The organism is Seohaeicola zhoushanensis, assembly GCF_014656415.1.
GTDB classification, from domain to species: domain Bacteria; phylum Pseudomonadota; class Alphaproteobacteria; order Rhodobacterales; family Rhodobacteraceae; genus Seohaeicola_A; species Seohaeicola_A zhoushanensis.
The window spans coordinates 446,228-559,872 of sequence record NZ_BNCJ01000002.1 but is presented as its reverse complement, the minus strand read 5'-3'; the positions used below and the strand labels follow the sequence as shown (position 1 = coordinate 559,872).

104 protein-coding genes (1 of these 104 cut by a window edge) are annotated in these 113,645 nt (G+C 68.3%); 70 read left to right on the top strand and 34 right to left on the bottom strand.

What is annotated here, in order from left to right; translation table 11 throughout:
- The 4 genes in view from IE266_RS06675 to IE266_RS06660 are tightly spaced (at most 14 nt apart) and all read left to right on the top strand, a layout consistent with a single transcriptional unit that may run on beyond the window.
- Positions 1-207 carry the 3' end of a TRAP transporter small permease subunit gene (locus IE266_RS06675; RefSeq protein WP_189679253.1) on the top strand. The gene continues 306 nt to the left of window position 1, outside the view, so only the last 207 of its 513 coding nucleotides appear in the window; its start codon lies beyond the left edge, outside the window; its stop codon occupies positions 205-207.
- Positions 204-1,514, top strand: coding sequence for a TRAP transporter large permease (locus IE266_RS06670; protein WP_189679252.1), 1,311 nt, complete (start codon positions 204-206; stop codon positions 1,512-1,514). The genes IE266_RS06675 and IE266_RS06670 overlap by 4 nt, the downstream gene beginning before the upstream one ends.
- Positions 1,515-1,528: 14 nt before the next feature.
- Complete coding sequence (locus IE266_RS06665; RefSeq protein ID WP_189679251.1) at positions 1,529-2,305, top strand: cyclase family protein; 777 nt, start codon at positions 1,529-1,531, stop codon at positions 2,303-2,305.
- A gap of 4 nt (positions 2,306-2,309) precedes the next feature.
- Positions 2,310-3,200 (top strand): fumarylacetoacetate hydrolase family protein, encoded by an 891-nt coding sequence (locus IE266_RS06660; protein WP_189679250.1) that lies wholly within the window; start codon positions 2,310-2,312, stop codon positions 3,198-3,200.
- 118 nt (positions 3,201-3,318) lie between these two features.
- On the opposite strand, the gene IE266_RS06655 is transcribed toward IE266_RS06660, so the two are convergent.
- The 3 genes from IE266_RS06655 to IE266_RS06645 are packed head-to-tail and all read right to left on the bottom strand — an operon-like array spanning position 3,319 to position 5,810.
- Positions 3,319-3,933 (bottom strand): glutathione S-transferase family protein, encoded by a 615-nt coding sequence (locus IE266_RS06655; protein ID WP_189679249.1) that lies wholly within the window; start codon positions 3,931-3,933, stop codon positions 3,319-3,321.
- Positions 3,934-3,941: 8 nt separating this feature from the next.
- Complete coding sequence (locus tag IE266_RS06650) at positions 3,942-4,592, bottom strand: histidine phosphatase family protein (protein ID WP_189679248.1); 651 nt, start codon at positions 4,590-4,592, stop codon at positions 3,942-3,944.
- A gap of 9 nt (positions 4,593-4,601) precedes the next feature.
- Positions 4,602-5,810, bottom strand: coding sequence for a TIGR03862 family flavoprotein (locus IE266_RS06645; protein ID WP_373310524.1), 1,209 nt, complete (start codon positions 5,808-5,810; stop codon positions 4,602-4,604).
- 66 nt (positions 5,811-5,876) lie between these two features.
- Between IE266_RS06645 and IE266_RS06640 the strand changes: the two genes are divergently transcribed.
- Together IE266_RS06640 and IE266_RS06635 are read left to right on the top strand one after the other, a co-directional pair.
- Positions 5,877-6,164: an HNH endonuclease gene (locus IE266_RS06640; RefSeq protein WP_189679246.1), complete on the top strand. Its 288-nt coding sequence runs from the start codon at positions 5,877-5,879 to the stop codon at positions 6,162-6,164.
- Between the two features lie 64 nt (positions 6,165-6,228).
- Entirely contained in the window at positions 6,229-7,836 is a 1,608-nt protein-coding gene (locus tag IE266_RS06635) for an arylsulfatase (RefSeq protein WP_189679245.1), read from the top strand.
- A 34-nt stretch (positions 7,837-7,870) separates the two neighbouring features.
- Here IE266_RS06635 and IE266_RS06630 read toward each other — a convergent pair whose 3' ends face one another.
- A complete protein-coding gene (locus IE266_RS06630; protein ID WP_189679244.1) occupies positions 7,871-9,199 on the bottom strand; it encodes an NAD(P)/FAD-dependent oxidoreductase in 1,329 nt (442 codons plus the stop codon).
- A gap of 131 nt (positions 9,200-9,330) precedes the next feature.
- Between IE266_RS06630 and IE266_RS06625 the strand changes: the two genes are divergently transcribed.
- The 3 genes from IE266_RS06625 to IE266_RS06615 all read left to right on the top strand — a co-directional run bounded on the left by IE266_RS06625 (position 9,331) and on the right by IE266_RS06615 (position 11,911).
- Positions 9,331-9,720: a metallopeptidase family protein gene (locus tag IE266_RS06625; protein ID WP_189679243.1), complete on the top strand. Its 390-nt coding sequence runs from the start codon at positions 9,331-9,333 to the stop codon at positions 9,718-9,720.
- 61 nt (positions 9,721-9,781) lie between these two features.
- Complete coding sequence (locus IE266_RS06620; protein WP_189679242.1) at positions 9,782-11,197, top strand: amidohydrolase; 1,416 nt, start codon at positions 9,782-9,784, stop codon at positions 11,195-11,197.
- 75 nt (positions 11,198-11,272) lie between these two features.
- A complete protein-coding gene (locus IE266_RS06615; RefSeq protein WP_189679241.1) occupies positions 11,273-11,911 on the top strand; it encodes a LysE family translocator in 639 nt (212 codons plus the stop codon).
- On the opposite strand, the gene IE266_RS06610 is transcribed toward IE266_RS06615, so the two are convergent.
- A complete protein-coding gene (locus IE266_RS06610; protein ID WP_189679240.1) occupies positions 11,893-15,282 on the bottom strand; it encodes an indolepyruvate ferredoxin oxidoreductase family protein in 3,390 nt (1,129 codons plus the stop codon). The two genes, IE266_RS06615 and IE266_RS06610, sit on opposite strands and share 19 nt — an antisense overlap.
- A 130-nt stretch (positions 15,283-15,412) precedes the next feature.
- Between IE266_RS06610 and IE266_RS06605 the strand changes: the two genes are divergently transcribed.
- Together IE266_RS06605 and yghX are read left to right on the top strand one after the other, a co-directional pair.
- Positions 15,413-15,862 carry an Lrp/AsnC family transcriptional regulator gene (locus IE266_RS06605; protein ID WP_189679239.1) on the top strand — a complete coding sequence of 150 codons (450 nt, stop codon included), beginning with the start codon at positions 15,413-15,415 and terminating at the stop codon, positions 15,860-15,862.
- A gap of 78 nt (positions 15,863-15,940) precedes the next feature.
- Positions 15,941-16,837 carry a YghX family hydrolase gene (yghX, locus tag IE266_RS06600; protein ID WP_189679238.1) on the top strand — a complete coding sequence of 299 codons (897 nt, stop codon included), beginning with the start codon at positions 15,941-15,943 and terminating at the stop codon, positions 16,835-16,837.
- 4 nt (positions 16,838-16,841) lie between these two features.
- Here yghX and IE266_RS06595 read toward each other — a convergent pair whose 3' ends face one another.
- On the bottom strand, positions 16,842-17,732 hold the full coding sequence (locus IE266_RS06595; protein ID WP_189679237.1) for a bifunctional methylenetetrahydrofolate dehydrogenase/methenyltetrahydrofolate cyclohydrolase: 891 nt from the start codon (positions 17,730-17,732) through the stop codon (positions 16,842-16,844).
- Positions 17,733-17,919: 187 nt separating this feature from the next.
- Positions 17,920-19,593 carry a formate--tetrahydrofolate ligase gene (locus IE266_RS06590; RefSeq protein ID WP_189679236.1) on the bottom strand — a complete coding sequence of 558 codons (1,674 nt, stop codon included), beginning with the start codon at positions 19,591-19,593 and terminating at the stop codon, positions 17,920-17,922.
- Between the two features lie 281 nt (positions 19,594-19,874).
- Between IE266_RS06590 and IE266_RS06585 the strand changes: the two genes are divergently transcribed.
- Entirely contained in the window at positions 19,875-21,269 is a 1,395-nt protein-coding gene (locus tag IE266_RS06585) for a calcium-binding protein (RefSeq protein ID WP_189679235.1), read from the top strand.
- A 3-nt stretch (positions 21,270-21,272) separates the two neighbouring features.
- Here the strand turns inward: IE266_RS06585 and IE266_RS06580 are convergent, their stop codons facing one another.
- The 3 genes from IE266_RS06580 to IE266_RS06570 form a co-directional block, all read right to left on the bottom strand.
- Positions 21,273-21,851, bottom strand: a complete 579-nt coding sequence (locus IE266_RS06580; RefSeq protein WP_189679234.1) for an MOSC domain-containing protein — start codon at positions 21,849-21,851, stop codon at positions 21,273-21,275.
- A gap of 111 nt (positions 21,852-21,962) precedes the next feature.
- The gene (locus IE266_RS06575) at positions 21,963-22,571 is read right to left on the bottom strand and encodes an enoyl-CoA hydratase/isomerase family protein (RefSeq protein ID WP_189679233.1); all 609 of its coding nucleotides are present in this window, start codon (positions 22,569-22,571) and stop codon (positions 21,963-21,965) included.
- Positions 22,568-23,314 carry an SDR family oxidoreductase gene (locus tag IE266_RS06570; protein WP_189679232.1) on the bottom strand — a complete coding sequence of 249 codons (747 nt, stop codon included), beginning with the start codon at positions 23,312-23,314 and terminating at the stop codon, positions 22,568-22,570. Before IE266_RS06570 ends, IE266_RS06575 begins: the two co-directional genes overlap by 4 nt.
- A 154-nt stretch (positions 23,315-23,468) precedes the next feature.
- Between IE266_RS06570 and IE266_RS06565 the strand changes: the two genes are divergently transcribed.
- Positions 23,469-24,998 (top strand): DUF2125 domain-containing protein, encoded by a 1,530-nt coding sequence (locus IE266_RS06565; protein WP_189679231.1) that lies wholly within the window; start codon positions 23,469-23,471, stop codon positions 24,996-24,998.
- Between the two features lie 189 nt (positions 24,999-25,187).
- On the opposite strand, the gene IE266_RS06560 is transcribed toward IE266_RS06565, so the two are convergent.
- Complete coding sequence (locus IE266_RS06560; protein ID WP_189679230.1) at positions 25,188-25,724, bottom strand: peroxiredoxin-like family protein; 537 nt, start codon at positions 25,722-25,724, stop codon at positions 25,188-25,190.
- A gap of 87 nt (positions 25,725-25,811) precedes the next feature.
- On the opposite strand from IE266_RS06560, the gene IE266_RS06555 reads away from it, so the two are divergent.
- Positions 25,812-26,546: an AraC family transcriptional regulator gene (locus IE266_RS06555; RefSeq protein WP_189679229.1), complete on the top strand. Its 735-nt coding sequence runs from the start codon at positions 25,812-25,814 to the stop codon at positions 26,544-26,546.
- A gap of 89 nt (positions 26,547-26,635) precedes the next feature.
- On the opposite strand, the gene hydA is transcribed toward IE266_RS06555, so the two are convergent.
- The 6 genes from hydA to IE266_RS06525 all read right to left on the bottom strand — a co-directional run bounded on the left by hydA (position 26,636) and on the right by IE266_RS06525 (position 32,878).
- Complete coding sequence (gene hydA / locus IE266_RS06550) at positions 26,636-28,051, bottom strand: dihydropyrimidinase (RefSeq protein WP_189679228.1); 1,416 nt, start codon at positions 28,049-28,051, stop codon at positions 26,636-26,638.
- A 6-nt stretch (positions 28,052-28,057) separates the two neighbouring features.
- A complete protein-coding gene (locus tag IE266_RS06545; RefSeq protein ID WP_189679227.1) occupies positions 28,058-28,834 on the bottom strand; it encodes an ABC transporter permease in 777 nt (258 codons plus the stop codon).
- Positions 28,834-29,697, bottom strand: coding sequence for an ABC transporter permease (locus IE266_RS06540; RefSeq protein ID WP_229863913.1), 864 nt, complete (start codon positions 29,695-29,697; stop codon positions 28,834-28,836). The genes IE266_RS06545 and IE266_RS06540 overlap by 1 nt, the downstream gene beginning before the upstream one ends.
- Complete coding sequence (locus tag IE266_RS06535) at positions 29,694-30,767, bottom strand: ABC transporter ATP-binding protein (protein ID WP_189679226.1); 1,074 nt, start codon at positions 30,765-30,767, stop codon at positions 29,694-29,696. Before IE266_RS06535 ends, IE266_RS06540 begins: the two co-directional genes overlap by 4 nt.
- A gap of 2 nt (positions 30,768-30,769) precedes the next feature.
- Positions 30,770-31,846, bottom strand: a complete 1,077-nt coding sequence (locus IE266_RS06530) for an extracellular solute-binding protein (protein ID WP_229863912.1) — start codon at positions 31,844-31,846, stop codon at positions 30,770-30,772.
- Positions 31,847-32,005: 159 nt separating this feature from the next.
- Positions 32,006-32,878, bottom strand: a complete 873-nt coding sequence (locus IE266_RS06525) for a MurR/RpiR family transcriptional regulator (protein WP_189679225.1) — start codon at positions 32,876-32,878, stop codon at positions 32,006-32,008.
- Between the two features lie 160 nt (positions 32,879-33,038).
- On the opposite strand from IE266_RS06525, the gene IE266_RS06520 reads away from it, so the two are divergent.
- From IE266_RS06520 to IE266_RS06435, 18 genes are all read left to right on the top strand, one after another.
- Positions 33,039-34,253, top strand: a complete 1,215-nt coding sequence (locus IE266_RS06520; protein WP_189679224.1) for a diaminopropionate ammonia-lyase — start codon at positions 33,039-33,041, stop codon at positions 34,251-34,253.
- On the top strand, positions 34,253-35,491 hold the full coding sequence (locus IE266_RS06515) for a Zn-dependent hydrolase (protein ID WP_189679223.1): 1,239 nt from the start codon (positions 34,253-34,255) through the stop codon (positions 35,489-35,491). Before IE266_RS06520 ends, IE266_RS06515 begins: the two co-directional genes overlap by 1 nt.
- 1 nt (position 35,492) lies before the next feature.
- Positions 35,493-36,419 carry an N-carbamoyl-D-amino-acid hydrolase gene (locus IE266_RS06510; RefSeq protein ID WP_189679222.1) on the top strand — a complete coding sequence of 309 codons (927 nt, stop codon included), beginning with the start codon at positions 35,493-35,495 and terminating at the stop codon, positions 36,417-36,419.
- A gap of 16 nt (positions 36,420-36,435) precedes the next feature.
- Positions 36,436-37,446 (top strand): isopenicillin N synthase family dioxygenase, encoded by a 1,011-nt coding sequence (locus IE266_RS06505; RefSeq protein ID WP_189679221.1) that lies wholly within the window; start codon positions 36,436-36,438, stop codon positions 37,444-37,446.
- Positions 37,443-38,252, top strand: coding sequence for an alpha/beta hydrolase (locus tag IE266_RS06500; RefSeq protein ID WP_189679220.1), 810 nt, complete (start codon positions 37,443-37,445; stop codon positions 38,250-38,252). Before IE266_RS06505 ends, IE266_RS06500 begins: the two co-directional genes overlap by 4 nt.
- A gap of 90 nt (positions 38,253-38,342) precedes the next feature.
- Entirely contained in the window at positions 38,343-39,689 is a 1,347-nt protein-coding gene (locus IE266_RS06495; RefSeq protein WP_189679219.1) for a TldD/PmbA family protein, read from the top strand.
- A complete protein-coding gene (locus tag IE266_RS06490; protein WP_189679218.1) occupies positions 39,676-40,461 on the top strand; it encodes an inositol monophosphatase family protein in 786 nt (261 codons plus the stop codon). Before IE266_RS06495 ends, IE266_RS06490 begins: the two co-directional genes overlap by 14 nt.
- A 95-nt stretch (positions 40,462-40,556) precedes the next feature.
- On the top strand, positions 40,557-40,799 hold the full coding sequence (locus IE266_RS06485; protein WP_189679217.1) for a DUF4170 domain-containing protein: 243 nt from the start codon (positions 40,557-40,559) through the stop codon (positions 40,797-40,799).
- Positions 40,800-40,802: 3 nt separating this feature from the next.
- Positions 40,803-42,038 carry a 3-deoxy-D-manno-octulosonic acid transferase gene (locus IE266_RS06480; protein ID WP_189679216.1) on the top strand — a complete coding sequence of 412 codons (1,236 nt, stop codon included), beginning with the start codon at positions 40,803-40,805 and terminating at the stop codon, positions 42,036-42,038.
- A complete protein-coding gene (lpxK, locus tag IE266_RS06475; protein WP_189679215.1) occupies positions 42,025-43,020 on the top strand; it encodes a tetraacyldisaccharide 4'-kinase in 996 nt (331 codons plus the stop codon). The genes IE266_RS06480 and lpxK overlap by 14 nt, the downstream gene beginning before the upstream one ends.
- Before the next feature lie 281 nt (positions 43,021-43,301).
- Positions 43,302-44,489: a glycine C-acetyltransferase gene (locus IE266_RS06470; protein WP_189679214.1), complete on the top strand. Its 1,188-nt coding sequence runs from the start codon at positions 43,302-43,304 to the stop codon at positions 44,487-44,489.
- Positions 44,486-45,523, top strand: coding sequence for an L-threonine 3-dehydrogenase (tdh, locus tag IE266_RS06465; RefSeq protein ID WP_189679213.1), 1,038 nt, complete (start codon positions 44,486-44,488; stop codon positions 45,521-45,523). The genes IE266_RS06470 and tdh overlap by 4 nt, the downstream gene beginning before the upstream one ends.
- Positions 45,523-46,473, top strand: a complete 951-nt coding sequence (locus IE266_RS06460; RefSeq protein WP_189679212.1) for a PLP-dependent cysteine synthase family protein — start codon at positions 45,523-45,525, stop codon at positions 46,471-46,473. Before tdh ends, IE266_RS06460 begins: the two co-directional genes overlap by 1 nt.
- Positions 46,474-46,679: 206 nt before the next feature.
- A complete protein-coding gene (locus tag IE266_RS06455) occupies positions 46,680-47,270 on the top strand; it encodes a L,D-transpeptidase (protein ID WP_189679211.1) in 591 nt (196 codons plus the stop codon).
- A gap of 86 nt (positions 47,271-47,356) precedes the next feature.
- The gene (locus IE266_RS06450) at positions 47,357-48,061 is read left to right on the top strand and encodes a CoA transferase subunit A (RefSeq protein ID WP_189679210.1); all 705 of its coding nucleotides are present in this window, start codon (positions 47,357-47,359) and stop codon (positions 48,059-48,061) included.
- A gap of 79 nt (positions 48,062-48,140) precedes the next feature.
- Positions 48,141-48,932 (top strand): class I SAM-dependent methyltransferase, encoded by a 792-nt coding sequence (locus IE266_RS06445; RefSeq protein WP_189679209.1) that lies wholly within the window; start codon positions 48,141-48,143, stop codon positions 48,930-48,932.
- Positions 48,932-49,555 carry a CoA transferase subunit B gene (locus IE266_RS06440; protein WP_189679208.1) on the top strand — a complete coding sequence of 208 codons (624 nt, stop codon included), beginning with the start codon at positions 48,932-48,934 and terminating at the stop codon, positions 49,553-49,555. Before IE266_RS06445 ends, IE266_RS06440 begins: the two co-directional genes overlap by 1 nt.
- Positions 49,548-49,835 carry a GNAT family N-acetyltransferase gene (locus IE266_RS06435; RefSeq protein ID WP_189679207.1) on the top strand — a complete coding sequence of 96 codons (288 nt, stop codon included), beginning with the start codon at positions 49,548-49,550 and terminating at the stop codon, positions 49,833-49,835. The genes IE266_RS06440 and IE266_RS06435 overlap by 8 nt, the downstream gene beginning before the upstream one ends.
- Positions 49,836-49,845: 10 nt before the next feature.
- Here IE266_RS06435 and IE266_RS06430 read toward each other — a convergent pair whose 3' ends face one another.
- On the bottom strand, positions 49,846-50,703 hold the full coding sequence (locus tag IE266_RS06430) for a lytic transglycosylase domain-containing protein (protein WP_189679206.1): 858 nt from the start codon (positions 50,701-50,703) through the stop codon (positions 49,846-49,848).
- 356 nt (positions 50,704-51,059) lie between these two features.
- On the opposite strand from IE266_RS06430, the gene IE266_RS06425 reads away from it, so the two are divergent.
- From IE266_RS06425 to IE266_RS06325, 21 genes are all read left to right on the top strand, one after another.
- Entirely contained in the window at positions 51,060-51,248 is a 189-nt protein-coding gene (locus tag IE266_RS06425; protein WP_189679205.1) for a hypothetical protein, read from the top strand.
- Positions 51,249-51,539: 291 nt separating this feature from the next.
- Positions 51,540-51,728 (top strand): hypothetical protein, encoded by a 189-nt coding sequence (locus IE266_RS06420; protein WP_189679205.1) that lies wholly within the window; start codon positions 51,540-51,542, stop codon positions 51,726-51,728.
- A 92-nt stretch (positions 51,729-51,820) separates the two neighbouring features.
- Entirely contained in the window at positions 51,821-52,003 is a 183-nt protein-coding gene (locus tag IE266_RS06415) for a hypothetical protein (protein ID WP_189679204.1), read from the top strand.
- Between the two features lie 158 nt (positions 52,004-52,161).
- A complete protein-coding gene (gene cpaB / locus IE266_RS06410) occupies positions 52,162-53,016 on the top strand; it encodes a Flp pilus assembly protein CpaB (RefSeq protein WP_189679203.1) in 855 nt (284 codons plus the stop codon).
- Between the two features lie 194 nt (positions 53,017-53,210).
- The gene (locus IE266_RS06405) at positions 53,211-54,632 is read left to right on the top strand and encodes a type II and III secretion system protein family protein (protein ID WP_189679202.1); all 1,422 of its coding nucleotides are present in this window, start codon (positions 53,211-53,213) and stop codon (positions 54,630-54,632) included.
- Positions 54,633-54,648: 16 nt separating this feature from the next.
- Positions 54,649-55,281 carry an OmpA family protein gene (locus IE266_RS06400; protein WP_189679201.1) on the top strand — a complete coding sequence of 211 codons (633 nt, stop codon included), beginning with the start codon at positions 54,649-54,651 and terminating at the stop codon, positions 55,279-55,281.
- Positions 55,282-55,482: 201 nt separating this feature from the next.
- Positions 55,483-56,724, top strand: a complete 1,242-nt coding sequence (locus IE266_RS06395; protein WP_189679200.1) for a CpaE/TadZ family protein — start codon at positions 55,483-55,485, stop codon at positions 56,722-56,724.
- A gap of 23 nt (positions 56,725-56,747) precedes the next feature.
- Positions 56,748-58,211, top strand: coding sequence for a TadA family conjugal transfer-associated ATPase (locus IE266_RS06390; protein ID WP_189679199.1), 1,464 nt, complete (start codon positions 56,748-56,750; stop codon positions 58,209-58,211).
- Positions 58,211-59,179 (top strand): type II secretion system F family protein, encoded by a 969-nt coding sequence (locus tag IE266_RS06385; RefSeq protein ID WP_189679198.1) that lies wholly within the window; start codon positions 58,211-58,213, stop codon positions 59,177-59,179. The genes IE266_RS06390 and IE266_RS06385 overlap by 1 nt, the downstream gene beginning before the upstream one ends.
- Before the next feature lie 10 nt (positions 59,180-59,189).
- Entirely contained in the window at positions 59,190-60,173 is a 984-nt protein-coding gene (locus IE266_RS06380) for a type II secretion system F family protein (protein ID WP_189679197.1), read from the top strand.
- 76 nt (positions 60,174-60,249) lie between these two features.
- Positions 60,250-60,768 carry a tetratricopeptide repeat protein gene (locus IE266_RS06375; RefSeq protein ID WP_189679482.1) on the top strand — a complete coding sequence of 173 codons (519 nt, stop codon included), beginning with the start codon at positions 60,250-60,252 and terminating at the stop codon, positions 60,766-60,768.
- A gap of 28 nt (positions 60,769-60,796) precedes the next feature.
- Positions 60,797-61,645 carry a tetratricopeptide repeat protein gene (locus IE266_RS06370; RefSeq protein WP_189679196.1) on the top strand — a complete coding sequence of 283 codons (849 nt, stop codon included), beginning with the start codon at positions 60,797-60,799 and terminating at the stop codon, positions 61,643-61,645.
- 3 nt (positions 61,646-61,648) lie between these two features.
- A complete protein-coding gene (locus tag IE266_RS06365; RefSeq protein WP_373310520.1) occupies positions 61,649-62,188 on the top strand; it encodes a prepilin peptidase in 540 nt (179 codons plus the stop codon).
- Positions 62,189-62,327: 139 nt separating this feature from the next.
- A complete protein-coding gene (locus tag IE266_RS06360) occupies positions 62,328-63,638 on the top strand; it encodes a DUF8689 domain-containing protein (RefSeq protein WP_189679195.1) in 1,311 nt (436 codons plus the stop codon).
- A 54-nt stretch (positions 63,639-63,692) separates the two neighbouring features.
- Complete coding sequence (locus tag IE266_RS06355; protein WP_189679194.1) at positions 63,693-64,517, top strand: NAD(P)-dependent oxidoreductase; 825 nt, start codon at positions 63,693-63,695, stop codon at positions 64,515-64,517.
- Positions 64,518-64,605: 88 nt separating this feature from the next.
- The gene (locus IE266_RS06350; RefSeq protein ID WP_189679193.1) at positions 64,606-67,011 is read left to right on the top strand and encodes a ligase-associated DNA damage response DEXH box helicase; all 2,406 of its coding nucleotides are present in this window, start codon (positions 64,606-64,608) and stop codon (positions 67,009-67,011) included.
- 169 nt (positions 67,012-67,180) lie between these two features.
- On the top strand, positions 67,181-67,843 hold the full coding sequence (gene pdeM, locus IE266_RS06345) for a ligase-associated DNA damage response endonuclease PdeM (protein ID WP_189679192.1): 663 nt from the start codon (positions 67,181-67,183) through the stop codon (positions 67,841-67,843).
- Positions 67,844-68,151: 308 nt separating this feature from the next.
- Positions 68,152-68,421 carry a PepSY domain-containing protein gene (locus IE266_RS06340; protein WP_189679191.1) on the top strand — a complete coding sequence of 90 codons (270 nt, stop codon included), beginning with the start codon at positions 68,152-68,154 and terminating at the stop codon, positions 68,419-68,421.
- 13 nt (positions 68,422-68,434) lie between these two features.
- Complete coding sequence (locus IE266_RS06335) at positions 68,435-68,956, top strand: cytochrome b/b6 domain-containing protein (protein ID WP_229863911.1); 522 nt, start codon at positions 68,435-68,437, stop codon at positions 68,954-68,956.
- Complete coding sequence (locus tag IE266_RS06330) at positions 68,953-70,623, top strand: phosphoethanolamine transferase (RefSeq protein ID WP_189679189.1); 1,671 nt, start codon at positions 68,953-68,955, stop codon at positions 70,621-70,623. Before IE266_RS06335 ends, IE266_RS06330 begins: the two co-directional genes overlap by 4 nt.
- Before the next feature lie 68 nt (positions 70,624-70,691).
- A complete protein-coding gene (locus tag IE266_RS06325; protein ID WP_189679188.1) occupies positions 70,692-71,981 on the top strand; it encodes an NAD(P)H-dependent oxidoreductase in 1,290 nt (429 codons plus the stop codon).
- 104 nt (positions 71,982-72,085) lie between these two features.
- On the opposite strand, the gene IE266_RS06320 is transcribed toward IE266_RS06325, so the two are convergent.
- From IE266_RS06320 to atzF, 14 genes are all read right to left on the bottom strand, one after another.
- On the bottom strand, positions 72,086-74,368 hold the full coding sequence (locus IE266_RS06320; protein ID WP_189679187.1) for a xanthine dehydrogenase family protein molybdopterin-binding subunit: 2,283 nt from the start codon (positions 74,366-74,368) through the stop codon (positions 72,086-72,088).
- An 80-nt stretch (positions 74,369-74,448) separates the two neighbouring features.
- Complete coding sequence (gene cysG / locus IE266_RS06315) at positions 74,449-75,840, bottom strand: siroheme synthase CysG (protein ID WP_189679186.1); 1,392 nt, start codon at positions 75,838-75,840, stop codon at positions 74,449-74,451.
- Between the two features lie 13 nt (positions 75,841-75,853).
- Positions 75,854-76,795 (bottom strand): glycosyl transferase family protein, encoded by a 942-nt coding sequence (locus IE266_RS06310; protein WP_189679185.1) that lies wholly within the window; start codon positions 76,793-76,795, stop codon positions 75,854-75,856.
- Positions 76,792-79,422: a nitrate reductase gene (locus IE266_RS06305; protein WP_189679184.1), complete on the bottom strand. Its 2,631-nt coding sequence runs from the start codon at positions 79,420-79,422 to the stop codon at positions 76,792-76,794. The genes IE266_RS06310 and IE266_RS06305 overlap by 4 nt, the downstream gene beginning before the upstream one ends.
- Complete coding sequence (gene nirD, locus IE266_RS06300; RefSeq protein ID WP_189679183.1) at positions 79,422-79,754, bottom strand: nitrite reductase small subunit NirD; 333 nt, start codon at positions 79,752-79,754, stop codon at positions 79,422-79,424. Before nirD ends, IE266_RS06305 begins: the two co-directional genes overlap by 1 nt.
- 148 nt (positions 79,755-79,902) lie before the next feature.
- Positions 79,903-82,338 carry a nitrite reductase large subunit NirB gene (gene nirB, locus IE266_RS06295; RefSeq protein ID WP_189679182.1) on the bottom strand — a complete coding sequence of 812 codons (2,436 nt, stop codon included), beginning with the start codon at positions 82,336-82,338 and terminating at the stop codon, positions 79,903-79,905.
- Positions 82,339-82,352: 14 nt separating this feature from the next.
- Positions 82,353-83,294, bottom strand: a complete 942-nt coding sequence (locus IE266_RS06290) for a GAF domain-containing protein (RefSeq protein ID WP_189679181.1) — start codon at positions 83,292-83,294, stop codon at positions 82,353-82,355.
- An 82-nt stretch (positions 83,295-83,376) separates the two neighbouring features.
- Positions 83,377-85,077: an ABC transporter ATP-binding protein gene (locus IE266_RS06285; protein WP_189679180.1), complete on the bottom strand. Its 1,701-nt coding sequence runs from the start codon at positions 85,075-85,077 to the stop codon at positions 83,377-83,379.
- Between the two features lie 5 nt (positions 85,078-85,082).
- The gene (locus tag IE266_RS06280; protein ID WP_189679179.1) at positions 85,083-86,165 is read right to left on the bottom strand and encodes an ABC transporter permease; all 1,083 of its coding nucleotides are present in this window, start codon (positions 86,163-86,165) and stop codon (positions 85,083-85,085) included.
- 87 nt (positions 86,166-86,252) lie between these two features.
- Positions 86,253-87,617, bottom strand: coding sequence for a CmpA/NrtA family ABC transporter substrate-binding protein (locus tag IE266_RS06275; RefSeq protein ID WP_189679480.1), 1,365 nt, complete (start codon positions 87,615-87,617; stop codon positions 86,253-86,255).
- Between the two features lie 274 nt (positions 87,618-87,891).
- Positions 87,892-89,061: an ABC transporter substrate-binding protein gene (locus tag IE266_RS06270; RefSeq protein WP_189679178.1), complete on the bottom strand. Its 1,170-nt coding sequence runs from the start codon at positions 89,059-89,061 to the stop codon at positions 87,892-87,894.
- Positions 89,058-89,642, bottom strand: coding sequence for an ANTAR domain-containing response regulator (locus tag IE266_RS06265; protein ID WP_189679177.1), 585 nt, complete (start codon positions 89,640-89,642; stop codon positions 89,058-89,060). The genes IE266_RS06270 and IE266_RS06265 overlap by 4 nt, the downstream gene beginning before the upstream one ends.
- Before the next feature lie 128 nt (positions 89,643-89,770).
- Positions 89,771-91,462, bottom strand: coding sequence for a bifunctional helix-turn-helix transcriptional regulator/alpha/beta hydrolase (locus IE266_RS06260; RefSeq protein WP_189679176.1), 1,692 nt, complete (start codon positions 91,460-91,462; stop codon positions 89,771-89,773).
- Positions 91,463-91,822: 360 nt separating this feature from the next.
- The gene (gene atzF, locus IE266_RS06255; protein ID WP_189679175.1) at positions 91,823-93,610 is read right to left on the bottom strand and encodes an allophanate hydrolase; all 1,788 of its coding nucleotides are present in this window, start codon (positions 93,608-93,610) and stop codon (positions 91,823-91,825) included.
- Positions 93,611-93,746: 136 nt separating this feature from the next.
- On the opposite strand from atzF, the gene IE266_RS06250 reads away from it, so the two are divergent.
- The 8 genes from IE266_RS06250 (at position 93,747) to IE266_RS06215 (ending at position 101,141) form a co-directional block, all read left to right on the top strand.
- The gene (locus tag IE266_RS06250; protein WP_189679174.1) at positions 93,747-94,646 is read left to right on the top strand and encodes a LysR family transcriptional regulator; all 900 of its coding nucleotides are present in this window, start codon (positions 93,747-93,749) and stop codon (positions 94,644-94,646) included.
- A gap of 145 nt (positions 94,647-94,791) precedes the next feature.
- Positions 94,792-95,919: a BMP family ABC transporter substrate-binding protein gene (locus tag IE266_RS06245; protein WP_189679173.1), complete on the top strand. Its 1,128-nt coding sequence runs from the start codon at positions 94,792-94,794 to the stop codon at positions 95,917-95,919.
- Positions 95,920-95,986: 67 nt separating this feature from the next.
- Complete coding sequence (locus IE266_RS06240; protein ID WP_229863910.1) at positions 95,987-97,021, top strand: ABC transporter permease; 1,035 nt, start codon at positions 95,987-95,989, stop codon at positions 97,019-97,021.
- Positions 97,021-97,947, top strand: coding sequence for an ABC transporter permease (locus tag IE266_RS06235; protein WP_189679171.1), 927 nt, complete (start codon positions 97,021-97,023; stop codon positions 97,945-97,947). Before IE266_RS06240 ends, IE266_RS06235 begins: the two co-directional genes overlap by 1 nt.
- A 9-nt stretch (positions 97,948-97,956) precedes the next feature.
- A complete protein-coding gene (biuH, locus tag IE266_RS06230; RefSeq protein WP_189679170.1) occupies positions 97,957-98,634 on the top strand; it encodes a biuret amidohydrolase in 678 nt (225 codons plus the stop codon).
- Positions 98,631-100,148 (top strand): ABC transporter ATP-binding protein, encoded by a 1,518-nt coding sequence (locus tag IE266_RS06225; protein WP_189679169.1) that lies wholly within the window; start codon positions 98,631-98,633, stop codon positions 100,146-100,148. Before biuH ends, IE266_RS06225 begins: the two co-directional genes overlap by 4 nt.
- Positions 100,148-100,813 (top strand): cysteine hydrolase family protein, encoded by a 666-nt coding sequence (locus IE266_RS06220; protein ID WP_189679168.1) that lies wholly within the window; start codon positions 100,148-100,150, stop codon positions 100,811-100,813. The genes IE266_RS06225 and IE266_RS06220 overlap by 1 nt, the downstream gene beginning before the upstream one ends.
- On the top strand, positions 100,806-101,141 hold the full coding sequence (locus IE266_RS06215; RefSeq protein WP_189679167.1) for a cupin domain-containing protein: 336 nt from the start codon (positions 100,806-100,808) through the stop codon (positions 101,139-101,141). The genes IE266_RS06220 and IE266_RS06215 overlap by 8 nt, the downstream gene beginning before the upstream one ends.
- Positions 101,142-101,147: 6 nt before the next feature.
- On the opposite strand, the gene IE266_RS06210 is transcribed toward IE266_RS06215, so the two are convergent.
- Positions 101,148-101,672 carry a MarR family winged helix-turn-helix transcriptional regulator gene (locus IE266_RS06210; protein ID WP_189679166.1) on the bottom strand — a complete coding sequence of 175 codons (525 nt, stop codon included), beginning with the start codon at positions 101,670-101,672 and terminating at the stop codon, positions 101,148-101,150.
- 99 nt (positions 101,673-101,771) lie between these two features.
- Here IE266_RS06210 and IE266_RS06205 point away from each other — a divergent pair, with 99 nt between their 5' ends.
- From IE266_RS06205 to IE266_RS06175, 7 genes are all read left to right on the top strand, one after another.
- Entirely contained in the window at positions 101,772-102,737 is a 966-nt protein-coding gene (locus IE266_RS06205; RefSeq protein WP_189679165.1) for a nucleoside hydrolase, read from the top strand.
- Positions 102,734-103,240 carry a hypothetical protein gene (locus tag IE266_RS06200; RefSeq protein WP_189679164.1) on the top strand — a complete coding sequence of 169 codons (507 nt, stop codon included), beginning with the start codon at positions 102,734-102,736 and terminating at the stop codon, positions 103,238-103,240. The genes IE266_RS06205 and IE266_RS06200 overlap by 4 nt, the downstream gene beginning before the upstream one ends.
- 22 nt (positions 103,241-103,262) lie before the next feature.
- Positions 103,263-104,210: an ABC transporter permease gene (locus IE266_RS06195; protein WP_229863909.1), complete on the top strand. Its 948-nt coding sequence runs from the start codon at positions 103,263-103,265 to the stop codon at positions 104,208-104,210.
- A 20-nt stretch (positions 104,211-104,230) separates the two neighbouring features.
- Positions 104,231-105,175: a sugar ABC transporter substrate-binding protein gene (locus IE266_RS06190; RefSeq protein ID WP_189679163.1), complete on the top strand. Its 945-nt coding sequence runs from the start codon at positions 104,231-104,233 to the stop codon at positions 105,173-105,175.
- A gap of 35 nt (positions 105,176-105,210) precedes the next feature.
- On the top strand, positions 105,211-105,960 hold the full coding sequence (locus IE266_RS06185; RefSeq protein ID WP_189679162.1) for an ATP-binding cassette domain-containing protein: 750 nt from the start codon (positions 105,211-105,213) through the stop codon (positions 105,958-105,960).
- 68 nt (positions 105,961-106,028) lie between these two features.
- Positions 106,029-107,462 carry a xylulokinase gene (locus tag IE266_RS06180; RefSeq protein WP_189679161.1) on the top strand — a complete coding sequence of 478 codons (1,434 nt, stop codon included), beginning with the start codon at positions 106,029-106,031 and terminating at the stop codon, positions 107,460-107,462.
- Between the two features lie 66 nt (positions 107,463-107,528).
- A complete protein-coding gene (locus IE266_RS06175) occupies positions 107,529-109,775 on the top strand; it encodes a molybdopterin-dependent oxidoreductase (RefSeq protein WP_189679160.1) in 2,247 nt (748 codons plus the stop codon).
- Here the strand turns inward: IE266_RS06175 and IE266_RS06170 are convergent.
- Positions 109,772-110,434: a class I SAM-dependent methyltransferase gene (locus tag IE266_RS06170; RefSeq protein ID WP_189679159.1), complete on the bottom strand. Its 663-nt coding sequence runs from the start codon at positions 110,432-110,434 to the stop codon at positions 109,772-109,774. The two genes, IE266_RS06175 and IE266_RS06170, sit on opposite strands and share 4 nt — an antisense overlap.
- 113 nt (positions 110,435-110,547) lie before the next feature.
- On the opposite strand from IE266_RS06170, the gene mutL reads away from it, so the two are divergent.
- Together mutL and IE266_RS06160 are read left to right on the top strand one after the other, a co-directional pair.
- Positions 110,548-112,401 (top strand): DNA mismatch repair endonuclease MutL, encoded by a 1,854-nt coding sequence (gene mutL, locus IE266_RS06165; protein WP_189679158.1) that lies wholly within the window; start codon positions 110,548-110,550, stop codon positions 112,399-112,401.
- Positions 112,398-113,633, top strand: a complete 1,236-nt coding sequence (locus IE266_RS06160) for a DNA recombination protein RmuC (protein ID WP_189679157.1) — start codon at positions 112,398-112,400, stop codon at positions 113,631-113,633. Before mutL ends, IE266_RS06160 begins: the two co-directional genes overlap by 4 nt.
- The last annotated feature ends 12 nt before the right edge of the window (positions 113,634-113,645 follow it).

Below are 113,645 nucleotides of genomic sequence, written 5' to 3'. Positions count from 1 at the left end.
TTCGACCTGGTCGGGGTGGCGGTGCTCTGGGTCATCGTCTCGACCACCTGGCCGATCTTCACCAAGGCCTGGACCAGCGGCGAGTTCATCGGCGCGCTGGGGGATTTCACCGCGCCGGTCTGGCCGGTGAAGTTGACGCTGATCGTGGGCGGCGTGGTCCTGATCCTGCAATTCCTCGCCCGGATCTGGCGGAGGCATTTCGCATGACGCCTTTCGAGATCGGCCTCCTGTCGCTTGCCGGCATGGGCGCTGCGGTGATGCTCGGGCTCTTCGTGCCCATCGCGCTGATCGCGGCCTCCTACCTCGGGGTCTGGGCGATCAAGGGTTCGCCGCTGCTGGCCTCCAAGCTGCTGGCGCTGGCGGCCAATGACGCCATTTCGAGCTATTTCTTCGGCGTGGTGCCGCTCTTCGTGCTGATGGGGTTCATCGTTTCCGAGGCCGGGTTCGGGCGCGATGCCTTCGACGTGGCCAATGCGCTGTTCCGCAGGCTGAAGGGCGGGCTGGGTGTCGGCACCGTGGGGGCCAACGCGATCTTTGCCGCGATCACCGGCATCTCGATCGCTTCGGCGGCGGTCTTCACCCGTATCGCGGTGCCGCAGATGATCCGCCACGGCTATTCGCCGCGTTTCGCGGTGGGCGTGGTGGCGGGGTCCTCGGTGCTGGGGATGCTGATCCCGCCCTCGCTGCTGCTGATCCTCTTCGGCATCCTCGCCGAGCAGAGCATCGGCGACCTCTTCCTTGCCGGCGTCGGCCCCGGCCTGCTGCTGGCGCTGGCCTATGCGGGCGGGATCGTCGCCATGGCGCTCTGGTGGCCCGGCTTTGTCGGCACGCCGGACCAGGACAGCGACGAGGGCGCGCTGGGCCCGCGCGAGGTCCTCGCCAAGGGCCTGCCCATCGCGCTGCTGATCGCGCTGGTGCTGGGCGGCATCTATGCCGGCTTCTTCACCCCGGTCGAGGCCGGGGCCATGGGCGCCATCGGCGCGCTGCTGCTGGGCTTCGGGATGCGGCGCCTGACGCTGAAGCGGCTCTGGACCGTGCTGGTCGAGACCGGGCTCGTCACCGCCACGGTCTGCTTCCTCATCATCGCGGCGCAGATGTATTCGCGGATGCTCGCGCTTTCGGGCGTGCCCGCCGGCATCGGGCAGTTCGCCGCCAATGCCGATCTCGGCCTCTGGGGTGTGATGCTGATCTATGTCGCCATCGTCATCGCCATGGGGATGATCCTCGACAGCTCGTCGATCATGCTGATCCTGGTTCCGCTGATGCTGCCGGTGGTGATCCCGATGCAGGTCGACCTGGTCTGGTTCGGCATCGTCACCGTGATCGCGGTGGAGATCGGGCTGCTGACGCCGCCCTTCGGCCTCTCGGTCTATGTCATCAAGGCGACGCTGGACGACCCGGACATCACCCTGGCCGACATCTTCGCCGGCGCCCTGCCCTTTGCCGCCATCATGCTCGCCGTTCTCGGCCTCGTCATGGCCTTCCCCGTCATCGCCACCGGCCTCGTTCCGTAGAAAGGACCCCCCTCATGCCACGCCGTTTCGTCGACCTCTCCGTACCGCTGGAAATGGGCATCGCCTCGGATCCGCCCATGGCCCTGCCGAAGATCGAGTATTTCGACCACAGCCAGACCGCCGAGCAGATCCTGTCGTTCTTCCCCGGCCTGACGCTCGAGGACCTGCCGGGCGGCGAGGGCTGGGCGGTCGAACAGCTGAACATCTCGACCCACAACGGCACCCATGTGGATGCGCCCTATCACTATCACTCGACCATGAGCGGCGGGCAGAAGTCCTTCACCATCGACGAGGTCCCGCTGGAATGGTGCTACGGCCCCGGCGTCAAGCTCGATTTCCGCGCCAAGGCGGACGGGCATGTCATCAGCGCCGCCGAGATCGAGGAAGAGCTGGCGCGAATCGGGCACGAGCTGCAGCCGCTGGACGTGATCCTGGTGAACACCTCGGCGGGGATGCATTACGGCAGACCCGACTACCTCATGAAGGGCTGCGGCATGGGGCGCGAGGCGACCAACTACCTGACGAGCAAGGGCGTGCGCATGTGCGGCACCGACGCCTGGAGCTGGGACGCGCCCTTTGCGCTGACCGCCCGGAAATACGCCGAGACAAAGGACCCCTCGATCATCTGGGAAGGCCACCGCGCGGGCATGGACCAGGGCTATTGCCAGATCGAGAAGCTCTCCAACCTCGAGGGGCTGCCGGCCACCGGCTTCATGGTCTCGGCCTTCCCGTTCAAGATCAAGGGCGCCTCGGGTGGGTTCACCCGCGCGGTCGCCATCTTCGAGGAGTGAGGCGATGAAACTCGGGACCGTCCACCACAAGGGCCGCGACAAGGTTGTCGCGGTGAAATCCGAGAGCGAACTGGTCGACCTCTCCGACCTCTGGCCCGACATGGTCGCGCTGGTCGAGGGCGGGCCGGAGGCGCTGGAGCGCGCCCGCGCGCGGCTGGCCGAGGGCGCGCCGGCGATCGCGCTGGCCGATGTCGAGATGCGCAGCCCGATCCGGCCGGTGCAATACCGCGACTGCCTGACCTTCGAGGAACATCTCGCCAACTGCCTCGCCGCCTTCGAGAAGAATACCGGCGTGAAGGGGCAGATCGCGCCGGTCTGGTACCAGCAGCCGATCTATTACAAGGGCAACCGCATGTCCTTCATCGGCTCGGGCCAGGTCGTGCAGTGGCCCGGCTATGCCGAGCATCTCGACGTCGAGCTGGAGCTGGCCATCGTGATCGGGAAGCAGGGCACGTCGATCGGCAAGGCCGAGGCGCCGGCCCATATCTGGGGCTATACCATCCTCAACGACGTCTCGGCGCGCGATGCGCAGATGAAGGAGATGCCGGGGCAGCTCGGCCCCTGCAAGGGCAAGGATTTCGACACCGGCAATATCCTCGGGCCCTGGATCGTCACCGCCGACGAGATCCCCCACCCCGCCGCCCTCGACATGGAGCTGACCGTGAACGGCGAGCGCTGGGGCGGCGGCAACTCGCGCGCCATGCAGCACGATTTCGCGCGGGTGATCGAGCATATCTCGATGTCGGAGACGCTCTACCCCGGCGAGGTGATCGGCTCGGGCACGGTGGGCACCGGCTGCGGGCTGGAGACCGGGCGGCGGCTGGCCGACGGCGACCGTTTCGAGCTGACCATCGAGAAGATCGGCACGCTGGCGAACCAGATCCGCAAGGGGTGACCGGGGGAGCCCGACCCGGCCCCGACGCCCGGTGGCGAGGGCGCGGTGGGGGCGCTGCCCCCGCCACCCTTCGGGCGGCCCCCCCGGAGGTATTTGGAAAGAAGAGAAACCAGGGGCGTCAGAGCAGGCGGTCGGCGCGGGCGCGGATCACCGCGGGGCGTTTCTCCATTTCCGCCATGAAGGCGGTCAGTTTCGGGAAGGCCGCGACATCGACGGAATCGCCGGCGAGCCAGGTGGCGACGACGAAGAGGTAGGGGTCGGCCAGGCTGAACTGCGCGCCCAGCACGAAGGGGCCCTTGATGACATGGGTCTCGAGGTGGCGGGCCGTGGCGGTCATGGTCTCGGGCACCTTGGCGCGCATGTCCTCGAAGGAGGATTCGAGCGTCGCCCAGCGCGCGCCGCGCATCTTGTGGGCGTGGTTGATATGGGCGGTCGAGGCCAGGTAATACATCGTCTCGCGCATCCGCGCCGCGGCGAAGGCATCTTCGGGCACCAGGTTCGCCTGGGGCGCCAGCGCGGAGATGTAGTCGAGGATCGCCCCGGTCTCGGTCAGGATGCCCTGGTCGGTCGCCAGCGCCGGCACCCGGCCCTTGGGGTTGATGCCGTGATAGGCGGGCTTGGTCTGCTCGGCATTGGCGAAGTCGACGCGGACGGGTTCGAAGTCGATCCCGGCCTCGTGCAGGGCGAGGGCGACGGCGATCGAGATGGTTCCGCGGGCGTAGTAGAGCTGCATGGTGGTCCTCACAGGTGGGTCTGGGCGAAGCGGCGGTCGGGCGTTTCGAGGTGCGGCACCGCGTTGAACAGCGTCGGGCTGAGCTGGTCGCCGATCGGGAACAGCCGGTGCACCGAGGTATTGAGGATCGCCAGCGCCAGCCGGGCGGTGGCGCCCATGTCGAGGTTCAGGAAGCGGCGCATCGCCACGGCGATCAGCCCGCCCGAGGTGACCACCAGCGCCGAGCCGGAGCCGGCGGCGATCTCGTGCAGCACGTCGGAGATGCGCCGCTCGAAGTCGGCGAAGCTCTCGGGGGCGCCCTCGATGCGGTTCTCGGCCCAGGCGGAGAAGACCTGCGGCAGGTGGCGGATGAAGGATTCGCGGTCGGCGGGCACCGGCACGCCGTGCTGCGCGTGCAGCAGCTGGGCCAGGGTGAAATATTCCAGCTCGTTCAGGCGCGCGTCGCGGGTGGCCTCGCCATAGCCCATGCCGGCGGCGGTCTCGACGTGGCGGGTGAGCGTGCCGCAGAACAGGCGCGGGGTATGGCCGAGGCTGTCGCGGAGGTGGTCGCCCAGCCAGGCGGCCTGGCGGTGGCCCAACGGCGAGAGGCGGTCGTAGTCCCGCTCGTCGCGGGCGGTGGAATTGGCCTGGCCATGGCGGATGAGGGTGATCTCGGTCATGGCGTCTTCCTAGCCCGCGGCTCCGGCCTTGGCCAGAGCCAGCCGGCGCGCCGCGCCCTGCCCCGCGTGCCGCCCGGTGGCGAGGCAGGCGGTGAGCAGATAGCCCCCGGTCGGCGCCTCCCAGTCGAGCATCTCGCCGGCGCAGAAGACGCCGGGCATTTGCACCAGCATCAGGTCGTCGTCGAGCGCCGCGCGCGGCAGGCCGCCGGCGGTGGAGATCGCCTCGTCTATCGGGCGCAGGGTGGCGTTGGGGACGGCCAGGGCCTTGATGCGCGCGGCCAGCGCCGGGGGATCGGCGGGCAGCGGGCGGGCGCATTCGTTCAGCAGGGCATGGGCGGCGGGGGCGAGTTTCAGCGCCTTGCGCAGATGGTTCGACAGGCTCGCGCGGCCGCGCGGGCGCGAGAGGCGGCGGGCGACCTCGGCCTCGGCGAGGTCGGGCATCAGGTCGATGACCAGCGGGTGGCCCTCGCGCAGGCCGCGGCTGACGGCGTAGATGCCGCTGCCTTCGAGCCCGCGGGCCGAGATCACCGCCTCGCCGCGCGAGGTCCAGGCGCCGGCGCGGAAGGCGACGCCCTTGAGCGGCTGGCCGTAGACCGCGGCCATATGGGGCGACCAGGCCACCGCCACGCCGGCATTCGCCGGGGCGAAGGGCGCAAGCGGGATGCCGCGCGCCGCCAGCAGCGCGGCCCAGGCGCCGTCCGAGCCGAGGCGCGCCCAGCTTGCTCCGCCAAGCGCCAGCACGGTCACGGCGGAGTGCAGCAACTGGCGGCCCTCGGGCGTCTCGAAGGCGAGCGCGTCGCCCTCCCAGCCGGTCCAGCGCCAGCGGGTGCGGAAGGTCACGCCCAGGTCCGTCAGACGGGCGATCCAGGCGCGCAGCAGGGGCGAGGCCTTCATCGCCACCGGGAAGACGCGGGCGGTCGAGCCGGCGAAGGTCTCCTGCCCCAGCCCCTCGGCCCAGTCGCGCACCTCGGCGGGGCCGAAGGCGGCGATCATCGGGGCGAGCCAGGGCGCGGCCTCGGCATAGGCGGCGAGGAAGGCCGCAGCCTCTTCCTCCTTGGTCAGGTTCAGCCCCGACTTGCCCGCCATCAGCAGCTTGCGCCCGAGCGAGGGTTTCGCCTCGATCACGGTCACGGCATGGCCGGCCCGCGCCAGCTCTTCCGCCGCCATCAGACCCGCCGGGCCGCCGCCGATCACCACCGCGCCTGCGGTCATTCGCATCTCCTGTCTTGCCATTCCCCGGCGCGGCCCCACACTTGGACCGGGAACCATCCGGGATCAAGCGCCATGTCCGACCCGCTCTGCCCGCTCTGCCTGCGCCCGATCCCGCCGGATGCGCCGCAGAGCCAGCATCACCTGGTGCCGCGCCTGAAGGGCGGCAAGGGCGGGCCGACGGTGCTGTTGCACCACATCTGCCACAAGGAGATCCACGCCACCTTCACCGAGGCCGAGCTGGCGCGGAGCTACAACACGGTCGAGGCCTTGCGCGCGCATCCCCGGCTGGCGGGGTTCATCGCCTGGGTGGCGAAGCGGCCGCCGCAGTTCCTCTCGCGCGTGCCCGGCAAGCGGCGGTGAATGTCGCGGCGGGGACAGACGGGGGCGATCAGGCGCCTAGGCTTGCCGGCGAAGGAGGGCCGTCATGAGCCAGCGTCCGAACGTCGTTCTGATCCTTGTCGATGATATGGGCTTTGCCGATCTCGGCGTGACCGGGTCGGAGATCCGCACCCCCAACATCGACGCGCTGGCGAAGGGCGGCGCGCTGATGACGGCGATGTACAACTGCGCCCGCTGCTGCCCGACACGGGCCTCGCTGCTGACCGGGCTCTACCCGCACAACGCGGGCGTCGGCCACATGGGGGCGGATCTCGGCACGCCGGCCTACCGGGGGTTTCTGCGCAACGACAGCGCCACCATTGCCGAGCATCTGCGCGCCTCCGGCTATCGCACGCTGATGAGCGGCAAGTGGCACGTGGCGGGCGACTTCATGGCGCGCGAGGTCGACAGCTGGCGGGTCGGCGACATCGACCACCCGACGCCGCGCCAGCGCGGCTTCGACCGTTTCTATGGCATCGTCGACGGGGTCACGCATTTCTTCTCGCCGCATTTCATGCTGGAGGACGATTCACGCGTCGAGGTCTTCCCGGACGATTTCTATTTCACCGATGCGATCACCGACAGGGCGATCGGGATGGTGGAGGAGGCGGTGTCGGACGAGACGCCCTTCTTCCTCTACCTCGCCCATGCCGCGCCGCACTGGCCGCTGCACGCCCCGCCCGAGGATATCGCGCGCTATGACGGGGTCTACGCCCAGGGCTGGGACGCCACCCGCACCGCGCGGCACGAGGAGATGAACGCGCGCGGACTGTTCCAGACCAACTGGGCGATCTCGCCGCGCGATTCCGAGGTGAAGCCTTGGGAGGCGGAAAAGAACCGCGACTGGGAGGCCAGCAAGATGGCCACCTATGCCGCGATGGTCGACCGGATGGACCAGTCGATCGGCCGCTTCGTCGCCGCGCTGAAGCGGCTCGGGCAGTTCGACAACACGCTGATCCTGTTCCTGTCGGACAATGGCGGCTGCGCCGAATTCATGGCCGAGGACGGCTGGGCCAAGTTCTTTCCCGACCGGACCCAGGACGGGCGCACCATCGTGATGGGCAACCGCCCCGACGTGCGCCCCGGCGATGCGCTGACCTACCAGAGCTATGACCGGCCCTGGGCCAATGTGTCGAACGTGCCCTTCCGGCTGTTCAAGCACTACGTCCACGAGGGCGGCATCTCGACGCCCTTGATCGCCCATTGGCCGGGGCATATCGCGCCGGGACAGGTGGCGCATCAGGCGGCGCATGTGGTGGACATCCTGCCGACGATCCTGGAGGTGACGGGGGCCACCTATCTCGGCGAGCTCGGCGGCGAGGCGATCCAGCCCTGCCAGGGGGAGTCGCTGCTGGCGCTGCTGCAGGGCGCGGACTGGAGCCGCGAGCAGCCGATCTTCTGGGAGCACGAGGGAAACTCGGCGATCCGCATGGGCCGCTTCAAGCTCGTGCGCCAGCACGGGCGGCCCTGGGAGCTCTTCGACATGGAGACCGACCGCACCGAGCTGCACGACCTCGCCGGCAGGGGCGGCGCGCTGGAGGCGGACCTGTTGCGGCGCTACGAGGATTGGGCGGCGAAGACCGGCGTGCTGGACTGGACCGTCGCCCTGCCCCGGCTGCTGGCGGCCTGGGGCCTGGAGAACGCCGAAGGCTGACCGGGGGCGGCGGGGTAAACCCCGCCCTACGGCATCAATACCCGCTGTCGGTGCGGATGCGGCTGCCGTCGGTGAAGCGCGAGAAGCGGAAGGCCGAGGGGTCGACCACCGGCGGGGCTCCGGTGACGATATCGGCCATCAGCTTGCCCGCCCCCGGCGCGATGCCGAAGCCGTGGCCCGAGAAGCCGGTGGCGATGTGGAAGCCGGGGATCTGCTCGACCGCCGAGATCACCGGGATCGCGTCGGGCGTGGCGTCGATCATGCCGCCCCAGCTCTGCACGATATCGGCCTTCTGGAAGGCCGGGAAGGCGCGGCCCAGCGCGGCCCAGCAGGACTTGAGGATCCGCCCCGAGGGCGCGGGATCGAGCACACGGCAGGCCTCGAAGGCGGTCATCTCGTCGGGGCGCCAGTGGCGCGCCTGCCCGGCCTCGATGGCCCAGCGCGACGAGAGACGGAAATGCAGGCTCTTCCAGTCCTCGAGGTAGGTCGGCAGGAAGGTCAGCCCGAGGCGGAAGCTGTCGGGCACGATATCGACGGTATTGCCGCTGCCCGAGGCCACCGTATAGCCGCCGTCGGCGCGCTTGCGGAAGGCGAAACCGCCGGTCCAGAGCGCCGTCTCGGGGCCGTCTACCGGCGTGGTGCGCAGCACCGTGTTCAGCACCTTGAGCTGCGGCAGCTGCAGCCCGGCGTTGCCGGCGAAGAGGCGCGACCAGGCGCCGCCCGCGAGCACCACCGCGTCGGCATGGACACGGCCCTTCTCGGTCGCTACCCCGGCGACGCGGCCGGCGGCGATGTCGAGGCTGCGCACGGCGAGCGAGGTCATCACCACCGCCCCCGCCTTCTGCGCCGCTTCGGCGATGGCATGGGTGACCCATTGCGGCTCGGCCCGGCCGTCCATCGGGGTGTAGAGCGCGCCCTTGAGGTTCAGGTTGCCGCCGGGCATCAGCCGGTCGATCTCGGCGCCGCGCAGGATCCGGCTCTCGATGCCATGCGGTTCGAGGTGACGGCGCCAGCGGTCGAGCTTGGCGAGGTAGCCCTCGGTGCCCGAGCCGAAGACGATGCCGGAGCGCACGTAGCCGGTCTTGCGCCCGGTGCGCTGCGCCAGACCCTCGAAGAGCCGCATGGATTCCGCCATCAGCGGCACCTCGCGCGGGTCGCGCCGCGAGATCCGCACCCAGCCCCAGTTCCGGCTCGACTGTTCGCCGCCGATCTGGCCCTTTTCGCAGAGCAGCACCGAGTGGCCGCGCTCGGCCAGCTCCAGCGCCGTCGAGGCGCCGACGATGCCTCCGCCGATGACCACGACGTCCACCTTGTCGGGCAGACGGAGATCGGGTTCGAACAGAGGCAAACTAGGACCTGGCATGGCGCCATCTACCCATGCGGCATGGGGTCGGTCCAGTGTCAAGAACACGCTGTCGCGAGACTGTGGCTTTCCGGAATCGCCGCCCCCGCGCGGGGCTTTCAATCGCGGTGGCGCGGGGTCATATCTGGGCCATGACCGACACCTCTGCCCACCGCTTCGAACAGACCGCGCGCCGCACCGTCGAGGGCCTGCCCGAGCCCTTCCGCCGCCATGCCCGCGAGGTGGCGCTGCTGGTGGCGGACTGGCCGGCCGAGGACATGCTGGCCGAGCTGGGGCTGGCGGACGCGCACGAGCTGACCGGGCTCTACGAGGGCACGCCGATGACCGAGAAATCGGTCTGGGACAGCCCGATGCAGCCCGACACCGTCTGGCTGTTCCGCCGGCCGATCCTGGCGGAATGGCGCGACCGGGGGAACGTCGGCCTCGACGAGCTGATCGCCCATGTGGTGATCCACGAGTTCGCCCATCACTTCGGCTGGTCCGACGACGATATCGCCGCCATCGACCCCTGGTGGGAATAGGCGCGGCTTCCCACGGCGCGGGCGGCGCACTAGGCTCGCCCCAGCAAAGGGGAGTCACGTGATGAACGAACATCCGCTCTGGGCCCATGTCGAGGCGGCCCGCGACCGGTTCAAGCAACTGGCCGACAAGGTCTGGGCGGTGCCCGAGACCTGCTATGCCGAAACCGCCTCGGCGGCGCTGCACCTGGAGGAGCTGCGCCACCAGGGCTTCCGGGCGACCGAGAACGTGGCCGACATCCCCACCGCGATGATCGGCGAGGCGGGCAAAGGCGGGCCGGTGATCGCCTTCCTCGGCGAATACGACGCGCTGGCGGGGCTCTCGCAGCAGGCCGATGTGTTCGAGCAGATGCCGGTGACGGCGGGCGGCAACGGGCATGGCTGCGGGCACAACCTGCTGGGCTCGGCGGCGATGCTGGCGGCGGTGGCGGTGAAGAACTGGCTCGAGGCCACAGGCACGCCGGGGCGGGTGCGCTATTACGGCTGCCCGGCCGAGGAAGGCGGCGCGGCCAAGGCCTTCATGGTGCGCGCCGGGGCCTTCGACGATGTCGACGTGGCGATCACCTGGCACCCCGACAGCATTCCGGGCGTGACCACCGGCAGCTCGCTCGCCAACACCCGGATCGACTTCACCTTCACCGGCCGCGCCAGCCATGCCGCCGCCTCGCCGCATCTGGGGCGCAGCGCGCTCGACGCGATGGAGCTGATGAACGTCGGCGTGAACTACCTGCGCGAGCACATGCCGGACGAGGCGCGCATCCATTACGCCATCATCGACGGCGGCGGGATCTCTCCCAACGTGGTGCAGGCCAAGGCGAAGGTGCGCTATGTCGTGCGTGCCGCCACCGCGCCGGAGATGGTGCAGCTGGTCGAGCGGGTGCGCAAGGTGGCCGCCGGGGCGGCGATGATGACCGAGACGCAGGTCTCGGACAGCGTGCTCGCCGCCGTGTCGAACCTGATCTACAACGCGCCGCTGGGCGAGGCGATGCAGAGGAACCTCGACCTGCTGGGGCCGCCGCGCTTCACCGAGGTGGACCGGGCCTATGCGGCGCGCTTCCAGGCGACCTTCAGCGAGGAGGACATCCGCGATTCCTACCGCTCGCACGGCATCCGCGAGACCGAGCGCAAGGTGCTGGCCGATTTTGTGGTGCCGACCAGCGTGGGCGCGGTGCCGCTGTCGGGGTCGACCGACGTCGCGGATGTGAGCTGGGTGGTGCCGACGGTGCAGCTCTGGGGCGCGACCCAGGCGATCGGGACGCCGTTCCATTCCTGGCAGATGGTGGCGCAGGGCAAGAGCCAGCCGGCGCTCAAGGGGATGATCCACGCGGCGCAGATCATGGCGGCGACCGGGGCCGACGCGATGCTCGACGCCGACCTGCGGGCACGGGCCAAGGCGGCGCTGGCGGCGGATGTGGGGCCTGGCGGCTATGTCAGCCCCCTGCCCGCCGATGCCGAGCCGCCGATCGCAGCGATGGGATAGGGCTGCCCGCAAGTGCCCTTGCCTTCGCGCAGCCCCGGCGGCATCGTCGCTGCGGGACGGCGCGGAGGCTGGGGCATGAACTGGGCAGAGATCGCGGCATTCGTCCTGGCGGTGACGCTGCTCGTCACCTCGCCGGGGCCGAACGGGGTATTGATCGCGCGCACCGTTCCAACCTCGGGGCGCGCCGCCGGCTTCGCCAATATCGCCGGCTTCTTCACCGCCTTCTACATCCACGGGGCGCTGTCGATCCTCGGGATCTCGGTGATCCTGCTGAAATCGGCCACCGCCTTTGCCATCGTGAAATACCTCGGCGCGGCCTATCTGGTCTGGGTCGGGGTCAAGTCGCTCTGGGCGGCGTGGAAGGGCACCGACGCCCTGCCGAAGGTCGCGCCCGCAAAACGGCAGCGCACGCTGGCGCGGGCCTATGTCGAGGGGCTGCTCACCAACGGGCTGAACCCGAAGGTATCGATGTTCTACCTCGCGGTCTTTCCGCAGTTCATCCCGCTGGGCGCCCATCCCGTGGGCTGGGCCTTCCTGCTGGTCTTCCTGCATTCGCTGGTGAACCTGATCTGGTTCAGCTTCGTGGTGCTGCTGTTCGCGCGGCTGTCGGCCTTTACCCGGCGCGGGCCGGTGCAGCGCTGGATCAAGGGGCTGACCGGCGTGGTCTTCATCGGCTTCGGCGCGCGGCTGGCGGCTTACCGCCCCGCGCTCTGAAGCTGGGCGATGCGCGCCCGCACCTCGGCCGCCGCCTTCTCGCGCACCGGGCCATAGCCGCGGATCTCCATCGGGGCGGCGAGGATTTCAGCGGCTTGGTCGTTCAGCGGGAGCTGTTGCAGCAGCGCCTCGAACCATGTCAGCAACTCGCGATCGAGGCGGCGGTCGTGGGTATAGCCGAAGGGGTCGATCGCCGTGCCGCGCAGGCGCTTGAACCTGGCAAGGCCGCGCAGCACCGGGGTCATCCAGGCGCCGAAGCTGCGTTTCACCGGGCGGCCTCGGGCGTCCTTGCCCAGCGGCAGGACCGGCGGGGCGAAATGGTAGTTCACCTTGAAATCGCCGTCGAATTCCTGCCGCAGGCGGTCTTCGAAGCCGGTCTGCGTCATCAGCCGGGCGACCTCGTATTCGTCCTTGATCGCCATCAGCTTGAACAGTGACTTCGCGGCCAGCGCGACCAGGTCGTCCGAAGCCCCCCGCGCGCGGAAGGCGTCGAGCGTGGCGCGGTAGCGGGCGGCATAGGCGGCATCCTGGTAGCCGGTCAGGAACGCGGCGCGGCGGGCGACCAGGCTGGCGGCGTCCTGCGGCAGCGCGGGCGTCTCGGGGACGTGCAGCGCCTCGGGCCTCGCGGCGAGCAGGCGGCCGATGTCGAAGGCGCGGGCGTTGGCCTCGACGGCGGTGCCGTTGAGCAGGATCGCCTGTTTCAGCGCCAGCTCGCTGACCGGCACCAGCCCCTGCTGCCAGGCGGCGCCCAGCAGGATGATGTTGGCGAACACGGCATCGCCCATCAGCCGCTCGGCCAGGGCATTGGCATCCGCCGCCAGCACGTTGTCGCTGCCCACGGTGGCGCGCACCAGCGCCTCGCGCTGGTCGATCTTCAGGTCGGCGTCGCGGCGCAGCACGAGGTCGCCGGTGGGCATCTCGGCCCGGTTCAGCACCACGCGGGTGCCCTTGCGGTAATGCGCCGAGGCCTTGGGTGCCGAGGCCACCACCGCGTCGCAGGCGATCAGCGCATCGGCGCTGGCATTGCCGATACGCACCTGTTGGATCGCCGCGGGCGTCTCGGCGAGGCGCACGTAGCCGATCACCGTGCCGAACTTCTGCGCGAAGCCGGTGAAGTCGAGCACGCTGGCCCCCTTCCCCTCCAGATGCGCCGCCATGGTGATGAGCGCGCCAACCGTGACCACGCCGGTTCCACCGACACCGGCGACGAGCAGGTCCCAGGGTTTGCCCAGGGACGGCAACTGCGGATGCGGCAGCCCGGCCACCGCCGCCAGATCAACCTCGGCGCCGCGCTTCCTGCGGCGGGTGGCGCCCTCGACGGTGACGAAGCTGGGGCAGAAGCCGTTCAGGCAGGAGAAGTCCTTGTTGCAGGTCGAGAGGTTGATCTTGCGCTTGCGGCCGAAGTCGGTCTCCAGCGGCTCGACGCTGAGGCAGTTGGATTCCACCGAACAGTCGCCGCAGCCCTCGCAAACCAGGTCGTTGATGAAGGCAAACCGCTTGGGGTCCTCCATCGTGCCGCGCTTGCGGCGGCGGCGTTTTTCGGTGGCGCAGGTCTGTTCGTAGATCAGCACCGAGACGCCCTTCACCTCGCGCAGCTCGCGCTGCACGGTGTCGAGCGCGGCGCGGTCGTGAAAGCTGGTGCCGGGCGGAAAATCACCTGTGGAGAACTTGCCGATATTGTCTGAAATCAGGGCGATACGCTGCACACCTTCGGCGCGGCAGGTCTGCGCTATCCCCAGGACACTCACAGGTCCATCCACAGGCTGGCCGCCGGTCATGGCGACAGCGTCGTTGTAGAGGATCTTGTAGGTGATGTTGGTCCCCGCCGCGACCGCCTGGCGGATCGCGAGGCTGCCGGAGTGATACCAGGTGCCCTCGCCCAGGTTCTGAAAGATGTGGCCGTTGCCGGTAAAGCGCGAGGCGGCGACATGGGGCACGCCCTCGCCGCCCATCTGGGCATAGCCGTCGGTGCTGCGGTCCATCCAGCTCGCCATGACGTGGCAACCGATACCGGATGCCGCGCGGCTGCCCTCGGGCACCTTGGTCGAGGTGTTGTGCGGACAGCCCGAGCAGAAATAGGGGGTGCGGGTGGCGCCGGGGATGTTCAGCGCCGGCACCGGCGCCTCGGTCACGCGGGCGGCGCGTTCGAGCAGCCCTTCCTCGGGGAAATGCTTGGCCAGCCGCCGCGCGATCAGCGGCGCCAGCATCCGGGGCGACAGCTCGCCGGTCCAGGGCACCAGCGGCGCGCCGTCCTCGTCGAACTTGCCGACCATGCGCTCGGGCTTGTCGCCGGGCCAGTCGTAGAAATATTCCTTGAACTGGCTTTCGATGATGCCGCGCTTCTCCTCGATCACCATGACCTCGGTCTTGCCGTTCACAAAGCGAAGCGCATCGCGCAGCGCCAGCGGCCAGACCATGCCGACCTTGTATATGTCGATGCCAAGGCGGCGGCAGGCGGCTTCGTCGAGGCCCAGCAGGCGCAGCGCCTCCATCAGGTCGAGGTGGCCCTTGCCGGTGGTGACAAAGCCGAAATGCGCGTGTTCCGTGTCATAGATGCGCCGGTCGATCGGGTTGGCCTCGACAAAGGCTTCGACCGCCTTCAGCTTGAAGGTCAGGCGCGTCTCGATCTCGGGGCTGGGCAGATCGGCGCGGCGGATGTGCAGCCCGCCCGGCGGCAGGTCGATCTCGGGGAAGGTGAAGACGCGATCCTCGGGCAGGTCCACCGACATGGCGGATTCCACGGTTTCCGAGATCGCCTTGAACCCGACCCAGCAGCCCGAGAAGCGCGAGAGCGCGATACCGTATTCGCCGAACTCCAGGTATTCGGCCACGCTGGCCGGGTTCAGCGTCGGCATGAACCAGGCCATGAAGGCCACGTCGGACTGGTGCGGCATCGAGGAAGAGACGCAGCCATGGTCATCGCCCGCCACCACCAGCACGCCGCCCCTGGGGGCCGAACCATAGGCGTTGCCGTGCTTGAGCGCATCGCCCGAACGGTCGACGCCGGGGCCCTTGCCATACCACATGGAAAAGACGCCCTCGACCTCGGCCTTCGGATGCAGCACCGCCTGCTGCGCGCCCAGCACCAGCGTCGCGCCCAGGTCCTCGTTCACCGCCGGCTGGAAGGTCACGCGAGCCTGTTCCAGCCGGTCCTTGTTCTTCCACATCTCCAGGTCGACCCCGCCCAGCGGCGAGCCGCGATAGCCCGAGACGAAACCAGCGGTGTTCAGCCCCGCCGCACGGTCACGCCGGGCCTGGTCGAGCATGATGCGCACCAGCGCCTGGGTGCCCGACAGGAACACCCGGCCGCGCGGCAGGTCGTATCGGTCGGAGAGCTTGTAGGTCTGGTACGGGCTGGACTGGTCGGTCATGGCGGCTCTCCGGCTGGTTTCGGCAATTTTACCGCATCAGGGATGGAAAATCCGGTCACGAGACTGGCAATCACGCGCAACTTGTGAAAGATTTATCCAATTCCCCACCGCACCCCGGACAAATCCATCGATGGACGACCTCGACCCGACCGATCACGAGATCCTGCGCCTGCTGCGCCGCGACAGCCGCATCTCGAACGCCGACCTCGCGGCAAGGGTCGGGCTTTCGCCCTCGTCCTGCTGGCGCAGGGTGCGGGCGCTGGAGGAAAGCGGCGTCATCCGCCGCTATGGCGTGGTGCTGGATGACGAGAAGACCGGCCAGGGCTTTCAGGCCATCGTGCATGTCCACCTGACCCGCCACGATCCGCAGAACGTCGAAGGGTTCATCCGCGCGGTACAGGCCAAGGAGGAGGTGCGCGACTGCTATGCCACCACGGGGCAGTCGGATTACCACCTCTTCGTCGCCTGCCGCGATCTCAACGCCTACAACCGCTTCCTCGAAGGCTTCCTGTTCCGTCAGCCGGCGGTGGCCAGCGCGCAGACCAACCTGGTGCTGCGCACGATCAAGACGCGCGACTGACCGCCACCCACAGGAAGTTCATTTGGACAGGCACGGGCACCGCCCTAGGTTGTGGCGGACAGTCACTGGGAGCCTGAAATGACCGAACCCCTTCGCCGCAAGGCCAGCGATTTCGACCCCCGCATCCTCGAGATCTTCGATGGCTACGTGCATGGCAAGATGTCCAAGCGCGAATTCATCTCCAAGGCCGCGCGCTATGCCGCCGCCGGGGTGACCGGCGCGATGATCCTGGAGCAGCTGCAGCCGAACTACGCCCTTGCCCAGCAGGTGGCGCCCGACGATCCGGCGATCGTGACCGGGATGGTGGAATATGCCAGCCCCGAGGGGCATGGCACGATGAAGGGGCTGATGGCCCGGCCGGCGGGGGCCGACATGAAGCGACCGGCGGTGCTGGTGATCCACGAGAACCGCGGGCTGAACCCCTATATCGCCGACGTGGTGCGCCGCTGCGCCAAGGCCGGCTACCTGGCCTTCGGGCCGGACGGGTTGACGCCGCTGGGAGGCTATCCCGGAACCGACGACAAGGGGCGCGAGATGCAGGCTTCGATGGACCCGGCCAAGCTGATGGAGGATTTCTTCGCCGCCTTCGAGTTCCTGAAGGGCCACGACGGCAGCACCGGCAAGGTCGGCGCGGTCGGCTTCTGCTATGGCGGCGGCGTCTGCAACGCGCTGGCGGTGGCCTATCCCGAGCTCGCCGCCTCGGTGCCCTTCTACGGGCGGCAGCCCTCGGCCGAGGACGTGCCGGCCATCCAGGCCTCGCTGCTGATCCACTACGCCGGGCTCGACGAGCGCATCAACGCCGGGGCGGCGGCCTATGAGGCGGCGTTGCAGGAACATCACAAGGACTACGAGGTGCACGTCTACGAGGGCGTGAACCACGGCTTCCACAACGACACCACGCCGCGTTACGACGAGGCGGCGGCGAAGCTGGCCTGGGACCGGACGCTCAGGTTCTTCGCGCTGCACCTGGCCTGAGCGCTCAGGCGGTGAGCCCCTCGGGCTCGGGCAGGCCGTTGGCGCGGCAGCAGGCGGTGAGCGTATTGGCCAGCAAGCAGGCGATGGTCATCGGACCGACGCCACCGGGGACCGGGGTGATCGCGCCCGCCACCTCGGCGCAGCTGGCATAGTCGCAATCGCCGACGAGACGGTCCTTGCCGCTCTCGGTGGGGGTGCGGTTGATGCCAACGTCGATCACGGTTGCGCCGGGTTTCAGCCAGTCGCCCTTGACCATCTCGGGCCGGCCCACTGCCGCCACGACGATATCGGCGCGGCGCACGACCGCTGGCAGGTCCATTGTCCGCGAATGCGCGATGGTGACGGTGCAGCTGTCGCCGAGCAGCAGCTGCGCCATGGGTTTGCCGACGATGTTGGAGCGGCCGATCACCACGGCTTCCATGCCCGACAGGCTCCCGTGCAGATCGCGCAGCAGCATCAGGCAGCCGAGCGGCGTGCAGGGCACCATGGCCTTCTGCCCGGTGCCGAGCAGGCCGACGTTGGAGATGTGGAAGCCGTCGACATCCTTGGCCGGGTCGATGGCGGCCAGCACCTTGGCTTCACCCACCTGTTTCGGCAGCGGCAACTGCACCAGAATGCCGTGGATCGCCGGATCGGCGTTCAGCGCCGCGACCACCGCAAGCACTTCCTCTTCCGAGGCGGTGGCGGGCAGGCGTTTCTCGACCGAATGCATCCCCGCCTCGACCGTCTGCTTGCCCTTGGAGCGGACGTAGACCTGGCTCGCCGGATCCTCGCCGACCAGAACCACGGCGAGGCCGGGGGTGACGCCCTTCGCCTTCAGCGCCGCGACCTGCTCGGCCACCTTGCCCCGCACCGTGGCCGCGAAGGCCTTGCCGTCGATCACCCGTGCCGCCATGTCCCGTTCCTTCTTCTCTTTTCAAATACTCACATCCGCCGCGAAGCGGTGGCGCTCAGACCCGCTGGGTGGGGGCGCGATGCCCGCGCCGCGTTATGGTGCCCTACCCCGCCGTGTGGGGACTCCGCCAGTCTGCTGCGCAGACTCGCTCTGCCCCCACTTCTCGCCTTCGCGTTGCGAAGGCGAGCTAGAAAAGACCTTCGATCTGCCCCGCCTCGTTCAGCCGGATCGTCTCGGCGCTCGGCACCTTCGGCAGGCCCGGCATCGTCATGATCTCGCCGCAGATCGCCACCACGAAGCCCGCCCCCGCCGAAAGCCGCACCTCGCGCACCGGGACCGAGTGGCCGGTCGGCGCGCCGCGCAGGTTGGGGTCGGTCGAGAAGGAATACTGCGTCTTGGCCATGCAGATCGGCAGGTGGCCATAGCCCTGCGCCTCCCAGGCGCGAAGCTGGTCGCGCACCGACTTGTCGGCCAGCACCTCGTCGGCGTGGTAGATCCGCTTGGCGATGGTCTCGATCTTCTCGAACAGGCCCATCTCGTCGGGGTAGAGCGGCGTGAACTGGCTGCCCTTGTCGGCCAGCTCCACCACGCGGCGGGCCAGATCCTCGATCCCCGCGCCGCCCTGCGCCCAGTGCTTGCAGAGGAAGGCCTCCGAGCCCTGCGCCTTGACGAAGTCCTTGACCGCCTGGACCTCGGCCTCGGTATCGGTGACGAAGTGGTTGATCCCCACCACCACCGGCACGCCGAAGCCCTTGAGGTTGGCGATATGCCGCCCGAGGTTGGCGCAGCCCTTCTTCACCGCGGCGACATTCTCGGTCCCGAGGTCGGCCTTGGCGACGCCGCCGTTCATCTTCATCGCCCGCACGGTGGCGACCAGCACCACGGCGTCGGGGGCAAGGCCGGCCTTGCGGCACTTGATGTTCATGAACTTCTCGGCGCCGAGGTCCGCGCCGAAGCCCGCCTCGGTCACCACGTAATCGGCCAGCTTCAGCGCCGTGGTCGTCGCCGTGACCGAGTTGCAGCCATGGGCGATATTGGCGAAGGGGCCGCCATGCACGAAGGCCGGGTTGTTTTCCAGCGTCTGCACCAGGTTCGGCTGCATCGCGTCCTTCAGCAGCACCGTCATCGCGCCATCGGCCTTGAGGTCGCGGCAGTAGACCGGCGACTTGTCGCGGCGATAGGCGACGATCATGTCGCCGAGGCGCTTTTCCAGGTCGGCGAGGTTCTTGGCGAGGCAGAGGATCGCCATGACCTCCGAGGCCACGGTGATGTCGAAGCCGGCCTCGCGCGGGAAGCCGTTGGCCACACCGCCGAGCGAGCAGTTGATCTGCCGGAGCGCCCGGTCGTTCATGTCGACCACGCGGCGCCAGACCACGCGGCGGGTGTCGATCTCGAGCGTGTTGCCCCAGTAGATGTGGTTGTCGATCATCGCGGCGAGCAGGTTGTGCGCCGAGGTGATCGCGTGGAAGTCGCCGGTGAAATGGAGGTTCATCTCCTCCATCGGCACCACCTGAGACATGCCGCCCCCGGCCGCGCCGCCCTTCATGCCGAAGTTCGGGCCAAGCGAGGCCTCGCGGATGCAGATCACCGCCTTCTTGCCGATCCGGTTCAGCCCGTCGCCGAGGCCCACCGTTGTCGTGGTCTTGCCCTCGCCCGCCGGGGTCGGGTTGATCGCGGTCACCAGGATCAGCTTGCCGTTCCGGTTGCCCTGCACCGAGTCGATGAAGCCCTGGCCGACCTTGGCCTTGTCATGGCCGTAAGGCAGGAGATGCTCGGCCGGGATGCCCAGCTTGGCGCCGATCTCGAGGATCGGTTTCTTCTTCGCCTCGCGGGCAATCTCGATGTCGCTCTTGTAAGCCATGCCGCGTGGTCCCTCCCAAGATCGCTAGCGCTGTTCTGCCGTCCCGTATAGCCGTCGGGCAAGCCCCCGACGGGCGCGATTGCGACGTTTTCCCGGCGGTAAGCGTCTGGCAGCGACACCGGCCTTTCCGATCCGAAACCTCCGCCGCCCAAGCGCGCGATCCCGATTGACCGGCCTTCGGCGCCAGCTAGAGTCGGCGCAATTCAACCGGCACGCTTCGAGTCGGCTTTTTCCGCATTTCCAGCCATCTCGACCCTGCCCCGTTTCGGAGTTGGCCCATCGTGGCGAATGACGTCTATACCATCGACACCATTGTTACCGGCACCACAACCATCACTATCACCGACGACGGAACCGGCAGCGACTGGCTCGAGATCATCGCGGCCTGGCCGCTGATCTCGGATATCCGGCTGTCGTGGTTCTCCGAGAGCGGCACCAGCACCCAGGCCTCGGGCCTCTACTGGAGCGCGCCGGGCATCAGTCACCGGCTGGTCGTCAACGGGCTGATCGAGAACGTCCAGGGCGGCGACGGGGCGGACTTCATCCAGGGCAACGAGGTCGGCAACCACCTGATCGGCGACCAGGGACCGGATGGCGGCGATGACGTGATCTGGGCCGGGGCCGGCAACGACATCCTCGAAGGCCGGGGCGGCAATGACGAACTCGCGGGGGGCGATGGCGATGACAGCATATTCGGCGGCACGGGCGATGACGTCATCAACGGCAATTCCGGCGACGACCTGATCGAGGGCGGCGCCGGGGCCGACGACCTCTCGGGCGGCGGCGATGCGGGTGACACGGTCTCCTATCGCGCCTCCGCCGCCGGGGTCATCGTCAGCCTGACCTTCGGCGCGGCAACCACCGGCCAGGGCGGCGACGCCGAGGGCGACACCATCCGCGGCTTCCGCCATATCGACGGCTCGGAGTTCCGCGACGTGCTCACCGACACGGTTGTCGGCACCGTGGCCTTCGGCGGCAACGACAACATCTTCCGCGGCTTCGGCGGGCGCGACCTGCTCTGGCTCGGCGGCGGCAACGACAGGGGCTATGGCGGAGACGACCACGACACCATCTGGGGCGAGGATGGCGACGACATGGCCTGGGGCGGCGCCGGCAACGACACGCTGAACGTGGGCAACGGCAACGATGTCGCGCGCGGCGGCGACGGGCGGGACGTGCTGCGTGGCGACAACGGCAACGACCGGCTGTTCGGCGATGCCGGCGACGATATCATCTTCACCGGCAAGGGACGCGACCGCGCCGAGGGCGGCACCGGCAACGACAGCATCATGGCCAATGGCGGCACCAATGCCGTCTTCGGCCAGGCCGGCGACGATACGCTGATCTCGACCGGCGGCAGGAACACCTTCACCGGCGGCGCGGGCACCGACCGTTTCGAGTTCCGCGTGCAGTCGGCGGATCTCGACGACGGCGGCTTTACCCGGATCACCGATTTCCAGCGCGCCAGGGGCGAACAGGTCGACCTGCGCGTCTTCGGCGATTTCGCCTTCATCCGGGGGCAGGCCTTCTCGGGCACCGGGCTGGAGGTGCGCTTCGAGACCAGCGCCAACGGCGTGACCGTCTATGCCGATACCAACGGCGACGGGTCCGCCGATGTGCAGATCATGATGGACGGGCTGGCGCGGGTCTTCGCCTCCGACTTCCTGCTGGTCTGAGCCTCAGGGCGCCCAGGCGCGCTGGTCGGGGATGAACAGGCGCAGCTTGTCGCCGATGGCCAGCAGGCCGGGGCGTTCGACCCAGGCAGTGACGCCGCGCCGCCCCTCGGCCGCCGTCTTGAAGGCGGTGCCGTGGCCCGGCGTCTCGGCCTCGATCTCGCGCCCCGGCAGCACGCAGGGCCGGTTCTCCATGTCGACCGTCAGGGTGACGCCCGAGGGGCCCTGCAAGCGCGAGGACGGCGGGACATGGGTGAAATCGGGTATGCCGCGGAGCACGATGGAGATACCGAGCAGGCAGGGGTCGAGTTCGGCCAGGCCAATGCCGGCGGCGATATCGGCCATTTCCTCAGCCGAGAGGAGGGTAAGCTGGCGCACGTTGCGGATCTTCGTGCCGCGCGCGTAGAGGTTCTTGACCCGCACGCAAGAGGGCCGCTCGGTGCCCTCGTGGCGCGCGCCGGTATCGCCGGCCCAGGTCAGGTCGAGACGATCCACCGCCTCGGCGCGCAGGCTGTCGCGGGAGGCGGGCACATGGCCGAGCCAGGTGACTTCGCCGGTGTATTCGGTCTCGATCAGGGTGGGCATTTGCGGCGCTCCGTCTTGGCTGGCCGGACCTGACCAGAGCCACGCCGGAATGTCCAGCCGCCCTGGCAGCCGCGTAGGGCGGGGTTCACCCCGCCCCGCCGAATGACCGTCTCAGCGGCACATCGCCTTGATCGCCGCCGCGATATCGGGCTTGGCGGCGCAGGTATCCGCCACCAGCTCGCGCGCTGTCGATAGCAGCGTCTCGGGGTCGACGATGCGGTCGATCAACCCGAAGGCCAGCGCCTCCTCGGTGGTCAGCTTCTGCCCGCCCATCAGCACCAGCTTGGTGCGCGCCGGGCCGATCAGCGCCGCCATGCGCGCCGGGTCGGAAGGCTGCGGCAGGAAGCCCAGCTTCATCACCGGGTAGAAGAACTTCGCCCCCGGCACCGCGATCCGCAGGTCGCAGGCCAGCGCCATGCCCATCGAGCCGCCCGCCAGCGTGCCGTTCAGCGCCGCGATGGTCAGCCCCGGCAGCGCCGCGATGGCGCCCGACAGCCGCTCCCAGAGCGGCGAGGTGGCGAGCCCCGCGCGCGCCGCGTCGAGATCGGCGCCGGCGCTGAACACCTTGCCGGTGCCGGTCAGGATCAGCGCCCGCGCCTCGGTGGCGCTCTCGGCGATCTCGGCCAGCCGTTCCAGCATCTCGGGGGTCAGCGAATTCGCCTTCTCCGGCCGGTTCAGCGTGACGGTCCAGATGCCGCCCTCGTGCTCCAGCGCGATCATGCCAGGCCCACCCGCGCCCGGATCTCGGGGTCGCGCAGCGAGATCTCGCCGCCGAGGAACTCGTCGGCATCGCCCGAGCACATCCAAAGCAGCGCCCGCGCCGGCCAGTCGGCGGGGATGTGGTCGCTCCATTCCAGCCGGCTCACCGGGTTGATCCCCGAGGCCTTGATCTCCTTCTGCATCTGCGTCGCCACGGTGCCGGGCGAGAGGCCGATGGCGCGGATGCCGTTGGCGCGTTCCTCGTGGTCGAGGCAGCGCGTCAGCATCGCCGCCCCGGCCTTGGACGAGCAGTAATGGCTCCAGGCCTCGATCGGATGATGCGCCGCGCCCGAGCTGATGGTCAGCACGCTGCCGCCCTTGGCCCGCATGTGCGGGATCACCGCGCGCATCCCGTGGAAGACGCCCTTGAGGTTGATGTCCGCCGCCATCCCCCAGCCCGCCGGATCGGCATCGGCGAGCCGCGCGATCGGCTCGATCACCCCGGCGTTGTTCACCAGCACGTCGATCCGCCCGAAGCGCTCCAGCGTCGCCGCCACCGCCGCCTCGACCTGGGCGTAATCGGCCACGTCGCAGGCCAGTCCCAGCGCCTGGGCGCCGATCTCGGCCGCCAGCGCCTCGACCGGCGCGGCGCTGCGCGCCAGCAGCACCACATTCGCCCCGGCGCCGGCGAAGATGCGCCCCGCCTCGGCCCCGATTCCCCGGCTTGCCCCGGTGATGATCACCGTCCTGCCCATCATCTCCATGCGCGTTCTCCCGTATCGACCGGCCTTCTGGTAGCCGCCCCCGTCACAGTGGTCCAGCCGAAAGGCAGATTGTTGCGCCCGCCCCGCTGCCCCCTTGACGCCGCAGGGCCGGCAGCGGACGATATGGCAGACCTCAGCCAAGAAGGGTACGTTTATGTCAATTCATTTCCTGCGCGGCAGCACCGCCGCGGCGCTTTGCATCCTTAGCACTCAGGCCGCATGGGCCGACCTCTCGGCGCAGGACGTCTGGGGCGAGTGGCGCGACTACCTCGCCTCGACCGGCTACGAGGTCACCGGCGGCGAGTCGATGTCGGGCAATACCCTGACCCTGACCGACGTCACCCTGACCATGCCGGTGCCGGACGAGGACGCCAGCGTCTCGATCCTGATCCCCTCGATGTCGCTGACCGAGAACGGCGACGGCACCGTGAACCTCGACTACCCGAGCCCGATGCCGGTGCGCATCACCGTGACCGGCGGCCCCGAGGGCGATGGCAGCGGCGAGCTGGTGGTGACCCACAGCGGCAGCTCGATGAAGATCTCGGGCGACCCGACGAACATGACCTACGAGCACAGCTCGGCCAATACGACGCTGACGCTGGGCGAGGTCAACGTCGAGGGCGATATCCTGCCCGCCGATGTCGCCAGGGTGATGATCTCGCTCGACCAGACCGCCGGCACGACGAAGATGGAACTGGGCGGCGATGTCCGCAACTTCGACCAGACCTTCAGCGCGGCCAGCCTGTCCTATGACATGGCCTTCAAGGACCCCGAGTCCTCGGACAACGGCTCGTTCAAGGGCGCGCTGCAGGGCGTCAGCATGAACGCCACCGGCGCGATCCCGAAGGACATGGACCTGTCGGACATGAATGCCATGCTCAAGGCCGGCTTCCAGATGAACGGCGGCTTTGCCTTCACCGGCGGCAACAGCGAGATCAACGGCACCGGCGACGGACAGAGCTTCTCGGCGCAGACCTCCTCGCAGGGCGGCAGCTTCGAATCCGGCCTGAACGCCACCCGCCTGACCTATGGGCTGACCGGCAAGGGCACCAGGATCAGCGCCGAGGGGGCCGAGTTGCCCTTCCCGGTCGAGCTGGGCCTGGCCGAGACCGCCTTCAGGATCGATATCCCGATCACCAGGTCGGACGATCCGCAGGACTTCGGCTTCCTGCTGAAGCTCGGCGAATTCACCATGTCCGACATGCTCTGGGCCATCTTCGACCCCGCCGGCAACCTGCCGCGCGACCCGGCCTCGATCACCCTGGACCTCGCCGGCAAGGTCAAGTTGCTGCTCGACATCATGGACCCGGCCTCGGCCGAGGCGATCGCCAATTCGCCGGTCCCGCCGGGCGAGCTGCACGCGGTCAGCATCCGCGACCTGCTGGTGCAGGCGGTGGGCGCCAAGCTGACCGGCGTGGGCGCCTTCACCTTCGACAACTCCGACATGCAGACGATCCCCGGAATGCCCCGCCCCGAGGGGGCGATCGACCTGACCCTCGACGGCGCCAACGCGCTGATCGACAACCTCGTCGCCATGGGCATCATCTCGGACCAGGAAGTGATGCCGGCACGCATGATGATGGGCATGTTCGCGGTGCCGGGCGACGGGCCGGACAGCCTGAAGTCCAAGATCGAGATCAACGCCCAGGGCCACATCCTGGCCAACGGCCAGCGCATCAAGTGAGGCCTGCGTAGGGCGGGGTTCACCCCGCCGCGCCGAACGACAGGGGCCGCGCGATGCGCGGCCCTTTTTTTGTATGGCCCGGCCTGAGGGTCATGGCCTCACGGGCATGACGCCCGGTTGGACGGTAAGTCACGAAGGCGTTTGTGGGACCCTTGCGCGATGGACGTCCGCCGGCTGCAGCGGCGGAGGTCAGACCGCGCCCGTATACTCTCCGCGCGCCGGGTAGTTGTTCTTGATCGCGAAATCCAGCGCCCCGACGAGTTCCGAGAAATGCGGCCGAACGAAGGGCATGGTCTGGACCGAGCCGTAATAGAGCGACTGTTCCGGCGTGACCATGAAGAGGCCCGGTTCGGAGAACAGCGCCGGCTCCTCGATCCCGATCGAGGTCTTGCCCCGCGACGTCGAGATATACAGCCCCCATTCGCGCGCTTTCGCCAGCGGGAGGTCGTAGGCAAAGCGAAGGGTGTCCGCGCCGATCTTGGCGGCCATATCGCGGGCGCGATCCTCGCCGTCCGAGCTTATCGCGATCGTGCCGACGCCGCGTTCGGCAAAATCGGCGACCCGCTTCTGGAACTCGGTCAGGTAGGTTGCGCAGATCGGGCAATGCAGTCCGCGATAGAAACAGATCACGGTGCCCCGTTCGGAGGTCTCGGACGAAAGGTCGAAAGTACCATGTTCGAGCGTCGGAAGCTTCAGGTCGGGGGTTCTCTGGCGGGGAACAAGCATGGGCGGTCACTCTCAATGGAAGGTTGCGCGCTGTCCATACCAGATTTATGATCGCCAAAATCCAGAAAATCAGACCAAAACACCCAAATGGAACGATATGACCGGCTCACCACCCTGATCGACAGGTTCAAGCTTGCCGTCAGGCCGGCGGCGCCGGAGGATGCAAACCTTGTCGTCTACACCGCACCGGCCGGAACACCGGACCGGGCGTGCTTCAAGACGCGCGGCACTGGCTTCCCATCTGGTGACATCCCGGTGCTCTTTCGGGCGCAGGTCGATTGGAGCGGTCCGCAGAATCCGTTGCTGACAGCGCTTCCCGAAACCGTCGAAATCGACTTGCGGAGCAGTCCGGACAGCATCGGGCTCGTGCGGATGATGCAATCCGAGATCATCGGGCAAAGATGCGGCGTGGACTCGGTGCTGAGCCGTCTTGGCGAAGTGTTGATCGTGCGGATGATGCGTGTGCAGATCGAGGCCGGATGCGCGCAACCGGGACTTCTGGCGGGTCTCGCCGATCCGCGCCTGAGCCGGGCCATTGTCGCAATGCATGACTGTCCGGGACAGCCATGGCGCAACGAGGACCTTGCCAAGCTCGCCGGCATGTCCCTGAGCCGTTTCGCCGAGACGTTTCTCTTCGAGGTCGGCGAACCGCCCGCCTCCTATCTTCGCCGCTGGAGGCTAACGCTGGCTCGTCAGGACATCGCGAAAGGCCACCGCGTCGACCTGGTCGCGCGGCGTTATGGCTTCTCGTCACCGGAGGGATTTTCAAGGGCGTTCAGGAAGCAACACGGAGAGACACCAATCGCGCTGCGGCGAGCATAGAGCGCGTGGGCTGGGGCGATCATGCGGGAAGGCATGGAGCTCCCGAGCACCATTTACGGCACCAAGGAACGCCAAAGCCCTCCCCCCACTCACCCCCAGGCCGAAGACCGACCGCGCGGCAGGAACCTCCCCGCGCCGGGGGCGTTCAGCACGCGGCCTTCCTCGCAGGCGATCTCGCCGCGCAGGATGGTCATCACCGGCCAGCCGGTGACCGACTGCCCCTCGAAGGGGGTGTAATCGGCGCCGTGGTGCATCTTGTCCTGGGTGATGACCTCGCGGCGGTTCGGGTCCCAGAGCACAAGGTCGGCGTCGAAGCCCGGCGCGACCGAGCCCTTCTGCGGGTAGAGGCCGTAGAGCTTCGCGTGGTTGGTCGAGGTCAGCGCCACGAAATCGTTGAGCGTGATCCGCCCCTCGCCCACCCCGCGCGAGAAGAGGATCGGCAGCCGCGTCTCGACCGAGGGGATGCCGTTGGGCACCCATTTGAACGAGCTGCGCGCCTTGTCGTTCTGCTTGCCGCTCGGCCCCTCGAAGTAGAAGGGCGAGTGGTCCGACGAGAAGGTCTGGAACACGCCGCCACGCAGCCCCTCCCAGATCGCGTTCCAGCTGTCGTGGTCGCGCGGCGGCGGCGAGCAGACGTATTTGCCGCCGTCCAGCCCGTCGTCCCAGAGGCCGCGCATGTCCTCCTGGGTGAGGGCGACATACTGCGGGCAGGTCTCGGCCAGCACCTTGAGGCCCTTCTGCTGCGCCCAGCGCACCTGCTCCATCGGCTCGCGCCCCGAGACATGCACGATCATCACTGGCACGTCGACCAACTCGGCATGGGAAATCGCGCGATGCGTCGCCTCGCGCTCGACCGACTGCGGGCGCGAGACGCCGTGGAAATAGGGCGCGGTCTTGCCGGCGCGCTCCAGCCGTTCGGTCATGAAGCGGATGGCGTCATAGCCCTCGCAATGCACCATGACCAGCGCGCGGCATTCGCGGGCGGCGTCCATCACCTCGAGGATCTCGCGGTCGTTCAGGACCATGGCATCATAGGTCATGAAGATCTTGAACGAGGAATAGCCCTCGTCGACCAGCTGCGGCAATTCCTGCGAGAGCGCCGAGGGCGTCGGATCGGTGACGATCAGGTGAAAGCCGTAGTCGAGGTGCGACTTGCCCTCGGCGCGGGTGTGATAGTCCTGCACCGAGGCACGCAGGGTCCAGCCGCGCGGCTGCTGGGCGAAGCTGATGACCGTGGTATTGCCCCCGGCCAGCGCCGAGCGGGTGCCGCTCTCGAAGCCGTCGGCCATCGGCGGGCCGGGCACCACGTCCTGCGCCAGGTGAACATGGCTGTCGATCCCGCCGGGCATCACCAGCAGCCCTCCGGCATCGACCACGCGGGTGGCACTGCCGAGGTCGTGGCCGACGGCGCGGATCACCCCGTCCTTGATGGCCACGTCGGCCCGCACCGTGTCGGCGGCGGTGACGACGGTGCCGCCGCGAATAAGCAGGTCATGATCGGGCATGTTCACTCACTTTCTCAGGGACCGCCGGCGCACCGCCTCGCCCAGCAGCACCAGGGCGATGTTGCCGAAGACGATCAGCACGGCCAGCGCGTTCAGGCTGGGGGAAATCGCGAAACGGAAGTCGGAGGCGACCAGCAGCGACAGCGGTTGCTGGCGGCCCGAGACGAAGGTGGTCAGCACGGTCTCGGACGAGGCCAGCACGAAGGCGATGAACATCGCCGCGATCAGCCCGTTGCGCATCAGCGGCAGCGTCACCCGGCGGAACACCGACCAGGCCGAGGCGCCAAGGTCGGTCGCCGCCTCTTCCAGCCGGCGGTCCACCCGCATCAGCACCGAGGCGATGATCATCGAGGTGAAGGGCAGGATCACAACGGTCTGCCCCAGCACCACCGTCACCAGGCTGCGCGCGATGCCGAGGTCCGAGAGCACGATCAGCTGCCCCACCGCCAGGATCAGCCGGGGGATCAGGAAGGGCACCAGCAGCAGCGCCGCGAAGGCCGCCTTGAAGCGCATGTCATAGCGCGTCAGCGCCAGCGCGGCGAGCGCGCCCAGCAGGGTCGAGAGCACCGCCACCGGCGCGGCCACCATCATGGTGATGCCGAAGCCGCGCGCCAGGCGCGGGTCGCTGACCACCTCGCGGTACCAGTCCAGCGTCAGCCCCTGCAGCGGAAAGGCGATGATCTCGCTGTCGTTCAGGCTGAACAGCAGCACCACCGCCACCGGCAGATACATGAAGGCGAAGACCAGCAGGGTCCAGGAGGCGGCGAGTCTGGGGCCGTTCATCAGGCTTCTCCCGAGATCAGGCTGCGGCCGAGGTTCATCCGCGACAGCGCATAGGCCGCCACCGCAAGGAACAGGCCGAGCAGCGCCAGCAGCGTGCAGGCAATGGCCGAGCCGAGCGGCCAGTCGAAGGCGGTGCCGAAGAGGTCGTTGATCGCCGAGATCACCGTGACGCCCGAGGCCCCGCCGAGCAGTTGCGGCGTCATGTAGTCGCCCACCACCATCACGAAGACCATCATGCCACCGGCGATCAGCCCCGGCAGGGTCATCGGCAGCACCACCCGGCGGAACACAGCGACCGGCGGCGCGCCGAGGTCACGCGCGGCCTCGACCAGCGCGTCGTCGAGCGCCTCGTAGCCCAGCCAGAGGCCCATCACCATGAACGGCAGGAAGTTGTAGGCCAGCACCAGATGCGAGGCGATGGGGCTGAACAGCAGCACCTGGATCGGCTCGGTGATGAGGCCCGCCCATTGCGCGAAACGGTTGATGACGCCCTCGGCGCCCAGGATCACGCGCCAGGCGAAGATGCGCACCATGTCGCCGGTATAGAGCGGCACCAGCAGCAGCGTCAGCAGCGCCGATTTCCACTCGCCCCCGCGCCGGGCGACGAACCAGGCCACCGGATAGCCGATCACGGCGGTAATCGCGACCACCACCGCGCCCGAGAGGAAGGCGCGCCCGATCAGGCTGCGATAGGTCTCCGAGCCGATGATCTTGGCATAGTTCTTCAGCGTCGGGTCGGTGTTGATCGCAACGAAATCGACCTGGAAGAAGGAATAGGCGAAGAGCACGCCCATCGGCACCAGGCAGGTGGCGATCAGCGCCAGGACCACCGGGGCGGCCAGCCAGTTGCCGGTGCGGCTCACGCCACCGCCTCCCCTGCCCGCGCGATCCAGACCCGCGCCGGGTCGAAGCCCAGGCGGAGCGCCGCGCCGGTCTCGGGCGGCTCGGTGAACTGCGCCGCCAGCTCCTGCTGGCCGGCGCGCAGCTCGACATGCCAGCCCGAGCCGGCGAAGACCACATGGGTCACCACCGCCTCGAAGGCGCTGCCCGCGGCCTGGCCGAACTGCTCGGGCCGGACGCAGAGCGCCGCAGCGTCGCCCGCGCGCAGGCTCTCCTCCGCGGCAGCCACCACCGGGCCGAGCGCGGTCTCGATCCGGGCCTCCTCGCCCTGGCGCGCGGTGATGCGGCCGGGGATCACGTTCGAGCCGCCGATGAAATCGGCCACATAGGCCGACCGGGGCCGGCGGTAGATATCCTGCGGCGCGCCCTGCTGTTCGACCTGGCCGCGGTTCATCACCACGATCCAGTCCGACAGGGCAAAGGCCTCTTCCTGGTCGTGCGTGACGTGCAGGAAGGTCACGCCCAGCCGGCGCTGCAGGTCCTTCAGCTCGATCTGCATGTCCTTGCGCATCCGCCGGTCGAGCGCCGAGAGCGGCTCGTCGAGCAGCAGCAGGCGCGGTTCGTTGACGATGGCGCGGGCCAGGGCCACGCGCTGCTGCTGGCCGCCCGAGAGCTGGCGCGGGCGGCGGGCGGCGAAGTCCTGCATCCGCACCACCGCCAGCGCCTGCTCGACCCGCGCGCGCTGCGCCTCGCGCCCGAGGTCGCGATAGGCGAGGCCGAAGGCGACGTTCTCGGCCACGCTCAGGTGCGGGAACAGGGCATAGCTCTGGAACACCGTGTTGATGGGCCGGCGCGCCGCCGGCACCTTGTTCAGCGGCTGCCCTTCCAGTTCCAGCATCCCCGAGCTGACATCCTCGAACCCGCCGATCATCCGCAGGATCGAGGTCTTGCCGCAGCCCGACGGCCCCAGCAGGGTGACATAGCTCTCCGGCATCAGCCGGAAATCCACCCCCTGCACCGCATGGGTCGTCCCATAGGTCTTGTGCAGTGCTCTGGCGCGCAGAAGCGGTGCGCGGCCGGGACCGTCGTTCATGATCAGCTTGCCTTCACTTCGTTCCAGAGCGCGACCCAGTCGTTGTAGCGTTCGGGGTTCGAACGCCAGATGAAGCTGTCCATGACGCTCATGTCCTCGATGAAGATCGTCTCGCGCTCTTCCTTGCTCAGCATGTCGCGCGCCGAGGAGGTCGATTGCGCATAGGGCCCGCCGACGGCGAGCATCTTGCCGTAGTCCTCGCCCAGCAGGTAGTCGATCAGCGCGTAGACGGCCTCCAGCTTCTCGCCCTCGACGCCCTTCGGGATCGCCAGCGAGTCGGCCCAGCCGATGGTGCCCTGCTTGGGGTTGGCGATGCCCATCGAGAGGCCGCGCGCGTTCAGCTCGTGGTAGGGGGGCACCCAGGAATAGGCCGCGACGACCTCGCCGGTGGCGAAGAGGTTGGTCAGGTCGCCGATCGAGCTCCAGTAGGTGCGCAGCAGTTTCTTCTGCGCGATCAGCGCCTTCTTGACCTCGGCCAGCTGCGCGTCGTCCAGGTGGAAGATCTGGTCGCGCGGGATTTCCAGATACATCGCCGCGATCATCACCGCCTCGAGCGCATAGTCGCGCATTGCGAGCTTGCCGGCATACTTGCTGTCCTCGAAGAAGACCGACCAGTCGGGCTCGGCGTCCATCAGGTCCTTGCGGTAGACCAGCGGGTTGATGCCCCAGTAGAACGGCAGCCCGTAGGTCTTGCCGTCGGCCTTGCCCAGCGGCGAATTCTTGAAGGCGTCGTAGATCTTGGCGGTGTTCGGGATCTTGGCGAGGTCGATTTCCTGCACCAGGCCCGAGGCCATGTAATAGTCGACCTTGTCGAGGCCGGGGGTGATCAGATCGACCGAGCTGTCGCCGCCGGCGCGCAGCTTGGCGAATTGCTCGTCATCGCTGCCGATGAAGTTCTTCGAGATGGTGACGCCCGACCTGGCGAGGAAGGGGGCAAGGTATTCGTCCTTGGCGAGGTTCTCCCAGACCATCCAGAGCAGGTCCGGCTGGGCGGCGAGCGCCTTGAGCGGGAGGGCCGAGGCGGCCGTCCCGGCGAGGACGGCCTGAAGGAAGCGGCGGCGGTGCATGTCGTGGGTCATTGCAGGGCTCCAGTTTGCGCGGTTGCGTCCAGGGAACCTTGCCAATGAACCAAATATTTCAAACAGAGATTTTTGAGAAATTGTTGGGTCACAAAGTGCGATGCCCATTCTCGAAGCGCCCGCCCTGTGCGGATGCCCAATTGTTGTGCAGAAAACCGATCACTCGGCGCTGCCGCCGCCCTCGATATCCCCATGCAGGCGCTCGAAGGCCTCCATCCGGGCGACGATTCCCTCGCCGCCACGGTCGGCGAAGCGGGTGCAGATGTAGTTGATGAGACTCATCCCCGCCGCGTAGCTGTCGAAGATCCCCGCGTTGCGGGTGGTGCAGCGCAGGGTGATATCCGAGAGACGCGCCGAGGTCGCCGCCGTCGGGTCAGCCACCAGAATACGCCGCGCGCCCGCATCGCGCGCGGCTTCGAGGATCACATTCAGCGCCGGCGGGCGGCGGCGGAACCCGAAGACAAGCACCACGTCGTCCGGGCCCAGCGAGACCAGGCTTTCGGCCACGGACATCCCGGCATAGGGCAACAGAAGCACGTCATCCCTCAGCAATGCCAACATGTTACGCGCATAGGAGGCAAGCACCGCCGAGTTGCGGAACCCGATGATGAAGACCCGCCGCGCCTCCATCAGCGCCTCGACCGCATCCTCCAGCAGGTCGGGCGGCATCGCCTCGGCGGTTTCGGTCAGGTTCTTGAGATCCTGCGCCACATGCAGCGCGAAATCGCCCCGCGCCATGCGCACATGCCCGGTGCCGCTGATCTGGTAGAGCGGCGAGGCCCAGCTGGCCGAGCTGCGCGCCTCGCGCTTGAGGTCCGAGAAGCTGTCATAGCCCAGCCGGCGGAAGAATCGCACCGCCGTCGCCTGCGAAGTGCCCGCCCGCTGCGCGATCTCGGCGGCGGTGAAGCTCGCCAGCGCGCCCTTTTCCTCCAGCACGGCCGAGGCCAGCTTCTTCTCGGACACGGTCAGATCGTCGAGCGCAGCCATGATCCGGTCTTCGATGGAGGTGTATTTCTTGGGCGGGTTGCTCATTATTTTTGCGCCTTTCGTCGGTCAGGCCGGATTCTGCCACCGTCTATGAAATTTTTGTTGCATGATTTGTAGTGGAAGAATTTCAGATTTCCCATATGGAGTGCAACCCGTGACTGTCCCTGCGGAGCACCTCCGCGAATTCTGCCGATTGCGAGAAACCATGACGAATAAACCCCAGCCGACAAGACCTTTTGTTCAGAACCTCGATGAAGCGCGCGGTTCATATCCGCTCGATCTGCAAAAGGTGCTGTCACGGGCCAGCGGCGCCGAAGCGCGCCGGACTGTCTCCGCCTGGGAAGGTTATACCCCGACGCCGCTGGTTCAGCTCGACGCGCTGGCCACGCGCGAGGGTGTCGCCGCGATTGCCTACAAGCAGGAGGCGGCGCGCTTTGGTCTGAACAGCTTCAAGGCGCTGGGCGGTGCCTATGCCGCCCTGCGCCTGCTGGCGCGGCTGGCCAGCCAGCGCAGCGGCGCGCCGGTCTCGGAGGCCGCGATCCTTGCCGGCGATCACGCCGATTTCGCCGCCGGCGTCACCCTCTGCTGCGCCACCGACGGCAACCACGGCCGCTCGGTCGCCTGGGGCGGACGGATGTTCGGCTGCCGCGTGGTGATCTTCCTGCACGCCGATGTCAGCCAGGCCCGCGAAGACGCCATCCGCGCCTATGGCGCCGAGATCGTGCGCACCCCCGGCAACTATGACGACAGCGTCCGCGCCGCCGACAAGGCCGCCGCCGAGAACGGCTGGTTCGTGGTCTCGGACACCTCCTACCCCGGCTATACCGAGGTCCCGCGCGACGTGATGCAGGGCTATGCCATCATGGTGGAAGAGGCGATCGACGCGCTGCCGCTGCCGCCCACGCATGTCTTCATCCAGGGCGGCGTCGGTGGCCTCGCCGCCGCTGTGACCGCCACCCTGTGGGAGGCCTATGGCCCTCAGGCCCCGCGCATCGTGGTGGTCGAACCGGAAACCGCCGGCTGCCTCTACGAAAGCGCGCGGGCGGGTGAACCCGTGGCGGTGCATGGCAGCCTGGAGACGATCATGGCGGGCCTAGCCTGCGGCGAGCCTTCGCTGATCGCCTGGCCGGTGCTGCATCAGGGGGCCGATGCCTTCATGCTCATCACCGACACCGATGCCGCCGATACCATGCGCCTGCTCGCCTCGGGCGCGGCGGGGCCGAAGCTGGTGGCCGGCGAAAGCGGTGTCGCGGGGCTGGCCGGGTTCCTCGCGCTTGATCCTGCAACGCGGGCGGGCCTGGGGATCGACGCGGCCTCGCGCCTGCTGGTCTTCGGCTCGGAGGGCGACACCGACCCGCAGGTGTTCCAAGAGATCACAGGCCGGAGCGGCGATGCCCTGCGCGCCGAGGGGGCGCTCTGATGATCGACGCCGCCCGCCTCCAGGCCCGCATCGAGTCGCTCGGCGCCATCGGCGCCCTGCCCGGCGGCGGCGTCTGCCGCCTGGCGCTCACCCCGGCCGACAAGGCCGGGCGCGACTGGCTGATCGCGCAGATGGAATCGCTTGGCCTTGCCGTCGCCATCGACCCGATCGGCAATATCTTCGGCACCCGCCCCGCGCGCCCCGGCACGACGGCGGATGCACCGCATGTGATGATCGGATCGCATATCGACACGGTGGCGACCGGCGGGCTCTATGACGGCGCGCTTGGCGTACTGGCCGGGCTCGAGGTGGTGGCGGCGCTGAACGATGCCGGCACTGAAACCGACCTGCCCGTCACCGTCGCGGCCTTCACCAACGAGGAAGGCGCGCGCTTTGCGCCCGACATGCTCGGCTCGCTGGTCTTCGTTGGCGGCCTGTCGCTGGAAGAGGCGCTGGAGATCCGGGGCATCGACGGCACCCGCCTTGGTGACGAGCTGGCCGCCATCGGCCATGCGGGCACCGGCGCGGGCCCGTCGGCCATCGCGGCCTATGTCGAGCTGCACATCGAACAGGGGCCGATCCTCGAGGACGAGGGCCTCCAGATCGGCGTGGTCGAAGGGGTGCAGGGCATTTCCTGGACCGAGGTGACCTTCTCGGGCGCCAGCGCCCATGCCGGCACCACCCCGCTGCGACTGCGCGCCGATGCCGGGCTGGCGGCGGGGCGCACCGCCTGCGGCGTGCGCGACATCATCACCGCCATCGGCCCCGGACAGCTGGGCACCGTGGGGGCGGTGACGCTCTCGCCCAACCTGGTCAACGTGGTGGCCGAGCGGGCGGTGATGACGGTCGACCTGCGCAACCCCGACGATGCCGCGCTGATCGAGGCCGAAGCCGCGCTCGCCACGCTGATCGCCGCCGCCGCGGCCGAGGCCAATGTCACCGCAACGACCCGCAGCCTGGCGCGGTTCGACCCGGTCGATTTCGCGCCCGAGCTGGTCGACGCGGTCGAGGCCGAGGCGCAGGCGCTTGGCCTCACCACGCGGCGGATGTTCTCGGGCGCGGGGCACGACGCCCAGATGATCGCCCGGATCGCGCCCGCCACCATGATCTTCGTGCCCTCGCAGAAGGGCATCTCGCACAACATCCGTGAATATACCCCGCCCGAGGATCTCGCGCGCGGGACCGCCGTGCTGCACGCGTTGATCGCGCGGCTCAGCACGCCCAAGCAAGGAGCATGACGTGACCCGTATCATCACCATCGGCGGGGCCCAGCTGGGACCGATCCGCCGCGACGAAGCCCGCAGCGCCGTGGTCGCGCGGATGATCGCCCTCATGGAGCAGGCCGCCCGGCGCGGCGTGCAGATGCTGATCTATCCCGAACTGGCGCTGACCACCTTCTTCCCGCGCTGGTTCATGGAGGACCAGGCCGAGGTCGACGCCTTCTTCGAGACCGAGATGCCCGGCCCCGAGACGCAGCCGCTGTTCGACCGCGCGCGTGAACTCGGCATGGGGTTCAGCTTCGGCTATGCCGAGAAGGCCGTCTATGACGGCCGCCTGCGCCGCTTCAATACCTCGATCCTGGTCGGCCCCGATGGCGAGATCGCGGCGCGCTATCACAAGATCCACCTGCCCGGCCATTCCGAGCACGAGCCCTGGCGCGCCTTCCAGCACCTGGAGAAACGCTACTTCGAGCCGGGCGAGACGCCGTATATGTCCACCGAGCTGATGGGCGGCAAATGGGCGATGGCGATCTGCAACGACCGCCGCTGGCCCGAGACCTACCGCGAATCCGCCCTGCGCGGGGCCGAGGTGCTGACGCTGGGCTACAACACCCCCCTGCACTACCCGCTGGCGCCCGAGCACGACCACCTGCAGGCCTTCCACAACCACCTCTGCATGCAGGCCGGAGCCTATGCCAACGGTCTCTGGGTGGTCGGCGTCGCCAAGGCCGGGCGCGAGGAGGACTGCGACCTGCTGGGCCAGAGCTGCATCATCGCCCCGACCGGCGAGATCGTGGCCATGGCCTCGACCATCGGCGACGAACTCATCACCGCCGACTGCGATCTCGACCGCACGCAGGAGATCCGCGACCACATCTTCAACTTCGAGAAGCACCGGCGTCCGGACATGTATCCGATGCTCACCCGTCAATCCAACGGCCAGTAGACAAGGCGCCCCAGCAATGCCCCAGACACAAAGCCCCTCCGCCTCGGTCCCGGTGATCGACATCTCGGCCTTCTACGGCGACGACGCCGCGGCGCGCGCCGCGCTGGCCGCCGCGGTCGACCGCGCCTGCACCGAGATCGGTTTCCTCGTGATCACCGGCCACCGGGTCGGCGCCGCGCTGCGCGGCGACTGGTTCGCCACGCTCAAGCGGTTCTTCGCGCTGAGCGAGGCGGAAAAGGCGCGCTATGCCCCGCAGGGGATGGTGCGCCAGGGCTATCACCGGGTCGGCTCCTCGGGGCTGGCACTGGGCGAGGACAAGGAAACCCCGCCGGACCTGCGCGAATACTACATGCTCGGGCGGCTCGACATCGACGGCGCCTATTTCGCCGATCCGGTGGTGGCGGACAACTTTCACCCCAACGTCTGGCCGGATGCGCCCGAAGGCTTCCGCGCCCTGGGCGAGGCCTATTATGCGGCGGTCGAGGCGCTGGCGCGCGACATGATGGCGATCTTCGCGCTGGGTCTGGACCTGCCCGAGACCTATTTCGACGACAAGATCGACCGCCATTTCTCGATCCTGTCGAACCTCTACTACCCGCCGCAGAAGGTGGCCCCGCTGCCGGGCCAGCTGCGCGCCGGGGCGCATACCGACTTCGGCTCGCTGACGCTGCTGCTGCCCGAGCCGGGCACCGGCGGTCTGCAGGTCTTCACCAAGGCCGGCGAATGGGAGGACGTGCCGGTAGTGCCGGACAGCTTCGTCATCAACATCGGCGACATGATGGCCCGCTGGACCAACGACCGCTGGGTCTCGACCCTGCACCGGGTGGTGAACGAGGCAGGCGCGACGATTTCCGACAAGTCGCGCCAGTCGATCGCCTACTTCCTGCACCCCAACCCCGATGCGGTGATCGCCTGCCTCGACACCTGCCGCGATGCCGATGGCGGGGCGAAATACGCCCCCGTCGAGGTCGGACCCTATATCGCCGCCAAGGAGGCCAAGGTGCGCAAGCCGGGCGCTGCCGCGTGAGCGGCGCCAACCCCGCCGACGCCGCCTTCAACAACCGCGCCGTGGTACCCGGCTGGGCCGACCACCTGGCGCGGTGGGAAGCGGACTCGGCCAGCGTCTACCGCGAACGCGAGGTGCTGCGCGATATCGCCTACGGCCCGCGCCCGCGCAACCGGCTCGACCTGTTCCGCGCCGCCACGCCGGGGCGGCCGACGGTGACCTATATCCACGGCGGCTATTGGCAGTGGAACGACAAGGAACACCAGGCCTTTACCGCGCTGGGGCCGCTGGGCCTCGACCTCAACGTGGCGGTGATCGAGCACAGCCTCGCCCCCGAAGTGCCGATGGCGGCCATCGTCGCCGAGGCGCGCGCGGCCATGCGGTTCATCGCCACCAACCTCGCCGACTGGGGCTGCGCCCCGCGCGGGCTGATCGCGGCGGGCACCTCCTCGGGGGCGCATCTGGCGGCCTGCTGCATGGACATCGAAGGGGTCGATGCCGGCCTGCTGGTCAGCGGCTGCTACGACCTCGCGCCCTTCCTGCCGACCAGCTACAACGCCGCCATGGGCCTCGATGCCGAAACCGCGCGGGCGCTCTCGCCGATCACCCGACCGGTGGCCCGCCGCCAGGTGGTGCTGGCCGGCGCGCGCGAACTGCCGGCGATCCGCGAGCAGGGCGCGCGCTATGCCGCCGCCATTCCCGCCGGGCCGGGGCGCTTTGCCGAGATCGCGGGGCACGACCATTTCTCGGTGGTCGACGACTATGCCCGCCCCGACGGCGCGGTGATGGCGCATCTCGCGGCGCTGGTGGAGGTCCTCGCCCGCTGACCCCGCGCCGCGGCTTTTTCGGCTGAACCCTTGCGCCCCGGTCCCCGCACCGCTACCTCGGGGCTGTTCAAAGGCAGCAGGCAGGCAGCGATGACTCACTCCCTCGAAGAGCTTGGCCAGGCGCTTCTCGCCCGCGCGAAACGCGCCGGGGCCGAGGCCGCAGACGTGATCGCGGTGCGCGGCACCTCGGTCTCCATCGAGGTGCGCAAGGGCCGCCTCGAACATGCCGAGCGCGCCGAGGGCACCGACCTCGGCCTGCGGGTGCTGATCGGCAAGCGGCAGGCGATCGTCTCGGTCTCGGACACCTCCGAGCGCACGATGGACGACATGGCGATGCGCGCCGTGGCCATGGCCCGCGAGGCCCCGGAAGACCCCTATGCCGGGCTGGCCGACCCAGCGCAGCTGGCGCAGGGCTGGGATCTGGCCGCGCTGGAACTCGACGATCCCGCGCCCGAGCCGGAACCGGCCGCCCTGCAGGCCGATGCCGTGGCCGCCGAGGCCGCCGCCATGGCGGTGGCAGGCGTCACCCAGGTATCCGACGCCGCCGCGGCCTATGGCGCGCATGACGTCTACATGGCCGCGACCAACGGCTTTGCCGGCGGCTATCGCCGCACCAGCCGCTCGACCTCCTGCGTCGCCATCGCCGGGGCCGGAACCGGCATGGAGCGCGACTATGACGGCGACAGCCGCACCTTCCAGTCCGACCTGCGCGACCCCGCCGAAATCGGCCGCACCGCCGGCGAACGGGCGGTGGAACGGCTGAACCCGCGCAAGCCCAGGACCGGCACCTACCCGGTGCTCTTCGACGAGCGCATCTCTTCCTCGCTGATCGGCCATCTGCTCGGCGCCTCGAACGGCGCGGCGGTGGCGCGCGGCTCGTCCTGGCTGATCGGGCAACTGGGCCAGCAGGTGCTGCCGGAGACGCTCTCGCTGATCGAAGACCCGTTCCGCCCCCGTGTCGCAGGCTCGCGCCCCTTCGACGGCGAGGGCCTGCCGACGCAGCGCCGCGCCATCGTCGAGAACGGCGTGCTGACCGGCTGGACGCTCGACCTCGCCTCGGCCCGCAAGCTGGGCCTCGCCTCGACCGGCAACGCCGTGCGCGGCGCGGCCTCGCTGCCCTCGCCCGCCAACTGGAACCTCGAGCTGACCCAGGGCAGCGCCAGCCGCGCCGACCTGATCCGCGACATGGGCACCGGCCTTCTGGTCACCTCGATGATCGGCTCGACCATCAACCCCAACACCGGCGACTATTCGCGCGGCGCCTCGGGCTTCTGGGTCGAGAACGGCGAGATCGCCTACCCGGTCAACGAATGCACCGTCGCCGGCAACCTGCGCGACATGCTGCTGCGGCTGGTGCCCGGCAACGACGCCAAGGCCTGGCACTCGCGCGTGGTCCCCTCCCTGCTGATCGAAGGGCTGACGCTTGCCGGCAGCTGACCTGCCCCTTCTGATCGAGGCCGCCCGCGAGGCCGGGCGCATCGCCCGCAGCTTCAACGGCGCCGCGCGCAGCTGGAACAAGCCCGGCGACGCCGGCCCGGTGACCGAGGCCGACATCGCGGTGAACGAGATGCTCGAGGAGACGCTCCTCGCCGCCCGCCCCGGCTATGGCTGGCTGTCCGAGGAAACCGAGGACACCCCCGCCCGCCTCTCCGCCGACCGCGTCTTCATCGTCGACCCGATCGACGGCACCCGCAGCTTTGTCGAGGGCGACGACAGCTGGGCGCATTCGCTGGCCGTCACCGAGAACGGCGCGGTCACCGCCGCCGTGGTCTACCTGCCGATGCGCGACCTGCTCTATGCCGCCGCCCTCGGCCAGGGCGCGACGCTGAACGGCGAGCCGATCCGCCCCACCACGCAGGCGGACCTGGGTCAGGCCGAGCTGCTGGCCACCCGCCCGGTGCTGCACAGCTCGAACTGGGCCAGCGGCACCGCGCCGAGCTTCCGCCGCGCCTATCGCCCCTCGCTGGCCTGGCGCATGGCGCTGGTGGCCGAGGGCCGGTTCGACGGCCTGCTCACCATGCGCCGCTGCTGGGAATGGGACATCGCCGCGGGCGACCTGATCCTGCGCGAGGCCGGCGCGCTCTGCACCGATGCGCGCAACGCGGCGCTGCGCTTCAACAACCCCGAGCCGACCCGCCCCGGCGTGATCGCCGCCGGCCCGGCGCTGCATGCCCGGATTGCCGCCGCCGTGCGCCCGCCGCCACCCTGAACGGCCCTGAACGGCCCGCTTAACTTGACCGTTACAGCCAGAGGTTTACGCTCGCCCGGCAAGACGCCCCTTCCACCCAGAGGACCCTTCCCCCCATGGCGCAGAAACTGCATCTCGTATTCGGCGGCGAACTCGTCGATCCGTCGAAATCCGTCTTCAAGGACGTGAACGACATCCATATCGTCGGCATGTTCCCGAACTATGCCACCGCCTACCAGGCCTGGAAGGCCGAGGCCCAGCGCACCGTCGACAACGCCCACATGCGCTACTACATCGCCCATATCCATCGCCTCCGCGACGAGGAGAAGGAAAGCTCCGCAACCGTAAAACTGGACTGAGGCTTGGTCCGTTCGCTCAGCTATGCCGCCTACCGGGCCCTGTCGCGCCGCTCTCCGCAATCGGCGCCGCAGGCCCCGCCGGCGCGCCCCAAGGGCGAGCTGATCTGGCTTCACGCCACCAGCGCCGCGCGGCTCTCGGCACTGAACGACCTCGCGCGGCGGCTGCGGATGATGCGCCCCGGCATCGCCATCCTGCACACCCATGTGCCCAGCGCCCGCCCCGAGGACGCGCCGCTGCCCGGCGGCGCCGACTGGGTGATGCCGCTGGACAGCGACCACCCCGCCTCGGCGCGGCAGTTCGTCGGCCACTGGCGGCCCGACTTCTGCCTCTGGGCCGGCGGCATCCTGATGCCCAACGTGATCGCCGCCGCCGCCGAGATCGGCGTGCCACTCTGCATCGCCGACCTCGGCAGCGCCGAGCTGCAGTCGAGCCGGCACAAGTGGCTGCCCGACCTCACCCGCTCCAGCCTCGACATGTTCACCTGGATCCTCGCCAGCAACCAGACCACCCAGCGCAACCTGCGCCGCCTCGGCATCGCCGCCGAGAAGATCACCGTGGCCCCGCGCCTGCGTGGCAACGTGCTGCCGCCGGGCTGCAACGATGACGACCTGGAATCGGTGACCCAGGATCTCGCCGCGCGGCAGGTCTGGCTGGCGGCCCATGTCCGCCCCTCGGAATTCGCCGCGGTCCTCGCCGCCCACCGCTCGGCCCTGCGGCTGGTTCACCGGCTGCTGCTGGTCATCAGCCTGACCGACCGCTCCAGCGCCGAGACGCTGAAATCGGCGCTCGGCCTCGCCCGGCTGCGCTATGCCGACTGGGACGAGGGCGATGCCATCGAGGACGGCGTGCAGGTGGTGATCTCGGACGACCCGGCCGACCTCGGCCTCTGGTATCGCATCGCGCCGCTGACCTTCCTCGCCAGCTCGCTCGGCGAGGGCGCGCGCGGGGTCAACCCGATGGAGGCCGCGGCACTCGGCTCGGCGGTGCTCTACGGGCCCAACGTGGCCGACCATGCCGAGGCCTATGCCCGCCTCGCCGCCGCCGGAGCGGCGCGCACCGTGGCCAATGGCGACAGCCTCGGCTCGGCGGTGGTGCAGCTGGTCGCCCCCGATCACGCCGCCACCATGGCGCTGGCCGGATGGGAGGTCGCGACCGAGGGCGCAGACCTCATCGACATGCTGATCGACCGGATCCAGGACACGCTCGACCGCAACCGGCACCCCCATGAGACCGCCTGAGTTCTGGACCCAGGCGCCCGGCTGGCAGGCCCGCCTGCTGGCCCCGCTCGGCGCGCTCTACGCCCGCGCCACGGCGCGCCGGCTGGCGCGCGGCACGCCGCTGCGCCCCGGCGTGCCGGTGATCTGCGTCGGCAACCTCAACGCCGGCGGCACCGGCAAGACGCCGACCTGCATCTGGCTGATCGAGAAGCTGCGCGCCATGGGTCATGACCCCCATGTGGTGAGCCGCGGCTATGGCGGGTCGCTGGCGGGCCCGGTGCAGGTCGACGCCATGCGCCACAAGGCCGCCGAGACCGGCGACGAGCCGCTGCTGCTCGCCGCTTTCACCCCCACCTGGGTCGCCCGCGACCGTGCCGCCGGGGCGCTGGCGGCGGCCAGGGCGGGGGCCAGCGTCATCCTGCTCGACGACGGCTTCCAGAACCCGGCGGTGGCCAAGGACCTCTCCCTCGTGGTGGTCGATGCCGGGGTCGGCTTCGGCAACGGCTTCTGCCTGCCCGCCGGCCCGCTGCGCGAACCCGTCGCCGCCGGCCTCGCCCGCGCCGACGCGGTGCTCGCCATCGGCACGCCCGAACAGCAGGCCGGCTTCGCCGCCCGCTGGGCGGCGGCCCTGCCCTGCCCGCTCTACCACGGCGCGCTCGAACCCCTGCAGACCGGGATGGACTGGGAAGGCACCCCGGTGCTCGCCTTCGCCGGGATCGGCCGCCCGCAGAAGTTCTTCGACACGCTCCGGGGCCTCGGCGCCACCCTGCTCAGGGCCGAGGCGCTCGACGACCACCAGACCCTGACCCCGGCGCTGATGGCCCGGCTCGAGGCCGAGGCCCGCGCGCTCGGCGCGCAGATGGTGACGACCGAGAAGGATGCCACCCGCCTGCCACCCGCCTTCCGCGGCAAGGTCCTGACCCTGCCCGTGCGCCTGCGCATCGCCGAGGCCGAGCCGCTGATCACCCGCCTGCGCAGCCTCGCCCCGCCGCCCGCCGCCTGAACGGCGCCGCACCCCCAGCTTCTCTTCTTCAAAAATATCTCCAGGGGAGTCGCGCCGCAGGCGCGGCGGGGGCAGCGCCCCCAGGACCTGCCCGCCAGGGGCGTTGACGCCGGGCCAGCGCGAAAATCCAGCTTAACGGATTTTCATCCGTCAAACAGAATTTCCCCTATTCCGGAACCCTATCCGCTATGATAGATATCACCGGAAAGGAGTCCGCTATGATAGATATCACCGGAAAGGAGTCCGCTATGATAGATATCACCGGAAAGGAGTCCGCGCCGATGTCCCAAGCCTTTCTCTCCCGCCTCACCGAGACCCTCGCCCAGATCGAGGCCGACGGCCTCACCAAGCGCGAGCGGCTGATCGCCTCGCCGCAGGGCGGCCATATCACCGTGCAGGGCCGCGAGGTCATCAACCTCTGCGCCAACAACTATCTGGGTCTCGCCGACCATCCCGCCCTGATCGCCGCCGCCCGCGACGAGATGGAGACGCGCGGCTTCGGCATGGCCTCGGTCCGCTTCATCTGCGGCACGCAGGACATCCACCGCGAGCTGGAGACCGCCCTCGCCCGCTTCCTCGGGATGGAGGATTCGATCCTCTTCGCCGCCTGTTTCGACGCCAATGGCGGGCTGTTCGAACCGCTGCTGGGCGAGGAGGACGCGGTGATCTCGGACGCGCTGAACCATGCCAGCATCATCGACGGCATCCGTCTCTGCAAGGCGCGCCGCTACCGCTATGCGAATTCCGACATGGCGGATCTGGAAGCCCAGCTGCAGAAGGCCCGCGCCGAGGGGGCGCGCAGCATCATGATCGCCACCGATGGCGTCTTCTCGATGGACGGCTACCTGGCCAAGCTGCCCGAGATCCGCGCCCTGGCCGACCGCTACGACGCCGTGGTGATGGTCGACGACTGCCATGCCACCGGCTTCATGGGGCCGCAGGGGCGCGGCACGCCGGCCCATGCCAACACCCGCGTCGACATCCTGACCGGCACCCTGGGCAAGGCGCTTGGCGGGGCGATCGGCGGCTATGTCGCCGGGCCGCAACCGGTGATCGACCTGCTGCGCCAGCGCGCGCGGCCCTATCTCTTCTCCAACTCGCTGCCGCCGGCCATCGTCGCCGCCGGTCTTGCGGCGCTGAAGCTCGTCGAACAGGGCGACGACCTGCGCGCACGGCTCTTCGAGAACGCCCGCTACTGGCGTGCCGGGCTCGAGGCGCTCGGCTTCGACCTGCTGCCGGGCGAACATCCGATCATCCCCGTGATGCTCGGCGAGGCCCGCCTCGCGCAGGAGATGGCGGCGCGGCTCTTCGAGGAGGGCGTCCATGTCTCGGGCTTCTTCTTCCCCGTCGTCCCCCACGGCCGCGCCCGCATCCGCACCCAGATGAACGCGGCCCTCACCCGCGCCGACCTCGACACCGCCCTGGCGGCCTTCGCGGCCGCCGGCAAAGCCACGGGAGTTCTGCAATGACCAATGAGATGAAAGCCCTCGTCAAGGCCGAGCCTCGCGAAGGCCTCTGGATGCAGACCGCCCCGGTGCCCGAGATCGGCCCCGACGACGTGCTCATCAAGATCAACAAGACCGGCATCTGCGGCACCGACATCCATATCTGGAACTGGGACGACTGGGCGCAGAAGACCGTGCCGGTGCCGCTCATCACCGGCCACGAGTTCGCGGGCGAGATCGTCGAGATCGGCCGCAACGTCGAGGGGCTGGAGATCGGGCAGCGCTGTTCGGGCGAGGGCCACCTGATCGGCAAGACCTCGCGCCAGAGCCGGGCGGGCAAGTTCCACCTCGACCCGGCCACCCGCGGCATCGGCGTCAACGAACCCGGCGCCTTCGCGCAATACCTGCGCCTGCCGGCCTTCAACGTGGTGCTGCTGCCCGACGAGATCCCCGACGAAATCGGCGCCATCCTCGACCCGCTCGGCAATGCCGTGCACACGGCGCTGAGCTTCGACCTGGTGGGCGAGGACGTGCTGATCACCGGCGCCGGTCCCATCGGCATCATGGCGGCGGCGGTCGCACGCCATGTCGGCGCGCGCCACGTGGTCATCACCGACGTCAACCAGGCCCGCCTCGACCTCGCCGCGAAGGTGGCGGACGTGGTGCCGGTGAACGTGGCCTCCGAGGATCTCAAGGGGGTCATCGCCCGGCTCAAGATGAAGCAGGGCTTCGACGTGGGGCTCGAGATGTCCGGCAACCAGCAGGCGCTCGACCAGATGGTCGAGGCGTTGACCATGGGCGGGCGCATCGCCATGCTGGGCATCCCGCCGGGCAAGTCGCCGGTCGACTGGTCGCGCATCGTTTTCAAGGCGATCACCATCAAGGGCGTCTACGGGCGCGAGATCTTCGAGACCTGGTACAAGATGATCGCCATGCTGCAGAACGGACTGGACGTCTCGGCCGTGATCACCCATCGCTTCCACGTGGACGATTTCAGGGAGGGGTTCATGGCGATGAAATCCGGGCAGAGCGGCAAGGTCGTGCTGGACTGGACCTGATGGACTCGATCCTCGACGTCATCGGCAACACGCCCTCGGTCTGGCTCGACCGGCTCTGCGCCGCGCGCGGGGTCGAGGGGCGGATCCTGGCCAAGCTCGACTACTTGAACCCAGGCTTTTCCAAGAAGGACCGCGCCGCGCTGGGGATCATCCGCGCGGCGACGGCGGAGGGCACGCTGAGGCCCGGCCAGACCGTGGTGGAGCTGACCTCGGGCAACATGGGCACCGGCCTCGCCATCGTCTGCACCCAGATGGGCCATCCCTTCGTGGCGGTGATGAGCCGGGGCAATTCGCCCGAACGCGCGCGCATGATGCGCGCGCTGGGGGCCGAGGTGGTGCTGGTCGACCAGGCGCCGGGCAGCCGCATGGGCGAGGTCTCGGGCGCCGACCTCGCGCTGGTGGAAGCGGAAGCCCGCCGGATCACCACCGCGCGCGGCGCCTTCCGCGCCGACCAGTTCAACCACCCCGGCAACGCGGCGGCGCATGAGGCGACGACGGGGCCGGAACTCTGGGCCGACAGCGGCGCGAGCCTCACCGCCTTCACCGATTTCGCCGGCTCGGGCGGCAGCTATGGCGGCACCATCCGCGCGCTGAAACGGCTGAACCCGGCGCTAAGGGGCCATGTCGTGGAACCCGAGGGCGCGGCGGCCCTCGCCGGCGGCACGATCACCGATCCCGCCCACCCGATCCAGGGCGGCGGCTATGCGATGGCCGGGCTCGCCCAGATGGTGGGCGCGCCGGTCGATGGCTACCTTACCGTCACCGGCGCCGAGGCCCGCGACACCGCCCGCGCCCTCGCCCTGACCGAGGGCATCTTCGCCGGCTTCTCGGCCGGGGCCAATGTGGCGGCGGCGCTGCGCCTGCTCGCCGGGCCGGAGCGCTGCGGGCGCATCGGCGTGGTGATCTGCGACAGCGGGTTGAAGTATCTCTCGACCGACCTCTGGGAGTGACGCAAGGGTTTCGGATCGCTGGCGCGATCCGACCGGGGCGGGGGGCTGCCGCCCCCCGCCCGCACGGCTTTTGAGTAGGGCGGGGTTCACCCCGCCGCCCCGCTCCCCTCACGCAAATAACATTCGAATTCATATATATGTGATTGGCCATTCCCGCGCGTGCGCGCCAGAAGGAGCAAAAAGACCAAGACCGAGGAGACGAGCACATGACCACCCGCCCCACCGGCCGCCGCCTGTTCCTGCTGAGCGCCGGCGCCCTGCTCTGCACCCCCGCCATCCTGCGCGCTTCCGAGCCGCCGCGCGACCTCGCCGAGGACCGGCTGGCCGCCGGCACCGCACGGCGCAATATCTCCTCGTTCCAGCGGCAGGACTGGCGCGACCATTTCGACAGCCTTGGCAAGGGCGCCATCGTCGCCGACACGCTCTCGCGCGCGCTGCACTTCTGGTCGGCCGATGGCAGCGACTATCGCATCTACCCGACCTCGGTGCCGATGACCGACGAGCTGACCAAGCGCGGCTATACCGAGGTGGTGCGCAAGCGGGTCGGGCCGGATTGGACGCCCACCCCCTCGATGGTCGAGCGCAACCCCGAGCTCAAATACATGCCCCCCGGCCCGGACAACCCGCTCGGCACCCATGCCATGTATCTGTCCTGGCCCGCCTACCTGATCCACGGCACCCATGACACCCGCAAGATCGGGCGGCGCAGCTCGGACGGCTGCATCGGGCTGTACAATTTCGCCATCGAGCAGCTCTTCGCCGTGACCCCGGTCGGCACCCAGGTACGGATCATCTGACTCCGTAATTTCCGCAGTGCGGCAATTCGTTGACTCTTGGGGGCCCCGACGGCATCACTGTCGATGACAGGATGGAGGCACCTACGATGAAGAAGGTTTACGGATCCGCCGCCGAGGCGCTGGAGGGCGTGCTGTTCGACGGCATGCTCATCGCCGCCGGCGGCTTTGGTCTCTGCGGCATTCCCGAGCTGCTGATCGCGGCGATCCGCGATGCCGGGACAAAGAACCTGACCGTGGCGTCCAACAACGCCGGGGTCGACGATTTCGGCCTGGGTCTGCTGCTGCAGACCAAGCAGATCAAGAAGATGATGTCCTCCTACGTGGGCGAGAACGCCGAGTTCATGCGCCAGTATCTGAGCGGCGAGCTGGAGCTCGAGTTCAACCCGCAAGGCACCCTGGCCGAGCGGATGCGCGCCGGCGGCTGCGGCATTCCCGGCTTCTACACCAAGACCGGCGTCGGCACCGTGATCGCCGAGGGCAAGGAAGTGAAGAACTTCGACGGCCAGGACTATATCTTGGAAAAGGGCATCTTCGCCGACCTCTCGATCGTCAAGGCCTGGAAGGCCGACGACACCGGCAACCTGGTGTTCCGCAAGACCGCCCGCAACTTCAACCCGCCGGCGGCGATGTGCGGCAAGATCTGCATCGCCGAAGTCGAGGAAATCGTCCCGCGCGGCAGCATCGACCCCGACCACATCCACCTGCCCGGCATCTATGTCCACCGCATCGTCCAGGGCGAGCACGAGAAACGCATCGAACAGCGCACCACCCGCAAGAGGGAGACGGCGTAAAAAGCTCGAACGCCCAATTACGATCGCGTAAAATATTCAAATGAATAGAAACGCGAAAAGTAATTAAAAGGGCGAAACAATGGATTCGAAAAAGAAAAATCGGGGAATCAGGGCGAGAAATGCCTGGAAGAACCTCAAGCCATGCCATCCCGGCCTCGAAATGACAGGTGACGCGTTCCCTGGCTTTTTCGATGAACACGAGCTGATCCTGGACAGTTCGACGGTCGCATCGAACAAAAGCCGGCTCAATTTTCGCGCTAGCATGATCGTTGACCGCAACCGGCATGCGATTGAAGGCAAGAGAATCCTCGATATCGCCTGTCACGACGCCCGGTTCTCGGTGGCCGCGGTCGCGATGGGCGGAGCCCGCCAGGTTGTAGGGGTAGAAGCGCGCGAGGATGTTGCCGATCGGGGAAGGGCCAACATCAAACAGCTCGGCTATTCCGAGGACAGGATAAGTATCCTGTGCGCCGACATGATGGAAGCGCTGCCGAAGTTCGAGCCTGGCGAGTTTGACACCGTTTTTCTTCTGGGGATCCTATACCACACGGCCCGCCATTACGAGATTGCCCAAATGATTGGCCGGCTGAAACCGAAATACATCGTTATCGACAGTAACGTTCTCACCGATCAATCCGAGCCGATGGTGAAGTTGAAATGGGAAGGTACGTTCAATGACGGGAATATCTGGGATGGCGACAGAACCAAGGTCATTTCTGCGCTCCCCTCGGAGGCGGCGCTCCAATATTACTTCGCAGACGTCGGATACAAGAGCGAACGGATTCTGCCGGATGTGGCTATTCCGCGACCGGCCAAAGCGTATTTCATCGGAAGCCGCGTAACAATGTTGGCAACAAGGGAGACAGCCTGATGGCCTGGGACCGTAATCAGATGGCCGCACGTGCGGCGCAGGAGCTGGAAGACGGCATGTATGTGAACCTCGGCATCGGGATCCCGACGCTGGTGGCGAACTATGTCGGCGACAAGGACATCACGCTGCAATCCGAGAACGGGATGCTCGGCATGGGCCCCTTCCCCTTCGAGGGCGAAGAGGACCCCGACCTCATCAACGCCGGCAAGCAGACCATCACCGAGCTGGCGCGCACCTCGTATTTCGACAGCGCCACCTCCTTCGGCATGATCCGCGGCGGCAAGATCGCGGCGGCGATCCTGGGCGCGATGGAAGTGTCCGAGACCGGCGATCTGGCGAACTGGATGATCCCCGGCAAGCTGGTCAAGGGCATGGGCGGCGCGATGGATCTCGTCGCCGGCGTCGGCAAGGTCATCGTGGTGATGGACCATGCCAACAAGGCCGGCGAGAGCAAGGTGCTCAAGGCCTGCACCCTGCCGCTGACCGGCAAGGGCGTGGTCGACCGCATCATCACCAACCTCGGCGTGCTCGACGTGGTGCCGGGCGGGCTGCGGCTGGTGGAACTGGCCGAGGGCGTGAGCGAGGAAGAGCTGCGCGCCAACACCGAGGCGACGCTTGTCTGACGAGATCGTCAACGAGCGGGGCGAGACCAAGGGCCGCTACGTGCTGAGGCGCAATGGCGCCGAGGCCGAGTTGACCTACAGCATCGCCTCGCCCACCCTCATCATCGCCGATCACACCGGCGTGCCGGATGCCCTGCGGGGCACCGGTGCGGGGCGGCTGCTGGCCGAACGGCTGGTGGCCGATGCCCGCGCGGGCGGCTGGAAGATCGTGCCGCTCTGCCCCTTCGTGAACGCCGAGCGGCGCAAGCACCCCGAATGGGCCGACGTCTTTTCGGTCTGAGCCGAGGCGCCTAGTTCATCGAAACAAAGACGCAGCCGTCCGAGATCAGCTCGGGCGGCGTGCGGCAAAGGCCGCTGGCGACCTTCCAGGCGGCCAGCACCTTGGGCACGTAGTCGCGCGTCTCGGCGTAGGGCGGCACGCCCTTGTGGTTCTTCACCGCCCCCTCGCCCGCATTGTAGCCCGCCAGCGCCAGGATCGGGTCATTGTTGAATTCCTTCAGCAGCCAGTCGAGGTATTTGACCCCGCCGGAAATGCTCTGATCGGCGGCCATGCGGTCGGTCACGCCGAACCGCGTGGCGGTGTCGGGCATCAGCTGCATCAGCCCCGCCGCCCCTGCCCCGCTCACCGCATCCGCGCGGCCAGCCGATTCCACCGCGATCACCGCCAGCACCAGCGCGGGCGAGACCGAGGTGCCGACGGTCGAGCGCAGGATCGGCGCGCCCTGGGCGCGGGCGATTTCCTGCAGGGCCTGAAGACGCGGCGCCCTGACCTTGTCCGAGGCCTCGATTGCCCGCATCGCCTGGCTGAACCGCCCCGGCCCGCCGCCGATATCGGCCGAGACCTCGTTCCAGAACCACTCGTAGCTGCCCGCCGACTTGCGCGGCGCGCCTTCGTCGGGGCCATTGACCGGTGGCACGACCTTCTCCATCGGCGGACGCGCGGCGAGGATCGCCGCCTGCTCGACCGGGTCGATCTGCACGGTGATCCGCTTGCGCACCGGGTTCACGCCGGTGGAGACGGCCGCGCCAGGCACCTTGATCCGCTTGGCTTCGAACACCGGGAACGGCTGCGGCGCCTCGGCTGTCGCCAGCGAGGGCACACCTATCGCCAGGGCCGCCAACGCGCCCGCGAACCGCAAGTTCTTCATGACAGGCCTCGACTGCTCGAACCTTGTTCTGTTTGTCTTGGTGTGCGCCGGAACACCCCTGCCGATCCAGCGAATACCCGGCAGGCGTTCAATATTTTGCCGCAATGACGCCGATTTGCATCTGTCCCGACCAGCGAAAATTCCGACCTTCACGAATTTTATTCTTCAATATCAAATGATTAGAAAAATCCGAAGCAAAAATCCGAAGCGGCCGAAAATTCCCGGATTTGGCCCCATTCCTGCCACGCCGCTTGGCGATAAGGCCTCATCGCGATGTTCCGAACCGATCTGAGAGTGTGGTTCAGCAGCGGACACCGCGTTGCGAGTAACACACGTGATCCTTGGAGGGACATGATATGATGAAGTTTCTGAACAAATTCCGCAAAGATGAAGACGGCGCCGTGACCGTTGACTGGGTCGTCCTGACCGCAGCTGTCGTCGCCCTGGCCGGTGTGGCCTACGGCGCAATCAGCGATGGCGCAGGCGCTCTCAGCACCTCGACCGGCTCCTTCATCGAAGGCAAAGATCCGGGCGCGACCGAATAATACGGTCACACAGCCTAATGGCTTCAGGCCGCGTCTTTCGGGACGCGGCCTTTGTCGTTTTCAAGGCCCCAGCTCGCGCAATGCGCACGCATAGGTTGCTCCCCGATTGTCGCGTAAACGCTATAGGATTGTTCCCGGAACGCGAATGATCGAGCACCAAATTTCAATAAACAGGTCAAATTACTGCCCCATTCCGGGCGCTATATGAGGACATGCCACGACGGGCAGGCCGGAAGAACGGCCCTGGGTCCGGCGAGGATGAACCCCGATGATCCTATGGAGGGACCACAAATGATGAAGTTTCTGAACAAGTTCCGCAAGGATGAAGACGGCGCCGTGACCGTTGACTGGGTCGTGCTGACCGCAGCTGTCGTCGCCCTGGCCGGTGTGGCCTACGGCGCAATCAGCGATGGCGCAGGCGCTCTCAGCACCTCGACCGGCTCCTTCATCGAAGGCAAGGACCCTGGCGCGACCGAGTGATACGCCCAAGCGTCCACGACAATCGGGCCGTGTCTTTGTTCAAAGGCATGGCCCCTTGTTTAACGAGATTGACCAAGGCCTGAGAGGTTATCATGCGTAAGCTTATCAAACGTTTCCTGCGGGGCGAAAGCGGCGCCGTTACCGTGGACTGGGTTGTCCTGACCGCTGCTGTCGTCGCCCTGGCCGGCGTTGCCTTCAGCTCGATCCAGACCGCATCTGGCGGTGTCGGCACCGGTGTCGGCAATTACCTGACCAACAAGACCGTCGGCGAGTGACCCCGGACTGTGGATAATCCCGCCATATATGCCTCTGGCGGGTCATTCACCTTCCCCTTTTTGGCCACAATCCAAGGCTAGGGTCAGAACAGTCAATTCATCAGAGTCGCCAGACTCGCCGCCGCACCCCGGCGGTTCAATCACGGAGAGAACACGGTATGCGTGCTGTTTTCGGACTGGTTCTGATCGTCGGTATCGCCCTCGCGGGCGGCGCTGTCATGATGGCCAAGAAATACATCGGCGAATATCAGGCCGAACTGTCGCGTGAACGCGCCGCCCGCCAGGCCGTGGTGCCCACCGTCGACGTCTATGTCGCCACCCGCCCCCTGAAATACGGCGAGTCGCTGAAAGAGGATGCGGTGCGCGCGGTCAAATGGCCGGTCAACGCCATTCCCGAGGGCGCCTTCAAGACCCTCGACGAGATTTTCCCGGCCAATGCCGCCGGCAAGCGCTTTGTCGTCCGCGCGATGGAAAAGGACGAGGCGATCATGGCCATCAAGGTCACCGCCCCCGGCGAGGATGCCGGCATCAACTCGCGCCTCGAACGCGGTATGCGCGCCTTCGCGATCCCCGTCGACGTCGCCTCGGGCGTCTCCGGCTTCCTGCGTCCCGGCGACCGTGTCGACGTCTACTGGACCGGCAGCCTCAAGGGCCTGACCGCCAACGTCGGCGACGTCACCAAGCTGATCGAGGCCGCCGTAAAGGTCATCGCGATCGATCAGTCGGCCAATGGCGAGATCGAGGCCGGCACCATCGCCCGCACCGTTACCGTGGCCGTCAGCCCCGAGCAGGTGGCCGCCCTGGCGCAGGCCCGGTCGAGCGGCAAGCTCTCGCTCTCGCTGGTCGGCGCCGAGGACGATACCATCGCCTCCGCCATCGAGGTAAATCAACGTTCGCTCCTCGGCATCAGCGAGATCCAGGTGGCTCCCGCAAAGGTTGAAGAGCAGGTCTGCACCATCCGCACCCGCCGCGGCGCCGAAGTGGTGGAACTGCCGATCCCCTGCACAAACTGATGAAATAACGAGATTTTTACCGGGAAACGGGGCGTGTCATCCACACGCCCCGTTTTTTGTTGTTGCCGGTTGTCCACATAAGAAAAGAACCGGAAACCGTTGATTATTGCAATAAAACGGGTTCTGCCGCACAGTGACCGCCAGACCGGGCAAACAAGACCCGACAATGAGGCGTGATCGGAGAGGCAGGTCACATGACAATGCATGATTCACTCAAGGCAGCCCTCATGGGGCTTGCACTGGCGTTTGCCCCCCTCGCAAGCGTCGCCCAGGCCGAGACCCTGACAGTCGTCAAGAAAGGCACCGCCGCCGCCCTCGATGTCCCGATGAACCGGGCCATCGTGGTCGAAAGCGACGTCCCCTTCTCCGAGCTCAGCATCGCCAACCCAGGCATCGCCGATATCTCGTCGCTGTCCGACCGCACGATCTACGTGCTCGGCAAGTCGCCGGGGATGACGACGCTGACGCTGCTCGACGCAACCGGGCGGCTCATCACCAACGTCGAGGTCCGCGTGTCGGCCGACGTCACCGAGTTCAAGGAGCGCCTGGGCCAGATCCTGCCCGGCGAACGCATCGAGGTGCGCACCGCCAATGACGGCATCGTGCTCTCGGGCATCGTCTCCAGTTCGCAGAAGCTGCAACGCGCCCTCGACCTGGCCGAGCGCTACGCGCCCGACCGCGTGTCGAACCTGATGAGCGTCGGCGGCGTGCAGCAGGTCATGCTCAAGGTCCGCTTCGCCGAGATGCAGCGCAGCGTGTCCAAGTCGCTCAGCTCCTCGCTGGGCTTCACCGGCGGGATCTTCGGCAATGACGTCGGCACCACCGGCGGCACCAACACCCTGGGCAACCAGGGCGCGCTGACCAATTCGCTGGCCGGCAACATTCCGACGGTCAACGACAACAACGGCGCCGTGGTCTTCGGCTTCAACGCCGGCGCGCTGCAGGTCAACCTGCTGCTCGAGGCGCTGGAACAGAAGGGTGTCGTGCGCACCCTGGCCGAGCCGAACCTGACCGCGCTGTCGGGCCAGGAGGCCAAGTTCCTCGCCGGTGGCGAGGTTCCGATCCCGGTCGCGCAGGAAGGCGGCACCGTCACCGTCGAATACAAGCCCTTCGGTATCGAGCTGAACTTCGTCCCGCGCGTGGTCGACAAGGATGTCATCAACCTCGAACTCAAGGCCGCGGTCTCCGAGATCGACCCGACCGTGTCGCGCACCTTCGGCGACTTCGAATTCGTCGGCTTCAAGCGGCGCGAGACCTCCTCGACGGTCGAGATGCGTGACGGCGAGAGCTTCGCCATCGCCGGCCTGATCCAGGACGAGTTCCTCGACAGCGTGGGCCAGCTGCCCTGGATCGGCGACGTGCCGGTGCTCGGCACCCTGTTCCGCAGTTCCTCCTACCGGCGCCGCCAGACCGAGCTGGTGATCATCGTCACCGCGCATCTGGTCACCCCGACCCGCGGCGAGGCCTTCGCCCTGCCGACCGACCGGGTGGTGCCGCCGAGCGAAAAGGCGCTGTTCCTCTATGGCAAGACCAGCCGCACCAAGAATGCGAATGCGGCTGCTGACGAAGTCGCCAAGCAGGACTTCGGCGGCTCCTACGGTTACGTCCTGGACTGAGCGGAGGATCAGGAGAATGTGGAAACTCGCAACGACCGTCGCCGTCGGCCTCTCGCTGGCAGGATGCGTACAGGAAGCCGGGCACGAGCTGGACTATGGCTCGTTCGGAAACGCCAACAATAACAACCAGTTGGTGATGCGCGGCGAACTCGACTACGCGGTGAGCCTTGGCAACCGTTTCGCCACCGAAGTGCCCACCACGGTCAACTTCGCCTTCGACAGCGCGGTGATCGACGCCGAGGCGGCGCGCGCGCTCGACCAGCAGGCCAACTGGATCCGGCAGTTCCCCGAAGTGCGCTTCCGGGTCTACGGGCACACCGACAAGGTGGGCTCGAACGGCTACAACTACGGCCTGGGCAAGCGCCGCGCCAATGCGGTGGTCGCCTATCTCGCCAGCCGCGGCATCAGCCGCTCGCGCCTCGAGGCGCTGGTCTCCTACGGCGAGACGCGCCCGGTGATCGATACCGCCGACCGCGAGCGCCGCAACCGGCGCACCGTGACCGAGGTCTCGGGCTTCGTGCGCCGCCATCCCACGGTGCTCGACGGCAAGTATGCCCAGATCATCTACCGCGAATATGTCGCCAGCGCGGTGCCGCCCAGCGGCCTCACGGGCCGTCAGGGGTCCGGCGGATTCGCCCAGACACAATAAACGGACCGGGCGGCGATCGTCGCCCGGCTTCCTACAATTGGGTTTTTTTGGCCCAATTATTGCCCACATTCCCAGACAGAGTGTCCTCAATGGGCGGCGTGTAACTCCAGAACGGGTGCACGACGGCAGAGCAGATGACATCGCGTCCTGGGACCTTCTCGGGGCCTGATGCTGCCAGGCCCTGAAAAGAGGATGAAGGCAATGAGCAGCGCAACGCCGCAACCCGAAACTAATCCGATCGTCGCCTGCACGGTGAGCCGCGACGTCCAGAATTTCGATCTCCTCATAGAAGACATGGAAGCCGTGCTTGGCGAAAGCTGGGGCGACCTCGGTTTCGCCGAAGCCCTTGCGTTCTTTGGCCAGGCCGAGGCGGAATCACTGGAATTCATCGCCCTGGCCATCGACGGCGAGGATGAGGACAACCTGGTCATGATGGGCGAGATCATCGCCCAGGCCAAGGCGCGCAAGATCAGCGTGATCCTCATCGCCGAAGACGTGACCCCGGCCTCGCTGCACCAGCTGCTGCGCAAGGGCGCCGACGAATTCGTCCCCTACCCCCTCCCCGAGCGCGAGCTGCAATCGGCCATCGACCGCGTGCGCCAGGCCAAGGCCGCCCCGCCGCCCGAGGCGAATCATCCCCGCGCCTCGCTGGCCGGCGGCGCCGCCAAGGAAGGCGTGCTGATCGTCGCGCAGGGACTGGCCGGCGGCGCCGGTTCGACCACGCTGGCGGTGAACCTCGCCTGGGAACTGGCCACCATCTCGAAGAACGACGCGCCCAGCGTCTGCCTGATCGACCTCGACCTGCAGTATGGCTCGGTCTCGACCTATCTCGACCTGCCCCGCCGCGAGATCGTGTTCGAGATGCTCTCGGACACCGAGAACCTCGACAAGGACGTCTTCGCCGCCGCGCTGACGCCGTTCCAGGACAAGATGCAGGTGCTGACCTCGCCCGCCGATATCGTGCCGCTCGACATCCTCACCCCGACCGACATCCAGCGGGTGATCGAGATGGCGCGGGCCCATTTCGACTATGTCGTCGTCGACATGCCCTCGACCCTGGTGCACTGGTCCGAAACCGTGCTGCAGGCGGCCCACGTCTATCTCGCGGTGATCGAACTCGACATGCGCTCGGCCCAGAACGCGCTGCGGCTGAAGCGGGCCCTGCAATCCGAGGACCTGCCCTTCAACAAGCTGCGCTTCACGCTGAACCGCGCGCCGGGCTTCACCGACCTGTCGGGCAAGGCGCGGGTCAAGCGGATGGCCGAAAGCCTTGGCATCTCGATCGAGCTGCAGCTGCCCGACGGCGGCAAGCAGGTCGCCCAGGGCGCCGACCACGGCCTGCCGCTGGCCGCCTCGGCCGCCAAGAACCCCCTGCGCAAGGAAATCGCCAAGCTGGCGCAATCCCTGCACGAACTCGGCCAGAGCGACGCTCAGGCCGCCTGATTCTTCCCGGAGCGTGACACCCCATGTTCAAGCGTTTCAACAAGCCTGAAGACGTTGCCGTCAAGCCGCAGGCCAAGGTCGTGGCCGAGGCCCCGGTCGCCAAGACCGCCGCCCCTGCCCCCGAGGCGCCGCCCGTCGCTGCGACGCTGCGCCGCCCCGTCGCGGTAAAGCCGGCCGAAACCTCGGCGATGGACAAGGAACGCAAGCGCAAGGAGCGCATGAGCGAGATCAAGATCGAGATGCACCGCGCGCTTCTCGACAACCTGAACCTCGCCGCGCTGGAACATGCCACCGAGAAAGACCTGCGCGCCGAGATCGCCACCATCGCGGGCGAACTGCTCGACGAGCGCGGCATCGTGCTGAACCGCGAGGATCGCCAGACCCTCAACAAGGAACTCTACGACGAGGTGACCGGCCTCGGCCCGCTGGAAACGCTGCTGCAGGACGATACGGTCAGCGATATCCTGGTGAACGGCCCGCGCCAGGTCTTCGTCGAACGCAAGGGCAAGCTGGAACTTTCGGACGTCTCCTTCAAGGACGAGAAGCACCTCCAGCGGATCATCGACAAGATCGTCTCGGCCGTGGGCCGCCGCGTCGATGAAAGCAACCCCTATGTCGACGCCCGTCTCGCCGACGGTTCGCGTTTCAACGCGATGGTGCCGCCGGTCGCGGTGGACGGCTCGCTGGTCTCGATCCGGAAATTCAAGAAGGACAAGCTGCAGATCGACGACCTCGTCGCCTTCGGCGCCTTCACCGAGGAGATGGCCGCCTATCTCCAGGCCGCCGTGGCCACCCGCCTCAACATCATCGTCTCGGGCGGGACGGGTTCTGGTAAGACCACGACGCTCAACGCGCTCTCCTCCTTCATCGACAACTCGGAACGCATCCTCACCATCGAGGATACCGCGGAACTCCAGCTCCAGCAGATCCACGTGGGCCGGATGGAAAGCCGCCCGCCGAACGTCGAAGGCAAGGGCGAGGTTTCGCCCCGCGACTGTCTCAAGAACGCGCTCCGGATGCGTCCCGACCGCATCATCGTCGGCGAAACGCGCGGCGAGGAAGTGATCGACATGCTGCAGGCCATGAACACCGGCCACGACGGCTCGATGACCACGATCCACGCCAACAACCCGCGCGACGGCATCTCGCGTCTGGAAAACATGATCGCCATGGCGGGCATCGAGATGCCGCTGAAGGCGATGCGCAGCCAGATCTCCTCGGCCGTGAACCTGATCGTGCAGGCCTCGCGCCTGCAGGACGGTTCGCGCCGGATGACCTCGATCACCGAGATCACCGGGATGGAGGGCGACGTGATCTCGATGCAGGAGATCTTCAAGTTCCAGCGCGTCGGCCTGACGCCCGACAACAAGATCATCGGCCATTTTACCGCGACCGGCGTGCGCAGCCACTTCTCGGAGCGCTTCCGGATGTGGGGATATGACCTGCCCGCCTCGATCTATGAACCCACTGTGATGGGACCACGCTAATGCAACTGAGTTCCGAACCGGTCATCTACGGCCTGATCTTCATCGCGGTCGTGGTCCTCGTCGAGGGCCTCTACCTTGTCGCCTTCGGCAAATCCATCAGCCTGAACAGCCGGGTGAACCGCCGGCTCGAGATGCTCGACAAGGGCACCGGGCGCGAACAGGTGCTCGAACAGCTCCGCAAGGAGATGCAGCAGCACATGAAGTCGCGGTCGATCCCGCTCTACTCGCTGCTCGCCGACCGCGCACAGAAGGCTGCCATCGCCTTTACCCCGCGCCAGCTGGTGATGATCATGGGCGGCCTCGCGGCCTTTGCCTTCGTCGCCCTCTCCGTCGCGACCGAGACCGACGTCGCGCTGCGCGTCATCGCCTCGATCGGCATCGGGGTCGGCGGGGTGTATTTCTGGGTCAACTCCAAGGCCAAGAAGCGCATGACGATGATCGAGGAGCAGCTGCCCGACGCCGTCGAACTGATGGTGCGTTCGCTGCGCGTCGGCCACCCGTTCAGCTCGGCCATCTCGATCGTGTCGAAAGAAATCGAAGACCCGCTCGCCACCGAATTCGGCATCATCGCCGACGAGAGCGCCTATGGCCGCGACATTGGCGAGGCACTCAAGGATATGGCCGAGCGGCTCGACATGCAGGACCTGCGCTTCCTCTCGGTCGCCGTGACCATCCAGCAGCAGTCGGGCGGCAACCTGGCCGAGATCCTCTCGGGCCTCGCCAAGGTGATCCGCGCCCGCTTCCGCCTGTTCCGCCGCGTCAAGGCGATCACCGCCGAGGCGCAGTGGTCGGGCAAGTTCCTCTCGGCCTTCCCGCTGGTCTGCCTGGGCGTCATCATGGTGAACGATCCCGGCTACTACGACGAGGTGATCGACCACCCCTACTTCATTCCCGCCTGCTTCGTTGTCGGCATCCTGCTCACGCTCAACCTGATCGTGATGCGCGTGCTGACCAACATCAAGGTCTGAGGAGACCGACATGGAATTGCTCGATCCGATCAACACCTTCCTGACCGACCAGCTGGGCGAGTTCGGCCCGCTGATCGTCGTCGGCTGCCTCGGCCTCTTCATGATCCTTCTGGTCATCCCGCTGATGCTCAATCAGCCCGAGGACCCGATGAAGAAGCTGCAGCGCAGCCTGAACGAGACGTCCAAGGGCAAGCCGCAGAAAGAACGGCTGCGCCAGGGCGGGCGCAACGAGCAGCTGCAGAAGTTCGCGACCTTCCTGGAACCGCAGGACGAAAAGCAGCTGACCAAGATGCAGCTGACCCTGCGCCAGGCGGGCTACCAGTCCAAGGACGCGGTGCGCTTCTTCCACTTCGCGCAGTTCATCCTGGGCATCGTCGGACTGATCCTCGGCGTTATCTATGTCACCGTCATCAAGGCCGGCCAGGAATTCGATTCCCAGCAGATGGTCATGTATATCGTCGGCCCCGGCGGCGTCGGGTATTACCTGCCGAAATACTGGATCACCCGCCGCGTCGAAGAGCGCAAGGAGGCGATCACCCGCGGCTTTCCCGACTCGCTCGACATGATGCTGGTCTGCGTCGAGGCGGGCCAGTCGCTCGACCAGTCCATCGTCCGCGTCGCCCGCGAACTGCGCGCCTCCTACCCGGCGCTGGCCGACGAATTCGACGTCGTCGCCTACGAGATGAAGGCCGGCAAGGACAAGTCCTCGGTGCTGCGCGACTTCGGCGAACGCTGCGGCGTGCAGGACGTGTCGTCCTTCGTCACCGTGCTGATCCAGTCGGCCACCTTCGGCACCTCGATCGCGGAAGCCCTGCGGGTCTTCGCCAGCGAGATGCGGGACAAGCGGGTGATGCGCGCCGAAGAGGCCGCAAACAAGTTGCCAACCAAGATGACCCTTGCGACAATGGGGCTGACGGTGCCTCCCTTGCTGATCATCCTCGTCGGACCTTCCGCGAACGGGATCGCCAACCTGGGCGCCATGGGCAACAGATAACAGGTACGACACAGGTGTGAGAGAGCAGAACACACCGATCCCGACCCTCCTCAAGGCCATCGCCGTTGCCGCGGCGATGGCCGGTTGCGTTCCGGACCGGATCCCCGAACCGAAAGACGGCACCTTCGCCCCCGGCGTCGACCACCGCAAGGCGGCCGAGGACGGGCTGGAGGTCGGCAACCGGCTGATGGCCGCCGGCCAGCACGAGCTCGCGCTCGAAGCCTTCACCCGCGCCGCCCTGACCGAGGGGCTGACGCCCGAGATCCTCACCTCGATGGGCACCGCCAACCTCGGCCTCGGCCGGCTCGGCCAGGCCGAGCAGCTGCTGCGCCGCGCGCTCAAGGAAGACGATACCCGCCCCGAGGCCTGGAACAACCTCGGCGTGGTGCTGATGGAGCGCGGCGAGGTCAAGGAAGCCGAGCAGGTGTTCCACCGCGCCTATGCGCTCGACAATGGCGAAAGTGACTCAATCCGGGATAATTTGCGGCTGGTCCAAGAAAAATCGGCAAATCCGGATAAATCTGTGGCACAAACGGAAGCATACAAAGTGGTTCAACGGGGGAACGCCGATTTCCTGATCCGTAAGAACCCGTGACGAGGCAGAGCAGCAAAGGACGCAATAAATGCGCCACGTTTCTTTGATTCCCGCAATGATTGCAGGGGTTTTGACCCTATCCGCCTGTGCGGAATCCGGCGATCAGACGGTCGAACGCGCTTTCCAGGACGTCAACGTGGTGGACGAATCGAACCTCAACGACGTCATGCTCACGGTGGCCGATCCCAACGAGGCGGTGGCCTATTTCACCCGCGCCACCAAGGGCAGCCCCGGCCGGATCGACCTGGAACGCGGCCTCGCGGCCTCGCTGGTGCGTGCAAAACGCAACACCGAAGGCGTCTCGGCCTGGACCAAGGTGACCGCGATGCCGGGCGCCACCAACGAGGACCGGGTCCAGCTCGCCGATGCGCTGATCCGCACCAACGAGTGGACCAAGGCCAAGACCACGCTCGATTCGATCCCGCCGACCTACGAGACCTTCCAGCGCTACCGGCTCGAGGCGATGGTCGCCGACGCCAACAAGCAGTGGAAGAAGTCGGACAGCTTCTATGAAATCGCCGTCGGCCTCACCACCGCGCCGGCCGGCGTGATGAACAACTGGGGCTATTCCAAGCTGACCCGCGGCGACTATTCCGAGGCCGAGCGGCTGTTCGGCGAGGCCATCCGCCTCGACGACTCGCTGTTTACAGCCAAGAACAACCTGGTGCTCGCCCGCGGCGCCCAGCGCAACTACTCGATGCCGGTCATCCCGATGACCCAGACCGAGCGCGCGCAGCTGCTGCACACCATGGCCCTGGCCGCCGTCAAGCAGGGCGACACCGAGACCGCCAAGGGCCTGCTGCGCGACGCCATCGCGACCCATCCGCAGCACTTCGACGAGGCGGTACGCTCGCTCAAGGCGCTTGACGCGGCCTGACGCATGGACCTGGCCGCGCTCGGCGATCTCTGGTTCCTGCCTGAACGCATGGCGATCACCGCGTATTCCGCGCGGTGGCTCCTGCCGTTTGCCCTGCCGATCTGCCTCTATGTCTGTTTCACCGACCTGCGCGAGATGCGCATCACCAACCAGGCGGTGATCCTGCTGGCGGCGGTCTTCGTGGTGCTGGGCCCCATCGCCCTGCCCCTGCCCGACTACGGCTGGCGGCTGGTCCAGATGGTGGCGGTGCTCATTGCCGGCTTTACCCTGAACATCGGCGGCGCCCTGGGCGCGGGCGATGCCAAGTTTGCCGCCGCAGCCGCGCCCTATATCGCCGGCGGCGACATCCGCTATCTCGTCGCGATCTTCGCCGCCAACCTGCTCGCCGCCTTCGTGACCCACAGGCTCGCCAAGTATACCCCCCTGCGCCGCATCGCGCCGGGCTGGAAGAGCTGGGACATGGGCTGGAAGTTCCCGATGGGATTCTCGCTGGGCGGCACCCTGGCGATCTACCTGCTGATCGGCGCCTTCCGCGGCGCCTGAGGGCGCGTTAACCCGGCTGCAAGCCGGATCGGTGCAGGATGGGCGAGAGGCAAATTCCGCCTCTCGGGCACAAAATCGCCGCAAATTATTGCGACAACGCGTCCAGTCACCAGAACATCGACAGTACGGGCACCGATTCATGAACATGCAGACCGCCACCGCCGTGATGGCCCCTCCCGCGCCGCGCACGCTGGAAGAGATGAAGCTGCCCATCGTGATGATGCGCGACATCCTGCTGAAGACCATCTTCCGCAAGAACATCACCATCGTCAGCGAACTGTCCGAGGCGATCTGCCTGCCGATCCAGGTGACCCAGGAACTGGTCGACATGGCGCGCGAACAGCGCCTGCTCGAGGCGACCGGCACGCTCAACGCCAACTCCGGCAACGAGATGGGCTATCAGCTCACCGACCAGGGCAAGGCCCGCGCGCTCGACGCGCTGGCGCAGTCGGAATATTTCGGCGCCATGCCGGTCCCGCTCGAGATCTACCGCGAACAGGTCGAACGCCAGTCGATCCGCAACATCCAGATCACCCGCGAACAGCTGACCCGCGCAATGGGGCACCTGGTGCTGCCGCCCTCACTGCTCGACCATCTCGGCCCGGCGGTCAGCGCCGGCCGGTCGATCCTGATGTATGGCCCGCCGGGCAACGGTAAATCCTCGATCTCGAACGGCATCCGCGATGCGCTGGGGGACAGGGTCTATGTGCCGCGCGCCATCGAGTATTCGGGCCAGGTCATCACCGTCTATGACCCGATCGTGCACAACGCCGTCGAACAGATCCAGGACGATCCGAACTCGCTGCGCCGCGCCAAGCGGTTCGACAGCCGCTATGTCTGCTGCGAGCGGCCCACGGTGATCACCGGGGGCGAGCTCTCGCTGAAGATGCTCGACCTCGTCTACAACCCCACCGCGCGCACCTACCAGGCGCCGCTGCAGCTGAAGTCGACCGGCGGCATCTTCATCGTCGACGACCTTGGCCGCCAGGAGGAACCGCCGCAGGCGCTGATCAACCGCTGGATCGTGCCGCTGGAAGAGAGCAAGGACATCCTCGGCCTGCAATCGGGCGAAAAGTTCGAGGTGCCCTTCGACACGCTGGTGATCTTCTCGACCAACTTCCACCCGAACGAGATCTTCGACCAGGCCGCCCTGCGCCGGATCTTCTTCAAGATCAAGATCGACGGGCCGAACCAGGAAGACTACCTCAAGATCTTCGCCATGGTGGCCCGCAAGAAGGGGATGCCGCTGGACGAGGCGGCGCTGGTGCACCTGCTGAAGGTCAAGTATCCGACCATCAACAACACCTATGCCAACTACCAGCCGGTCTTCCTGATCGACCAGATGATCGCCATCTGCGAGTTCGAGGGCATCCCCTACCAGATGTCCCCCAAGCTGATCGACCGCGCCTGGGCCAACATGTTCGTCAAGGACGAGAAGATCGTCAAATAAGGGCGCTTCCCCTTGGGCCGGCGGCATGGTTTGTTGCCGGCCGGGAGGACACACATGACACTTCAGGGCATCGGACTGGCCGGCTGCGGCCGCATGGGCGCCGGCATGTTGGCGGCGCTGCGCCGCGCGGGCCTCGACGCGCAGGGCTTCGACGTCCGCCCCGCCGCCGAGTTCGGCGCGCTGGCGCCGGCTGTCTCCAACGACCCGGTGGAATTTGCCAAGGGCCTGCGCACCCTGCTCACCGTCGTGCGCGACATAGCCCAGACCGACGAGGTGCTTTTCGGCACGCAGGGCTTTGCCCGCGCGCCCGGCCTCGAACGGATCATCGTCTGCTCCACCCTATCGCCGCGCTATGTGCTGGGCCTGCGCGACCGCGTGCCCGCCCATGTAACCCTGATCGACGCGCCGATGTCCGGCGCCCAGATCGCGGCAGACGAGGCGCGGCTCTCCTTCATGCTGGGCGGCGCCCCCGAGGCGCTCGACACCGCGCAGCCGCTCTTCGCCGCCATGGGCCGGCACTTCCACCGCATGGGCGGCTTCGGCGCGGGGATGCAGGCGAAGGTGCTGAACAACCTGCTCGCCGCAGCCAATACGGCGATGACGAGGCTGGTGCTCGACTGGGCCGACGAGGCCGGGCTCGACGAGGCCGCCCTGCTGGCGCTGATCGCCACCTCCTCGGGGCAGAACTGGTTCGCCTCGGGCTTCGACAACATCGAATTCGCGCGCGACGGCTTCGACCCCGAGAATACCATCGGCATCCTCGTCAAGGACGTCGCCAGCGCGCTGGACGCCGCCCCCGAGGGCGCCGACACAAGCCTGCCGGAAACCGTCCAGGCCTTGCTGCGCCACCTTTCCCCGCGGCCCAAAACTTTCCCCTGAAAGTTTTGGCAAATCTTTTCCGTGAAAAGATTTGCGCCCTTCGCAAGCCCGTGTTCCCTTTTCGTTTCCCGCGCCCTACATCTTGGCCATGAGCGCTCTGCCCCAGCTGATCACCGACTGGTTCGCGGCCCGCGGCTGGCAGCCCCATCCGCACCAGTTGGCCATGCTCGCCCGCGCGGAGGACCCCGCGACGCTGCTGATCGCGCCCACAGGCGGCGGCAAGACCATGGCGGGCTTCCTGCCCACCCTGGCCGAGCTTGCCACGCACCCACACGCGGGGCTGCACACGCTCTACGTCTCGCCGCTCAAGGCGCTGGCGGCGGATATCAAGCGCAACCTGACCGGCCCGGTGACCGAGATGGGCCTGCCGATCCGCATCGAGGACCGCACCGGCGACACCTCGGCCACGCAGAAGCGCCGCCAGCGGGTCGATCCACCGCATATCCTGCTGACCACGCCGGAAAGCCTTGCTCTGCTGCTCTCCTACGAGGACGCGCCGCGCATCTTCGCCGGGCTGCAACGGGTGGTGGTCGACGAGATCCACGCCCTGGCGGAAAGCAAGCGCGGCGACCAGCTGTTCCTCGGCCTTGCCCGGCTGCAAGGCCTCTGCCCCGGCCTGCGCCGCGTCGGCCTCTCGGCCACGGTCGAGGATCCGGCCGCCATCGCGCGCCTGCTGGCGCGCCACCCCGATCCCTGCGCCATCCTCCAGGCCGATCCTGGCCCGGCCCCCGACATCCGGATGCTGGAAACCGCCGAAGCGCCGCCCTGGGCCGGCGGCGGCGCGGCCTATGCCATCCCTGCGGTGCTGGAACAGGTCAAGGCGCATCGCACCACGCTGATCTTCCACAACACGCGGGCGCAGGCCGAGATCTTCTTTCACAACCTCTGGCTTGCCAATGACGAGGGCCTGCCGATCGGCATTCACCACGGCTCGCTCGACCGGCTGCAACGCCAAAGGGTCGAGGCGGCGATGGTGCGGGGCGAGCTGCGCGCCATCGTCTGCACCGGCACGCTCGACCTCGGGATCGACTGGGGTGACGTCGATCTCATCATCCAGATCGGCGCACCCAAGAACGTCAAGCGGCTGGTGCAACGGATCGGGCGGGCCAACCACCGCTACAACGCGCCCTCCAAGGCGCTGCTGGTGCCGGCCAACCGCTTCGAGGTGGTGGAATGCGTCGCCGCGCTCGAGGCGGTGCGCGAAGGCGCGCTGGATGGCGAGCCGCGCGGCCCCGGCCCGCGCGACGTGCTCTGCCAGCAGATCCTGATCACCGCCTGCGCCGGCCCTTTCGACGCCGAAGCGCTGTTTGCCGAAGTGACAAGCGCGGGCCCCTATGCGGCGCTGACCCGCGCCGAATTCGACGCCTGCCTCGATTTCTGCGCCACCGGCGGCTATGCGCTGGCAGCCTATGACCGCTGGCGCCGGCTGATGCAGCGCCCGGACGGGCTCTGGCAGCTGCGCGATCCGCGCGCGGTCACCAATATCCGCATGAACATCGGCACCATCCAGGACACCGACACGCTGCAGGTGCGGCTGCGCCGCAACCGCGGCGGCAAGCCGCTGGGCGAGATCGAGGAGAGCTTTGCCGCCACCCTCACCCCCGGCGACACCTTCCTGATCGGCGGGCAGATCGTGAAATACGAGGGCCTGCGCGAGATGACGGTGGAAGTCAGCCGCGATGCCCGCAAGAAACCGCGCATCGCCACCTTCATGGGCACCAAGTTCGCCACCTCGACCCAGCTCTCGGAGCGCATCCTGGCGCTATTCGCGCAGGCCGACTGGCCGCAACTGCCCGCCCATACCGCCGACTGGCTGTCGCTGCAGCGCGAGGTCTCGCGGCTGCCGCAGCAGGGAAGGCTGCTGGTCGAGAGCTTTCCCTTCGACACCCGTGCCCATACCTGCGTCTACGGCTTCGCCGGGCGCAACGCGCAGCAGACGCTGGGGCTGCTGCTGACCAACCGGCTGGAGGAGATGGGGCTGCACCCGCTTGGCTTCGTCGCCACCGATTACGCCACGCTGATCTGGGGGCTGGACCCGGTCGAGGACCCCGCGCCGCTGTTCGACGCCGCCCGCCTGCGCGAGGGGCTGGGCACTTGGCTCGCGGGCAACGCGGTGATGAAGCGCACCTTCAAGACCTCGGCCACCATCGCCGGGCTGATCGAGCGGAACCGCCCCGGCGGGCGCAAGACCGGGCGGCAGGCGACGTTTTCCTCGGATATCCTCTATGACACGCTGCAGAAATACGACCCCGACCACCTGCTCTTGCAGATCACCCGCGAGGAGGCGCTGCGCGGGCTGGTCGATTTCGGCCGCATCGAGGAGATGCTGGCGCGGATCGGCACCCGCATCGACCATGTCCGGCTCGACCGCGTGACCCCGCTGGCGGCGCCGATGCTGCTGGAGGTCGGCAAGGTGCCGGTCAATGGCGCGGCAGAGGAACGGCTGCTCGCCGAAGAGGCGGCGCGGCTGCTGGAGACGGCGGGGATCGGGTAGACCTCGGGCGTCCACGCCCTTGGCAGGCGGGTCCTGGGGGCGCTGCCCCCGCCGCGCCTGCGGCGCGACTCCCCTGGAGATATTTGGAAAGAAGAGAAATCAGGGGGAAGCGATTGCGGCGGCCTGCAGCCTCTTGCAAAAATGGCGCGGGCGCGCGATGGAACGGAGCATGAACGCCTGTGATCTTTCCTTCTGCGGTCTCCGCCTGCGGGCGCTTGGTTCGGGGGCGCTGTTCTGGCCCGAGGCCGGGGTGCTCTGCGTTTCGGACCTGCACCTGGGCAAGTCCGAGCGGATGGCGCGGCGCGGCGGGGCGGCGCTGCCGCCCTACGAGACGCGTGACACGCTGACCCGGCTGGCGGCTGACCTGGACGCGACCGGGGCGCGGGTGGTGGTCTGCCTTGGCGACAGTTTCGACGATCTGGGCGCGGCGGCGGCCCTGCCCGAGGCCGAGCGGCTGTGGATCACGCGGCTGCAGGCCGGGCGGCGCTGGGTCTGGATCGAGGGCAACCACGATGCCGGGCCGGTGGACCTGGGCGGCGCGCATCTGGCCGAGCTCGCGATGGCGCCGCTGACCTTCCGCCATATCGCGCTTGCTGGGGCGGTGGGCGAGATCTCGGGACATTACCACCCGAAGGCGGTGATCCGGACGCGGGCGCGGGCGATCTCGCGGCCGGCCTTCCTTGCCGATCGCGACCGTATCGTGATGCCGGCCTATGGCACCTATACCGGCGGGCTGCGCTGCGACGATGCGGCGCTGGCGGGGCTGATGCGGCCGGATGCGGTGGCGGTGCTGACCGGAGCGGTGCCGCATATGGTGCCGATGCCGCGGTAGCGGCCGGCGCGGGGATATCCACAGGGATTTCCCGGCGCAATATTCTGATTCAAAAGCATTTTTTCTGAACCCCACAGGGCTGCGCACATGCGCCCTGCGCGCCCGGGACCTGTGGACAAGGCTGTGGATGCAGCGGGATCGTGCCGGGCCCCCAAGCCCCTGCCCGCCATTCCGGAGCGCCCTGCTCGGCTTGGGCCGGTTTTCGCCGCTTTCCGCTTCGGCGCCTGCCGGTCGCCCCGATCTGTAAGCTTGGTGAAAGCTTTCTCCGTCACATCCGGGCCATGTCAATCACCGTCCGGAGATCCCGAATGCATGTACGATTCCCCCTGGGCCCCCTCGCCGCCCTGCTCGTCCTCGCAGCACTGCCTGCCGCCGCCAGCGACAAGTGCAATGTCCCCAAGGAAAGCTGGCGCCCGGTCGAGGAGCTGACCGCCGAGCTGACCGCCAAGGGCTGGACCGTGAAGACCGTCAAGTCCGACGACGGCTGCTACGAGGTCTACGGCACCGACGACAAGGGCAAGCGCGTCGAGGCCTTCATCGACCCGGCCAGCTTCGAGATCGTCGGCTACGATGACTGAGGCGACGCCCCGGATGGTCCGCGTGTGGGACCCTGTCGTGCGGCTGCTGCACTGGCACCTCGCCGCCTTCATCCTGCTGGCCTGGCTCACCGCCGACGGCATGAAGACGGCGCATGAGGCGCTGGGCTATGCCATCGGCGGACTGGTCGTGCTGCGGCTGCTCTGGGGCGTCATCGGCCCGCGCCACGCGCGCTTTGCGAGCTTCGTGAAGGGCCCCGCCGCCACGCTCGGCTATCTCGACGACCTGCGCCGCGGGCGCGAGCGGCGCTTCCTCGGCCACAACCCGGCGGGGGCGGCGATGATCGTCGCCCTGCTCGCCGTGGTCGCCGGCACCGTGGCCAGCGGCCTGCTGCTCGAATCCGACGCCTTCTGGGGCTCGGAGATGATGGAAGAGGCGCATGAGGCCGCGGCGATCCTGATCCTGGTTCTGGTCGCGGTCCACGTCGGCGGGGTGATCCACGCCAGCCTGCGCCATGGCGAGAACCTGGTGTTCTCGATGATCGACGGGCGCAAGCCCGCGGGAGACAGTGAATGAGTATCCGCTCGGAACTTCGCCGGCACCGGCCCGAACTTGGCGCGACCGAGTTCAACATGCTCGTCGCGACCTACATGCTCGCGATGTTCAACGCCGGGTTCTGGACCCGGCTGACCACCGTCTTCAAGGGCGATCCGCTGCACGTGATCCTCTTCGGTGCGGCGGTCTGGACGCTGACCGTCTTCACCCTGAGCCTGGTCAGCCTGCCCCGCCTGCACCGCCCCGCCGCCGCCGCGATCCTGCTGCTGGCGGCCGCCTCGGCCTGGTACCAGGACCAGCTCGGGATCCTCATCGACAAGCTGATGATCCAGAACGTGATGAACACCACCGTGGCCGAATCCCGCCATCTGGTCACCGGCGCCTATGTCCGCCACATGCTGCTGACCGGCGTGCTGCCGGCGGCGCTGCTCTTCGTGCCGCGCCTGCGCTATCCGCGCGTGCGCCACATCCTGTGGAAGTTCCCGCTGACCGCGCTCACCGGTTTCGCCCTGACCTTCGGCCTGCTCTTCCTCGACCTCAAGGCCAATGCCGCCGCCATCCGCGAGCACCGCGACCTGATGGCCAGCTACCAGCCCGGCGCCAGCATCGCGGCGATCTACAAATACACCAAGATGGAGCTGCGCAGCCAGAACCAGGAGGTCAAGCCGCTGGGCACCGACGCGGTGAAGGGCCCGCTGCTGGCCTCGGGCGGCAAGCCGGTGCTGATGGTCGTCTTCGCGGGCGAGACCGCGCGGGCGCAGAACTTCGGCCTGAACGGCTACGCGCGTGACACCACGCCGGAGCTGGCCAAGCTCGACATCGTCAATTTCACCGACACCACCTCCTGCGGCACCGCCACCGCCGTCTCGCTGCCCTGCATGTTCTCGCCCTTCCCGCGCTCGGGTTACAGCAACGAGGCCTTCATGGGCTCGGAGAACCTGTTCGACGTGCTGGCCCATGCCGGCGTCACGCCGCTCTGGTGGGACAACAACACCGGCGACCAGTATATCGCCCGGCGCACCGGCACCTCGCATCAGATCGACGCCACCATCGACCCTGCCGCCTGCGAGATGGGCGAATGCACCGACCAGGCGCTGCTCAAGGTGCTCGACGACACGGTTGCCGCGATGACCGAGGACACGGTCCTTGTGCTGCACATGATCGGCAGCCACGGGCCGAGCTATTACCTGCGCTACCCGCCGGAATTCGCCGATTTCCAGCCGGATTGCCGCACCGCCGACCTGGCCAAGTGCAGCATCGAAGAGGTCGTCAACGCCTATGACAACTCGATCCGCTACACCGACCATATCCTCGCCGCCTCCATCGAACGGCTGCAGGCGCAGGACAGGGTCGTCGCCGGCATGATCTACATGTCGGACCACGGCGAGTCGCTGGGCGAGAACGGGCTCTACCTGCACGCCGCGCCCTGGTTCATGGCGCCCGACACGCAGACCCATGTGCCCTTCCTGATGTGGCTCTCGCAGGACTTCCGCCAGCGGATGGGCATCGACTTCGCCTGCCTGCGCGACAAGGCCGACCAGCCGGTGAGCCAGGACAACCTGTTTCACACCCTGCTGGGGCTGATGGATGTCAGCACCTCGGTGCGCGACCCCGAGTTGGACCTTGCCGCCTCCTGCCGTGGGCCGGCGGCATCGGTCGCCATGGCGAGCCAGGCCCGCAAGCTCTGAGCGCGCGTTGCCCGCTGCCCTGATCCGGTCTAGCATCCCGGACCAGGGAGAAAGCGGGAGGAGACGCGATGAACCTGGCGAAACTGGCGGCCGAGGCCGCCGAACGCGGCACGCCCGTGCGGGCCGCGCTGATCGGGGCCGGCAAGTTCGGGTCGATGTTCCTGTCGCAGGTGCCGACGATCAAGGGCCTCACGGTCAGCGCGATTGCCGACCTGAGCCCCGACCGCGCCCGCACCGCCTGCCGCGCGGTCGGCTGGGACGAGGCGCGCATCGCCGCCTCCGCCTTTCTCGAAAGCGGGGCCGAGGCGGCGGCGCGCGATGACGTCGACGTGGTGATCGAGGCCACCGGCAACCCGCGCGCCGGGATCGCCCATGCTCGCGCCGCCATCGCCAATGGCAAGCATATCGTCATGGTCAACGTCGAGGCCGACGTGCTGGTCGGCCCGGCGCTGGCGCGCGAGGCGGCTGCCGCCGGCACGGTCTATTCGATGGCCTATGGCGACCAGCCCGCGCTGGTGGCCGAGATGGTCGACTGGGGCCGCGCCGCCGGTTTCACCATCGCCGCCGCCGGCAAGGGCACGAAATACCTGCCCGCCTTCCACAACGTGACGCCGGACGATGTCTGGGCGCATTACGGGCTGAAACCGGAAGAGGCGGCGCGGGCGGGCATGAATCCGCAGATGTTCAACTCCTTCCTCGACGGCACCAAGAGCGCCATCGAGATGGTCGCCATCGCCAATGCCTGCGGGCTGAACGTGCCGGCGAACGGGCTGTCCTTCCCGCCCTGCGGGGTCGATGACCTTGCCCATGTGCTGCGCCCGCGCGCCGTGGGCGGGCAGCTGGACGGGCCGGGCATGGTCGAGACGATCTCGTCGGTCGAACGCGATGGCCGCCCGGTCTTCCGCGATCTGCGCTGGGGCGTCTACGTTGTGCTCGAAGCGCCCAATGACTATGCCGCCGCCTGTTTCAAGCAATACGGGCTGCCGACCGATTCCACCGGGCGCTATGCGGCGATGTACAAGCCCTTCCACCTGATCGGGCTGGAACTGTCGATCTCGGTGCTGAGTGCGGCGCTGCGCCGCGAGGCCACCGGCTGCACACGCGAGATGCGCGGCACCGTGGCGGCGGTGTCGAAACGGGCGCTGAAGAAGGGCGAGATGCTCGACGGCGAGGGCGGCTATACGGTCTGGGGCAAGGCCCAGCCGCTGGCCCGCGCCGGCGAGGCGCTGCCGATCGGCCTCGCCCATGGCGTCGCCCTCACCCGCGACATTCCCGCCGGGCAGGTGCTGACCTTCACCGACGTGGAGATGGGCGCCGATCCGGTGGTCGACCTCTACCGCAAGCTTGCCAAGGGCTGAGGTTGGCGGAGCCGGAATGGGCCGATTTCAGGTGTCCCGGAAAGTCACCCTGAAATTCTGACGCGAAATCAATGACGTGAGAGGCGTCCTAGCTGGGACATCTCTCAAAGCTCGGCTTCGCGATCCTCCAGCGCCTTCAACAGGCGCGGCGGATTGATCGGCAGGTGGGTCATCCGCCGCCCCGCCGCATCGGCCACCGCGTTCGCCACGCAGGCCAGCGCCGCCACCATCCCGGCCTCGGCCACGCCCTTGACCCCGTAGGGATGGCCGGGGTTCGGCTGCTCGACCACCACCGGCTCGATCATCGGCAGGTCCGAGGCGACCGGCATCCGGTAGTCCAGCCAGCCCGCGTTCTGCAGCACCCCGTCGGCCCCGTAGACATAGCCCTCGTTCAGCGCCCAGCCGACGCCCTGCGCCACCGCGCCCTGGATCTGCCCCTCGACGTAGGAGGGGTGGATCGCCTGCCCCGCATCCTGCGCGGCCACCACGTTCAGCACCTTGACCGCCCCGGTCTCGGGATCGACCTCGACATCGCAGAACATCGCGCTCACCCCCGGCGCGTGGCCGGTCATGTTCTCGGAATGCGAGGCCCCGAAGTGCCCGCCCGTCGCGCTTGCCTTGTTGGCGAGGTCCTCGAGCGTCAGCGCCTCGAACCGGCCAACGTTGGTCGACGAGGGCCGCGCCGCGCCGTCCGCCCAGTCCACCGCCTCGACCTCGACACCCCAGATCTTCGCCGCCCTCGCCTTGAGCTGGCCGATCACCGCCTGGCAGGCCGTCACCACCGCCTTGCCGGTCGCAAAGGTCACACGGCTGCCGCCGGTGACAAAGGTATAGCCGACCGAGGCTGTGTCATGAATCTCGGAATGCACCCGCTCGTAGGGGATCCCGAAGGTCTCGGCCGCCATCAGCGCCATCGAGGCGCGGCTGCCGCCGATGTCCGGGCTGCCGGTCGCCACCGAGATGGTGCCGTCGGTGTTCACGAAGATCGTCGCGCTCGAATCCCCGCCGGCGTTGTGCCAGTAACCGCAGGAGACGCCCCGCCCCTGGTTCAGTCCCAGCGGGCGCGCATAGGCGGGATGTGCCTTCATCCGTTCCAGCATCGCGCCGAAGCCGTCGTGGGTCATCTTCCGGTCGCCGACCTGCGCGTCCCCGGCCCGGATCGCGTTGCGGATCCGCAGCTCGAAGGGGTCGATTTCCAGCCGCTTGGCGAGGATGTCGAGCACCCCTTCGGCCGCGAAGTTCGACTGCGGCGCGCCCGGCGCGCGGTAGGCGGCGGTCATCGCGCGGTTGGAGACCACGTCAAAGGCCACCGTCCGCTGGTTCGGGAAGCGGTACTGCGCGAAGACACAGAGGCAGCCGTTGATGAAGGGCGAGCCGGGGAAGGCGCCCGAGTTGTAGGCCAGCTCGGCCTCGGCGGCGACCACGGTGCCGTCCTTCTTCGCGCCGATCTTCACCCGGATACGGGTGTCCGACCCCGGCCCGGTGGCGCGGAAGACCTCCTCTCGGGTCATCACCATCCGTACCGGCCGCCCTGCCTTCTTCGAGAGCAGCATGGCCACGGGTTCGAGATAGACCTTGGTCTTGCCGCCAAAGCCGCCACCGATCTCGGCGGGCGTCGCGCGGATGTCGCCGGGGCGCATCCCGGTGAAGAGCGCGGTGAGGTCGCGCATCTGGAAGTGGCCCTGGCTCGACACCCAGAGGTGCGAGGTGCCGTCCTGCGCGTATTCGGCCACGCAGGCGTGCGGCTCGATATAGCCCTGGTGGACGGCGTCGTTGCGGAAGGTCTCCTCGACGATCACATCGGCCTCGGCAAAGCCCTTCTCGACGTCGCCGACCGTCGACTCCCAGCGCCGCGCGATGTTCGAGGGGCGCGCCGGTTTCGGCGTCACGTTGCGGGTGACCATGTCCTCGTGCACCAGCGGCGCATCCTCGGCCATGGCCTCGTCGAGGCCGGTGACATGGGGCAGCACCTCGTAGTCCACCGCGATCAGCGCCAGAGCTTCCTTTGCCGTCGCCTCGTCGCGCGCCGCGACAGCGGCCAGCGCGTGGCCGTGGTAGTAGACCTTCTCGCGCGCCATCACGTTGCGCAGGTCGTAGTAGGGATTGCGTTCAAGCCGCTCGGGGCCATCGAAGCGGAACGGCTGCTCGGGAAAGTCGGCACCGGTGACCACGGCGAAGACGCCGGGATGGGCCTCGGCCTTCGAGGTGTCGATCGAACGGATGCGGGCATGGGCGTGCGGGCTGCGCAGCACCTTGCCCCAGGCCACCCCGGTCGGGTGGTAGTCGCTGCCATAGCGCGCCGCGCCGGTCACCTTGGCAAGGCCGTCGGGGCGCACGGGGCGGGTGCCGACATAGCGGAAGGCCGGTTTCGGGGGGATCTCGTTCATGGCTGCGGTCCTCGTGGCGGCGGCCCTGGGGCCTTGCCGCGCAGCTTGCCCCAGCGCGCCGGCGCAATCAACGGCCGTGGTCAGACCACCGCGAGCGCCGGGGCCGCGCGGCGCGCCGCCGCCTGGCTGGGCCAGGTGACCAGCAGGACCGCGCCGCCGGTGCAGCCGGTCTCGTCGAGGTGGCGCTCCAGCCGGTGCAGCGGGCAGACGCTGAGACGTTCGTCCGGCTTGGAGACATCCGCCGCGACCTGCACTTCGGTCTCGCCCGAGAGGCCGCGCGCCATCAGCGCGGTGCGGATGCGGCCGGCCTGGGCGACGGCCATGTAGAAGGCCATCGTCGTGCCGGGCGCGGCCATGCGCACGCTATCGGGCAGCGGGTCGCCCTCGCGGCTCATGCCGGTGGTCAGCACCAGCGTATCGGCAACGCCCCGCTCGGTCAGGCTGCGCCCCAGCGCCGCGGCCGCCGCCGAGGCCGCCGTGATGCCGGGGACCAGTTCGACGGGCACGCCGGCGGCGCGGGCCGCCGCCAGTTCTTCGCCCGCGCGGCCGAAGACGCCGGGATCGCCCGATTTCAGCCGCACCACGCGCCGGCCCTTCCGCGCCTCGGCGACGATCACCGCGTTGATGCGTTCCTGCGGCCAGGCATGGGCGCCGACCACCTTGCCGACAAAGACCCGGTCGGCATCGCGGCGGGCCAGGTCCAGCACCTCGGGATCGACGAGGCGGTCGTAGAAGACCACGTCGGCCTCTTGCAGGCGCTGCATGGCGCGCAGGGTCAGCAGGTCGCGCGCGCCGGGGCCGGCACCGACAAGGGCGATGCTGCCCTGCGTGCCGGTCGGCGCGCCGCCCTCGGCGATCGCGGCCTTGACGCTGGCGATGGCCTCGCGCTCGGCCCCGCGGGTCCAGGCGGCGCGGGGGGCGCCGGAGAAGACCCAGGTCCAGAAGGCGCGCCGCCGCGCATGGGGCACCCGCGCGGCAACGCTGGACCGCAGCCGGCCGGCCAGCGCGGCAAGACCGCCGAGCGAGACCGGCAGCGCCACTTCCAGCTGCGCCCGGATCTGCCGCGCCAGCACCGGTGCGGTGCCGTCGGTGCCGATTGCCACCACCACAGGGTCGCGGTCGACGATCGAGGGGGTGACGAGGTCGCAGAGGTCGGGCCGGTCGACCACGTTCACCGGGCAACGCGCCGCCTGCGCCAGCCAATGCAGCGCGGCGTCGAGCGCCGGGCAGTCGGTGGCGATGAAGCCCATCACCGCACTTTCGAACAGCGTGGGGGTCACTGGGCCTGCGTAGTGCTCGGCGCGGCCGCTGCGGACCAGTTCGGCCAGTTCGTCGTCGAGCCTCTCGGCGACCAGCAGCAGGCGGGCGTCGGTCTTGAGCATCAGCCGCGCCTTCTGCGCCGCCTTCTCGCCGCCGCCGCAGATCACCACGCGGCGGTCGGTGGTGCGCAGGAACATCGGGAAGCTTTGCATCGGTGCGCTCCTTTCAGGCGGCCAATTGCGTGCGGCGCGTCGCCCAGAGCGCGCGCGAGAGGGCTTCGGGGTGGGCATGGCCCAGCGTGTCGAGGGCAACGGCGGCAGTGGCGATGACGATGGCCTCGGCCAGCGGGTCCGTTGCCTCGCCGGACCAGACCTCGGCCAGACCCACCGCGCCGGGCAGCTCAGACAGGCGGTGCTGCAGCTGGGCATGGGCCGGGTAGACGCCCTGCCCCGGCTGGCCATCTCGCAAGCCGAACCATTCGACATCCTTGCCGGGGTGGCGTTCCACCTCGCCGCCGCCGCCCTTGATGACGCTGAGGCTGCGCCAGCCCAGCAGCGCCGCCGCATCGGCCTGGAGCAGCCGGTAGGAGGGATGGAAGACGCCCTGCACGCTGGCCGGGGCGCGGCCCGGATTGAGCATCCGGCAGACGGTATTCACGCAGGAGCGCAGGCCGAGCACCCCGCGCAGGTTCAACAGCGAGAAGAGCGCCGGGTGCGCCTGTTCCAGCGGCAGGTAGCCGATGGCGCCGGGCGGCAGGGTCTCGGCGCCCCCAAGCACCGGGATCCCCGCCGCCGCCAGCCCGGCGCGCACCGCGCCGTCGCTGCCGTTCCAGCCGTGCAGCAGCACCGAATGCCCGGCCATCGACACCAGCCGGGCCGAGAGCAGGAACCACGGCAGGCCGCGCGTGCGCCCCGCCGCGTAGCTTGGCCAGTCGAGATCGGCGCGGGGCGCGGCGGGCATGGCGGCCTGCGCCGCCTCGGCCAGCCCGGCGATCTCCTCCGCCGTCTCGCCCTTCATGCGCAGCAGCATCAGCAGCGCGCCAACGGCCTCGGGCGCGGCCTCGCCCGTGAGCATGAGCGCCATTGCCTCGGCGGCCTCCTCGCGGGTCAGCGACCGCGACCGGCCCGGCCCGCGCCCCAGCGTGCGCACATGAGTGGCAAGGGTCATTCGGCGGCCTCCCTGCGGTGAACGCGGGCGATCAGGTCGGCGATCTCGGGCCGGCACGAGCCGCAGTTGGTGCCGGCGCGCAGGGATTCGCCCACCGCCTCGACGCTGACGAGGCCGTTGGTCTCGATGGCCTCGATCAGGGTGTTCAGCCCGACGCCGAAACAGGAGCAGACCACCGGGCCGGGGTCGGGCACGTCGGCGGGGGTGCGCCCGATCAGCACGTTGGCCGCCGCCGTGCCCGGCAGGGTGGCGAGGTAGTCGCGCATCACCGCCACCGGCTGCGGCGCGACGAAGAGCGCGGCAAGCAGGCGGTCGCCGTCGTGGAAGGCCAGCCGCGCGGTGCCGCGCCGTGCGTCGAGCAGGGTTGTCACCGGGGCATCCGGCAGCCGGAACAGGGCGCGTGCCGCGGCCTCCCAGTCGTCGACCGGCACGGCCCCGGCGAGTTCGGCGCGATAGCCGCCGGCGGTGCGGGCGAGTGCCCAGTAGTCGGCAGTGCAGTCCAGCTCCCGCGACGAGACCGCGAAACCGTACCAGGCAGCGCGGAAGGGGGCGACGGCGACAACGGCGGCCTTGCTCTCGGGCTGGCCCGAGACCGGGTCGGTCGCCGCGGCGACCAGCGCGTCGATCCGGGCCGAGGGCGCCGTCTCGGCGGTCCAGTGCATCGGCGCGAAGACCTGGCCCGGGCGCACCGCGTCGGTGATCCGCACCCGCAGGATGGCGCGGCCGGTGGGGCTGGTCAGCTCGGCGAGGTCGGCCGGGGCGAGGCCGAGGCGCAGCGCGTCCTCGGGGTGGATCTCGAGGAAGGGCTCGGCCAGGTGGGCCGAGAGGCGCGGCGAGAGGCCCGTGCGGGTCATCGTGTGCCACTGGTCGCGAACCCGGCCGGTGTTGAGGCGGAAGGGGTAGCGCGGTTCGGTCCGCGCAGCAGGCGCGCGGGGCGCGACCGGCAGCAGCCGCGCCTTGCCGTCGTCGTGGAAGAAGCGCCCGTCGCCGAAGAAACGCCCGCCGCTGCGCGCCGCCGTCACCGGCCAGCGCGTGGGCGGCAGCGCAGCATAGGCGGTGTCGTCGATGTCGGAGAGACCGGAAATGTCGAAGTCGCGCCCGAAGCGGCCCGCCACCCCCGAAAGCGCCGCGTATTCGCGGAAGATCTCGGCCGGGGTCTGGTAGTCGAAGGCGCGGCGCCAACCCATCCGCTGGCCGACCTCGGCCAGGATCGCCCAGTCGGGCCGCGCCAGCCCCGGCGGCGGCAGGATGGCGCGCTGGCGGCTGATGGTGCGGTCGGAATTGGTGACGGTGCCGTCCTTCTCGCCCCAGGCGGCGGCGGGCAGCACCACATCGGCGAGCCGCGCGGTGTCGGTGGTGGCGCTGACGTCGCTCACCACGGTGAAGGGGCAGCGGGCGATGGCCTCGCGCACCGCGTCGGCCTCGGGCAGGGTCACCGCAGGGTTGGTGTGGATGATCCAGAGCGCCTTGATGCGCCCATCCGCAACGGCGCGGAACATGTCGACGGCCTTCAGGCCGGCGGCCTCGGGCATGGCGGGGGCGTCCCAGAAGCCGCGCACGGCGGCGCGGTGGTCTGGGTTTTCAAGCTCCAGGTGGCAGGCCAGCATGTTCGCCAGCCCCCCGACCTCGCGCCCACCCATGGCGTTGGGCTGGCCGGTCACGCTGAACGGGCCCATGCCGGGCCTGCCGATCCGGCCGGTGGCGAGGTGGCAGTTGATGATCGCATTGACCTTGTCTGTGCCGCTGGTCGACTGGTTCACGCCCTGGCTGAAGATCGTCACCACCTTCTCGGTGCAGATCCAGAGGCGGCAGAACTCGGCCACCTCTTCCGGGGAGAGGCCAGTCGCCTCGACCCCGTTGCACCAGGCCTGGCGCAAGGTGTCGTCGAAGCCCTCGGTGTTCAGCAGGAAGGCGGCGTCGATGGCCCCGGCCTCGTAGATCTCGGCGAAGAGGCGGTTGAACAGCGCCACATCGCTGCCGGGTTCGAGCGCGAGATGCAGGTCGGCCCCGTCACACGACGCCGTGCGGCGCGGGTCGATCACCACGATCCTGGTCCCCCGCGCCTTCCGCGCGGCCAGCAGGCGCTGGTAGAGCACCGGGTGGCACCAGGCGAGGTTCGAGCCGACCAGCACCACGAGGTCGGCCTCCTCGATATCGTCATAGGTGCCGGGCACGGTGTCGGTGCCGAAGGCGCGGCGGTGGCCCGCCACGGTGGAGGCCATGCAAAGCCTTGAATTGGTGTCGATATTCGCCGATCCGATGAAGCCCTTCATCAGCTTGTTGGCGATGTAATAGTCCTCGGTCAGCAACTGGCCCGAGACGTAGAAGGCCACGCTGTCGGGGCCGTGCTGGTCGATGGCCTGGTTGAACCCGTCGGCGACCAGTTGCAACGCCGTCTCCCAATCCGCGGTCTGGCCGCCGATCAGCGGCGCCAGCAGGCGGCGCTCCAGCCCCACCGTCTCGCCCAGCGCCGAGCCCTTGGAGCAGAGCCGGCCCCGGTTGGCCGGGTGGTCCGGATCGCCGCGCACCGTCAGCCCCCCTGCCCCGTCGGGACGCAGCAGCACGCCGCAGCCGACACCGCAATAGGGGCAGGTCGAACGGACCTCGGGCGCGGCGCTGCCGTCCATCAGGCGGCGCTCCTCTGTTCCGCCGCGCTGAGGTCGACGAGGATGCGGCCGTTCTCCAGCTGCACCGGGTAGACCGCGATCCGGCCCGTGTCGGCGCCCTGCGCCTCGCCGGTGTTGAGGTCGAAGACCCAGTTGTGCAGCGGGCAGGTCACCTTCTGGCCGTGCACGATACCGTCGGCCAGCGGGCCGCCCTTGTGCGGGCAGCTGTTCGAGGCGGCGAAGACCTCGGCTTCGGCGGTGCGGAAGACGGCGATGCAGCCGGCATGGGTCTTGAGCAGGCGGGCCCCGCGCAGGGGGATGTCCTCGACGGCGCCTATGTCGATCCAGTTCATTCTGCGGCCTCCTTGATGGCGTGGTTCATGGCGGCGAGAGCCCCCACCCTGACCCTCCCCCCTGAAGGGGGAGGGGATTGCGTTGCGCTGCGGTTGGGGCGCTGCCCTCCCCCTTCAGGGAGGAGGGAGAGGATGGGGGCACGCCGGGTCATTCCGCGGCCTCCAGCGTCAGGTCGGCGATGGGGGTATAGCGGTCGGTCTGCTCGGCCGCGTGTTCGGCCCAGGGGTCCTTGCGGTAGACGGTCTGGCTCAGCTCGAAGGCCGCGACCAGGCGGGCGCGTTCGGCGAGGTCGTCGACGACGCGGGCCTTGACCCAGTCGAGCCCGACCTTCTTCACCCATTTGTAGGGCCGGTCGAGATACTTGGCGTTTTCACGGTAGAGCTGGATGAAGGCGACGGTGAGATCGATTGCCTCCTGCTCGCTCGCCACGTCGGCCAGCCGCTCGGTCTCCTTCAGGTCCATCCCCGCCGCGCCGGCGACGCCGACCTGGTAGCCGCTGTCGACGCAGACGATGCCGACGTCCTTGCAGGTCGCCTCGGCGCAGTTCCGGGGGCAGCCCGAGACCGCCAGCTTGACCTTGTGCGGCGTCCACGAGCCCCAGAGGATCTTTTCCAGCTTGATGCCGAGGCCGGTGGAATCCTGCGTGCCGAAGCGGCAGTGGTCGGTGCCGACGCAGGTCTTCACGGTGCGCAGCCCCTTGGAATAGGCATGACCCGAGACCATGCCCGCCGCGTTCAGGTCGCGCCAGATGTAGGGCAGATCCTCGGATTTCACGCCCAAGAGGTCGATCCGCTGGCCGCCGGTCACCTTGACGGTGGGCACCTTGTATTTCTCGGCCGCATCCGCGATGGCGCGCAGCTCGGCCGGGTTGGTGATCCCGCCCCACATGCGCGGCATGACCGAGAAGGTGCCGTCCTTCTGGATATTGGCGTGCTTCCTCTCGTTGACGAAGCGGCTTTGCAGGTCGTCCTGGTATTCCAGCGGCCAGTCGGCCAGCAGGTAGAAGTTCACCGCCGGGCGGCAGACATGGCAGCCGTTGGGAGTCTTCCAGCCGAGTTCCTGCCAGACGGCGGGTTGCGATTTCAGCTCCTTGGACTTGATGAGCAGGCGCACGTCCTCATGCGTCAGCTCGCAACAGGTGCAGATCGGCTGCGCCCTGGGCGCGGCGTAGGCGTCGCCCAGCGTGACCGAGAGCACCTGCTCGACCAGCCCGGTACAGCTCCCGCAGGAAGCGCTGGCCTTGGTCGAGGCGCGCAGCGCGCCGAGGTCGGTGGCGCCGCCGGCGATGGCCCCGACGATGGTTCCCTTGCAGACGCCGTTGCAGCCACAGATCTCCGCCTCAGGCGGCAAGGCTGCAACGGCTGAGAGAGGGTCCGCGGCGGCCCCTCCCTGGTAGGCGGGGCCGAAGATCAGCGTATCGCGCATGGCACTGACGTCCTCGCCCGACTGGATCAGGCCGAAGAACCAGTTGCTGTCCGCCGTGTCGCCGTAGAAGACCGCGCCGACCAGCGCGTCGTCCTCCAGCACCAGCCGCTTGTAGACACCGCGCGCCGGGTCGCGAAAGACGATGTCCTCGCGCGTTGGACCATCGGCGAAGTCGCCGGCGCTGAACAGATCGCAGCCCGTCACCTTCAGCTTGGTCGAAAGCTGGCGGACCTTGAAGGTATCCTCCTGCCCCAGCAGCGATTTCGCCAGCACCTTGGCCTGGTCGTAGAGCGGCGCGACGAGGCCGAAGAGGTTGCCCTGGTATTCGACGCATTCGCCGACGGCGTAGATGTCCGGGTCTGACGTGCGCAGGCTGGCGTCGACCACGATGGCGCGGCCCATCTCGAGCCCGGCGTCCTTGCCCAGTTGCACGGCGGGGCGGATGCCGACCGCCATCACCACGATATCGGCGGGCAGTTCGGTGCCGTCTTCGAGCAGCACCTCCTCGACCCGGTCGGTGCCGCGGATCTCCTTGGTCGAGGCGCGGCAGATCACCTTGATGCCGCGCCGCTCCAGGTCCTTCTGCAGCAGATAGCCGGCAGCCTCGTCGAGCTGGCGCTCCATCAGGTGGCCCATCAGGTGGAGCACGGTCACCTCCATCCCGCGCAGGCGCAGGCCGGCGGCCGCCTCCAGCCCCAGCAGGCCGCCGCCGATCACAACCGCCTGCGCGCCGGGCCGTGCCGAGGCCTCGACCATGGCGTTGGTGTCCTCCAGATCGCGGTAGGCCACGACACCGGGCAGCTTGTGGCCGGGGCACGGGATGATGAAGGGGGCCGAGCCGGTGGCGATCACCAGCTTGTCGTAGGGCACCTCGCCATTCGCACCGATCACCACCTTGCGGGCGCGGTCGATGCCGGTGACAGCTTCGCCAAAGCGGGTGGTCACCTTGTTGGCGGCATACCAGGCGTCATCGTGGGTGACGATCTCCTCGAAGCTCTTCTCGCCCGAGAGCACGGGCGAGAGCATGATGCGGTTGTAATTTCCGCGCGGTTCGGCGTTGAACAGCGTGACCTCGTAGGCGTCGGGGTCGGCCTCGAACAGGTGTTCGAGCATCCGCCCCGAGGCCATTCCGGCGCCGATGACGACGAGTTTCTGCATCTCGCGGGACTCCTTCACAGATACCAGGCCACGATGTGGCTGAGCTTGCCGCCGAGGTGGATCGGCAGCGCGACCATCGAGTCATAGCCTCCGGCCAGGCCGGGCTTGCCGCCCTCGACCAGCGGCACGCCGGTGCCGAGCACCCGCCCGATGGCGCCCTGCCAGGCGGCCACGGTGCGCTCGTTCCCCGCGTTATCGGGGTCCCAGAGCGCGCCTTCGCGGGCGCAGATCCCGTCGATCAGCCTGGCCTCGGCCTTGGTGCCGTTGCGGGCGGCGCGGGCGTCCCAGAGTTCGAAGCGGCGGGCGATGGGGGTGCCACGCGCCGAGAGCAGCGTCAGCACGAAGGTCTTCTCGCCCGGCACCGGGATCGGCAGGCCGAGGCCGGTGGTCAGCCCGGCCTTGGCGGCGCTGTCGGATCGGATGAAGCGATAGCCCGAGCCGAGATCGCGCATCAGCATCGGCGTCTGCGAGGACCAGACCCCGCCCGGCAGGCCCTGCCCGCGCGGGAAATGCGTGTGCTGGCTGACCCATTCGAAGTGCCTGGCCGCGCCGTAATAGCCGTCGTCCAGCATCAGCAGGCCATCCGCTTCGTGCCAGACCTCGATTGCGCCGGTGCGGTTGGCGTCGTCACCGCAAAGCACGACGAGCACTGCCTTCAGCTCTTTGCCGGCAAAGACCGGCACCGCCACGGCGCTGGTCAGCCCGGCCTCGGCGGCGGCCTCGGTGCGCTTGAAGTAGGAGCCGTCAAAACCCTTGAGCACCACCGGGCGCGCCTCGGCCCAGGCCTTGCCCGGCAGCCCCTCGCCCTTGCCGAAGCTCTCCTTTCGGGAGGCGGCGGCAAAGGCGTCGAGCGCGCCGTAGTTGCCCTCGGCCAGGACCAGGCGGTCGCCCTCGGGCACCCAGACCTCGGTCACTTCGATGAACGTCTTCGCAGGGGTGTCGAGTGCCACGTCCATTCTGCGTTCTCCTTGTCTCGTGACCGCGCGCAAGGGGCGGCCGGTTCAATTCGGGCGGCGGGGCGGGCCTGCGGCCCTGCCCTCAGGCCGCGTCTTTCTTGGCGGGGGCCGGGGCCTCCGCCGCGGGCTCTGTCTTTCTGCCGTGCGCGCCCTGCTCGTATTCTTCGAGGAAGTTCAGAACCTGCTCGCGGTAGAGGTAGTAATCGGGGTGCTCCAGCAGCGCCTTGCGGGTGCGCGGGCGCGGCAGGTCGACGTCGAGGATCTTGCCGATGGTCGCGCGCGGCCCGTTGGTCATCATCACCACCCGGTCGGCCAGCAGGATCGCCTCGTCGACGTCATGGGTGACGCAGACCGCGGTGACCTTGGTGCGGCTCCAGACCTCCATCAGCACCTCCTGCAGCTCCCAGCGGGTGAGGCTGTCGAGCATCCCGAAGGGCTCGTCCAGCAGCAGCAGCTTGGGCGAGAGGGCGAAGGCCCGGGCGATGCCGACGCGCTGGCGCATCCCGTTCGACATCGAGGCGGCGGGCTTGTCCATCGAGTCGGCAAGGCCCACGCGTTCGAGGTAGTAGTCGACCACGTCCTGCCGTTCCTGCTGGCTGGCCTTGGGATAGACCTTGTCCACCCCGATGGCGCAGTTCTCGCGCGCGGTGAGCCAGGGGAAGAGCGAGGGCGACTGGAACACCACCGCCCGTTCCGGGTCGGCGCCTTCGACGTGGCGGCCGTCGAGCTTGATGGCGCCCTTGGAGATGCCGTTCAGCCCCGCCGCCATGGTCAGCACGGTGGACTTGCCGCAGCCCGAGTGGCCGATCAGCGAGATGAACTCGCCCCGGTTCATCTTGAGATTGAAGTCCTCGACCACGGTGAGCGGCCCCTTGGGCGTCGGGTAGATCTTGTGGAGCTGGCTGAAGTCGAGGAAGCGTTCCTCGATCAGCCCCTCCTGCGCCTGCTTCACCGCCGCCGGTATACCGTGGATCGGCGTCACGTTCGGCAGGATGCGGCTGCCCTCGGCGCGGGCGGCGATGCCCACGTCCATCAGGTATTTGGTGATCTCGCCACGCAGCGCCTTGAAGCCCTCGTGGTGGTTCATTTCGCCCCGCTCGCGCGGGCGCGGGATGGTCACGCGGAACTCGCGCCCCAGCGTCCCGTCGGGGTTCAGCGCGATGATGCGGTCGGCCAGGACGATGGCCTCGTCCACGTCGTTGGTGATGAGAACGCAGGTCTTCTTCTCTTCGAGCCAGATCGCCTCGATCTCGTCCGCCAGATTGGCGCGGGTCAGCGCGTCGAGCGCGCTCAGCGGCTCGTCGAGCAGCAGCACCTCGGGGTTCATCGCCAAGGCGCGGGCGACGTTGACCCGCTGGCGCATCCCGCCCGAGAGTTCCGCCGGACGGCGGGCGGTGGCGTGGGAGAGGCCGACCATCTTGACGTAATGCGCGACCTTGGCGGCCTTCTCGGCCCTGGCCATGCCGGGGAAGACCGTATCCACCGCCAGCGCCACGTTGCCGGCCACGGTCAGCCAGGGCATCAGCGAGTAATTCTGGAAGATCACCCCGCGCTCGGGGCCCGGCCCGGTGATCGGCCTGCCCTTGAAGGAGACACTGCCCCTGGACGGCCTATCCAGCCCCGCCATCAGGTTGATGAGGGTCGTCTTGCCGGTGCCCGAGAAGCCCAGCAGCACCAGGAACTCGCCCTCGGCCACGTCGAGGTTGATGTCCTTCAGCACGTCCACACGGCCGGGGCCTTGCCCGAAGCTCTTGGAAACGTTCTTGAATTCGAGGATGCCCATGACGCTTACCGGTTGTTCGTGAAGGTAAAGAGCGATTGCAGCGCGAACATCACCCGGTCGAGCAGGAAGCCGATGATTCCGATGGTGAAGACCGCGACCATGATCCGGGCGAGCGACTGCGACGAACCGTTCTGGAACTCGTCCCAGACGAACTTGCCGAGACCGGGGTTCTGCGCCAGCATCTCGGCGGCGATCAGCACCATCCAGCCCACGCCGAGGCTCAGGCGCAGACCGGTGAAGATCAGCGGCAGGGCCGAGGGCAGCACCAGCTTGGTGATCTTGGTCCAGGTGCCCATCTTCAGCACCTTCGAGACGTTGACGAGGTCCTTGTCGATGGATGCCACGCCCAGCGCCGTGTTGATCAGCGTCGGCCAGAGCGAGCAGAGCGTCACGGTGATCGCCGAGACCAGGAAGGACTTGGCGAAGAAGCCGTCATTGGCGACCGAGGCCGAGACGATCATGGTGACGATCGGCAGCCAGGCCAGCGGCGAGACCGGTTTGAAGATCTGGATCATCGGGTTGAGCGCCGCGTTGGCGGTGGCCGAGAGGCCGGCCATGATGCCCAGCGGAATCGCCACGACCGAGGCGATCAGGAAGCCGAAGAAGACCGTCTTGATCGAGGTGAAGATCTGCGCGTAGTAGCTCGGCGCGCCGGTATAGGCGACCTGCTTGACCTCGTCGGCACGGCCCGCCTCGATCAGCTTCTGGTTCCGCTTCTCGACCTGGGCATTGAACTTGGCCTCGCTCGCCGCCTTGGACTGGGCGTCCTCGTGCAGGTTCACCACCTGCTCCCAGACCTGCGCCGGGCCGGGGATCGCGCCCAGCGAGGTCTGCACCGTCGGAGCCAGCGCGGCCCAGACCAGCAGGAAGGCCAGGATCGCCGCCACCGGCACGCCGAGCTGACGCCAGATCTCGCCCATCTGCGCCCTGGGGTTGTCGCCCGCAGCCGCCTTGAGAACCGGGGTCATCCAGCCGAGGCCGAGCACGCGGAACCATTTGTCGGCACCGTTGATGCGGGTGAAGAGACGCTCCCGGCGGGCTTCGCGGGCGGCACTCGCGTCGAGCGTCTGGGGGTCTGTCGCGGTCATGTCCGAACTCCGTTCTGATCGGGGGCGGCGGGGTGGAACCCCGCCCTACGGGCCTTGGGTAGGGCGGGGTTCACCCCGCCGCGCCCCTCAGCCCTGGACTTCGTTGCCGACGACGACCTGGCTGCCCTTGAGGCCGATCGGCAGGCTGTCGAGATAGGCGTTGGGGGCCTTGCCGTCGTAGGGGATGTGGTCGATCACGTCCTCGGCCGGGGTCGGCGCCTTGTAGCCATCGCTGTCCCAGGGGAAGTCGGCCTCGTTCGCCAGGCCCTCGTCGACCAGCATCCGCGCGGCCTGGAGGTAGATGTCGGGGCGATAGACCTTGCGGGCGGTCTCGTCATACCAGCTGTCCGGCTTGGCCTCGGCGATCTGGCCCCAGCGGCGCATCTGGGTCAGGTACCAGACCGCGTCCGAGTAGAAGGGATAGGTCGCGTTGTAGCGGAAGAAGACGTTGAAGTCGGGCACCTCGCGCTTGTCGCCCTTCTCGTATTCGAAGGTCCCGGTCATCGAGTTGGCGATGACCTCCTTGTCGGCCCCGACATACTCGGGCTTCGACAGCATCTCGACCGCTTCCATCCGGTTGGCGTTGTCGTTCTCGTCCAGCCAGATCGCCGCGCGGATCAGCGCCTTGGTGATGGCGATGGTGGTGTTGGGATACTTCTCGGCGAATTCGGCGGTCAGGCCGAAGACCTTCTCGGGGTTGTTCTTCCAGATCTGGTAGTCGGTGATCACCGGAACGCCGATGCCCTTGAACACCGCCTGCTGGTTCCAGGGCTCGCCCACGCAATAACCGTTGATGGTGCCCGCCTCCATCGTCGCCGGCATCTGCGGCGGCGGGGTCACGGAAAGCAACACATCAGCGCCGATCTGGCCGGTGATGTTCTCGGGGCTGTAGAAGCCCGGCTTCAGCCCGCCGGCGGCGAGCCAGTAGCGCAGCTCGTAGTTATGGGTCGAGACCGGGAAGACCATGCCCATGTTGAAGGGCTTGCCCTCGGACTTGAACTTGGCCACCACCGGCGCCAGCGCCTCGGCGCTGATCGGGTGCTGCGGCTTGCCGTCGGCGCCGTTGGGGATATTCGCTTTCATCAGCTCCCAGACCTCGTTCGACACGGTGATTCCGTTGCCGTTCAGGTCCATCGAGAAGGGCGTGATGATATGGGCGTCGGTGCCGAAACCGATGGTCGCCGCCAGCGGCTGGCCCGCCAGCATGTGGGCGCCGTCCAGGGTGCCGCCGATGACGCCGTCGAGCAGTACCTTCCAGTTGGCCTGGGCCTCGAGCGTGACGAAGAGGCCTTCGTCGAGGAAATAGCCCTGTTCATAGGCCACGGCGAGCGGGGCCATGTCGGTCAGCTTGATGAAGCCGAAGGTGAGCTGATCCTTTTCCAGCGCCAACTCGGCGAAACCGGGCGTTGCCAGCGCGGTGGTCATGGTGAGGGCAAGGGCGAAGGTCTTCATGTCGATACCTTTCATTCGCTGGCCCGTGGGAGGAGGGAGCACGGGCGAAAAACAAAAAAGCCGCTGACGCGCTTCGTCATGAGAGACGAAGGGTCGAGCGGCTTTGCTCAGATATCCCGGTGCTGGGTAAATTCGTGTCAGGAGACGCCATTGCCTCCGACATGACCTATATGCCGAACCGCCTTCTCATGATCCAGCATTTTCCGAAAATGCGAGGCGATTCTTGCTGCATCGCAGCATGAATCCGCGTGATCTGCGCATTATCTGGGCAGTCTCAGGCCGAGGGGTCAAAAATGCGACGGTCGAAGAACGTATCGGGCTGCAGGGTCAGCCGCCCGGCCTGGGTCGGCACCGCCGTCGGGTGCAGAATCGCCCCCTCCAGCTTCTCCGAGGCGCTGGGCAGTTCCGCCCCCACGCCGGCCATGTGCCGCCGGTAGAGGTCGGTGCGATAGACCTGCCCGGCGGCGCGGATCGCGGCCTCGCGGTCGAGCCCGTGGCGCGCGGCGAGCTGGGCGGCCATCCACTTGGCCTGGCTGCGCCAGGGGAAGTTGGCGGCGCCGGCGTGGAATTCGACCAGCCCCTCGCTGCGGCGCTGCTCGCCGCCGGGCGTAATGGTGAGACGCCCGGACAGGGCCCGGTCGACCACCTCGGGCGGAATATCGAGGTAGCCCCGGCGCGACAGCAGCTCGGCCGCCGCCGTGTGGCTGTCGGGCTGCGACAGCCAGCGCCCGGCACGCCAGACCGCGCGCATCAGCCGGCCCAGCAACTGCGGGTCGGCCTCGGCCCAGTCGCTGCGCACCGCCAGCACCTTCTCCGGCGCAAAGGACCAGATCGCCTTGCCCGGCAGCAGCAGCGCCCCTGCCCCGTTCTCGACCGAGACCGAGCCCCAGGGTTCGCCCACGCAGAAGGCGTCTATCTCGCCCTCGGCCAGGGCCTGCGCCATCATCGGCGGCGGCACGGTGCGGATCTCGATCGGCAGGCCGGAGAGCGGGGTGGCCGCGAACCAGTAGTGCAGCAGCTCGACATGCATCGAGAAGGGGAACGGCGCGCCGATCACCAGCGGGCCGTCCGCCGCGCGCGCCAGCGCCGCCCCGGCGGCGGCGGCGTCGGCGAAGTCGAAGCCATAGCCCTGTTCGCGCAGGCGTGCCTCCAGCGCGCGGCCGACGCCGATCACGTTGCCGTTCACCGACATCACCAGCGCCGCCGAGAGCGGCGTCGTCATGCCGCCCAGCCCCATCGCCATGGCCACCGGCACCACCGAGAGCATATGCGCCGCGCCGACCTTGCCGAAGGCCACCATGTCGCGCAGCGAAGACCACGAGGGGGCCGGGACCAGCTCCAGCGCCAGCCCCTCTGTCTCGGCGAAACCCATCTGATCGGCCACCATCAGCGGCGCGGCATCGACCAGCGGCACATAGCCGACGGAGAGCGGGGTCAGCTTCACGACAACAGCCCCGCCGCCGTCACCAGCGCCTCGGCCACCTCGGCCACGCGCCGCCCCTGGTCCATCGCGGCCTTGCGCAGGATGGCATAGGCGTCGTCCTCGTTCACCCCGCGCGCCTTCATGATCAGGCCCTTGGCGCGGTCGATCACCTTGCGCTCTTCCAGCGCGCGGCGGGTCTCGGCCAGTTCGGCGCGCATCTGGTGCACGACATGAAAGCGCGCGATGGCGGTATCGAGGATCGGCTTCAGCCGCTCGGGGCGCAGCCCGTCGACCACATAGGCCGAGATCCCTGCCTCGACCGCCGCCCGCGCCAGCCCGCTCGCCGCGCCCGAGACGAACATGGCGACGGGGCGCTCCAGCGGACCGGAGGCAAGCGTCAGTTCCTCCAGCATGTCCCGCGTCGGGTTCTCGATGTCGATCAGCACCACGTCCGGCGAATGCGCCGCGATGCGCCGCGCCAAGCCCGAGGAATGGCCGATCACCACCACCTCGCAATCCCCCGCGCCCTTAAGCGCGTCGACGATGGCCAGGGCCCGGTCCCGGTCCTGTTCGACGACGACGATGGTCAAGGGTTCGCTCATGAAAAGCAGAAGCCCGCAGAAATGCTGCAGGTGCAAGATGGCCGCCCCGCATATCTGCCCGCCGAGGGAGCAACTGCCCAATAATCAGGCAGGCCAAGCAAAGAAAGGCGCAGGACCGCCCGGCGGCGCTATGCGCTGGCGGTCACGCCCGCCGAGGCGAAGACCTCGTCGATGGCCGCGAAGACCACCTCGGGGCGCTCGTAGAGCGCGAGCTGGCCGGTCTCGGGCAGCACCCGCACCTCGACATTGGCGCGGCCAGCCATGCCCTCGATCACGCTCTCGGGCCGGATCACCGCGTCATGGGCGCCGTTGAGATAGATCGCCCGCGTCTCCAGCCGTTCGATCTCGTGGCTCCAGTCGCGCACGATGTAATGGCTGTCGATGGAGAATCCGGCCGGCCCCTGCTCGACCGCAAAGCGAAAGCCCTGGTGCAGCACCAAGGCAAGGTCGAGCCTGCGGATCATGCCGTAGTCATGGGTTCCCGGCTTGAACAGCCCCTGCAGGAAATCCTCGATCTCCTTGCCATCGATCTGGGCGATGCCCGCGCGCAGCACGGTCGGCAGCAGCGCCGGGGCGAAACGGGCGGTATAGGCCACCACGCGCTGGCGCGGGGCCATCCGCGAGAACTGGGCCAGGCGGGTGAAGGGCGCGGTGGCGGACACCGCGACCAGCCCGGCCACGCGGCGCCCCAGCCGGCAGGCCAGCGCATGGCCGTAAAGCCCGCCGCCCATCTGCGCAAGGATCACCGGCCGGTCGAGCTCATGCCGCTCAATCAGCCGGGCGACATCGGCGGCATGGGTGTCGATCACCTGCTCGGCCCGCGCGATTGGCGTGCTGCGGCCAAAGCCGGGTCGCACCGGGGCGATCACCGACAGGCCGCGCCGCCGGAAGCTGTCGCGCAGGTAGGCCAGCGGCGCCATGCCGTCGATCATCCCGTGCAGGAAGATCACCGTGCGGCCGCCCCCGGCGCCCAGCCGGCAGACCTGCACCTCGCGCCCACCCTCGGCGGTGACGATCTCGAAAGGCACCGGCGCCGCCTGCCCGGCATCCGCACCGGCGTCGAGCTGGTTGATCAGGAAGACGACCAGCCGGATCAGGTCGACCTGCCCCGGCGCGCCGGTCTTGGCGAGCACCGCCTTGGCCTGGTTGCGCACGGTATGCTCCGAGCGGCCCGACTGCTCGGCGATCTGGCGCAGGCTGCGCCCGGCGAGCAGCTGGCGCACGATATCCACCTCGGCGCGCGACAGGCCGAAGGAGGCCACCAGCATCGCCTCGGCAGCGGCGGTCCAACGGTATTCCATCGCCTCGATCACCAGTGCCACGCCCTCGCCGCCCAGCCCCTCTTCGAGCCGCGCCATCAGGTGGCGCGGGGCCAGCGCAGTGGCCAGCACCACCGGCGTCAGGTCGCGGGCACCCTCCTGCGCGGCGCGTTGCAGCTGCGCCAGAACCTCGGCCGAGGTGCCGGTCAGCTCGGCCCGCAACGCCTCGACCGATCCCGCCTCGCCCAGCATGTCGCGGGCCACCCGGCTCGCCGCCAGCACCTGGCCCATGGGGGTCAGCGCCAGGGAAAAGCCCTCGGCCCTTGCGATCCGGTCGAGCGGATGGCCCGGCACCGCGCGCCGCCCGAGCTGTTCGAGGATCTCGTATGCGCGAACGAAATGCGCGCTGAGCTCGGGGTCGATCTCGATGCTATCGGGCAGCCTGTCCTGGTTCGGCTCCACGCGTTCGGCGATGGCCGCCTGGATGTGGCTGTCCCAGGCGTCCATGAAGGCGTCGAAAAGCTCCGGCCGGATCACCGTCTCGTAGATCGCCGCGATCACCCGATCCCGAGTGCCGGGACTGGAAACATATGCCGGGGTCGTTCCTTCGATCTTACAGCTCCTGCCCTAGGCGGGCACCAGTTCACGGCCGCTTCACTTTTGAACCATTTGGGTCATGACCCGGTCCACTTCCACACCTATCCTGTCGCCATCGTTCCTTTCGTGAGTGACGAGACTGAGTGAGGATCTAGCATCCTTGATTTCGAAATCCGGTAATCCCGGTCAAATATTTTCATCGTTTTCAACCGCCCCGGAGTTTTCGGGGCGGTAATTTTTTGGTGAATCCATTTGCGGCAGCTTTCTTACCGCAGCCATTCTTTTTGGAAAAGTATTTTTGCCGCGAAACGCCCGAATTTGGTTTCAGCCGGCTATGTGCGCCCGCCAGCCGCCCAGCGCAGTGATATCCTCGGCGCATTCGACGGCCGCCGCCTCGCAGAGGAAACCCTGCACCATCCGCCCGTCTTCGAGTTCGATGGTGCCAAGCCCCAGCGGCGAGGGGATGCCGGCGAGGAAGCCGCCCACTTCGGCAAGCGGCAGGGACCAGAGCTCCAGCGCGATCGGCGCGCCCTCGCGCGGCAGGCCGCGCACCAGCCCCGGCCGGAACGGCGGTCCGCCGGCCAGCCGGTAGAAGCGGTAGGCATCCGAGGTGCGCGCCTCGGCGATGAAGCTGCCGCCACGCGAAGTCAGCTGGTTATTCAGCGGCAAACCGGTCATGTGCGCGCCGCAGACCGCCAGGGTGATGCGCTCCGCTTCGGCCCTGGGCAAGGCGGGCGGCGGCGCAAAGCGCCAGCGCGTCGCGCCGAGCCTGCGCTTGCCCGCGCGCTCCAGCGCCATGCCCGTCACCGCAAGCGCCGCGTCCTGCCCTGCCCTGGCCAGCAGCGTCACGCTGCCCGGCCGGCCGTCGTCGCGCGCCGGCACCGGCACGGCAAGCCCGCACATGTCGAGCAGGTTCACGAAGTTGGTATAGGTGCCGAAGTTGGAATTCGGCGTCACCGGGTCGGCCTCCAGATCGGCGAGACTGTAGAAGGTCGGGATCGTCGGCACGCAGAGCATGTCGAGACCGGCCAGCAGCGGCTCGGCGGCGCGGGACATCTCCTTGAGGCGGTAGATTCCCCGGAAGGCATCCGCCGCGCTCATCCCCTCGGCCTTACCGATGATCTGACGCGTCACCGGCAGGATCGCCTCGGGGTCGGTCCGCATCAGGTCTTCGATCACCGTATAGCGTTCGGCGACCCAGGCGCCCTCGTAGAGCATCTGCGCCACGCCGTAGAGCGGGGCAAAGTCGATCTCGCGCACTTCGCAGCCCTCGGCCCGCAGCAGTTCGACCGCCGCCGCGAAGGAGCGCGCCTGCGCCTCGTCGCCGAGGAAGCGGATGCTGGCGGCGTCGGGGATGCCGATCACCGGCGGCGCATCCCTCGCGGCAAGGGCGGGCGCCGGCACCTTTCGGGCATAGGCGTCCGAGGCGTCGTAATCGCAGAGCACCCGGAACGCCTCCCAGGCGTCGGCGATGGTAAGGGCAAAGACCGAGACCGTCTCGATCGACCGGCAGGCCGGCACCACGCCGCTGGCCGACAGTGCGCCGAGCGTCGGTTTCAGCCCGACGATATTGTTCAGCGCGGCGGGAACGCGGCCCGACCCGGCGGTATCGGTGCCCAGCGCCAGCGGCACGATGCCGTGTCCGACCGCCACCGCCGACCCGCTGGACGACCCGCCCGGCACGATCAGCGGGTCGATGGAATTGCGCGGCACCCCGTAGGGCGAGCGCACGCCGACCAGCCCGGTCGCGAACTGGTCGAGGTTGGTCTTGCCGACGAAGATGCCCCCCGCCGCGCGCAGCCGGGCGACGACATGGGCGTCCGTCTCGGCGACATAGGCGAAGGCCGGACAGGCCGCCGTGGTCGGATAGCCCGCCACGTTGATATTGTCCTTCACCGCGAAGGGCACACCCCACAGCGGCTTGTCCGCATCATATGCGCCCAGCGCGCGGCCCTCGGCCTGCGCCTGTTCCAGCGTCGGCATGGCAAGGAAGATCGCCGGATCGGCGATCTTTTCGAGCCGGGCATAGACCTGGGCCAGCACCTCGTCGGTGCTGGTTCCTTCCGCATAGGCTGCACGCAGCGCCGGGAGCGTCATGGTCAGGTCTGGCATCTGGTCTTCCTTCACGTCTGCGCCGGCCGCGCGGTGGCCCTGGCCAGCCTCTTGCGTTGCGGCGCGGAAGGCAAATGCTAATAATTCACAAAAGCGATGCAAAAAATGCACCACCCAGCCCGGCACGGAGCGCCCCATGAAACATCTCCAGACCTTCCGCTTCATCGAATCCGTCATGCGCGCCGGGTCGATCCGCAAGGCGGCGGATGACATGAACATCACCGCCTCGGCGCTGAACCGGCGGATCCAGAGGTTCGAGGAGGAATTCGGCGCCGAGATCTTCGAGCGGCTGCCGCGCGGCGTGCGGCTGAACCCGGCGGGCGAGTTGCTGGTGCAGCACTTCCGCGCCCAGGCTTCCGACCTGCGGCGGGTGCAGAGCCAGGTCGCCGACCTCTCGGGCGAGCGGCGCGGCCATGTCTCGGTGGCCTGCTCGCAGGCGCTCAGCCCTTATTTCCTGCCGGCCCAGATCGCCGCCTATCGGCGCGATCACCCCGGCGTCACCTTCTCGGTGAACATCCGCGACCGCGCCGCGGCCGAGCAGGACCTCGCCACCTTCAGCAGCGACCTCGCGCTGGTGTTCGAGCCGGTGCACCTGGTCGACATGGAGGTGCTGATCGCGGTGCCGCAACCGATCCACGTGCTGATGCAGACCGACCACCCGCTCGCCCGCAAGGCCGAGCTGCGGCTACGGGATTGCCTCGACTTCCCGCATCTCGCGCCGACCGAGCAATACGGCGTCCGCGCCCTGCTCGACATGGCCGTCGCCAAGGGCACCCGGTCGATCCGCCCGGTTGCCGAGTCCGACAGCTTCGACTTCATGCGCCACTACGTCCGGCACGAGAAGGCGGCCATCGCCTTCCAGATTCCCATCGGCCTGCGCGAGGAGAGCGCGAGCGGGCTGATCCACCGCCCGCTCTCTGCGCGCGACTGCGCGCCCGGCACGCTCTACCTCGGGCAAATGCGCGGGCGCACCCTGCCGGTGGCCTCGGCGCGCTTTGCCCAGGCGCTGGCGCGGGTTCTCGAAGGCTACAAGTAGCCCCCGAACCGACCGGTGCATTTTTTGCATCGGTTTGCCGAAAATTTAGCAGACGTCATCAGCGCTCGACTCGCCTAACCTGCGAGGCACCAACCTCTTCATGCCGGTTGCGTGCCGGTCCTTGACGAACTGCTGGAGCCCGAACATGAGCAATTTAACAAGACCGAACCGACGCCGCTTCCTCGGAACCGCCTCGGCCGCGCTTGGAGCGGCGGCCACGGGAAGCCTGTGGCAACCGGGCGCCGCGCGCGCCGCGACGCCGCTGACCGTCGGCTTCATCTACGTCGGCCCGAAGGATGACTTCGGCTACAACCAGTCCCACGCCGAAGGTGCTGCGGCTGTGAAGTCGATGGAGGGCGTGACCGTCCTCGAGGAAGAGAACGTCCCCGAGAGCCAGGACGTGCAGAACACCATGCTCTCGATGATCAACTTCGACGGCGCGAGCCTGCTCTTCCCGACCTCCTTCGGCTACTTCAACCCGCATATCCTGGAACTCGCCCCGAAGAACCCCGAGGTGCGCTTCGAGCATTGCGGCGGGCTCTGGTCCGAGGGGAACCCGACCAACGCCGGCTCCTACTTCGGCTATATCGGGATGGGGCAGTATCTGAACGGCATCGCGGCGGGCCACGCCACCAAGTCGAAGAAGATCGGCTTTGTCGCCGCCAAGCCGATCCCGCAGGTGCTGAACAACATCAACTCCTTCCTGCTCGGCGCGCGGGCAGTCGATCCGGGGATCACCTGCCAGGTGATCTTCACCGGCGAATGGTCGCTGGCAGTGAAGGAGGCCGAGGCGACGAATGCGCTGGCCGACCAGGGCTGCGACGTCATCACCTGCCACGTCGACGGGCCGAAGGTGGTCTGCGAGACCGCGGTGTCGCGCGGCGCCTTCGTCTGCGGCTATCACGCCGACCAGTCGCCGCTGGCGGGCGACAAGTATCTGACGGGCGCGGAATGGAACTGGGCTGCCGTCTATACCGACATGGTCAGGAAGACCATCGCCGGCGAGGCGATCCCGAACTTCGTGCGCGGCGGCCTGGCCGACGGCTTCATCAAGATGAGCCCGCTCGGACCCGCCAACTCGGACGCGGCCCGCAAGCAGTTCGAGGCGGTCAAGGCCGAGATCATGGCCGGCGGTTTCGCCGCCATCAAGGGCCCGCTCAAGGACAACAAGGGCAATGTGATCGCCGCCGATGGCCAGGCCTTCGTCGAAACCGATGTCGCCCTCGAAAGCATGGGCTACCTGGTCGAGGGCGTCCTCGGCTCGACCAGCTGACATGGCCGCCTCCGATCATATCGTGGGTCGGGGTCCGAACGCCGGGGCTAGGGTATTCTCTGGCCTGATGCCCCGCGCCGAGGCAGTGGCGATCCCGCTCGGGGCGCTGCTCGCCGGGTTCCTGGCCTTCAGCCTGTTCCTGTTGTTTCTCGGCAAGTCCCCTGCCGAGTTCTACGGGCTGGTGTGGAAGGCCGGGTTCTCGTCGGCGTTTTCCTGGCAGAACACCCTCTCGCGGGTGGCGCCGCTCATCATGGCCGCGCTCTGCGTGGCGCTGCCGGCCCGGCTCGGGCTGGTGGTGATCGGTGGCGAAGGCGCCATCGTGCTGGGCGGTCTGGCCGCCGGAGTCACCGGCACCCATGTCGCGGGCCCGCTGGGCATGGTCCTGATGGCCCTGTCGGCAATGGTCCTCGGCGGGCTCTGGATCGGCGCCATCGGCGCGCTGCGGATCAAGCGCGGCGTGAACGAGACGATCTCCTCGCTGCTCATGGCCTATATCGCCATCGCGTTGTTCAACCATTTCGTCGAGGGGCCGTTCCGCGACCCCGGCAGCCTGAACAAGCCCTCCACCGCCCCGCTCGACGCGGCGCTGCGGGTGGGCGAGATGCCCTTCATCGCCGCCCATTGGGGTGTCGCTGCGGGGGTGATCGCCTGCGTGCTCTGCTGGATCCTGATCGACCGCACGACGCTGGGCTTCGCCGCCCGCATCGCCGGCGACAACATCCGCGCGGCGCAGGTGCAGGGCCTGCCGGTCGGACCGCTGGTGATCGGCTTCACCGCCCTTGGCGGCGCCTGGGCCGGGCTCGCCGGTTTCTTCGAGGTGGCGGCCGTGCACGGCTCGGCCAATGCCTCGCTGATCGCGGGATACGGCTATACCGGCATCCTGATCGCCTTCCTGGCCCGCCACAACCCGCTGGCCATCCTGCCGGTGGCGGTGCTGATGGCCGGGTTCGAGGCCTCCTCGGGCCTGATCCAGCGCCGCATGGACCTGCCCGACGCGACCATCCTCGTCTTCGAGGGGATGGTCTTCATCATCATCCTGCTGAGCGAGGCGCTCTACGGCCGCCTGCGCATCTTCAGCCCCGGCTACTGGGAGTCGCGCTGATGGAAACCGTCGATATTGGTCTCTGGGGTGTGCCGCTCGCCATTCTCGGCGGCGCGATCCGGGTCTCGACGCCCTTCATCTTCGTCTCGCTCGGCGAATGCCTGACCGAGCGCTCGGGGCGCATCAACCTCGGGCTGGAGGGCACGCTGGTCTTCGGCGCGATGTCGGGCTACGCGGTGGCATACGAGACCAACTCGGCCTTCTTCGGCGTGCTGGCGGCGGCCTTCGCGGGGCTGCTCTTCGGGCTGGTCCACGGCTGGATCTGCAAGTTCAAGGGCGTCAACGACATCGCCATCGGCATCGCCATGATGCTGCTGGGCATGGGCCTCGCCTTCTTCTTCGGCAAGCCCTACGTGCAGCCGGTCGCGCCCGACCTGCCGGCGATCTCCTTCGGCTGGTGGTCGTCGATCCCGCAGGTGCAGGCGGCGTTGCAGGTCAACGTGCTGTTCCTCCTCGGCGGGCTGCTTGCCGTGTTCATGACATGGATGTTCCGCGCCACCCGCGTCGGCCTGATCGTGCGCGTGGTCGGCGACAGCACCGACGCGGCCCGCGCCATGGGCCTCGACCCCGACCTGGTGCGCCTGCTCGCCACCGGGGTCGGCGGCGCGCTGGCGGGGATCGGCGGCGCCTACCTCTCGCTCTACTACCCCGGCAGCTGGAACGAGGGCATCTCCTCGGGCCAGGGCCTTATGGCCATCGCGCTGGTGATCTTCGCGCGCTGGAGCCCGGCCAACTGCTTCTGGGCGGCGCTGCTCTTCGGCGGCGCGGGCGCGCTTGGCCCCGCGCTGCAATCGGTCGGCGTGACCCAGGGCTATTACCTCTTCTTCGCCGCTCCCTACGTGCTGACGCTCGCCCTGCTGATCCTGACCAGCTCGACCGAGCGGTCGATGCAGGGCGCCCCCCTCGAACTGAGCCTGACCAAGTAAGGAATCTCCATGCCCACCATCGAGAGCCGACCCTATGCCTGGCCCTACAACGGCGACCTGCGCCGCGAGAACACCGCGCTGATCGTGATCGACATGCAGACCGACTTCTGCGGCAAGGGCGGCTATGTCGACCACATGGGTTATGACCTGTCGCTGACCCAGGCCCCGATCGAACCGATCAAGGCGCTGATGGCCGACATGCGGGCCAAGGGCTATCACATCATCCACACCCGCGAGGGGCATCGCCCCGACCTGGCCGACCTGCCGCCGAACAAGAAATGGCGCTCGCAGCAGATCGGCGCGGGGATCGGCGACCCCGGCCCCTGCGGCCGCATCCTGATCCGTGGCGAGGCGGGCTGGGACATCATCCCCGAACTCTACCCCGCGCCGGGCGAGGTCATCATCGACAAGCCCGGCAAGGGCAGCTTCTGCGCCACCGACCTGGAGCTGATCCTGCGCACCAGGGGCATCGAGAACATCATCCTCACCGGCATCACCACCGACGTCTGCGTCTCGACCACCATGCGCGAGGCCAATGATCGCGGCTTCGAATGCGTGATCGTCGAGGATTGCTGCGGCGCGACCGACCCGGCCAACCACACCGCCGCCATCAACATGGTGACGATGCAGGGCGGCGTCTTCGGCGCGGTCACCGACAGCGCCAGCCTGATCGCGGCCCTGCCATGAGCGGCGCGGGGGCGATCAGCGTAGAGGCGCTGCACATGACCATGCGCTTCGGCGATTTCACCGCGCTGGACGATGTCTCGATCGACATTCCCGCCGGCTCATTCCACGCCCTGCTGGGCGAGAACGGCGCGGGCAAGTCGACGCTGGTGAAATGCATCATGGGCTTCTACCGGGCGACCTCGGGCGAGCTGATGGTGAACAGCAGCCAGGTGAAGATGACCGACCCGCGCGTGGCGCAGCAGCTGGGCCTCGGCATGGTCTACCAGCATTTCACCCTGGTGCCCTCGCTCACCGCCGCCGAGAACCTGGTGATCAGCCGCGCCGATGCGCCGGCGGTCATCAACTGGCGCGCCGAGCACCGCCGCCTGACCGAGTTCATGGCGCAGATGCCATTCAAGGTGCCGCTGGACCAGCCGGTCAGCCGGCTGGCGGCAGGCGAGAAGCAGAAGCTGGAGATCCTCAAGCAGCTCTACCTCGGTAACCGTTTCCTGATCCTGGACGAGCCGACCTCGGTCCTGACCCCCGCCGAGGCGGACGAGGTGCTGGGCCACGTGCGCGGCCTGACCGAGGCGGGGCAGATCACCGTGCTGATGATCTCGCACAAGTTCCGCGAGGTGACCGCCTTCGCCGATGCCGTGACCATCCTGCGGCGCGGCAGGCGCGTCGGCGGCGGCAAGGTCGGCGAGATCAGCGTCGAGGAGATGAGCGAGACGATGATGGGCAAGGCGCCCGAGACAAGCGAGCGCCGCCGGGCCGCGACCCGGCAGCACCCGGTGCTGGCGCTGAAGGCGCTTCGGGCCAAGGACCGCTCGGGGCTGAAGTCGATCGAGATCGAGAACATTACCCTGAAATCGGGCGAGATCCTGGGTGTCGCCGGCATCTCGGGCAACGGCCAGATGGAGCTGATGGAGATCCTGACCGGCCAGCGCCACGTCTCGGCGGGCGAGATCACCGTGAAGGGCGACGCCTTCCGCGCCACCCGCGCCGAGGCACGCCGCCACAAGATCCGCTACCTGCCCGAGGAGCCGCTGCACAACGCCTGCGCCCCGCGCATGAGCGTGGCCGAGAACCTCGCCTTCCGCATCTTCGACGCCGACAAGGGCGGCAGGCCCAGCTTCTGGCAGGACCGCCGGGCGATGGCCAAGAACGCCTCGGACCTGATCGAGACCTTCAAGGTCAAGACATCCTCGCCCGCCGCGCGCATCGCCTCGCTCTCGGGCGGCAACGTGCAGCGCGCGGTGCTCGGGCGCGAGCTGACTGGCGATGTTGACGTGCTGATCGTCTCGAACCCCTGTTTCGGCCTCGACTTCGCCGCCGTGAACAGCGTGCGCGACCGGATCATGGCGGCCCGCAACAAGGGCACGGCGGTGCTGCTCATCAGCGAGGACCTCGACGAGATCATGGAACTGGCCGACCGCATCATCGTGATGAGCGAGGGCCGGGTCAGCTTTGAAACCCCGATCGCGGCGGCGAATATCGTCGAGATCGGCCAGCACATGGCAGGACACGGCTGATGCCCACGATCAAGGCGGCCCCCTTCGACTTTCCCTTCGAGCGCGACAGCATCGCCCTGATCGTCATCGACATGCAGCGCGATTTCGTCGAGCCCGGCGGCTTCGGCGCGACGCTGGGCAACGACGTATCGCTGCTGCAGGCGATCATCCCCACCGTGGCCGCGCTGATCGGCGGTTTCCGCGAGGCGGGCCTGCCGGTGATCCACACCCGCGAATGCCACCGCCCCGACCTCTCGGACTGCCCGCCCGCCAAGCGGCTGCGCGGCAATCCCTCGCTCAGGATCGGTGACGAGGGGCCGATGGGCCGCATCCTGATCGCCGATGCGCCGGGGGCCGACATCATCCCCGAACTCGCTCCCGCCTCGGGCGAATGGGTCATCGACAAGCCCGGCAAGGGCGCCTTCTACGCGACGGGGTTGCAGGAGTATCTCGACCGCCGTGGCATCCGCCAGCTGGTCTTCGCCGGCGTCACCACCGAGGTCTGCGTCCAGACCACCATGCGCGAGGCCAACGACCGGGGCTATGACGGGCTGCTCGCCACCGATGCCACCGAAAGCTATTTCCCCGCCTTCAAGCAGGCCGCCATCGAGATGATCACCGCCCAGGGCGGCATCGTCGGCTGGGCCGCCCCGGTCGCCGCCGTGCTGGAGGCGCTGGATGCCTGAGCCCGCCGCCCTCCTCTCCTTCCTCGCGCATTGGGAAGACCAGCCGTTCCAGCCGTTCCGCGAGGGGGTCGAGATCTGCCCGCTCTGGCAGGGCGAAGGCCCCGACGTGGCGCTGCTGCGCTATGCCCCCGGCGCCTCGGTGCCGCGCCACCGCCATACCGGGTTGGAGACGATCCTCGTGCTCTCGGGCACCCAGAGCGACGATCTCGGCGACTACGGCCCCGGCGCGCTGGTGTTCAACCCGGCGGGCACCGAGCACCGGGTCTGGTCCGAACCGGGCTGCACCGTGCTGATCCAGTGGGAGCGCCCTGTCGAATTCCTCGACTGAGCCGGGTCAACCGGCCTTCGGCGTCTCCTCTTCGCCGCGGCTCTCGCGGCGCAGCTTGATCGTCGCGTTGACCGCCGCCTCGTAGTTGCGGTCGGCGAAGTCGAGCAGGATGTCGAGTTCCTCTTCGCTGTAGCGCGCGAGGTCGCGGATCCAGGCGTGATAGGCGCGCCGGTTGATCGCGCGGATCTCCTCGATCTTCTCGGCCACCGGTTCGAGGAACAGCCGCCGCCGGTCGCTGGTGTCGCGCACCCGGCGGATATAGCCCGCGCGTTCGATCCGGTCGACGACGCCGGTGATCGCCCCGGTGGTCAACCCGGTCTCCTGCGCCAGCCGGCCCGGCGTCACCTTCTCGCCCAGCGTGATGATGAAGAGGCATTCCAGGTCAGTCTGGTGCAGCCCGAGCTTGCTGGCCAGCACCCCGGAGTAGAGCGTGCGCTGCGCGCTGGCCGCCCGGATCGTGCGGTCGAGCCGCTCCAGCCGCGCGGCGCGGGATTCGGGCAGTGCAGTCGGCTTTTGCGGCTTGACAGACACCGGGCGCTTTCCCTTAACTACTGGTTATCTTAGTTGCTAAGATAAAATGCCGCGGCGGGCAAGCGCCAAGGCCGGGGGGCCTTACTGGGACGGAAAGAAATGAGCAAGCGGATCATCATCGACACGGATCCGGGGCAGGATGACGCGCTGGCGATTCTCCTGGCGCTGAGCGTGCCCGAACAGCTCGAAGTCGCCGCCGTGACCACCGTCGCCGGCAATGTCGGGGTGGCGCAGACCACCGTGAACGCGCTGCGGATCTGCCAGCTGGCCAGCCGGCCCGATATCCCGGTCTATGCCGGCGCGGCCCAGCCGATCATGCGCCCGCTGCACACCGCCGAGTTCATCTGCGGCGCCGACGGGCTGGCCGGGATGGCCCTGCCCGCCCCTGAACAGGCGGCGCGCGAAGTCCATGCGGTGACCTTCCTCGCTGAACACCTGCGCGCCAGTTCGCGCCGGGTCACGATCTGCGCGCTGGGGCCGCTCACCAATATCGCGCTGGCACTGCGCATCGCGCCCGAGATCGCCGGGAAGATCGAGCGGCTGGTCATCATGGGCGGCGCGCGCGACCTCGGCAACATGACGGCAGCGGCCGAGTTCAACTTCTTCGTCGATCCCCATGCGGCGGCCATCGTCTTTGGCGCGGGCATCCCGATCACGCTCTTCCCGCTGAGCGCCACCTATCAGGCGGTCGCCTCGCCCGCCCGGCTGACCGGCTTTGATACCGATGGCCCAGTGCAGGCGCAGATCCTGTCGATGCTGCGCCGGGAACGCCCCGGCGGCGCGGCGCTCGGCGGCGGTGAAGGCCACCCGATGCACGACCCCTGCACCGTCGCCTGGCTGCTCTGGCCCGAGCTCTTCGAGGGGCGCGACTGCCACATCGACATCGAGACCGCCGAGGGGCCGACCGTCGGCCGCTCGACCATTGACTGGTGGGACCGCAGCGGCCAGCCGGCCAATGCCCATGTCATCGGCACGCTGGACGCCGACGCAATGTTCGCGCGGATCGCTAACTGCGTAAAATCCCTCGACAATCCCGAGGCCATCAAGGAAAAGACGGCACCATGACCCATATGCTCGCCGAACTGAACGCCCAGGCCGACCGCTCCATCGCGGCGATGAAAGCCGCCGCCGAGGCGGCGCGACGCGACCATGCGGCGGCCGAGCTGACGCGCCACATGCTGCTGACCACCGCCCGCTTCGCCGATCTGGGCCGCGCCGGCGCGATCGAGGCCGTGGTGGCCGACTGGCTGGGCGCCTGGCACCTCAAGCGTGACGAATGGCCCGAGATTGCCGCCGAGATGGAGGCCCTCACCGGCGCCTTCTTCGACTATATCGCCACTCCTTCGGATGCGACCGACCAGGCCGTCCGCGACGCCTGGGCCGCGCTCAAGGCGGCGCATGACACGCCCGAACGCACGCTCGAGGACCAGATGGCCTGGCGCAGCATGTGCGCCCACGGCTGGTGGGGCGAGGTCAACCCGGCCCCGCCGGGCTACCGCGACCACGACACCGCCCGCCCGACCGCCCCCTTCTGGACCAAGAGTTGCCCACCCGAATGCCTCGGTTGACGCCCAAGCCGGAACAGACGTCATGACCCTGAAGAAGATCGTCGAAACCTACGGAACCTTCCTCGCCGGGATCGTGCTGTTCCTGTTCCTGATCGCCTTCGCGCCGAACTTCGCCTCGACCGCGAACCTGCTGAACGTGCTGAAGCAGGTCAGCTTCCTGTCGATCCTCGCCTTCGGCTTCACCTTCGCGCTGATCTCCTCCGAGCTCGACCTCTCCTTTGCCAACGTCTGCAGCCTCTCGGCGGTGGTGATCGGCTTCCTGATCTCGACCGAGGTGGCCTGGCCGCTGGCCATCGTCGCGGGGCTCGCGACCGGCATCGCCGCCGGCCTGCTGAACGGCTTCCTGGTGACCGTGCTGAAGGTGCCCTCGCTGATCTCGACACTGGGCACCGCATCGGTCGCCAACGGGCTCGCCTTCATGATCACCGGCGGCGTCGCCTTCGTCGGGCGCTGGGACCCGGATTTCCTCTACCTCGGTCGCGGCAAGATCGGCCCGGTGCCGGTCATCATCCTGTTCACCCTGGCGATCTTCGCGGTCGCGCTGGTGCTGTCGACGCAGACCCGCACCGGGGTGCATATCCAGGCCACCGGCGAGAACGAGGAGGCGGCGCGCCGCTCGGGCATCAACACGCGCGGCTGCAAGGTGCTGGCGCTGACCCTCTCGGGCCTCGCCGCCGGCCTCACCGCCGTGTTCCTGGTCGCCAACCTCTCCTCGGCCGCGCCGCAGATGGCGGGCGACTTCATGCTGAACGGCATCGCCGCAACGCTGCTGGGAATGACCATGTTCACCCCGGCCAAGGCCAATATCCTCGGCTCGTTCGTCGGGGCGCTCATCATCGTCATGCTGTCCAACGGTCTCGTGCTGCTCGGCGCGCAGTATTACATCCAGGACATCATGCTCGGCATCATCATCATCGCATCGGTCGCCGTATCGGCGTCTGTCTTGAAGAGAGCGGCATTCGCTCTGTAACGACAACAGGGAGACGTGAAATGAAGAAATTCAATGCTCTGATCGCCGCGGCCGGCCTTGCCGGTGCCCTCGCCGCCGGACAGGCGGGCGCCTTTGAACTGGGCGTCGTGGCCTTCCAGATGTCGGCCGAGACCCAGGCCCGCTGCGCCAATACCGTCGGCGCCGAGGCCGAGAAGCTGGGCTGGACCACGCAGGTGCTGAACTCGAACGGCGCGCTGGAAACCCATGCCTCGCAGCTCGACAACCTGATCCAGAAGGGCGTCGACGGCATGATCCTCTGCATGTCCAAGCCGGTGCAGTTCGACGCGCAGTTCCTCGCCGCCAAGGAGGCCGGAATCCCGGTCATCACCATCTCGTCGGGCGCCAGCCCGCACACGCTCTTCGACGTGACGCCGAACGAATACGTCATGGCCTCGGAGGCCGCGGTCTACCTGCTCGGCAGCATGAACTTCGAGGGCAACGTGCTGCTGCAGAAGTTCGAGTCGAACACCGGCGCGCGCATCCGCGGCGAGGTGACGGACGTGGTGCTGAAGGAGAACCCGCAGGTCAAGGTGCTGGGCGAACACTCGATGGCGCGCACCAAGTCCTGGCAGGATGACGTGCGCAACGGCATGAGCGCGCTGATCCTGCAGAACGCCGGCAACTTCCAGGGCATCTGGGCCTCGTTCGACGGCCAGGCGCTGATCATCGACGACATCCTGCGCGAGTCGGGCCTGAAGAAGGGCGACGTCTCGCTGGTGTCGATCGACGGCGGGCAGGAAGTCTTTGCCCGCATCAAGGACCCGGAGTCGATGATGACCGCCACCGTGGCGATCCCCTTCGAGGACATGGCGGCCAAGTCCGTCGACATGATGAAGCAGATCGCCGTCGACGGTAAGGACAAGGCCGATCTCGTCCCCGGCCCCTACCTGTTCATCCCGGCGACGCTGGTGGACAAGACCAACGTCGACCAGTTCCTGAAGTAAACGGCGGCCTGCACCGCCCTACCCGCGAGACCCGAATGACCAAGATCTCGGCCAGAAACATCTACAAGAACTACGGCGCGGTCGAAGCCCTGCGCGGTGTCAGCCTGGATGTGGCCGAGGGCGAGATCCACGCGGTCTGCGGCGACAACGGCGCAGGCAAGTCGACCCTGATCAAGATCCTGGCCGGGGTGGAACAGCCCGACCAGGGCGAGCTGCTGGTCGACGGCGCGGCGCGGCGGTTCGACTCGCCCACCGCCGCGCTCAAGGCCGGGCTGGCGACGATCCACCAGGATCTCGCCGTCGCGCCCGACATGGCGATCTACCAGAACATCTTCATGGGCGCCGAGCTGACGCGCAGCGTCCTCGGCCTGCGCCTGCTCGACAAGGCGCGGATGCGGCGTGAATCGCTGGGCTACATGGGCCAGCTCAACGACTCCATCACCGACATGAACGCCAAGGTGAACGCGCTTTCGGGCGGGCAGCGGCAGGCGGTGGCGATCTGCCGCGCGCTGCGCTGGAACGCCAATGTGGTGATCCTGGATGAACCTACCGCCGCGCTTGGCGTGCGCGAGACCGAGCAGGTGCTGCAACTGGTCCGCTCGCTGAAACGGGCCGGCAAGACGGTGATCCTGATCAGCCACGCGATGAAGGACGTGGCCGCATTGGCCGACCGCGTGACCATCCTGCGCACGGGCGAGAACCAGATCACCCTCGACGGCGGCGACCTGACCGCCGACAACCTGGCGCATTACATCCTGAGCGGCGAGGTCAACCGGGTTCACTGACCCGAATTGCCCCGCGCGCGGTCATGCCCTATTCCCTGACCGACCAAAGCAGCAAGGGCCAGCCATTCATGTCGCACGTACTCGCCTACGATCTCGGCGGCAGCAGCCTGCGGCTGGCCATTGTCGATGACGCGGGCGACTTCCTGGCCTCGGTGCGCAAGCCGCTGAAGATTTCGAGCGACGGCCGGGCCAGCTTCGAAACCGACCCCGCCGACTGGTGGGCCGCCATCCGCGCCGGCTGCGCCGACCTGATCTCGCAGGGGGCCGACCTGACGAAGGTCACCGCCATCGCGGGCTGCGGTTTCACCCGCAGCCAGGTGTTCCTGGATGCCGATAACGCCGTGCTGCGCCCGGCCATCACCTTCCAGGACTCGCGCGCCGCCGCACTTCTGGACGAACTGCGCGAAGACCCCGCGCTGCAACCGCTGATCGCCGGGCTTGGCCCCTATGACCCGCTGGCCCGCCTGCTCTGGGTGCGCGCGCATGAACCCGAGACCTGGGCGCGCCTGCGCCGCGTGCTGGAGCCGAAGGACTATCTCACGCTGATGCTGACCGGCGAGGCCGCCTCGGACAGCATCTCGCAGACGCCGATGACCCGCATCCTGGCGGCCAACGAGGGGATCCTCGGCCAGTTGGACATAGACGCCGATATCCTGCCGCTGACGCTCTCGCCCTTTGCCGAGGTCGGCCGCGTGCTGCCCGACCTGCCCGCGCCGCTGACGCGGCTGGCGGGCGTGCCGGTCTACAACGGGTCGATCGACACCTGGGCCTGCGTCCTCGGCTCGGGCGCGCTGACGCCGGGGGTGGCCTATTCGATCTCGGGCACCAGCGACGTCTCGGGCGTGATCGCCTCGACCCGGCACAGCGCCGTGGGGCTGCTGACCGTCGACTGGGGCCCCAACATCTGGCAGCTCGGCGGGCCGAGCCAAGGCGCCGCCACCCGGCTGAACTGGGCGCTCGACCGTTTCTTCCCGCGCGCTGCCCGGCATACCGCGCTGGCCTCGGCGCTTGGCACGCGCCGCCCGGTGCCGCTGTTCCTGCCCTACCTCGACGGCGAGCGCACACCGTTCTGGGACGCCGAGCTGCGCGGCGCCTTCCTGGGCCTCGGTTCGGCGCATGACGGTCCCGACTTCCTGCGCGCGGTGGCCGAGGGGATGAACTACCTCTCACGCGACATCCTCGACCGCGCCGAGACGGCCATCGGCACGCCGGTCAGCCATGTCTGCTTCTCGGGCGGGCTGGCCACCACACCCGCGCTCTGCCAGTTGAAGGCCGACGTGCTGAACCGCCCGGTGCTGGTGCCCAAGAACCACGAGACCGGGCTGATGGGCGCCGCCCGCCTGGCGCAGGGCCGCACCTGCGGCTGCCAGCCGCCGGCCTCGCGCCGCTACGACCCCGACCCGCTGCGCCGCGCCTATCACGACGAACGCTTTGCCCTGTTCCGCCAGGCGAGCGAGGCTTTGCGCCCGCTCTCGCATGCCCTCGCCCGGCAGGACGGCTGAACCCGCCCTTTCCGCCCCCCGCTCCCCGTGTCATCATCGCTCCGACTCGGGACAGGGACGAATGCCATGAAAGACGGACGGTTCACCAAGGTCACCTCCAGCCACTGGGGCGCCTTCGAGGTGGAGGTCGAGGGCGACACCATCGTCGCCACCCGCCCCTTCGCCCCCGACCCCAGCCCCTCGGCGATTCCGCAGATCCTGCCGCAGGCCGTGCACCACCGCTCGCGCATCGCCCGCCCGTCGATCCGCCGCGCCTGGCTGGACAGCCGCGACCGCAGCGGGCGCGGCGACGGCGACTATGTCGAACTGCCCTGGGACGAGGCGCTGGACATCGCCGCGGCCGAGATCGACCGCATCCGCAAGACCCACGGCAACGAGGCGATCTTCGGCGGCTCGTACGGCTGGTCCAGCGCGGGCCGCTTTCACCACGCGCAAAGCCAGGTGCACCGCTTCCTGAACGCCGCAGGCGGCTATGTCGCCTCCTTCGGCAGCTATTCCACCGGCTGCGCCCAGGCCATCATGCCGCATGTCTTCGGCAAGGAATTCCTCGCCTTCCTCTACGAGCACCAGGACAGCTACCAGACCATCCACGACAATACCGAGACGCTGGTGATGTTCGGCGGGATCAACCCGAAGAACAGCCAGGTCAGCATGGGCGGCGTCAGCGAGCATGTCACCGGCCCCTGGTTCGAACGTTTCCATTCCAAGGGCATCTTCTGCCTCAACGTCTCGCCGCAGCGGGTCGATGCGCCTCCGGGCTGCGACTGGCTGGCGGTGCGCCCGGCCTCGGATACAGCGCTGATGCTGGCGCTGGCACATGTGCTGGAGACCGAGGGGCTGACCGACCGTGCCTTCCTCGACCGCTGCACCGTAGGTTACGAACGCTTCCGCCCCTACCTGCTGGGCGAGCGGGACGGCACGCCGAAGTCGCCCGACTGGGCCGCGCCGCTCTGCGGGGTGGAGGCCGAGACGATCCGCGCCCTGGCGCGTCGCATGGCCTCGACCCGCACGCTCATCACCGTGGCCTGGTCGCTCCAGCGGGGCGAGCATGGCGAACAGCCCTACTGGATGGCCTCGGTGCTGGCCGCGATGCTGGGCCAGATCGGCCTGCCCGGCGGCGGCGTCGGCTTTGGCTATGGCGCCATCGGCGGCATCGGCAAGTCGTTCCGCGGCATGCGCGGCATGACCTTCTCGCAGCTGTCGAACCCGGTGAAGACGGTGATCCCCGTCGCCCGCATCGGCGACATGCTGCGCAACCCCGGTCAGCCCTATGACTTCAACGGAAGGCGCGGCCCCTACCCCGACATCCGCCTGATCTACTGGGCCGGCGGCAATCCCTTCCACCACCACCAGGACCTGAACCGCCTGCACGAGGCCTGGGCCAAGCCCGAGACGATCATCGTCAACGAGCCCTGGTGGACCCCGACCGCCAAGCGCGCCGATATCGTCTTCCCGGCCACCACGCCCTATGAGCGCGAGGATATCGGCCGCTCGCCGCTGGACGACTACCTGTTCCACATGCCGCGCCTGATCCCGCCGGTGGGCGAGGCGCGCGACGACTATGCGATCTTCGCCGGGCTGGCCGAGCGCATGGGCATCGGCGAGACCTATACCGAGGGCCGCACGGTCGACGACTGGCTGCCGCGGCTCTACGCCGAATACCGCAGCAATGCCGCCGAGCAGGGCATCGATCTGCCCGACTACGAGGGGCTGAAGGAACAGAACTGGCTCAAGCTGCCGATCGCCGCCGACGACAGCCGCCGCTCGCTGTTCCGCCCGTTCCGCGACGACCCCGAGTCCGCGCCGCTGGGCACGCCCTCGGGCCGCATCGAGATCTTCTCGGAGCGCATCGCGGGCTTCGGCTATGACGATTGCCCCGGCCACCCCGTCTGGCTGGCGCCGCAGGAATGGCTTGGGACGGCCACCGCCGCCGCGCCGCTGCACATGGTCTCGCCCCAGCCCTCGGACAAGCTGCACAGCCAGCTCGAGGCGGCGCTGGCCGACGTCGAGGGCGCGCGGCCCGAGAAGCTGGTGATCCACCCCAGGGACGCCGCCACGCGGGGCATCGCCACCGGCGACCTGCTGCGCGTCTTCAACGCGCGCGGCGCGGCGCGGGCGCGGGCCGTGGTGAGTGAGGACATCCGCGAGGGCGTTGTCGCCCTGCCGACCGGCGCCTGGTTCGGCGATCCCGGCGGCAACATCGACCCGCACGGCAACCCGAACGTGCTGACCATGGATGTAGGCACCTCGCGCCTCGGGCAGGGGTGCAGCGCCCATACCGCGCTGGTCGAGGTCGCGCGGGAAGAACCCTAGGCGCGGGTTGCGATGAACAGCACCTGACCGCGCGGCAGCATCCGTTCCTGCCGCGCGAGGTGCCAGCCATGTGACTTGGCCAGTTCCACCACCTCGCTTTCCAGAACGTGGTAGGGCGCGCGCCCCGCGTGGGTGACAACCCCGTCGGGCTGGCGCACCGGCCCGGCGGCGGCCTCGGCCGAGGGCGCGAGGAAGACGGTGAAGAGGAAGCACTCCAGCCTTGGAAACCGCTTGAGATGCTCCAGCGCCTGCCCCAGCCGCGCCAGCCGCAGATGCGGGAAGACCGCGAAGGCGATGGCATGGGTGATGTCCTCCGTCACGCCCGGAAAGGCGAAATCGGTATCCTGCACCAAGTGCAAGGGATCGAGCCGCGCCGGGTCGTCCAGTTCCGCCCGATGCCCCGCCAGCATGATCTCGCGCGAGGCGTCGGTCGCCCAGTAATGCCCCGGCTCCAGGTAGGGCACCGCCTTGCAGCCCAGCCGCAGCGACCCCGCGCCGATGTCGAGCAGCACGTGATGCGGCTGCAGCCCCGCCTCCAGCAGCGCCGCCATCTGCACCCGCCCGGTCTCGTCCCAGCGGCCGCCGACGATCTCGCGGTGCCGTCCGGCGGCAATCGCTTCGTCATAGAAACCGGGGGCCTCGTAGGGGGACTCGGGCAAGGGAACGGGCCTTTCTGCGCAACAGGCGGATCCTTTCCGCCGCGCCGCCGGTCAAGTCAAGCGTCCATCTCCGGGCTGGCGGAATCGCGTCTGTTCATGCTAGGTCTGGGGGCATGGCCCGCACAAACCCCAATATCGGCGAATTCCGCCCTGTCATCCGGCAACTGGACGATTCCGCGATCAACCGCATCGCGGCGGGCGAGGTGGTGGAACGCCCCGCCTCGGCGGTCAAGGAGCTGGTCGAGAACGCCATCGACGCCGGGGCCACCCGCATCACCGTCGAGGTCGCCGACGGCGGCAAGACCCTGATCCGGGTCAGCGACGACGGCTGCGGCATTACCGCCGAAGACCTGCCGCTGGCGCTGGCCCGCCATGCCACCTCGAAGATCGACGGCTCGGACCTGCTCAACATCCACACCTTCGGCTTTCGGGGCGAGGCGCTGCCCTCGCTGGGCGCGGTCGGACGGCTGACGCTGACCAGCCGGGTGCCGGGCGAGACCGCCGCCGCCATCCGCGTCGCCGGCGGCCGGATGGACCCGGTGCGCCCCGCCGCCCTGCGCGCCGGCACCGTGGCCGAGCTGCGCGACCTGTTCTACGCCACCCCGGCCCGGCTCAAGTTCCTGCGCAGCGACCGCTCCGAGATGCAGGCGATCACCGATGTGGTCAAACGCCTGGCCATGGCCGAGCCCGCCATCGCCTTCAGCCTGCGCGACGTCTCGGGCGAGGGCGAGGGCCGCGAGATCTTTCGCGCCGATGCCGAGACCGGCGACCTCTTCGACGCGCTCTCGGGCCGGCTTTCGACCATCCTCGGGCGTGAGTTCACCGAGAACGCCATCCGCATCGACGCCAGCCGCGAGGGGCTGCGGCTGTTCGGCCTCGCCGCCCTGCCGACCTATTCGCGCGGCGCGGCGGTGGCGCAGTTCCTCTTCGTCAACACCCGCCCGGTGAAGGACAAGATGCTGCACGGCGCGCTGCGCGCCGCCTATGCCGACGTTCTGGCGCGCGACCGTCACCCCGCGGCGGCGCTGTTCATCGACTGCGACCCCGAACTGGTCGACGTCAACGTCCACCCGGCGAAATCCGAGGTGCGCTTCCGCGACCCCGGCCTGGCGCGCGGGCTGATCGTCTCGGCCCTGCGCCACGCACTGGCCGAGGGCGGGCACCGCGCCTCCTCGACCGTGGCCGCCGGCGTGCTGGGCGCGATCCGCCCCGAGACGCCAATGGCCCGCGTCTACCAGATGGACCGCCCCTCGATGGGCGCGCGGCTGGCCTCCTATGCCGCGCAGGCCCCCGCGCCCGCCCCGGCCCCCGGCTTTGCCGAGATCGCCCGCGACTGGTCGGCCCGCACGGTCGAGCCCGCGCCCGAGCCGGAACCGGCGGCGGAAGCGCTGCCGCTGGGCGCGGCCCGCGGGCAGGTGCACGAGAATTACATCATCGCCCAGACCGCCACCGGCATGGTGATCGTCGACCAGCACGCCGCGCACGAACGCCTGGTCTACGAGAAGCTGAAACGCCAGATGGCCGAGAACGGCGTTGCCGCCCAGGCCCTGCTGATCCCCGAGATCGTCGACCTCTCGCCCGCCGACTGCGCCCGGCTGATGGAGGTCGCCGACGACCTCGCCCGCCTCGGCCTGACGGTCGAACCCTTCGGCGGCGGCGCGGTGGCGGTGCGCGAGACACCGGCGATACTGGGCGAGGTGGACGCCAGCGCGATGATCCGCGACATCCTCGACGAGCTCGACGACATGGGCTCGAGCCAGATGGTGCAGGCCCGGATCGAGGCGATCCTCTCCCGCGTCGCCTGCCACGGCTCGATCCGCTCGGGCCGCCGGATGCGCGCGGAAGAGATGAACGCCCTGCTGCGCGAGATGGAGGCGACGCCCCATTCCGGCCAGTGCAACCACGGCCGGCCCACCTATGTCGAGCTGAAGCTGTCCGACATCGAACGGCTGTTCGGCCGGACATGATCCGCGTTCTTGGTCAGGACTACGCGCTGGACGATCCCGCCGTGATCGCCGCGCTGGCAGGCGCGGCCTTCGCCCTCCTGCTGCTCCTCCTGCTGATCCTCGCCATCCGCGCGGCGGGCCGTTCCGCCCGCGCCGCCGAGCCACTGGCCCGGCAGATGGCCGCGCTGGCCGCCCATGCGCAACAGCTGGGCCTCGGCCAGGAACAGCTGCGCGGCGGCTTGCAGACGGTGTCGGACACCCAGGCCAACGCCCAGGCCGCGATGATCCAGACGATGGAGCGCCGGCTTGCCTCGGTTCAGCAGCAGATGTCCGACCGGCTGGCCGAGAACGCGCTGAAATCGGCGACCATGCTGTCCGAGATGCAGGAGCGGATGAACGAGACGCTGCACGGCAGTTCCAAGGCCACCACCGCCTCGCTGACCCAGCTGCAGGAACGGCTGGCCACCATCGACAAGGCGCAGGGCAATATCGAAAAGCTTTCGGGCGACGTGCTGTCGCTGCAGGACATCCTGTCGAACAAGCAGACCCGTGGCGCCTTTGGCGAGATCCAGCTGAACGATATCGTCTCCAAGGCGCTGCCGCGCGACAGCTATGCCTTGCAGGCGACGCTCTCGAACGGGCGGCGGGCCGATTGCCTGATCCACCTGCCGAACCCGCCCGGCCCCATCGCCATCGACTCGAAGTTTCCACTCGAAGCCTACGAGGCCCTGCGCCGCGCCGCCGCGCCGGCCGAGGTGAAAGAGGCGCAGGGCCTGCTCCGCGCCTCGGTGCGCGCGCATATCCGCGCGATTTCCGAGCGGTACATCATCGAGGGCGAGACCGCCGACGGCGCGCTGATGTTCCTGCCCTCGGAAGCGGTCTATGCCGAGCTGCACGCCAACTTTCCCGAACTGGTGCGCGAGGGTTTTGCCGCGCGGGTCTGGATCGTCTCGCCCACCACCTGCATGGCGACGCTGAACACCATGCGGGCGATACTCAAGGACGCCAGGATGCGCGAACAGGCGGGGGCGATCCGCACCACGCTGCGCCAGCTGCACCGCGACGTCGAACTGGTGGTGGAGCGGGTCGACCGGCTGAACACCCATTTCACCCAGGCGCGCGGCGATCTCGACCAGATCACCACCGCCGCCGACCGCGCCGGCAAGCGCGCGGCCAAGCTCGACAGCTTCGATTTCGACGAACTCGCGCCCGAGGCGGACAACATCGTCTCGCTGGGCCAGGGCGAGCGGTAGCGGGGTTACGGG

Excerpts from the sequence above, each read along its gene's own strand:
- IE266_RS06670 (WP_189679252.1), top strand. The coding sequence starts at position 204 with ATGACGCCTTTCGAGATCGGCCTCCTGTCGCTTGCCGGCATGGGCGCT.
- IE266_RS06665 (WP_189679251.1), top strand. The coding sequence starts at position 1,529 with ATGCCACGCCGTTTCGTCGACCTCTCCGTACCGCTGGAAATGGGCATC.
- IE266_RS06660 (WP_189679250.1), top strand. The coding sequence starts at position 2,310 with ATGAAACTCGGGACCGTCCACCACAAGGGCCGCGACAAGGTTGTCGCG.
- IE266_RS06655 (WP_189679249.1), bottom strand. The coding sequence starts at position 3,933 with ATGCAGCTCTACTACGCCCGCGGAACCATCTCGATCGCCGTCGCCCTC.
- IE266_RS06650 (WP_189679248.1), bottom strand. The coding sequence starts at position 4,592 with ATGACCGAGATCACCCTCATCCGCCATGGCCAGGCCAATTCCACCGCC.
- IE266_RS06645 (WP_373310524.1), bottom strand. The coding sequence starts at position 5,810 with ATGCGAATGACCGCAGGCGCGGTGGTGATCGGCGGCGGCCCGGCGGGT.
- IE266_RS06640 (WP_189679246.1), top strand. The coding sequence starts at position 5,877 with ATGTCCGACCCGCTCTGCCCGCTCTGCCTGCGCCCGATCCCGCCGGAT.
- IE266_RS06635 (WP_189679245.1), top strand. The coding sequence starts at position 6,229 with ATGAGCCAGCGTCCGAACGTCGTTCTGATCCTTGTCGATGATATGGGC.
- IE266_RS06630 (WP_189679244.1), bottom strand. The coding sequence starts at position 9,199 with ATGCCAGGTCCTAGTTTGCCTCTGTTCGAACCCGATCTCCGTCTGCCC.
- IE266_RS06625 (WP_189679243.1), top strand. The coding sequence starts at position 9,331 with ATGACCGACACCTCTGCCCACCGCTTCGAACAGACCGCGCGCCGCACC.
- IE266_RS06620 (WP_189679242.1), top strand. The coding sequence starts at position 9,782 with ATGAACGAACATCCGCTCTGGGCCCATGTCGAGGCGGCCCGCGACCGG.
- IE266_RS06615 (WP_189679241.1), top strand. The coding sequence starts at position 11,273 with ATGAACTGGGCAGAGATCGCGGCATTCGTCCTGGCGGTGACGCTGCTC.
- IE266_RS06610 (WP_189679240.1), bottom strand. The coding sequence starts at position 15,282 with ATGACCGACCAGTCCAGCCCGTACCAGACCTACAAGCTCTCCGACCGA.
- IE266_RS06605 (WP_189679239.1), top strand. The coding sequence starts at position 15,413 with ATGGACGACCTCGACCCGACCGATCACGAGATCCTGCGCCTGCTGCGC.
- yghX (WP_189679238.1), top strand. The coding sequence starts at position 15,941 with ATGACCGAACCCCTTCGCCGCAAGGCCAGCGATTTCGACCCCCGCATC.
- IE266_RS06595 (WP_189679237.1), bottom strand. The coding sequence starts at position 17,732 with ATGGCGGCACGGGTGATCGACGGCAAGGCCTTCGCGGCCACGGTGCGG.
- IE266_RS06590 (WP_189679236.1), bottom strand. The coding sequence starts at position 19,593 with ATGGCTTACAAGAGCGACATCGAGATTGCCCGCGAGGCGAAGAAGAAA.
- IE266_RS06580 (WP_189679234.1), bottom strand. The coding sequence starts at position 21,851 with ATGCCCACCCTGATCGAGACCGAATACACCGGCGAAGTCACCTGGCTC.
- IE266_RS06575 (WP_189679233.1), bottom strand. The coding sequence starts at position 22,571 with ATGATCGCGCTGGAGCACGAGGGCGGCATCTGGACCGTCACGCTGAAC.
- IE266_RS06570 (WP_189679232.1), bottom strand. The coding sequence starts at position 23,314 with ATGGAGATGATGGGCAGGACGGTGATCATCACCGGGGCAAGCCGGGGA.
- IE266_RS06565 (WP_189679231.1), top strand. The coding sequence starts at position 23,469 with ATGTCAATTCATTTCCTGCGCGGCAGCACCGCCGCGGCGCTTTGCATC.
- IE266_RS06560 (WP_189679230.1), bottom strand. The coding sequence starts at position 25,724 with ATGCTTGTTCCCCGCCAGAGAACCCCCGACCTGAAGCTTCCGACGCTC.
- IE266_RS06555 (WP_189679229.1), top strand. The coding sequence starts at position 25,812 with ATGGAACGATATGACCGGCTCACCACCCTGATCGACAGGTTCAAGCTT.
- hydA (WP_189679228.1), bottom strand. The coding sequence starts at position 28,051 with ATGCCCGATCATGACCTGCTTATTCGCGGCGGCACCGTCGTCACCGCC.
- IE266_RS06545 (WP_189679227.1), bottom strand. The coding sequence starts at position 28,834 with ATGAACGGCCCCAGACTCGCCGCCTCCTGGACCCTGCTGGTCTTCGCC.
- IE266_RS06535 (WP_189679226.1), bottom strand. The coding sequence starts at position 30,767 with ATGAACGACGGTCCCGGCCGCGCACCGCTTCTGCGCGCCAGAGCACTG.
- IE266_RS06530 (WP_229863912.1), bottom strand. The coding sequence starts at position 31,846 with ATGACCCACGACATGCACCGCCGCCGCTTCCTTCAGGCCGTCCTCGCC.
- IE266_RS06525 (WP_189679225.1), bottom strand. The coding sequence starts at position 32,878 with ATGAGCAACCCGCCCAAGAAATACACCTCCATCGAAGACCGGATCATG.
- IE266_RS06520 (WP_189679224.1), top strand. The coding sequence starts at position 33,039 with ATGACGAATAAACCCCAGCCGACAAGACCTTTTGTTCAGAACCTCGAT.
- IE266_RS06515 (WP_189679223.1), top strand. The coding sequence starts at position 34,253 with ATGATCGACGCCGCCCGCCTCCAGGCCCGCATCGAGTCGCTCGGCGCC.
- IE266_RS06505 (WP_189679221.1), top strand. The coding sequence starts at position 36,436 with ATGCCCCAGACACAAAGCCCCTCCGCCTCGGTCCCGGTGATCGACATC.
- IE266_RS06495 (WP_189679219.1), top strand. The coding sequence starts at position 38,343 with ATGACTCACTCCCTCGAAGAGCTTGGCCAGGCGCTTCTCGCCCGCGCG.
- IE266_RS06485 (WP_189679217.1), top strand. The coding sequence starts at position 40,557 with ATGGCGCAGAAACTGCATCTCGTATTCGGCGGCGAACTCGTCGATCCG.
- lpxK (WP_189679215.1), top strand. The coding sequence starts at position 42,025 with ATGAGACCGCCTGAGTTCTGGACCCAGGCGCCCGGCTGGCAGGCCCGC.
- IE266_RS06470 (WP_189679214.1), top strand. The coding sequence starts at position 43,302 with ATGTCCCAAGCCTTTCTCTCCCGCCTCACCGAGACCCTCGCCCAGATC.
- tdh (WP_189679213.1), top strand. The coding sequence starts at position 44,486 with ATGACCAATGAGATGAAAGCCCTCGTCAAGGCCGAGCCTCGCGAAGGC.
- IE266_RS06460 (WP_189679212.1), top strand. The coding sequence starts at position 45,523 with ATGGACTCGATCCTCGACGTCATCGGCAACACGCCCTCGGTCTGGCTC.
- IE266_RS06455 (WP_189679211.1), top strand. The coding sequence starts at position 46,680 with ATGACCACCCGCCCCACCGGCCGCCGCCTGTTCCTGCTGAGCGCCGGC.
- IE266_RS06450 (WP_189679210.1), top strand. The coding sequence starts at position 47,357 with ATGAAGAAGGTTTACGGATCCGCCGCCGAGGCGCTGGAGGGCGTGCTG.
- IE266_RS06445 (WP_189679209.1), top strand. The coding sequence starts at position 48,141 with ATGGATTCGAAAAAGAAAAATCGGGGAATCAGGGCGAGAAATGCCTGG.
- IE266_RS06440 (WP_189679208.1), top strand. The coding sequence starts at position 48,932 with ATGGCCTGGGACCGTAATCAGATGGCCGCACGTGCGGCGCAGGAGCTG.
- IE266_RS06430 (WP_189679206.1), bottom strand. The coding sequence starts at position 50,703 with ATGAAGAACTTGCGGTTCGCGGGCGCGTTGGCGGCCCTGGCGATAGGT.
- IE266_RS06425 (WP_189679205.1), top strand. The coding sequence starts at position 51,060 with ATGATGAAGTTTCTGAACAAATTCCGCAAAGATGAAGACGGCGCCGTG.
- IE266_RS06420 (WP_189679205.1), top strand. The coding sequence starts at position 51,540 with ATGATGAAGTTTCTGAACAAGTTCCGCAAGGATGAAGACGGCGCCGTG.
- IE266_RS06415 (WP_189679204.1), top strand. The coding sequence starts at position 51,821 with ATGCGTAAGCTTATCAAACGTTTCCTGCGGGGCGAAAGCGGCGCCGTT.
- cpaB (WP_189679203.1), top strand. The coding sequence starts at position 52,162 with ATGCGTGCTGTTTTCGGACTGGTTCTGATCGTCGGTATCGCCCTCGCG.
- IE266_RS06405 (WP_189679202.1), top strand. The coding sequence starts at position 53,211 with ATGACAATGCATGATTCACTCAAGGCAGCCCTCATGGGGCTTGCACTG.
- IE266_RS06400 (WP_189679201.1), top strand. The coding sequence starts at position 54,649 with ATGTGGAAACTCGCAACGACCGTCGCCGTCGGCCTCTCGCTGGCAGGA.
- IE266_RS06395 (WP_189679200.1), top strand. The coding sequence starts at position 55,483 with ATGAGCAGCGCAACGCCGCAACCCGAAACTAATCCGATCGTCGCCTGC.
- IE266_RS06390 (WP_189679199.1), top strand. The coding sequence starts at position 56,748 with ATGTTCAAGCGTTTCAACAAGCCTGAAGACGTTGCCGTCAAGCCGCAG.
- IE266_RS06385 (WP_189679198.1), top strand. The coding sequence starts at position 58,211 with ATGCAACTGAGTTCCGAACCGGTCATCTACGGCCTGATCTTCATCGCG.
- IE266_RS06380 (WP_189679197.1), top strand. The coding sequence starts at position 59,190 with ATGGAATTGCTCGATCCGATCAACACCTTCCTGACCGACCAGCTGGGC.
- IE266_RS06375 (WP_189679482.1), top strand. The coding sequence starts at position 60,250 with ATGGCCGGTTGCGTTCCGGACCGGATCCCCGAACCGAAAGACGGCACC.
- IE266_RS06370 (WP_189679196.1), top strand. The coding sequence starts at position 60,797 with ATGCGCCACGTTTCTTTGATTCCCGCAATGATTGCAGGGGTTTTGACC.
- IE266_RS06365 (WP_373310520.1), top strand. The coding sequence starts at position 61,649 with ATGGACCTGGCCGCGCTCGGCGATCTCTGGTTCCTGCCTGAACGCATG.
- IE266_RS06360 (WP_189679195.1), top strand. The coding sequence starts at position 62,328 with ATGAACATGCAGACCGCCACCGCCGTGATGGCCCCTCCCGCGCCGCGC.
- IE266_RS06355 (WP_189679194.1), top strand. The coding sequence starts at position 63,693 with ATGACACTTCAGGGCATCGGACTGGCCGGCTGCGGCCGCATGGGCGCC.
- IE266_RS06350 (WP_189679193.1), top strand. The coding sequence starts at position 64,606 with ATGAGCGCTCTGCCCCAGCTGATCACCGACTGGTTCGCGGCCCGCGGC.
- pdeM (WP_189679192.1), top strand. The coding sequence starts at position 67,181 with ATGAACGCCTGTGATCTTTCCTTCTGCGGTCTCCGCCTGCGGGCGCTT.
- IE266_RS06340 (WP_189679191.1), top strand. The coding sequence starts at position 68,152 with ATGCATGTACGATTCCCCCTGGGCCCCCTCGCCGCCCTGCTCGTCCTC.
- IE266_RS06335 (WP_229863911.1), top strand. The coding sequence starts at position 68,435 with ATGGTCCGCGTGTGGGACCCTGTCGTGCGGCTGCTGCACTGGCACCTC.
- IE266_RS06330 (WP_189679189.1), top strand. The coding sequence starts at position 68,953 with ATGAGTATCCGCTCGGAACTTCGCCGGCACCGGCCCGAACTTGGCGCG.
- IE266_RS06325 (WP_189679188.1), top strand. The coding sequence starts at position 70,692 with ATGAACCTGGCGAAACTGGCGGCCGAGGCCGCCGAACGCGGCACGCCC.
- IE266_RS06320 (WP_189679187.1), bottom strand. The coding sequence starts at position 74,368 with ATGAACGAGATCCCCCCGAAACCGGCCTTCCGCTATGTCGGCACCCGC.
- cysG (WP_189679186.1), bottom strand. The coding sequence starts at position 75,840 with ATGCAAAGCTTCCCGATGTTCCTGCGCACCACCGACCGCCGCGTGGTG.
- IE266_RS06310 (WP_189679185.1), bottom strand. The coding sequence starts at position 76,795 with ATGACCCTTGCCACTCATGTGCGCACGCTGGGGCGCGGGCCGGGCCGG.
- IE266_RS06305 (WP_189679184.1), bottom strand. The coding sequence starts at position 79,422 with ATGGACGGCAGCGCCGCGCCCGAGGTCCGTTCGACCTGCCCCTATTGC.
- nirD (WP_189679183.1), bottom strand. The coding sequence starts at position 79,754 with ATGAACTGGATCGACATAGGCGCCGTCGAGGACATCCCCCTGCGCGGG.
- nirB (WP_189679182.1), bottom strand. The coding sequence starts at position 82,338 with ATGCAGAAACTCGTCGTCATCGGCGCCGGAATGGCCTCGGGGCGGATG.
- IE266_RS06290 (WP_189679181.1), bottom strand. The coding sequence starts at position 83,294 with ATGGACGTGGCACTCGACACCCCTGCGAAGACGTTCATCGAAGTGACC.
- IE266_RS06285 (WP_189679180.1), bottom strand. The coding sequence starts at position 85,077 with ATGGGCATCCTCGAATTCAAGAACGTTTCCAAGAGCTTCGGGCAAGGC.
- IE266_RS06280 (WP_189679179.1), bottom strand. The coding sequence starts at position 86,165 with ATGACCGCGACAGACCCCCAGACGCTCGACGCGAGTGCCGCCCGCGAA.
- IE266_RS06275 (WP_189679480.1), bottom strand. The coding sequence starts at position 87,617 with ATGAAGACCTTCGCCCTTGCCCTCACCATGACCACCGCGCTGGCAACG.
- IE266_RS06265 (WP_189679177.1), bottom strand. The coding sequence starts at position 89,642 with ATGAGCGAACCCTTGACCATCGTCGTCGTCGAACAGGACCGGGACCGG.
- atzF (WP_189679175.1), bottom strand. The coding sequence starts at position 93,610 with ATGCCAGACCTGACCATGACGCTCCCGGCGCTGCGTGCAGCCTATGCG.
- IE266_RS06250 (WP_189679174.1), top strand. The coding sequence starts at position 93,747 with ATGAAACATCTCCAGACCTTCCGCTTCATCGAATCCGTCATGCGCGCC.
- IE266_RS06245 (WP_189679173.1), top strand. The coding sequence starts at position 94,792 with ATGAGCAATTTAACAAGACCGAACCGACGCCGCTTCCTCGGAACCGCC.
- IE266_RS06240 (WP_229863910.1), top strand. The coding sequence starts at position 95,987 with ATGCCCCGCGCCGAGGCAGTGGCGATCCCGCTCGGGGCGCTGCTCGCC.
- IE266_RS06235 (WP_189679171.1), top strand. The coding sequence starts at position 97,021 with ATGGAAACCGTCGATATTGGTCTCTGGGGTGTGCCGCTCGCCATTCTC.
- biuH (WP_189679170.1), top strand. The coding sequence starts at position 97,957 with ATGCCCACCATCGAGAGCCGACCCTATGCCTGGCCCTACAACGGCGAC.
- IE266_RS06225 (WP_189679169.1), top strand. The coding sequence starts at position 98,631 with ATGAGCGGCGCGGGGGCGATCAGCGTAGAGGCGCTGCACATGACCATG.
- IE266_RS06220 (WP_189679168.1), top strand. The coding sequence starts at position 100,148 with ATGCCCACGATCAAGGCGGCCCCCTTCGACTTTCCCTTCGAGCGCGAC.
- IE266_RS06215 (WP_189679167.1), top strand. The coding sequence starts at position 100,806 with ATGCCTGAGCCCGCCGCCCTCCTCTCCTTCCTCGCGCATTGGGAAGAC.
- IE266_RS06205 (WP_189679165.1), top strand. The coding sequence starts at position 101,772 with ATGAGCAAGCGGATCATCATCGACACGGATCCGGGGCAGGATGACGCG.
- IE266_RS06200 (WP_189679164.1), top strand. The coding sequence starts at position 102,734 with ATGACCCATATGCTCGCCGAACTGAACGCCCAGGCCGACCGCTCCATC.
- IE266_RS06195 (WP_229863909.1), top strand. The coding sequence starts at position 103,263 with ATGACCCTGAAGAAGATCGTCGAAACCTACGGAACCTTCCTCGCCGGG.
- IE266_RS06190 (WP_189679163.1), top strand. The coding sequence starts at position 104,231 with ATGAAGAAATTCAATGCTCTGATCGCCGCGGCCGGCCTTGCCGGTGCC.
- IE266_RS06185 (WP_189679162.1), top strand. The coding sequence starts at position 105,211 with ATGACCAAGATCTCGGCCAGAAACATCTACAAGAACTACGGCGCGGTC.
- IE266_RS06180 (WP_189679161.1), top strand. The coding sequence starts at position 106,029 with ATGTCGCACGTACTCGCCTACGATCTCGGCGGCAGCAGCCTGCGGCTG.
- IE266_RS06175 (WP_189679160.1), top strand. The coding sequence starts at position 107,529 with ATGAAAGACGGACGGTTCACCAAGGTCACCTCCAGCCACTGGGGCGCC.
- mutL (WP_189679158.1), top strand. The coding sequence starts at position 110,548 with ATGGCCCGCACAAACCCCAATATCGGCGAATTCCGCCCTGTCATCCGG.
- IE266_RS06160 (WP_189679157.1), top strand. The coding sequence starts at position 112,398 with ATGATCCGCGTTCTTGGTCAGGACTACGCGCTGGACGATCCCGCCGTG.